This window comes from Paenibacillus sp. FSL L8-0333, from assembly GCF_037965665.1.
Taxonomy (GTDB): Bacteria; Bacillota; Bacilli; order Paenibacillales; family Paenibacillaceae; genus Paenibacillus_AQ; species Paenibacillus_AQ odorifer.
Map to the genome: position 1 here is coordinate 6,516,052 of NZ_CP150186.1, position 115,343 is coordinate 6,631,394.

Here is a 115,343-nt window from a genome sequence, read left to right on the forward strand (position 1 = left end):
CTTTCAATACTTCGATTTAGAGACCAAAGCTATTAGCACATTCGGCAGCATTTATGTCAGCTTGATCCGCATGCTCGTCATTCCTTTAGTATTCGTACTCGTATTAAACAGTATTTCTTCCTTAACCAATCTGGAGTATCTACGCAAAATCGGGATCAAAACCTTCGCCTGGTTCCTCGGAACAACTGGCATCGCTTCTATTATCGGCCTATCGGTTGCGCTGCTGTTCAATCCCGGCCAAGGTATACAACAAGATGTACCCGCAGATTTTGCAGCCCGGGAAATCCCGACCTTCTCCCAGGTTATCCTCGATCTTGTTCCATCTAACCCTGTTAATGAAGCAGCTACGGGTAAGGTTGTGCCTCTACTCATTTTCGCCATCTTCTTAGCAGTAGCTATAATCAAGATTGGCTCCAAGAAACCCGAAGCAGTCAAACCTGTACGTGATCTTATTGAATCCCTAACACTGATACTGCATCAGGTTGTGAAATTCATTATTCGCCTGACCCCTTATGGCGTATTCGCACTGATTGCCGGAATCACCGCACGTTATGGCTGGGAGACGTTGCAGGAGCTAGGCAGTGTAATTATAACCTCGTACGTAGCAATGATTATACATTTTGTACTTATCTTTGGCGGATTGGTTCTATTAGTAGCGAAGGTGAATCCAATTCGTTTCTTCCGCAAAGTGTATCCAACCATTACTGTTGCCTTCACAACCAGAAGCAGCTATGCAACACTTCCGGTCAATCTCGAAGTTATTACGAAGCGGCTTCATGTCTCCCCACGGATCGCGAGCTTTATCGCACCGTTAGGGGCATCTGTGAACTTTAATGCGTGCGGTGGGATTTGGCCAGCTATTGTGGCTGTATTTACCGCTCAAGTATTCGGTATTGATCTGAACTGGACCGACTATATTACACTGGTATTAGTAAGTATTATTTCTTCCATTGGTGTAGCTGGCGTACCTGGACCTGCCGTAATCTCCACCACGGTAGTCTTAACTGCTCTCGGCCTGCCGCTTGAAGGAATCGCTATCGTTGCAGGTGTTGAAGCGCTCATCGATATGGGCCGTACCGCTGTAAACGCAACTGGAACAGCTGTAACAGCTCTGTTAGTAGCTAATTCCGAAGGTGAATTTGACCGCGAAGCGTTTAATAGCAATGATGACGATGATATTCTCTTGAGCACCGTTTAAAAGCTGAGACTGTAAAAACCTCCGGAAGCTGCGTAAAGCAGAGCGCCCGGAGGTTTTTTTGCATAGATTCATATTGGATTCATCTTCTTATAGCATACTAATTCTTTCCCGCTTTTTAGCAGAAGCTAAACAAGTCTCGATCAATTGTATGCCCAGCACTGCATCCTCAGGTGCAAATAATTTTTTTCCTGTAAATACTGCGGCGGCAAAATCATCGACCTCCCGTGTATAGGGATTCGCCCCGGTGGCATCAACCCGTCTTACCCCTTCTCCCGTATGCACAAAAAATTCGGCATCCTCATCTCTAGCATTAAAAGGCATAGGCACTTCAATCATTCCATCGGTCCCCAGAATCTCTAACAGCTGGCGGTTATATGCCCACATCCCGCAATCAAAAATCAGGCTTAGCCCCTTCGGAAACTCTACCAGCCCTGAAGCCATCATATCTACATTGTCATGCTCCGGAGAGAACATAGCCTGTACTGTCACGGCTTCCGGCTCAGCTCCGAACAGCAGTCGTGCTGCACTTAGCGGATAACAGCCGATATCATAAAGAGAGCCGCCGCCCCAAGCGGATTTAAAGCGAATATTAGAGGTATCTGTAGCGTCATTATAAGTAAAAGTGCCTCGAATGGAGCGTAATTCGCCAATTTCACCGCTAGAGATAATCTCTTGCAATTCCGCAATCCGAGGATGATGCCGATACATATAAGCTTCTGCCAAATGGACTCCAGCATCATTACAAGCTTTTACCATCTCAGCCGCTTCTTCACTGTTCAGCGCGATCGGTTTCTCACATAAGATATGTTTGCCAGCTTCCGCCGCACGGATTACCCATTCCCGATGGAGGTGATTTGGCAGTGGAATATACACTGCATCAATATCCTTATCCGCCAGTAATTCCTCATAGCTGCCGTAAGCTTTATCTATTCCGAACTCTGCGGCTACAGCGCTGCTTTTTTCTAAACCGCGACTGGCTACCGCTGTAATCATTCCCGTCTGCGAATCCATTATAGCCGGCATCACTGAACCTGTCGCAATCTGCGCGCAGCCCATGATTCCCCAGCGAAGTTTTTGCACCATCGTTGCTAACCTTCTTCCTTATAGATTACTTACTATACTTAAAGCCACCTTATCATAGAATGAAACGTTTCTCTAACAGAAAGAAGCCTGCAAATTGCAAAAAAACAGTGCCAAAAGGAGCTCCAACCCCGATAGACACTGCCTTTTTATAAAATATGAATGTTTATATTAGTGCATTTAACAGCACAGCCGCACCCAGCACAACTATACGCGCAAGGTTCATCAATACGAAGTTTTTGACGGCAAGAATAAAGGTACTCGCCTTCTCCTGTTTCTCTGTGAACAAGGCAATATTTCGGCGCAGCGGGATCAGCGTAAGTAGAATCAACAGAACCAGAATAGGGTTAATCCCTAAGATCAGCAGCACTACAAGATCCAGATAAGAGACATAGTAGAGATATTTAAAAAGCACAAGCGCATTGCGGCGGCCAATGTACACCGGAAGCGTATACCTTCGATTCTCCACATCCTCATCAATATCACAAATATTATTAGCGAGCATAATCCCTGCGATCCCCAAAATAGCGGGCATGGAAAACCAGAAAAGGTACAGCACTTCCACGATGTTGATATTCAAGCTGACCCAGCCGTTCTGGAGCAGCAGTGAAACCACATGCTCATCCGTATGGATATAGGCAGAGATAAAAATAATAACAAAGCCCATAAACAAACCGGAGAACAGCTCACCTAACGGCATCCGCGAGATGGGAATCGGCCCGAACGAATAAAGTATACCGATCAAGAACGACAGTCCACCCAGCAAAAAGACCAGCAAACCCGTCTGAGTGACAAGCGCAATCCCGCCCCCTGCTGCCAGCGCCAGCAAAATCACAATCGTCGCCACGACGGTGCGCTCTTTTAGCTTAAAATGAACAATCGCATTATGCGTCTCGTAGCCGTAGCCGTGGGTTTTAGAAGCTTTTTTGAAATCGTAATAGTTGTTAATCGCCGTCGTCGCCATATCGAAGCTAAGCAAAGACACGAACATCAATCCAAAACGCAGTACGTAAAAATCCTCAAACCGGTACAGGGCGTACAACGTTCCCATTAGAAACGGAATAATACTGGCTACCTTCGTCGGCAGCTCCACAAATCTTAGAAAGCTTTTAATATTCACACCATACACCCTTATCTGTCAAATGAGCCTGCGAGGCATTACTATTCAGTTGTTGTAACCGTCACTGGGGACCATTCTGCAATAACTGTTTGTCCATGTACAGACACACTGCCTTCAGGACTCAGATCCTTCTCTGTCATAATTCCGAGCGCTACAGTGAAGTTATTGAATTTAAGCGGAATATTTTTCTCGCGGCGTACTTCCTTGCCGTTCAAATAGAATACAGCCTCATCATTGCCACGGTGATAGGTAATACGGTACGTATTGAATTCCCGTGGTTTGAAATCCGTATCTTCTTTAAAGATGCAGAAGTATTTCGTTCCAGTGCTTTCTGGTACTTGTACACCCGGGAACGGCAAAATACCATATACACTAGCGTATTTATCATTTCCCGCGAAGAAATCAAGCGCAGCGCCTGTCGTGAAATCCAGCAGGTTCAGCGATACATATCCATCATACAGATCTCCAGGTGCAGTTTCTTGTGTACGGCAACGAATTTGCAGCTCAATGCTAATCTCTCCTGCTTCCGGAATCTCCACTGGCTTGGCTGAATAATACATGTGCTTGGCATTGTCCAGAATCTGCACTTGATGATTCTCGCGAGATAACTTCGCACGTACATACAGGGTGTCATTACGAACGATAACTACAGCCTCCGGCTCACGGTAAGCCCAAAATGATCCGTCAGGCAGTGTAAATCCACCCGTCTTCCAGACCTTTCCTTCTTCTAAAATGGAGTGGAAATCCCCAAGAACCATGCGATTGCCTTTAACTTGTTGTTCTTCTGCCATCAATACCTTGTCCTTCTTTTCCATGAAAGCTCACTCCTTCTGTAGTCCATCTATTAGTATCAGATCAAGCCTTGAATTAATAAAGTTATTGCCATTACTACTCCGCAGCGTACGGAGGCTTTTTGTGAAGCACCCATCAGCGGGATATAAGCCGGCGAAGCATTATGTTGCTTGAGACTACTGTAAATGCGCAGCGGCCAGAAAGCTGTAACCAGCGCCAGCAGTGCGTAAACAGGAAGTACACCCAACAGCACACAGACTATCACCGAAGCGTAGCCAGTGAAAAGAAGTACACGTGAGAATACAAGTGCCTTTTGTTCTCCCCATACTACAACAAGCGTAAGCTTACCCGCCTGCTCATCCGCTTTCCAATGTAGGAAATGGTGATTAAACAACAATAATGTAGTTAAAAATCCGACAGGCAGCGAGAGAATTACAGGCTTCATGCTAAACTGACCGGTTTGTACGAAATAGGAGCCTAATACAGGCATAATCCCAAAAGCAATAAAAATGGCCATCTCACTATAACCTTTGCCGCGATAGCCATAACGCAGTGGCGGAGCCACATAGAAATAAGCGATTAAAGCACCAACAAGTACAAACCAGAGGATATTCCAACCGCTATATATACTAAGAATCCCACCACAGATAAGGGCAATCGCCAGCATACTCCAGGTCATCCTTGCATAAAAAGACTCCGAGAGGATCCCACCTGTCAGTAGCCCGGAGTTTGTGCTGATTTCACCAGCGGAATTCTTTGCTTCTGTATCGGTTCCGTTGCGGAAGTCCCACAGATCATTCACCATATTGGAGAACAAATGCGCCGAAATCGCCCCTATTAATGTAAGAATAAATAAAACCGGATGGAATGTCCCTTCCCATACATATGCCCCAACGGTCCCCAAAACAATCGGGATGAGCATAACAGAAAAACTCCAAAACCGGGTCGCCTTGGTAAATAATGTCCATTTGTTCACTTCAAGCTTACCGCCTTTTTCATATGATTTGATAATAATTATCACTGACTATTATACATCAATTTTCGATAGATTGTGAAGATTATCACTGCATATAATGTCTATTCTTGACATAATATTTCCGTTTGTTTGGTCAAGTAACTTGATAATGGAAGATAAAAATGTAAACAATTCCTTATTTCACGCAGGACCCCTATTTTACGACAAAAAATGAGTGTTGTTTTATAGGCAAGCACATACCGATATGATATGATAGGCAAGCCTATGAACAGCGCCCCTTACGGGCTGTTTTTAAGAGCGTAAAACTATATATAATAATGGAGGCTTTTACTGTCATGTCAGCGCAATCCCCTAACACCCAATCTGTCAAAATCGTCACTGCCGACCCTAGCGCCATCGGGCTATTCGGACTGGCTATTGTCACATTGGTCGCTTCTTCACAGAAGCTTGAATTTACAACAGGACTTAGCTATGTTATTCCTTGGGCTATCTTCCTGGGAGCATTCGCGCAGCTATTCGCCGCCATTCAGGATGCTAAGCACAACAATACCTTTGGTATGACCGCCTTTGGCGCCTACGCTTTCTTTTGGTTCGGCATGGCTAGCAGCTGGCTGATCAAGCTTGGCGTATTTGGTCCAACGCTTGCGGAGGCTGTAGATCCTAAGCAGCTCGGATTTGTATTTTTGGGTTACTTGATCTTCACACTCTTTATGACGATTGGTGCCGTTGAGGCAAATAGAGTTCTGCTTATCATTTTTGTATTGATAGATTTTCTTTTTATCGGACTAACCTTTGATTCCTTTGGGATCGCTCCAGAATTCTTCCATAAGCTTGCTGCTTGTGCTGAGCTTGGTATTGGTATTGTGTCCCTTTACGGATGTGGAGCATCCGTGCTAAACGCTCATTTCGGCCGCAGCTTCTTACCAATTGGAGCTCCGCTGGGCATCTTCAAAAAATAGAAATTGTTCTGATCTGAAACTAATACTTTTGCAAGCCGAAAGGATGCTGAGACTATGCATGTCCTGTCCTCTTCTGAATTAGCGGTAACTGCTATTTTCGCCCTTATTCTCGCAGTTATTGCCTATCTGATCATTCGGAATATCCCGAAGATGGTTGGCGATATTGCGGCTTTTCGCAAAAGAACACTGGTTTGGACCCAAGTTTCACTGGTACTAACGGTGCTTCAATTAAATTTCAAGGCAGGCGATTGGCGCTTTTCTATCGTCCTTGGACTCATCGTGTTATTTACCGGAGCTATTTGGCTGTCCGCCCGTTATTACGACATCAGTCGCAATGCAGATCCAGAATCTAAAGATCCTGAAGTACATTAGTAAATCTCAAGCTCCCGAAAGGGGGCTTTTTTTATAATTTCAGAAAGCTTCTTCGCATAGTTCTCCCCACCACAACCATACTAATGACATTCTAATAAAAGTAACGGGAGGATTATCAGGGTGAGCAAAAAAATCAATCTGCTAATGTTCAGTGGGGAATACGACAAAGCGATGGCTGGACTGATCCTAGCGAATGCCGCAAGAGATATCGATGTCGAGGTTACCATGTTCTTTTCATTCTGGGGTCTATTTTTGGTGCGTGATCCGGAGAAAATGACCCTTGAGGACAAGAGTATCTACGAGAAGCTGATGGATGTTATTACACCGAAGGGCCCTGGGCAGCTGCCGCTCTCTCATCTGAACTTTAGCGGGCTGGGACGAATGATGCTGGAGGAAATGATGGAGGAACAAGGCGCACCGAAGCTGATTCATTTTCTAAAAGGGGCTCGTAAAAAAAACATCAAATTCTATGCCTGCAAGCTTTCTGTGGAGATCATGGGCTTTAAGCCCGAGGAACTGCTGCCAGAGGTCGAAATCATCGATGCTGCGGCATATTTAAAAGATGCTTTAGAAAGTGATGTACAGTTATTTATTTAAAGTCTGACTAGGCTTTAACCCAATCCCCCATGCAGGCATATACTGTTGCCATAGAAACTACTGGCACGCCGAAAATACACCCCATTAACTTAGCACTGACGGCGTACGGGCTGGAGGGAATATCCGTGCTAAACATCATCCACGCCTCTTCTGCAGAGACGCCCGCTTCATTACAAGACCATTTTGATACTTTTCGTGGTCACACCATCGGCATTCGGCATCAGATCACCACCCCATATGGCAGACAACCGCTTCTGTATGCCGATTGGACCGCAAGCGGGCGCCTATATGAACCGATCGAACGCAAGTTGCAGGAAGCCTTCGGTCCCTACGTCAGCAATCCACATACAGATTCCAACACCACCGGACTAATCATGACGCAGGCTTATAATGAAGCTCGCCAAATCATTAAGAACCATGTAAATGCCGGCCCTCAGGATGTACTGCTCTTCTGCGGCAACGGAACAACAGGAGCCGTGAACAAGCTGCAACGTATCATGGGATTAAGGCTCCCGGAATGGCTACAGGAACATAATAACCGCGCGCTGGAAGATCGCCCCGTTATCTTCACCAGCCATATGGAGCATCATTCCAATATTCTTCCTTGGCAGGAGGGGCTTGGTGACGTCGTTACCATTCCCGCCGGAAAGGACGGAAATATTGACCCCCAGCAGCTTGAAGACCAGCTGCGATTATACCCCAATCGCCGTTTCAAGATTGGTTCATTTACAGCTTGTTCTAATGTGACTGGAATTCAGACGCCTTACGCAAAGCTAGCGGCTGCTATGCATCGTCATGGGGGCGTGTGTTTTGTGGATTTTGCCGCCAGCGCTCCCTACGTGCCTATCAATATGCACCCACCTTCCCCATTGGAGAAGCTTGATGCGATCTTTTTTTCTCCGCATAAATTTCTGGGTGGGCCGGGCACAAACGGCGTTCTAATCTTTGATGAAGCGCTGAACAATGGACGTATTCCTGACGAACCGGGTGGAGGTACAGTAGCCTGGGTCAACCCTTGGGGAGGACGCCGCTACACTAATGCGATTGAGATGCGGGAAGACGGGGGAACACCGGGGTTTTTACAGGCTTTTCGCACGGCACTTTGCGTGAAGCTGAAGGAGCAGATGAATGGAAACGGTCAATATATGGTGATGAGAGAGCACGAGCTGTGTCAGCAATTATTGGCAGGACTCAGCGACATACCGGAGTGCTCACTGCTGGCCGGAGATCATACAGAACGTCATGGAATCGTCTCTTTTACACTGCGCGATATTCATTACAACCTTGCTGTCCAGCTGTTGAATGACCGTTTCGGCATACAAGCTCGAGGCGGCTGCTCTTGTGCAGGTCCATACGGACATTACCTGCTCGGATTAGGGTGGACGCAATCCGCTCAGATTGCCGGAGCAATCATGAGCGGCGACCAATCCTTCAGACCAGGGTGGATTCGCATCTCTCTACATCCCATTATGACTAATCAGGAAGTAGAGAGAATTGTATCCGCTGTAAGGAGTATTGCGACCCATGTCCAGCAATGGAAGCAGGACTATCTTTACGATACTTCTACGAACAGCTGGAATCATATCTACGTGAAGCATTCACCCGAGATGAAGCTCCAAGAACTCTTCACCGTGTAACATTCTAACTTATCACACGTTGGCCTTCACCATGTCCAAATCGGCAGCACTGGCATTGGAGATGACTTGTTCTACATTTTTGCAGCCCGGAATTACACTGGTTACTGCGGAATGCTGGAGGCACCAAGCCAAAGCCCACTGCGCCATATCCAGACCTGATGGCACTTCATTGGCAGCAATTTCTGCTACTGCGCGCAGCTGCTTTTGTCTTACATCCTCTTTATGGTTCGCTCGCACATCACCCTGAGCAAAAATCGCATCTGGCTTATACTTGCCGCTCAAATAACCACTGGCTAACGGAACGCGAGCTAACACACCTAATTGATGCTCGATGCACAGCGGAAGAATCTCTTCTTCAGGTTGACGATCCAGCCGATTATATACTACTTGTATGGCCTCTGCCTGCACATCCGCTGCCGCAGAGGTCTGATGCACCCCCGAGCCCGATGCACTGATCGACACGCCTAAATGACGGATTTTACCGGCTTGCTTCTGTCTGTCGAGCATACTCCACAGCTTATCATTATCGAACTGCTCATCCGTTCCGGAATGGAATTGATAGAGGTCGACATACTCTGTTTGGAGTGCGCGCAGGGAGTCGTCCAGCTGCTTAAGCACATCCTCAGCACGCCATAGCTGTTCCCGCTGCAAATGCCCTTGAAAATGATGGCCAAATTTCGTAGCTACAACCCAGTCCTCGCGTTTGCGGCGCGCCAGATAATCCCCGATGAACTTCTCCGACAAGTGATCTCCGTAACATTCTGCCGTATCAATCAGGTTAATCCCCAGCTCCCCAGCCTTATCCAGCATGGCATCGACTTCAGCCTGAGTGAAATCCTTGCCCCACTCTCCGCCAAACTGCCAAGTCCCTAGGCCAATCACCGAGACATTCATTCCTGTACTGCCAAGCTTACGATATTTCATCATCATTTCCTCCTTTATTCTATTTAGATTTAGGAATTCAAGTTAATTCTGACACTATACTAAGCTATCTTGTTCCCATCCTGTGCTGTTCTAGCAAAACGCGCTTCGATGGCTTTGACTCCCCATAACGACAGCCCGATAAACAACAGAACATAGATAATCTCCCACGGCTGGCGAATGAAGCGTTCCAGATCATTGCCAATGTATGAAACTGCGAATACCATAATCGCTTTACCCACCGTAAGCGCAAGAAGATACGAACGGAACCTCATCCCGGCAAGCCCTGCTGCCATATTAATCACAACAAAAGGTCCTACCGGAAATATACTAAGCAGAAAAACATAGCTGAATCCGCTTTGCCGCACCCATGTCATGCTTTTGGCTACTTTGGGCCGTGCTGCCCATTTTCGCAAATAACGATGGGAGGCTACTTTGCGGATAATCCAAAAGGTAGTCACACAGCCTGCAACCAGACCGATCCAAGAATACAAAAAACCTAACCATAAACCATATACGGCCCCATTTAACCCTACGATCGCAATAGTTGGTAGTGGTGGTATAAATGATTTCATAAACGTTAACGCAATGCCCGGAAAGGGCCCAAACGAACGATATTGTTCCAGCAGATGCCGCAGATTATCCTCTGTCAGCCAAGACATAATATCAAGAAAATACATAACCAGCTGATCTCCTCATCCGATTGGAATTCTTAACACTTGGTCTCAATTATACACGAAGTTGCGTTCATTCCTACAGTGCATAAGGTTATGATCATTCATTCAGAAACGTTGGATCTATAAACTACCACCGAGCAGGACTTAGCGTTCGTTCTAGCCATTGAACAAAGTGAGCTTAATCGTGCCTATATCGGACAATGGAGTAAAGCGGAGCACTCTACGGCTATCCATGATTCAGATATCCTGCACCTTACAATTTGGGAGAGCTCCGGGAAAAGAGTCGGCTATATCATCGTAACAGGACTTCAAGATACTCATCTTACCGTTCGTATCGAAAGAATCGTGATCCATTCCAAGGGCTTTGGTTATAGCAAACTGTCGCTTCATCTCGTGAGCGACTGGATCTTCCAGCACACGAGACGCATCGGCTATGGTTGGATGTTAGAGATCACAACCACAGGGCTCGCCATGTCTACGAAAGCTGCGGCTTTACACTGGAAGGCACTCTACTTGATTGTATAAAGGTTGAGGGACATTTTGAATCTCTGCATATCATGTCCATATTACGGCATGGGTATATAGAGCGTGAGCAGCAACAGCAGAAGAAATAGATTAGGGAAATCCTCCCTGATTTTTGGTCTGTCAGGTGCCTATAACTGCAAATCAGGGAAAACTTCCCTAATATTCAGCGAATTTGCGCAAAATCGGCATATTTCACTGATTTTTAGGGATATTTTCCCTAAAACGTCTATTTTGGGACCCTAATCAGCTACTTTTTAGGGAGGATTTCCCCAAAAAGTATATTCCGAGACGATAATCGGCTATTTTCAGGTAGGTTATCTCCTCGCACCCTTTCATGGGCACAATAAAAAGCCGAGCGGCAAGTTCCCTATCCTACGTGGGCTCACTACTCAGCTTTCAATTCCATTCCCTTCAAACCTCTCCACTGTAACAACCCGCCTGCTCACCTTCCGCCCTCAACCCCGCAACCACAAGGGTTGTCACGTACTTACGGGCATCCGCTGTGAGCAGTAACAGCTCTACCGAGCTTTTAGCCGGCTCCCCTCTGACAAACTTTATTCGGGCACCGTCCAAATCCTCTTGGATGCCGGCAATCGTATACCCTTTAAAAAGCAGCCCATCAATCTCCTGCTGTTCTTTGGCATATTCCGCAAAAGCAGACATTAGACTACACCTCCGCTGATTTCTGCCTTAGAAGGAAGAGGAGCCTCCGCTGCAAAACGTTTGCGTTTCAAATATTTTCCCGAACCTGCTTTGCCGACAAATTGTTTGTCACGAATAACAAATTCACCTCGACTGAGAACAGAAACAGGCTCTCCCTTCACTTCAAAGCCCTCAAACGCATTATAATCTACGTTCATATGGTGCGTGTCCGCAGAAAGGGTTCTTTCTACAGAAGGATCAAAAATGACCAGATCAGCGTCACTACCTACTGCGACCGTGCCTTTTTGCGGATACAAGCCAAACAGCTTGGCGCTAGAGGTAGCAATAATGTCTACGAATTTGTTCAATGAGATCCGGCCTTTCTGCACACCTTCCGAATATAGAATCGTAAACCGGTCCTCGATGGTCGGCCCACCGTTCGGGATTTTGGAGAAATCGCCAAGCCCCAGATCCTTTTGTCCTTTGAAATCAAACGAGCACTGGTCGGAGCCAATCGTCTGCAAGCTGCCGCTCCATAGCGCATCCCACAGAACATCCTGATTCCACTGCTCACGCAGGGGCGGAGACCACACGTATTTGGCACCTTCGAAATTAGGCTTTTCCAGCGCCGTCTGATCCAGCACTAAATACTGTGGACAAGTCTCACCGTATACGCGCAGTCCCTTTTTACGCGCTTCAGCAATCTTCCAAGCGGCTTCCGCACAGGTCACGTGTACAACATACAGCTGAGAATCTGTCAGTTCGGTTAGATAAGCTGCGCGTCCCGTAGCTTCACCCTCCAGCTCCGGCGGGCGGGTCAGCGCATGAAAGATCGGATCAGTGTTGCCTGCGGCCAAGGCCTGCTCAACAAGATATTCAATGACATCTCCATTCTCCGCATGCACCATAACGAGCGCACCTTCTTTTTTCGCGGCTTGAAGGGTCTTAAAAAGTGTGCCGTCATCCGCCTGAAAAGTATTCTTATAAGCCATAAATACTTTGAGCGAGGTAATGCCTTCATTCTCAATTATCTCCGGAAGCTCACCCAGTACTTTATCGTTTAATTCTGAGACCATAAGGTGGAAGCTGTAATCAATCACCGCTTTATCCTGCGACTTATGATGCCATCTATCTACGGCTTGCTGTAGCGGTTGTCCTTTGGTGGTTAAGCAAAAATCAATGACAGTGGTCGTTCCGCCATATGCAGCTGCAATGGTTCCCGTCTCAAAATCATCAGCTGTAACCGTGCCGCCAAAAGGCATATCCAGATGCGTATGTGGATCAATGCCTCCAGGAAAAACATAACACCCCGAGGCATCTATAATTTCTGCACCAGGGACATCCAAATGAAGGCCAATCTCCGTAATAACCCCGTTTTCAATCGCCACATCGCCTGTATAAGTATCTGCTGCGGTAACGATGATGCCATTTTTAATAATCTTTTTCATCCTTACACCACCTCCACTTCCGAATAGGTGCCATTCAAACTCCCGATCACTTTCTGCCGCTGGTTCCAGGTCAGTGGGGCTGCCCCGGTATCGACTGGAACCATATCGATCGCGCCGTCTGCTGGACAGACAATAGAACAAAGATTACAACCTACACAATCTTCCTCGCGGACCTGTAGAATAGCTTTCCCATCTGCATTAGTTAACATATCAATACACTGATGCGAAGCATCTTCGCAGGCAATATGGCATTTATTACAGTTAATGCAGTTGTTCTCATTAATACGGGCAACGACCTTATAGTTGAGATCCAGATCACCCCAGTTGGAGTAACGGGATACCGATTTACCGATTAACTCTGTTACGGAAGCCAAACCTTTGTCATCCAAATAGTTGTTCAGGCCATCGATCATTTCCTCCACAATCCGGAAGCCATGATGCATGACCGCTGTACATACTTGAATGCCCGTAGCACCCATCAGCATGAATTCAACAACATCCTGCCAGGTCGAAATCCCTCCAATACCGGAGATAGGAATGCCGACTCCCCGGTCACGGGCACACTCGGCCACCATACTAAGCGCAATTGGTTTCACAGCCGGCCCGCAGTAACCGCCATGCGCACCCTGACCTCCAACATTCGGAATGGTGTTCCAGCTATGAATATCTACACCAGCAAGACTGTTGATCGTGTTGATCATACTAATCGCGTCCGCTCCACCCTTAACCGCATGGCGGGCAACGACGGTGATATCCGTAATATTAGGCGTCAGCTTCACAATCACCGGGGTCGTCGCAACTTCTTTTACCCAGGTGGTCTGTGCCTGCACCAGATCAGGCTGCTGCCCCGAAGCAGCGCCCATTCCACGCTCAGCCATCCCGTGCGGACAGCCAAAGTTAAGCTCCAGACCGTCTACACCCACATCCTCTACCCGCTTAACAATCTCATGCCATTTATGCTGCGTTGGTTCTACCATCAGGGAGGCTATAATCGCATGATTCGGGAATCTTTTTTTCGTTTCATAGATTTCCTTCAGATTAACTTCAAGTGGACGGTCGGTGATCAGTTCAATATTGTTAAAGCCCGCAACCCGTTGCCCATTGAAATTTACTGCCGCAAAACGCGATGAGGTATTAATGATCGGATCGCCGAGCGTCTTCCACACCGCCCCGCCCCAACCTGCTTCAAAGGCCCGCTGCACTTGATAACCTGTATTCGTAGGCGGCGCGGAGGCCAGCCAGAACGGATTCGGTGATTTGATTCCTGCGAGATTAATACTTAAATCTGCCATTGATGTTCCCTCCCTGTCATGTAAAATCCAATATGATTTCTACGCTCAGCCCGCAGATCTAACAACGACCTCCTGCTGGCCTGAGAATTGTTTAACAATCGCATGGGCTGCATCTTTTCCCTGCTGTGCCGCTGATACAACCATGGCCTCGCCTTTACCTGAACCAAATATGATGTCCCCAGCGGCATAAATCTGCGGATCGGAGGTTTGGCAGGTGACCTCATTCACCCTCACAACCCCACGGTCATGCATAAGACCTAAGGAATCTATTAGATCTAGACGACGCTTTTGACCAATAGCTATTACAACTGCATCTACAGGAATCAAGAACTCAGAACCCTCGATCGGCATAGGTATTGGACGCCCATCTTTGCCCAGCTCCTCCGTCAGCTTCATCTGCACACATTCCAGTGCAGTTACATTCCCAAGCCCATCACCCACGATACGTTTCGGTAAGGTAAGCCAGTTGAACTCCACACCTTCCTGCTTCGCAAATTCATATTCAAAGTCATAAGCCGTCATCTCTTCGCGGGTCCGGCGGTAGACCATTTTCACATCGGTGGCTCCCAGCCGCACTGAGCAAGTCGCTGCATCAATAGCCGTATTCCCTGCACCAATGACAGCGACCCGCTGACCCATCAGCTCTAGTAGAGGAATGCCCGCCTTAGTGGATTCTACGAGCGCAATAGCATCATAAACTCCAGCCATTTTTTCACCCTCAATCCCTATTGGAGGCACATAACCCATACCCGCTGCCAAAACGATGGCATCATAATTCGACTTCAGCTCATCTACAGAAACATCTACTCCGACTTTCACACCTGTACGTATTTCCACACCCAGCTTCTCTACCTGCTCTACTTCCCAAAGAGATACAGACTGCGGGAGCCGAAACGATACAATCCCATGTGTATCCAGCCCACCCGCTAACGCCTTCGCTTCGTAGATCACAACAGCAAAACCTTCACGGGCGAGTTCCCTAGCCGCTGACAATCCCGCAGGACCACCGCCGATAACGGCTACCTTTTTCCCATTAGGAATGCCAGCCTTAAATAATTGAACTCCGCTGTTCATCGCCCAATCTGTCGCATAACGCTGCAGCAGTCCGATTTGGATCGGCGCCGAGGCATCATTTAACACACAGGCGCCTTCACACAGCTCATCTGTAGGACAAACACGAGCACAGCTGGCACCCACAGGATTGGAATCCATAATCGTCTGTGCCGAGCCTTTCAGATTGTCAGTGGCGATCCGTTTGATAAAGGAGGGAATATTAATGCTGGTCGGACATGCTTTTATACATGGGGCATCGTAGCAATATAGACAGCGATTGGACTCATCCATGGCACCTTTATGGGTCAGAGGCGGCTCAGCCTCGGCGAAATTACGCATGAACATATCAGGTGTAAATGCTGTTAACGGAGAAGAATGCTCCATCACTAGTCCCTCCTTATGGGTAATTTTTCATATTTGTGTTATATAATATAACATTATTTCAAGTTTTGTCTGAATATTTTGCTTACATCTTTTAATTATTGTAGTAATATAAGCTTTAACAGAAATTATCTCTCAACGTTCTCCCTTATTAGGTTATATATACTGACATCCGTTAATCAAACTATAGTCATTTCGAATTTTCGTTGCATTAGACACTTTGTCTAATTTCAAAACTGTATTTTTTACGTGTGAGAATAGGCTGAGAATAACAGGGCATTAACCGAAGGCCAGAGCGCAGAAGATCGAGGGGGAGTAACTATGGACTGGGAGCTTGTATTAACCATTCGTGACGCTTTAAAAAGACCACTATTCGCAGAAGCCGAGGTGATCGGCGGGAAAAGCGGCCTAAGCCGTGCCATTCGCTGGGTGCATGTGCTGGAAAGTGCCAACTTCGAGACTCTGATTCATGGCGAAGAAATGATTTTGACTACGGGGATTGGTGCAAGTGTCGATCTCCCTTCCTCCTTGGAGTTTATGCAGAACCTGATCGACAAAAATGCAGCTTGCCTATGTATTGAGTTAGGTACGTATTTCAGCACCATCCCGCAAGAGATGATCGAATTAGCCGATAGGCATGACTTTCCGCTAATCATCTTCACCCGCACGGTTCGTTTCGTAGATATCACGCTGGATCTTCATTCGATTATCATCAACCGGCATCACCGGATGCTCCAAGAACTTGAAAAAATCTCACGTGAATTCCACCGTCTGACCTTAACTTCACAAGGAACGCTGAAAGTGCTGCAATTATTGTGCAAAAGCACCCGCACACAAATTGTCTATATGCAGCTGCAAGGCAAACCCTTATTTTTCCCGGCCCTTTCGCCGGAAGAGCAGGCTCCATTGCTGAATTTTTTCACCGCCTTCGGCGACGAGCTGGAAGGAATTCAACCTGACGCTGCCCCCTATATCCGGGAATATGGACAGAAGACCATCGCGCTCAAGCCTGTAGGTGCGTTGGATCAGACCTGGGCTTACATTCTGATGGTATGCAATCACAAACCACAGGAATTCGACTGTCTGCTGCTGGATTCCGCCTCTTTGTCCATTGCTCAGGAGCTGCTGCGAACCCGGTATATGGAGGAGCGCAAGCTTTTTTCAGAAAATCTATGGGTCGACGAGCTGATCAACGGCCGCATCGAAGATGATAACCGCTTAAAGGGCCTGATAGGCTCTAATTTCAATGTGGTCAACGAGCTCCCTTACCGTGTATGCCTTATAGAGATCAAGAACCCCAGAGATGTAAAATGGAACAGCTCGGAGAACGAATGGGAGTCCATCACCTTCCACCTTTCGCTCATCCTGCGTTCCATCTTTGAGAAATATTCTTTACGTCCGCTGATCACCCTTAAGAACAATCGCCTCACCGTCATCGCCCTCGACATCCAATCAAAAATGCCTGGCAAAATGCGACTTCAACAAGCACTTGAGGCCCTGCAGAACATCCGCTCCGATGAGAAACTCAAGGATTTGCAGCTCGTCATTGGAGTCAGTAAATCACATAAGCGCCTAAAACGAGCCTATTCCGGTTATCAGGAAGCCCTACAGGCATTGTCGTTATACTCCTGTTACCAGAAGTCACTGCTCTTCTATGAAGAGCTGGGTGTATTCCAGTTGCTGTTGAGCTTAAATGACGGAAAAACGTTGCAGAACTTCATTCGCAGTTATCTCGGCCCGCTAATCGACCACGACCAAACCAAAGGCAGCGAGCTGCTGCTTACCCTTCGTGTTTATCTGGATCATGATGGCTCCAAACAAATTGCCGCTCGAAACTTATTCATTGTCAGACAGTCACTTTATTATCGCCTGGACAAAATAACAGAGCTACTGGGTGAAGACTTCATGCAGCCAGAGAATCGGATCTCCATTCAAGTCGCCCTGCGCGCTTACCAATTTCTATATCCAGACAAAATCACTTTACCTAGCCCCCGTTCAGCACAGATTTAAAGGTATCGATAATAAATTCTATATCTTCATCCGTGGAGGATAACGGCGGGGCGAAGGTAAGCACATTGTTGAACCCAGCTACGGTATCGCCATTTTTGCCGATGATAAGCCCCTTGGACTTACATTCGGCAATAATTCCTTTCACAATATTCAGATCAACCGGCTTCTTACTGACCTTGTCTTCAACCAGCTCAACCCCTGTCACCAAACCAAAGCTGCGGACATCACCTACAAGCTTGTGATCAAGCAGCTCGGTAAATTCTGTATTTATTCTTTTACCTAAAAGATCCGCACGTTCCACCAGCTTCTCCTGCTCGATAATCTCCAGATTACGCAGCGCCAGCGCACAGGAGGCAGGGTTGCCACCAAAAGTATTCACATGGCGAAAATGGCCATAGTCATCGCTATTGTCCTTAAATACCTCATAGATATCCTTACGAACAGCAGTCGCGGATAAAGGAAGATAAGCGCTAGTCAGTCCCTTAGCCATCGTTACGATGTCAGGCTTCACATTAAAGTTGTGATGACCAAACTTACGTCCAGAACGTCCGAATCCACAAATCACCTCATCCATAATGAGCAACACACCGTGCTTACGGCAGATTTCCTGCACCCGATCCAAATAAACCTGATGCGGTACAATGACGCCACCACCCGTAATTACAGGCTCCATAATCACCGCAGCTACCGTCTCCACGCCTTCCCAGATGATCATATCCTCTATGGACTGTGCACACTGGAGGTTGAATTCTTCCACAGTCATCCCGGCCGGGCGGCGATAGCTGTCCGGGGGAGCTACATGCAGAAACCCACCCGCCAGCGGTTCATATTTATATTTGCGCTGGGCCTGGCCTGTTGCAGATAATGCACCCAGCGAACTGCCGTGATATCCACGATAACGGGCAATGAATTTATGGCGATAATGCTGGCCGATTTGCTGCTGGTACTGGCGTGCCATTTTGAAAGCAGCCTCATTGGCTTCCGATCCACTATTGGAAAAGAAGATCACGTAGTCGTCTCCGAGCCATTCATTCAGCTTCTCCGCCAGCGCAATCGCCGGGAGATGACTTTGTGTCAGAGGAAAATAAGGCAGGGTCAGCAACTGATTGTAAGCAGCTTCCGCCAGCTCCTTGCGCCCGTATCCCACATTTACACACCATAAGCCAGACATCCCATCCAAAAATCGATTGCCCTGTATATCCGTAATCCACGACCCACTCGCCGAGGCGGCAATCATAGGCGGATTCTTTTCACTATAAGGCGTAATGTTGTGCCATAAATATTCCTGATCCTTCTTCACCGCAAGCTCGCTATCGTTCCCCAGACTCTGCATAACATTTTCTCCTCTCAGCAGCTCATTTTCTCTAATAACGGGCAGTGATCATCTTTTTACGCGTATAGAACTCCACCCCATCACGCCCATTGGCATGCAGGTCTCCATAGAACGATTTCTTATAACCCGAGAAGGGGAAAAATGCCATGGGCGCAGGCACGCCCAGATTCACACCCAACATCCCTGCATCAATTTCTTCCCGAAATTCACGAACCGCCTTTGCGCTGTCTGTATAAATACAAGCCCCATTCGCGAATGGGGACTGATTCGTTACCCCAATCGCTTCACTCAGACTTTTCACACGAATCACTGACAATACCGGTGCAAAAATCTCATCCTTCCAGATGGTCATTCCCGGCTGTACATGATCAAATATCGTCGGCCCGATAAAATAACCCGCACCACCCGTAGCAGCATCCTTCCGCCCGTCTCTCACAAGCTTGGCTGCCTCAGCTTCACCAGTCTCAATGTAATAAAGCGTCCGCTCCTTATTCGACTGGCGAATTACCGGACCCAAAAACACCCCGTCATCGGCGCCATTACCAATCTTAAGCTCATCCGCAGCCGCAGCCAGACGGTTCACTAGCTCGTCAGCGATATCCTCATGAACCACTACGACCGAGCAAGCCATACACCGCTCACCTGCCGAGCCAAAGGAGGACGCAATGATATTTTTGACCGCATTGTCCAGCTCCGCATCAGGCAGCACAATCGAGTGATTCTTAGCGCCTGCCAATGCCTGAACCCGCTTCCCTTGCGCCGTCCCTGCCTTATATACATATTCCGCAACCGGCTGCGAACCCACGAACGAAATCGCCTTCACTTCATCATGCTCCAGCAGCCCATTCACAACCTCGTGTGCCCCATGTACCACATTCAGCACGCCAGGCGGGAAACCCGCTTCGGCAAATAGCTCGGCTAACCGATTAACCAGTAACGGCGTACGCTCGGAAGGCTTTAGCACAAAGGTATTTCCACAAGCAATGGCAAGCGGAAACATCCAGCAAGGAACCATCATCGGAAAGTTAAAAGGGGCAATCCCCCCGATAACACCCAATGGATAGCGGTACATCCCGGATTCAATTCCGGTAGCAATGTCCGGAAGCTGGCTGCCCATCATCAACGTGGGGATGCCTGCGGCAAATTCCACACACTCAATTCCACGCTGCACCTCACCTTGCGCCTCTTCCAGACTTTTGCCATTCTCCAGCGTAATCAGCTCTGCCAGCTCATGCCAATGCTTTACCAGCAGCTGTTGATATTGGAAAAAGTAGCGGGCACGACGCGGCACAGCGACCCTTTTCCACACTTGAAATGCCACTGCAGCCGCTTCTACCGCCGCACCCAGCTCTTCCCTACTGGAAATGGGCACATAGGCAATCACTTCACCCGTCGCCGGATTATATACCTCTTCATCTCGCCCGGACGACGATTCTACCCAAGCTCCATTCACATAATTCTTAACTCTTTCAGCCTGCGTTACTAGGAGAGACATAGCTCGCACCTCTTTCTCTGTTTCAGATGCACTGATGGACTGCTGATTATAATAGATGACCGCCAGATCAGGCGGCCATCCACTGTAACATTTGAGCTCAACTGGTTATTTTGCCGCCATTTCTACGATTTCGTTCGTGTAAGCCTCATCTACCTTAACCGGTTCTTTAATGACACCAAATTTAAGCGAAATATCAGCGGTTTGCTGGAACGCCGCCGCATCGGTATATCCCATCTTGGCACTGTCAAAGCCTTCAGGCAGAATCAGCTTGGCAACCTCAGTCATCATTGTCAGCTGATGTTCCTTCGTTGTACTGCCGTCTTCCGCTTGTTTCATCACACTGTCCACGGCGGCTGCAGGATCAGCAATTGCATCTTTCCAGCCCTTCAGGGAGGCACGCACAAACTTTGCCGCAGTCTCTTTGTTCTCCGCAAGCCATTCCTTATTGGCGAACAAGTTATCCTCAAGCATCGCAACGCCTTCCATATTCATGTCGATGACATTCAGATCCTCAGCCTTAATGCCTGACTCCAACACTACTTGGTACTCGTTATAGGTCATCGCTGAGGCCGCATCGATCTGATCGCCCAAGAACTGATCCATCGTGAACCCTTGCTTCGTAAAGCTCAGATCCTTATTCGGATCGAACTTATATTTATCGAATAACGCTAATAGTTCAAACTCGTTGCCGCCCATCCAGTTGCCTACTTTTTTACCCTTAAGATCAGCAGCTGAGTTGATGCCCGCCGATTTTTTGGAAACCAGGACCAATCCGCTCTTTTGATAGATTTGCGCGATCTGCACCAGCGGCATTCCCTCTTCAAGACTCGGCAGCAAGCTGGCTACCCAACCCACACCGATATCTGCGGAGCCGCCTGCCACTTGCTGTTCCGGAACGATATCAGGCCCACCCGGCAGAATTTCTACATCCAAGCCTTCTTCCTTGTAATATCCTTTATCCTGCGCCACAAAATACCCAGCGAATTGTGCCTGCGGCACCCATTTCAGCTGTAGCTTCACTGTAACCGGATCAGCAGCCGGTTCAGTAGCAGCACTTGCGTCAGGAGCTGCTGATGCTTCAGGGGCAGTCGTAGCTTCAGCTGCCGAGTTATTATTGTTGCCACCGCAACCCGCCATTAAAGAAACACTCAACATCATCACGATTGCCAACAAACCACCACGAAATTTGCGTTTTTTCCCGTTCATCAACCGAACTCCCCCTATCGTAATTTAAGTTTGTAACAAGCACAGTATGGACAAGCATCGTGGTGCGTTTATGCATACAGCCGCGGGCGGTTTCTCTTTTCCATTCCCACTATGGCCGGATGTAATGAGGGTGAGATTAAGTACGCTGCGAAGGATGCCACTTAATGAATACTTTCTCCAGCCGCTCAACCACTAAATAGAAGAGCACGCCTGCAATTGCAGCCAGCACAATACAGGACCAGCCCAGGGGCATTTTGGCAACTTTAATGGAATTGGAGAGCAGATATCCAAGCCCTTTTGAGGAGAAAAAGAATTCCCCAACAATGGCGCCAATCATACTGGCAGTAGCATTAATCTTCAGTGCTGTAAATACATAGGGCAGACTGCTCTGAATCCGCAGATAACGGAACACTGCCGGTTTACCTGCCGCATAAGAATGCATCAGATCCAGCGCCAATGGATCAATCGCCGCCATGCCCTTATAGGCGTTGATCGCCATCGCTGCCATTGTAGTTGCTGTTACTATGGCAATTCGTGAGCCTATCCCATCTCCAAACCACAGATTCATGATGGGCGCGAGGGCGACGATGGGCACAGCATTTAGGGCGGCAACCAGCGTCAAGCTTCCACTCCCCCAGCGCGGCCAAGCCGTAGCGACTAAAGCGATCAGGAAGCCGATAGCAGAACCAACCAACATTCCCAGCACAGCTTCAGCAAGAGTGTACCCGGTATAGGACAACAACAAGCTGAAATTATCTCGCATGGTTTCGGCGATAGCTGTAGGCAGCGGGAGTTGATATTTTTTCAGATCAAAGATCTTATGAAAAAATTGAAATTCCCATAGTGCAAGAAATAACAGACCTGCCAGTACAGGCAGCAGCACCCCTGCGCTAAATATCCTCTTCAGCATTCGTGAGCCGCCTCGACTCGCCGTACCTTCCGCAGGTTTCGGAACGGCTACAGCATTCTTTTGTGTAGCCGTTAGAGCCGGCTGAGCCATTTCTTTACCACTAGAACCTATAAACGAGTTCTCCCGAACGGAATTAGTTTCCATTAGCGGCTGCCTCCTTTCGGACGATATTCAGGCTGCCAAGGCGTTACCAGACGTTCTATTAGACTGATTAACCAGTAGCTTACGATCCCCAGCAAGGCACCCACAATCACCGTAGACCAGAACATATAGGTGTGAGAGCTCCCATAATAGAGATTGCGCAGCATAATTACACCAATGCCATGCTGGGCACCCATAAGCTCCACCAGAATAGCTCCAGTCACAGCAAGCGGGGCAGCTATCTTAAGTCCACCGAACAAACCCGGCAAAGCCGCTGGGAATCTGAGTTTCCAATAGACCGCCCAAGGTTTGGCCGCGTAAGAATGCATCAATTCAAGCGCTGATGGATCTACACTCCGCAAGCCGCGCAGCATGTTCAGAGCCACCGGGAAAAAGGTGATATATCCCGAAATAATAATCCGCGAGGTCTGCTCATCGCGCACAATCCCGTAGATGATGGGTGCCAACCCCAGAATCGGAATCATCTGCGAGGCAATAGCATAAGGAAAAGTTAATTGCTCTATTGTCTTCGACAAGCTCATCAGCACCGCCAATGAGGCACCTGCTACCGCTCCAATTAGGAAGCCAACGCCAGCATTACCGAAGGTCGCAGCCCCCTCCTTCAAGAGCGTGCCTCCATACTGCCATAAGGTAGCTAACACCTCATGAACATATGGCAGCTTGGACTGTGCTAACGGCGTCTCCACCACATGGAGCAGCATCCAGGAAGTCCCTTCCCAGACTAGCAGCAGGCCAAAAATCCAGACGAACAACGGCAGCAGACGACCTCGCACAAAGATACTGCCCCCTTTCATCACTACACCCCTTCGAAGCTGTCGCGAATACGTGCGATCAGTTCGAAAAACTCTGGGCTATTTCTCATTTCCGCCGTTCGCGGACGTGGCAGAGGAATTTCAACCACAGCGGACAAGCGACCTGGATGCGGGGAAAGTACAAACACCCGGTCAGAGAGGAATATAGATTCAGGAATACTATGAGTTACAAAAACAATTGTGTTCTGCACTTTACTCCAGACAGACAATAACTCTTCATTCAATCGCTCACGCGTAAATTCATCCAGCGCAGAGAACGGCTCATCCATGAGCAGAATTTCCGGCTCCATCGATAGCGCTCTGGCAATCGCTACACGCTGCTGCATCCCGCCGCTGAGCTGCCACGGATATTTATCCGCAAAGCTCTGCAGCCCCACCAGATCAAGAAGCTCCATCGCCTTTTCCTCACGGATCGACTTCTTCACCCCCATCAGCTCCAGTGGCAAAGTGATGTTATGCTTCACTTTCCGCCAGTCGTATAACACTGGACTTTGAAAAACAATGCCATATTTTTGCGCCAGCCTGGCTTCTCTGGCACTTTTCCCAGCTACCACAATGTTCCCGCCTGTTGGTGCTATGAGATCGGCCATCAGTCTAAGCAGCGTCGTTTTGCCACATCCGGAAGGTCCGAGCAGGGAGACGAACTCCCCTTTGGCAATATCAAGACTCACCTGATGCAGGGCAAGCACTTCCGCAGCTTCTGTCCGATAACGCATTTCAACATTCTCCAGCTGAATCTCAGGAATATTTGTCGCTAGTGATGACATCCTCAGCCCCCCTTTTCAAAATAAGCCATGTTTATGATGTTATATAAACTGACGCTATTTAGATAAAATAAAGAAAACTTCTATTGCATGTAGTATTAACTAACATGTTACACGCTGCTCACTGGACTCTCACTAGACAATTAGTAAAATTGCTCCTGTTAAATTGCGTCATTTTGTCTAGGAGACATTTTTTTGACCACAAACCCGAAGTATTTTTTTTATATCCGCAGATATGTGGTAATATTTATCCATATCTTTCCTCGGTAGGTGACAATAGACCCATGGGATCTATAATCTCGAACTATATTGTAATTGTTGCTATATCAGGTGTGCTGAGCGTCTTATTAGCCCTTTTCGCCTATTATAAAAAAACTGATTTCTTAGGAATCAGGGCTTTTGTTATAAGCTCCTTTACCTCTGCTATTTACACCTTCGGCTTCGCATTAGAGTTATCGGGGAAAACCCTGGAGGAAATCAGCTTCTGGATTAAGTTAGAATATCTGGGGATGCCCTTCATTGCGCCAGCTAGTCTAATCATGGTGATCCATTTCGTTGGGCTGGAGACGCTGTTTAAAAAAGGCATACGGGCGGCGTTATTTATCATTCCGTTCATTACAACGCTGCTGGTTTGGACCAATGATTACCATCATCTCTTCTATAAATCCATTTATTTACGGGAAAATACGCCCACCCCACTCGTTGATGTTGTGATGGGACCTTGGTATATCGTTCACGGCAGCTTTACTTTTGGCTGTCTGCTGGCAGCCATTTGCCTCATGATATGGCAGTGGAACCGGATGAAGCGGGTATACCGCAGGCAGATCATCACAATAATAATCGGGTTAAGTCTTCCAACTCTTGGCTCTTTTTTGTATCTGATGGGCTTGACTCCTTACGGTATGGATCCCGTCCCGATCATTATGAGCCTGACCTCCTCCCTATATATTTGGGCTATTTTATCCCGGGGCATGTTAACGGCTGCGCCTATTGCTCGTGAGAATCTCTTCGAGAGCATGCGGGAGGGAGTGCTTGTCACCGACCGCTCGGACATGCTCGTCGATTACAATCGTGCAGCCGCGGATATGATAGAGGGGCTCAACTCCTCATCGATTGGCAAACCGCTAGCGCAATTGTTTCTTAACGCAGGCAAAGACGCCTTGTCCTATGTGATGGACGCCGAGCCGCTGTTGCGCGAAGAACGGGAAGTGGCTTGGAACAAAGCAGAGGAGGTCTGCTATTATCAAATCCGCTCCTCTCCGGTACAAAAACAAGAGGGGCACATAGCAGGACAGATGATCATGCTGATTGACGTGACTGAACGAATACTGCTTCAGGAGAAGCTGCGCCAATTGGCTACGATGGACAGCCTAACCGGTATCTATAACCGCTCCTATTTTTTGGAGCTGAGTCGAGCACTGCTTGCCCGGTCCGCCAGCCTGCGAAGTTCATTATCTATGATTTTGCTGGATGTGGACTTCTTCAAGAGCATTAATGACCGCTATGGACATCAATACGGAGATCAAGCTCTCCAGCATATTGTCCAAGTGTGCAGCAGACATCTGCGGGAGGGAGATCTCTTTGGCCGTTATGGTGGCGAGGAATTTGTGATCTGTCTGCCAGAGACGTCGCTTAAGCAAGCTGCATTGCTCTGCGAAACTATCCGCGCGGATATTGAACAAAGCACCTTATATACCGTCATCGGGCCCATTAATGTGACCGCCAGCTTTGGAGTTGTGGAGGCCCTAAGTCCAGAGGCTACTCTAGAAGAACTGCTATCTGAGGCCGACCATGCTCTGTATAGTTCCAAACGAAATGGACGCAACGCTGTGCATCTTTCCCAAAAGTCAGAAATCACTCTTTTCAAACCTGTTTAATGACAATCATGTCCCTTCCTGCGCATTCAACAACTGGCCTTATTTTTCATAGTCTGTTTTTAAGTTTAATAAGAGTTATCTGAAAAACTAATCAGAGTGTTGAGAGTAAAATTTGCTTGATGGGATATGGAGGCGTAAGAAATAATGAGGAACCATACAATGATGCAGTTTTTTGAATGGCATGTTGCTGCGGACGGGAAACACTGGGATCGCTTAAAAGAAACTGCACCCGCGCTAAAAGCCGTAGGCATTGATTCTGTTTGGGTACCTCCTGTGACAAAGGCCGTCTCCGCAGAAGATACAGGCTATGGCGTGTATGATCTATATGATCTGGGCGAATATGACCAAAAAGGTACGGTACGCACCAAATATGGCACCAAACAAGCACTGATCAACGCAATTTCGGAATGTCAAAAGAATGGCATCGCCGTTTACGTTGATTTGGTCATGAATCATAAGGCAGGCGCGGATGAAAAGGAAGTATTCCAAGTCATCGAGGTCGACCCCAATGATCGGATGAAAGAAATTTCGAAACCTTTCGAGATTGAGGGCTGGACAAAATTCACCTTCCCTGGCCGCGGAAATGAACACTCTGCCTTTAAGTGGAATCACAATCATTTTAACGGCACTGACTTTGACGCCAAAGAAGAGCGAACCGGCGTATTCCGTATAGTAGGCGAGAATAAAGCGTGGAATCAGAATGTTGACGACGAGTTCGGAAACTATGATTATCTAATGTTCGCTAATATTGATTACAGCCATCCCGAAGTCAAAAAAGAAATGATCCAATGGGGAAAATGGCTGGTGGACACCCTCCACTGCAGCGGCTTCCGCTTGGACGCCATCAAACATATCAACCATGAGTTTGTTAAAGAATTCGCGGTAGAGATGTTTAATAAATGCGAGAAGGACTTCTATATCGTCGGTGAATTCTGGAATTCCGACTTAGAGTCCTGCCGACAATTTCTGAATACCGTCGATTATAAAATTGACCTCTTCGATGTATCCCTTCACTACAAGCTGCATTCAGCTTCTTTGGAGGGCAGAAACTATGATCTGACTAAAATTCTTGATGACACACTGGTGCAGACCCATCCCACCAATGCTGTAACCTTCGTTGACAATCATGATTCTCAGCCTCACGAAGCCCTGGAATCCTGGGTAGATGATTGGTTCAAGCAAAGTGCTTACGCGCTTATCCTGCTGCGACGGGATGGATATCCTGTGGTCTTTTACGGGGATTATTATGGGATCGAAGGACCAACACCTGTAGCAGGTAAAAAAGATGCGATTGACCCTCTGCTGTATACCCGCTATCACAAAGCTTATGGTGAACAGAAGGATTATTTCGATCATCCTAACACGATTGGCTGGACACGGCTCGGCGTGGAGGATATTGAACACTCCGGTTGTGCGGTTGTGATCAGTAATGGTGAGAATGGCCAGAAGAGAATGTTCGTAGGAGAACATCGCGCCGGTGAAGCATGGGTGGATTTCACCCATAACCATAAAGCCACCATAACCATTGAAAAAGATGGTTGGGCGACCTTCCCGGTCAATGGCGGCAGCGTCTCCGTCTGGGCTCTGCCGGATGCAGAAGCTGACAAGAAGTAAATCACTTGTACCTGATTAAAAAGGTGCCCAACGCCGTTTGGCGTTGGGCACCTTTTTTAGTTATTCGCTTTATGCTCCGGATGTCGGGATACAAGCCTCACCAGATCCAGCGTTAAGACGGGTAATGTTAGGGACGCTGGATAAGCCAAGTAACGCGGCTCCCACTCTGGATTGAACTTTTCCTTGTAACGACGCAATCTGGCAAAACCGTAACCATGCCCATGCCCACCTCTATTAAACACTTGATGAGCCAGCTTCTCCTCCTTCAGAGCTCCGGGGTCCTGCCCCCCACTGGATGATAGAGGAGTGTTGCCTAGATTAAATCGCCGATACCCCTTGGACTTCGCCCATTCCAACATACAAACCAATAAATAATCTACCGTCCCGTTTGGGACATTCTTCCGCTGGCGCAACAAATCTACAGACAGAGTCAATCCTTGATCATACCCCGGGGCAATAGAAGCAAATGCCAGTATTGTACCTTTGGCGTTCCGCAGCACCGCAATGGGAGCCAGTTGCAGATAGTCGACCTTAAACCAGCCTAACGAATAACCCTTTTCCGCTCGGCCATTCAACCACTCGTCCGAAATCGCTCGCAGTTCTCTCAGCAAACTATCAGCAAGCGGCGCTTCTGTAATTTCAACAAACATGCCTTCCCGTTCAAAACGATCGCTTACACTTTGCAGATCACCTTTCTTCAGACCACTGAGTGCAATGTTATCAAGGCTTATCACTGCCTCTTCACCCAGCTTAAAAAAGCGATAGCCCTGCTCCTGATAGACCGATAAAAAAGCAGGTGAAGCTTGATAGAAAACTACAACCAGACCATACTGATCTGCAGCTTGTCTAAATTCACTGATGGCTTCATTTATTAAGCTTCTCTCTCCCAGCGGATCACCCAGCACAACGAGCTTATCCCTAACTCTGGCGAAAGCGAGCAGCACTTTATCGTTCTGAGCCCAGAAGAAGCCCTTATCACCCAAAAATAACGTATGCGTTAAGGTATTGCCTTGAACTCCATCTAGAAAATGTTTCAGTTTAGCTACATCCAAGGTCCCGAACAGCTCGTTCTCCTTATGATGGGGCCTGAGGTTTACCCACATTATGAGCAGTACCCAAGACAAGACCAATCCTCCCACTGCCGTAAATGCAACATGACTATACCGCTGCAACCATTCAGGCTGTACACCCGGAGGCAGATGCTTCAGAAATCCACGATGTACATAACAGCCCATCAGATAGTAGCTTAGTGCAATTACTGAGGTGAGGGCAAACCACCAGATCGCGCTCTGTCTGCTGATTGGCGCACTAATCCGATAAAACCGCGATCTGGAAATCCAAAGAATAAGCGCTACTATAAGTAACAAAAGCGCCTCTTCATAATCAAAACCCTTAGTGACTGCAAACAACGATCCAATAAACAGAAGTACGCTAGTCCATACATATGCACTATGAACCCGCAATGTAATGCCCCGCGACAATAAAATCAGCATAAAACCAATAAGTACTGACAGATGATGAGATAGCTGCATTACCGGAAACGGCAATATTTCCTCCGTAATCTTCAACCTATACAGCAATCCGGGTACTGCTGCAGATAGTAAGAGAATAAGCCCGCTAGCTAGTACCAGCTTGCCAAGAGCCCACATCCCAAGATCGCTCAGAAAGGTATACTGACCCGGCCAGCCCCAGATCTTCTGCCATTTGTTAAGAGAGGGTTCGAACCCTGGAACTGAACGATCTTGATCCTTTTTTCCTTGCAGGCCAATTTCCAGTGCAGCCAGCACCAATCCGATCAACCAAGGAATGACATAATAAAACAATCGAAAGATGACAAGCACCGCCATCGCCTTATCGGTCTGGTAGCCAAGCTGTGTCAGCCCGAGCAAGGCAATAAGGTCAAATGCACCGATACCGCCGGGTGCCATACTCAAGATGCCGGCAATGGCAGCAATCGTAAATATACCAAAGATAGCTATAAAATGGACCTCATCCAAGAGATGGCTGCTGATGGTCCAAAACGTCACGCCAGCAAAGCTCCATTCCAGAAAGGAAGCACCGACGGAATTAACGACTGTAAGCCATGGTGTTCTACCTTTTCCCCGGTTAATCCATTTCGCATAAAGCGATGAGCGCTGTACAAACACAAAAACCGGCAAATAAAGCGCCATTCCCCATACTGCAAACACCAGCCAGCGATGTTCTTCCATCAAAGCCGTTGCCGGGAGTAAACCAAAGATATTCGCCCACGAAAGTAGCGATAACCCGGTAATCATAAGCGGCGACAGAAATACAATGGCGGGTGTTAGCACGGAGGTCGGCACCCCGCTTTTTTTATACAGCAGCGTCCTTAAACCAACTCCAGCCAGACCCGCAAACCCAATCAAGTTATTAAATGTATTAGCAATCCATGCATACCGAAAGGTACTCCACAGCCCTACTTTTAAACGAAAATGTGCCCGAATCAAATAATCATAAGCACTCATCACAGCTACGGAAAGAAGTGCAAAACCAATCATTTGCAAAATAGCAGACGTAGGTACTCGCCTTAGTTCACGCATTATAAGTCCTAAATGAACCTGCTTCAGCTCATGTTGTCCCTCCCAGTATACGAACGCTATGATAGCCACTGGAAAAAGGGCTCTGACCGCCCGGATCCGATAGATAGATAAGATCAGTCTTACAATTTTGAATCTTTCTAATGTCTGTTGCTTTGAATGCATGAGCCCACCTGCCTTTACCGCTGACACACGTTGTGCTAGACAATTTTTACAACTAGTCCATTATAGCAATTCTTGGAATAGAAGACCCGTGATAATCAACACCTACTCTATTAGACTGCCAGCAAATCCCTAACCCCTGCAACAGTTAAAGATTTTTTGGGAAATGAGGATAAGCATAGTTAATATATTACGAAGCTGGACAGATCAATATGACGGAACTTTATTTTAGCGGTATCTTTCTAGTATTGGCCAACAATGTGATAAAAGAACATTTAAATTGTAGTCTAAACTTAAAAATACATAACAAAAAGGACATCCCTCACGGCAAAGGATGCCCTTTTTGTTATGTAACACGACTTAGTATGGTTTATACACGAATATCAAATCTGCCTTGGCTATTCGTTGTTGCGGTAGCGATCTCTTGCGGGCTTGCCGCAGCAAGCGCGTTGTTTGCAGGTTTGGCAGGTGCTTCTGCACTACTGCTTGCTGCGGAAGCACTGCTCTGCGACTTCTGGGAAATTTGTGCCTCGATTTGCTTGATCTGCTGCTCAATTTGTTTCGTTTTCGTTTCTTTGGTCTTCGCGTCATCCGAGCTGGCATCAATCTTGTCCAATTCGGCTTCCAGCTTCGCTTTTTGTTTCTCGAGCGCGCTGGTATCTGTAGCACTAGACGTCGAGGTGGTATACGATGTAGAACCTGAGACTGCGGATATACTCATAATCATCCCTCCCTTCCTTACCTCCAATATAATCCTTTTGCAGATAAGGAACGTTAAAACCCGCTGAAAGTTTGCTGAAAGTTTTGCTCACTTTCAAGGTTATAAGGATAAGCTGTTAGGAATTGGTGTTTCCCCGTCTGACCAACAGAAAATAAGACAGAATAGAGAGAACACCCGTACAGGCAATCACAATCGCCATCGGAAGTGCTGAGTCTACGCCCCCAAGGCCCACAAGCGGTGCTACACAGCTACCAAGCAGCAACGGTAACAGTCCGATTAAAGCCGAAGCACTGCCTGCGGCTTCTCCTTGGTCCTGCATTGCAAGTGAGAAGCTGGTTGCTCCGACAATCCCCACACTGGAGACAACGGCGAACAGACAGATTAGAATAGGGATCAGCCCTCCCCCTACCAGGATCGTAAGCAGCAGCAAGACGCCCCCCGTTGTACAGAGCAGCAACCCGCTAAGCAGTAGCTTCGTCTCACTCACCTTACCAGCTAGTCTGCCGGCGATTTGACCTGTAATAATAATCCCAATCCCGTTCACAGCAAAGATCAAACTGTATACCTGCGGAGTAACCGCAAAAATATTTTGCAAAACAAAAGATGACCCTGAGATATAAGCGAACATAGACGCTGTAACAAAACCTTGGGACAAGGCATAACCCATAAACTTGCGGTTGCCAAGTAACACCTTAAAGGTAAGCAGAGTACCCTTCAACCCGCTCTTGGAGCGCCGCTCCTTCGGCAATGTCTCAGGCAAGCGCAGGAGAATCGTCAAGCAGAAGATAATTCCGGCAGCAAATAATACGAGGAATATCCCCTGCCATGTAGTCACTCTTAAGAGCTGTCCTCCAATGACTGGAGCCAAAATCGGACCCAGACCATTAACAATCATCAATAAAGAGAAAAATTTCGTTAGTTCAGAGCCACTATACAGATCACGCACAGCCGCCCTAGAGACAACTACACCCACTGAACCAGCAAGACCTTGAATAAACCGCAAAACAATTAAAAGTCCAATCGAAGGACTAAAAGCACATAGCACTGAGGAAACGGCATAGATGAACATCCCTATAAGCAGTGGACGGCGACGTCCATATACATCACTCAGTGGTCCAGCTACTAACTGACCTGAGGCCAGTCCCAATAAAAAGAAGGTGAGACTTAGCTGCACCAAAGCAGCCGTCGTACCGAAATCGTCGACAAGTGTAGGCAGCGCCGGCAAATACATATCAATCGATAACGGCCCAATGGTTGTAATGGAGCCCAGAATAACAGCAAGTTGCAATCTCTGCTTCCTAGAGGGTCCATCTACAGCAAGTTTATTAGCATTTTGCATTCCAATCATGATCCTTACGTCAACCTTTCTAAAGCAACCCGGGGGCCTTTTTTTGTATTCTTCATACTAACGTAAAGGAACTCAAATGATCAATCCTTTTATAAGACCTCATTCGGGGCTAATAACTTAAAAATAACCGCCAAAAGGCGGTTATCCTAATTGTTTTATTCATTTTGAGATGTACTAAACCCCTGTAGCCAATCTTTGGCGGCTTCGGCTTCCGCCATACTCAAGCGGTGACCTTGGTTGCCCCAATGGGTTGTAACCTCAGCGCCTGCTTTCTGCAGAATCCCCTCTAGCTCCTGAGTTTCCGTAGATGTTATTAGCGGATCATTCGTACCTGCCCCAATAAAGATAGACACCCCTTCAAGAGAAGGAAGCTCCACATTGCGTAATGGCACCATCGGATGCAACAGCACTGCCGCGCGGAAAATGTCCTTATAATGAAACAAAAGGCTACCAGCAATGTTTGCACCGTTAGAGTAACCAACCGCTACCAGATTGTTGGCATCAAACCCGTATTTTTCTGACGCTTCATCCAGAAATTTCTTAATCTCATGGGTACGGAAAACTAAGTCCGCTTCATCGAACACTCCTTCTGCCAGCCGACGGAAGAATCGTGGCATGCCATTCTCCAGCACATTGCCCCGTATACCTAGCACCGATGAATCTGGGGATAACATCTCAGCCAGCGGCAGCAAATCCTGCTCATTACCACCTGTACCATGAAACAACACTAACGTAGGTTTAGTTATATCTTTACCTTTACGGAATACATGAATCATCCCTGCTTCACCTCAATTTCTCTTACTTGAATAGGCGTTAAGTTTTCTTCGATGGCCGCGCGATGCGGCTCAAACCAGGACGGCAGCATCAACTTTTCACCCAACGCATCTGGGGCTTCATCACGGGCAAAACCCGGAGGATCTGTAGCGATCTCGAACAGGATTCCTCCTCTTTCACGGAAATAGATCGCATTAAAATACTGACGGTCTTGAACGGGTGTAGGTCTATGCCCATGACTCTGTACATGGCGCGACCATTCCAGTTGCTCTGCATCATCCTTTGCCCGCCACGCGATGTGATGAACTGTCCCTGCACCTCCCGCTCCGAGCGGAACGGGTGATGTCTTCAAATCAATAATATTACCTAGCTCCCCATTGGTTCTATAGCGAGTATATCCATCTCCGTCAGCAATATGTTCCATACCCAGCGTATGAACAAGTGTCTCAGCTGTTTGCAACGGATTGCTGCTATACAGCACAGCCCCGCCAAAACCTTTGATCGCGTATTTAGTAGGAATCCCACCAAAGGACCACTTACTGAGCGGGCCTTCCTCACGTTCCACCAGTTCAATCCGCAGACCGTCGTAATCGGCAAAAGCTAAATAGGGTTCCGAGATCCGACTTCCTTTTGTAACCGAAATTCCGTATTCAGCAAGGCGTTGTTCCCAGAATTGCAGAGCACCAACCGGCACTGCGTAGATCGTTACGCCAACTTGACCACTGCCGATTCTGCCTCTACGCCCTACAGGTGAAGGGAAAAATGTAATAATCGTTCCCGGAGCACCCTGCTCATTCCCAAAGTATAAATGATAGACCTCTGGAGCATCAAAATTAATCGTTTTTTTCACGAGCCGTAGGCCCAGAATCCCGGCGTAGAAATCAACATTGCGCTGAGCGTCTCCGACAAAAGCTGTAATATGGTGTATTCCTGCAGTTTGAAGTGTCATTATTATAAACTCCCTTCTTAGTTAAAAAACAATGCATCTAGAGAAATCGAACCTGGTCCCGTAAGCGCCACACCTACCGCAAATACCAGAACCGTGAGCGGAAACTCAATCCCGTTCGAAGTGGACCAGAAACCATTTGGAGCATGAACCTTAACGATTGCCCCCAGCATCGTGGCAGCGATCAACACCGCTGCAACAGGCGTTAACAGTCCTGCCGCGAACATAAATCCGCCCACCAGCTCCATAATCCCTGCTAAAATCGCCATAGTCACACCCGGTTTGATTCCGATGGACTCCATCCAGCCTCCCGTACCCTTCGGACCGTAACCTCCGAACCATCCAAATAGCTTTTGTGCACCATGTCCTATAAACGCAAGTCCAATCACCAATCTCATTAATAACAGTCCTACACTTATCATTTTTACATTCCCCTATTCCTTTGATTTAATTATCTTAATGTTAAGATATTGGGTAAAAAAGAGCGCCCGGCGAACCGGAATAACCTATGGGCTGCTCTCCTCTTCCCTCTTCTATCTACAACTCGGAGGCGTTAAACGTATCGCCGCCCTTAATCGTACCCGAGTTAAAACCTTTGTAGAACCAGCGCTTTCTCTGCTCTGAGGTACCGTGAGTGAAACTATCCGGCACTGCATAGCCCTGAGCCTGCTTCTGAATCGTATCATCGCCGACGGCGCTTGCAGCTGCCAGAGCTTCCTCTAAGTCGCCTTCCTCCAGCAGATTCATACCCTGAGCATGATTGGCCCAGACACCGGCGAAATAATCAGCCTGCAGCTCAAAACGAACCTGATATTTGTTGTACTCCTTCTCACTCAACGTCTGACGAAGGGAATCGAGCTGTTTCGAGGTGCCTAGTAATGTCTGTACATGATGTCCAACCTCATGGGCAATAACATAAGCCATGGCGAAGTCGCCCGGCGCATGGAAGCGTTGCTGCAACTCATCATAAAAGCTCAGATCAATATATAGTTTGGCGTCACCCGGACAGTAGAACGGACCGACTGCCGAGGTCGCTGTTCCGCAAGCAGAGTCTACACTCCCACTGTATAGCACTAAGGTGGGGTCCGTATAGGTCATTCCCTGCTGCTGAAAAATCTCACCCCAAACCTCCTCTGTGTCGGCAAGAACTACCGATACAAACTCCGCAAGCTCTTGCTCCTCTGCGGTCTGTTCATAAGGGGCCGTTGAACTGGAGCCTGTGGAAGTCAAACTTCCCAGGATATCCCCGGCATTGCCTCCACTGAGTAACGTGATGACCAGGACAAGGATAATTCCTCCGATCCCGCCACCAATCATCTTGCCGCCGCCGCTCATGCCTCTGCGGTCCTCCACGTTCGAACTCCCTCTTCTTCCCTGCCATTTCATGGCCAAGCCCCCAGTCGAAATATCAGGTAATCTTAAGTAAATGGCTACCTGGCTTCGTTAAGTTAAATATCTTATTAGTGATATACCCAAAAAAGCAGGGTTTCACTTATACTTACTGGAGTTGGGAGAATGAGGATGGAGCCGAACTACTTCCAACCTTATAGAGGCGCCTAGTTATTCGTCATGTTCGCAGCGCCTACACACCTTTGCCAAGCTTTTTCATTAATTCGATAGCCTGGACTTTCTCTTCCTTATCTAATCCACCCATCAAATCATGAATTGAGGCTACATGACGAGGGAAAATCTCATCAAACAGTTCACGGCCTGCATCCGTAATCTCCGCATAAGTAACGCGGCGATCCTCGCTACAGGGTACACGTTTCAGCAGTCCCTTTTTCTCCAACTTGTCGATATTATAGGTAATGCTTCCGCTCGTAACGAGAATTTTCTCCCCGATCTGTTGCAGCGGAATCCGCGTTCTATGGTAAAGTACTTCAAGCACCATGAATTCAGCCGAAGCCAAGCCATAACTCTTCATATCCTTCACCGCATGATCCATTAGGCTCTTATAAGCCTTAGATAAGACTACGAACAATTTCAGTGAGGCGGCTTGTTCTTCGTCAGGTGCACTCTCTGTATTACGCAGATTTACTTGTTTATCACTCATCAATTCCACCTCCACTTCAATCAAACTTGTATTCAATCCATTTATTTGTCTTTACATTAAATATCTTTAAGTTAAGATAACTATACGACTTCCCATCCTCCTTGTCAACCTCATCGCTAAAAAAGTCACTTCCGTCTAGAGACCGGTAAGTTTCCTTTGACACTTTACAGGGAGTGATAAAAATCACCCCAAGTTTGACCTGACCTATAAAAGGGCGTATTCTTGTCTTTACGAATGACTCTTTAGTAAGCGATTTCAATACCCTAAAGGAGGCGACCTGATGAGTTCGTTCAATCCAACCCCTACCGAAGAAGCTATGGAAGGGCAGGCTGGAGCACGACGCGTGCTGATCGTGACAGCCGTAGACGCGGAGCGTGACGCGGTCCTGCGCGGCCTGCAAGGCAGCGACAGGTTCCATGTTATCGCTGCCGGCGCAGGGCCGGCAGCGGCGGCGGCGGGAACCGCTGCGGCACTCGCAGCCGGTTCTTACGGCTGCGTATTGAGCGTCGGGATCGGCGGCGGATTCCCGGGGCTGGCACCTTTAGGCTCGCTGGTTGTAGCCAGCGAGATGATTGCCGCCGACCTCGGGGCCGAGACGCCGGAGGGCTTCCGCAGCACTGCCGAGCTCGGCTTCGGCAGTGTGTCCGTGCCGGCTGACCGCGGCACGGTGCAAGCGATTTCGGCCGCGCTGACAGCGGCCGGGTTACCCGTAAGCACGGGCACCGTGCTTACGGTCTCGACGGCGACCGGCACCGCGGAGACGGCCGCCGCCCATCTCGCGCGGCATCCCCATGCCGTCGCGGAAGCGATGGAGGGCCACGGAGTCGCCGTGGCCGCCCAGGCGCTGGGGCTCCCGGTACTGGAGCTCCGCGCCATCTCGAACCCGGTCGGTCCCCGCGACCGGGCCGCATGGAAGATCGGTGATGCAATGGAAGCATTAACGGCGGCAGCCGCTATATTACTGGAGGTGCTGTAATGACAACTGAGCTTAATATCGCTTTTTCCCCTTGCCCTAACGATACCTTTGTATTTCATGCCTGGGCGCACGGGCTTGTCCCGAATGCACCTAGGCTGAATGTAACCTATGCCGACATTGATATTACCAATACGCTGGCCGCTGACGGAGAAGGACCAGAAGTCCTCAAAATCTCCTACGCTGCGCTGCCTTGGGTTCTGGAGCGGTACAAACTGCTGCCATGCGGCGGCGCTTTAGGTCGCGGCTGCGGCCCGCTGCTGCTCACAGCAAGTGGACCCCATGCGATCAAACGCCCAGAAAAGCTAGCCGGACGCCGGATTGCTGTGCCTAGCGAACGCTCTACGGCTTATTTGCTTTTCCGATTATGGGCAGCACAAAATGTAACTGGAGGCATCGGCGAAATAGTCGTAATGCCTTTCGATGAGATTATGCCTGCCGTACGGGATGGCCATATCGATGCGGGGCTGGTAATTCACGAAGCCCGCTTCACTTACGCCTCGTATGGTCTTAATATGCTGACTGATTTAGGCAGCTGGTGGGAAAGCGATACCGGACTGCCCATTCCTCTCGGCGCTATCATTGCCCGCCGTGATTTAGATGCCGATGCTATCACCGGCTGGATTCGCAGCTCTCTTCAGTATGCGTGGGATCATCCAACGGATTCCAGAGACTATGTGCTTAGCCATGCTCAAGAGTTGGCTCCTGAAGTGGCTAAATCCCACATCGATCTCTACGTGAATGACTTCTCGATGAATCTGGGTGATGACGGCTATGCCGCAATCTCTGCCCTGCTTGATCGTGCTGCGGCAGAAGGACTTGTGCCTGCAATTGATCCAGCACTGCTTCGTTAACATTTACTAGATAGTTTAACAATCCCCGGCTACACCTAAAAGGTGTTCTCCGGGGATTTTATTTATTCTACGTAACATTCCCAGCCAGCCATTATTTGGCTTATCGAACCAGTGATTATACAATAGACCTATAAACATGATCTATGAGGGAGGATCACATGATACCTGAAAAAAACAGCAAACAAAATATCGACCGCTTTCTGGGGTTTCAAGATGAATATGACCGCTACCGTCCCGAAGCCCCTGTGATGATTATCAAATTGCTAACAGATTACTTGGGTACCACCCCTTCACTCGTCGCAGATATAGGCTGCGGTACGGGTTTGTCTACTTTTCTCTGGAACGATGTCGCAGACCGCGTAATCGGTATCGAACCCAATCCAGATATGTTGGGAAAAGCAATCGATAAACTTAGCAGATTAGAAGAACCCCAATCAATTACTTTTGTACAAGGCTACTCTAACCAGCTTCCGCTTGCATCAGATAGTGTAGACATAGTTACCTGCTCACAATCATTCCACTGGATGGACCCTGAGAGTACACTGCAAGAAATCTCCCGGGTCTTAAAAAAAGGCGGTGTCTTTGCCGCCTACGATTGCGATTGGCCTTTATCTCTTCAGCAAAATGTAGAAGAACGATACAACCAGCTAATCTCCAAAACAGAAGAATTACTGGCCTCGCTCTTACCTAATGAGGAGAGAGCACATAAATGGGACAAAGAAGGCCATTTGTCACGGATCAAAGCTAGTGGGGCCTTCTCTTTTGCCAGAGAAATCGTATTCCACAACCTAGAGTCCTGCGATGCCCAGCGATATATCGGTTTAACCCTAAGTCAAGGGGGAGTGCAAACCGTAATGAAGCTAGACGCCACCTTGCTTGAACAAGACATCGCCGATTACACCGCCGCAGTTGAACAGCATTTTAAAGGCAGAACATTAGAGGTTCTGATCAGCTACCGAATGAGAATCGGCATCAAATAATCTTCGATCGCAACCAAAAAAACGCCCCGCCCCCTCATATGAGGAGTTCGGAGCGTTTTCTTCTTTTTATTTAACTTCTTCCATGAATACCCTTAGGTTCTCCACGATTTCTTTGGATTTTGAATGATGTAAGTAATGTCCGCCTTCAAATGTCATTACTTTTCCATGCACAGAATCCTTGACTTGCCCTTCATGCAGAGGGATCCAGTCTTTCACAGTAGTATTATTTGCTTGTATAAAGAAGATAATGGGAAGATTCTTGTCGAATTTTAAGCCTCTGGAGGCAACAAAGTTAGGATAAATATGTTCCATTTCATTTAAGGTAGTGGAATTGTTCATATTTTTAAGCGAAATCAATTTCATTTGTTTTTTGGTTTCATCATCAAATGGCAGTCCATCATAAGGGTCACCGCTTAATTGCAAGCCCAATCTTATAATCCCTGAATCTTTAAGCAGCTTTAATTTTTTAATTGGGAATTTAACATCCATACCGCCTTGCTCCGGAACACTACTATCAATACCCACAAAAGCACTCACTTCGTTTGGATATTTCTTCGCATATTCCAATCCATAAATACCTCCAATCGAGTGGCCCATTAGAATGTATTGGTCAATGTTAAGATTCTGAACGGCTTCATGAATTTCACTAACGATATTCTCTGTGGTTCGTTCTTTTTTCGTTTCATCACTGAGTCCATACCCAAACGGTTCAACCGCCACCACTTTGTAGAATGGTGATAACTCATCAATCAACGGCTTAAAATCAAGTGCTGGTGCTCCTGTTCCAAAGCCTGGTATGAGCACGATCGTCTGTTTACCTTCTCCTTGAATCAAAACATTCATATTTTTCCCGTCAACAGGGACTAACTGACCATAGTGCTGTATTTTTTTCTGATCTGTTTTGTTGCTGATCACATTAACTGTATAGACAACGGCTAGAAAAAGTACGACCACGATCACTATTGCTCCTAGTATTTTGAGCAACAGGTTACGCAGTTTATGTTTTTTCTGTCCATTCCCCGTTTTTTTGTCCGCTTGTTGTGTCACCCTCATCTTCTCCTGTCTTTAATCTGTTTATTAAGCTCTCTTAATGTTTCGCTAATGAGATCATAACTAACAAAGATGTACCCCTCATGACGGCAATATGAACTGAAAATGAACAGGTAAAAAAAATGCTACGGCAGCACAAGACAAGAAAACTTGCCAGTACTGCTGTAGCAATGAAAAATACGGGATGCATCCAAGCCCTCGCAAGGCACCGCCTGGAAGCTAATTACTCTGTCGGCGCTATAATTGGCAGGGTGACAACGATGGTCGTTCCTTGACCGGGTTCGCTTTCCACGCGGATATCCCCTTTATGAAGCGTTACGATCTGTTTAACAATGGCAAGTCCCATCCCGCTGCCACCATATTTACGACTGTGGGATCGATCAGCCTTAAAGAACCGTTCAAATATACGTTGCTGATCCTCAAGTGAAATCCCGATGCCAGTGTCTGTTATCCGAACGGTCACGTTGTTGATATCTTGTTTGAGGCTGACGTTAATTACACTGTTATCCTTAGAAAACTTGATGCTGTTGCCAAGGAGATTGGTCCATACCTGACTTAACAGGTCATAATCAGCCAGTAGGATAATAGGCTTCAGATCAAGGTCGAAGCTGATGTTACGAGCTGACCATTGCGGCTGAATTGCTACGATTACTCTTCTTATCTGTTCGTCCAGATTGAATGTAGTTAGCCGTAGCTGCTGGGACTGCGATTCTAATAAACTCAGCTTCAGCAGGCTGTCACTCATTTTAGACATCCGCTCTGCTTCAGCGATAATAATATCCAGATAACGATTTCGCTCTTGTTCTGCAAGATCTACTCGCTTGAGCGCAATCGCATACCCAGATATTGAGGTGAGCGGAGACTGGACCTCATGCGACACATTGGATACAAACTCCTTACGCATCTGCTCAAGCTGCTGCAGATCGTGCATCATTTCTTCAAAGCTGCGAGCCAAGGTACCTAGCTCACCGGTTTGTTTAATATTCAGCTCGACGTTAAAATCACCAGCTGCTATCCGTCTGGTCGCTTTGGTTAGCTTCTTGATCGGTCTGACTAAGAACATTGCAGCTACCAGAATCAAGAGGCTTCCAGCTATCAATGAATAGAGCAAGAAATTTAATACCAAGTTCCTTCTGGCAGTGACGGAAGGGGGATTAAGCGTCTCCACAAACATCGCTTTGGTGCCGTCTTCCGTTCTCAGCTGTAAGCCTAGGAGAAGCGCAGAAATATTCCTGTTATGAGGTTGATATACTTCTCCTGCGAGAACTTTTTTTATTTCTTCCATAGTTACAGGGACCGGCTTGTGCCCATTAAGCGTTCCGTAAGATTGGAATTTACCCGCTTCATCGAAAATTCGGATGTGGTAGGAATCAAGCTGCTTCATTCCACTTACGAAAGAGTTGGCTCCACGAAATGGGAAGGTCTCGTAAACCCTGACAATATCCTGTCCAAAATGCAATAAGGGAATTCGCGTGTTCTCGTTCAGTTTATCTTCGAATACCCAAGTTGCCACAAACAAAGCAATGATTGTGCCCCCGATTACGGAGGCTAGGAAGGTCAGTACAACGCGTGTATATATGGATCTAATCATTCGTACACCTCAAGCCTGTAGCCAAGTCCACGCACCGTCTCAATACGAAAATCAGGGGTAGTCGCAAACCGTTCACGCAGGCGTTTAATATGCACGTCAATCGTCCGATCATCTCCAGCATAATCAATTCCCCAAATTTGATCGATCAACTGCTCGCGCGTATAGACTTGTCCGGGTGTCCCAGCAAGCTTGTACAGCAATTCGAACTCCTTGAGGGGTAAGGCAAATGAATCCGTGCCTCTCATCACCTTATAGGTCTGCCGATCAAGCATTACATTGCCAATTTGGATCATCTGCGTGGAGCCAATCCGATATCGTTTCAGCAATGACCTAACACGAACCGTCAGCTCCAAAGGATCGAAGGGTTTAGTTAAATAATCGTCCGTGCCTAATTCGAAACCCTTCACTTTCTCCCAGGTTTCGCCTCTGGCAGTCAATATAAGTAATGGAAGATCAGGATTAGCTCTGCGGAGCTCCTTACAAAGCATCCAACCATCCATATTTGGCATCATAATATCCAGCACGACAAGATCGACATGTGTTCCAGCATATACGGCGAGCGCTTCCTTGCCATCCACAGCTTCAACTGTTTCGAATCCGTCGTTGCGGAGAAATAAACAGACAAGTTCGCGAATGTTCGCATCGTCGTCAGCAACCAGTATAGTAGGCATTCGTTTCCTCTTTTCCTGTTGTCCATTCTTACTATTATACTATATTATACTTTCGGCTAAACTGTCTGTTGTCTTGAGACTACACGATGATCAAACCGAAAAAGAGCGTCTAACACGGTTACCCGTATGTAGACGCTCTTAATGTCGTTTCGCTTTAGCTCTAGCTTTAGTCAGCTTACTTCTTATTCATCTTAAACATTAGGAACAGCTCATTATAATGAGCAAGCATCCGTTTGCCAAGGTTGTCGTATACTTCAAGCCGGTCCGTAATTTCAGCAGGTGGATAGAAACGGGTATCCTCAGAAGTTTCCTCAGGAAGCAGCTCCAGCGCAGGAATGTTAGGCGTGGAATAACCTACATATTCTGCATTCTTAGCAGCAACGTCTGGGCGGAGCATGAAGTTGATGAACTGATGCGCTCCATCCACGTTTTTCGCTGTCCGAGGGATAACCATGTTATCAAACCACTTATTCGAACCTTCTTCCGGTACTACATAATCCAGCTTATCATTCTCGTCCATGATCTCGGAAGCATCGCCGGACCAGACAATCCCAACCGCAGCTTCTTCATTTGCCAGCAGCATCTTGATCTCATCACCGACAATCGCCTTCACGTTAGGAGACAACTTGTTGAGCTTGGTCAGTGCTTCCTGCAGATGCGCCTCATCCTTGTCATTAACAGAATAATGCAGGCTGTTCAAAGCCATGCCCATCACTTCACGGGCTCCGTCCACCAGGAAGATGCTATTATGCAGTCTGCTGTCCCAGAGAGAATCCCAGCTGGTGAAGTCCATGCCCTTGGTCATTTCCGGATTGAAAATAATCCCGACGGTCCCCCAGAAATAAGGCACGGAATATTTGTTGTCTGGATCAAACGAAAGGTCCATAAACCGTGAATCAATATTCTTTAGATTTGAAATCTTGCTATGATCCAGCGGGATGAGCAGATCTTCTTCTTTCATCTTAGCAATGGCATAATCCGAAGGGATTACAACATCAAAGGTAGTTCCACCCTGCTCAACCTTGGTCAACATAGCTTCATTGGAATCGAAGGTTTGATAAATGACTGTTAAGCCGGTCTCTTTTTCAAATTCCTTCAATAGATCCGGATCAACATAGTCGCCCCAGTTATAGATAGTCAGTGTGTTTCCACCCGAATATCCCTCTCTCGAATTCATCCAAGAGCCCAAGTATATAAGCGCAAATGCCGTGATAAGGATCGCCAGAAAAGCATTTATCAGCTGTTTCATCTAGGCACCCCCGCTTCTGCAACAGGCTCCGCCACAGCTTCTGCTGTGTTATGACGATTTTTCTTAAGGGTCAGGAAGTAATAACCAACCACAAGCAGAATGGTGAACAGGAAGATCAGTGTCGACAGCGCATTAATCGATAGCGATACCCCTTGTCGAGCTCTAGAGTATATCTCAACCGATAACGTCGAATAACCGTTGCCTGTTACGAAGAATGTAACTGCAAAGTCATCCAGTGAATACGTAAGCGCCATAAAAAATCCGCTGAATATCCCTGGTTTAATAATCGGCAAAATAACTTTAGTCAGCACATCCTTACGGCTTGCCCCAAGATCACGGGCTGCATCCGTCAATGTAGGGCTCATTTCCTGTAGATGCGGCAAAATCATCAATACGGCAATCGGTACGCTGAATGCAACGTGTGAGAGCAGAACAGACGCGAAGCCCAGCTTGATGCCAGCAATGGTGAACAGGATAAGGAACGAAGCACCAATAATGACATCCGGACTGACGATCAGCACGTTATTCAGAGACAGCAAGGTGTTCTTAGCGCGGCGATTCTGCACACTTTTAATGGCCAGCGCACCAATAATAGCGATAAGGGTCGCAATAGCCGAGGATAGCAGCGCGATCACAAGCGTATTGATTACGATGATGATCAGGCGCTTATCTTGGACTACCTCACGGTAGTAATCCAGCGTAAAGCCCTCGAACTTATGCATCGTCCCCCCACTGTTGAACGAATAGTACATTAAATAGAAGATAGGTGCATACAGAACAATGAACACCAGAACTAGGTAGAGGTTAGAGAATCCATTTTTATTTCTCATTCCGCGCCCCTTTCCGCGATCCGCCTGTGATAATCATAAACAGCGCCATGATGGCAATCAGAAACACTGCAACTGTAGAACCCATGCCCCAGTCCTGAGTGACCAGGAAATGCTGCTCAATTGCGGTGCCCAGCGTAATGACCCTGTTGCCTGCAATCAGACGGGTAATCATAAATAGGGACAGCGCCGGTATGAATACTGCCATACAGCCTGAGCGTACTCCCGAAATGGTCAGCGGAAAAATAACACGTCTGAACGTGGTCCAGCCCGAAGCCCCCAAATCACGTGCCGCATCCAGCAAGGATAAATTCAAATCCTCCAAAGCGCTGTATATCGGCAGGATCATAAACGGGATAAAAATATAGACAGATACAAATACAAAGCTGAAGCCCGTAAACAAAATTTGCTGTTCTCCGATTCCAAGCAGATCAAAGAAATTATTGATCGGACCAAATGTACCGAATATCCCTATAAAAGCGTAGGTTTTTAGCAGCAAATTAATCCATGTCGGCAAAATAATCAGCAATAACCACAGCTGCTTATGTTTGGTTCTTGTCAGTAGATAAGCCGCCGGATAAGCAACCAGCAAAGAGAATGCTGTAATCAGAAACGCGTACCAGAACGAGGTCAGCGTCATTTTCAAATATACAGGGGTGAAGAAACTGACGTAATTATCCAGAGTAATATGGCCATCCAAATCAAATAACGAATAGTAGATGACAAGCACTACCGGTGCAATTACAAACAATGCGATCCAGAGGTAATAAGGGATGAGATAGTACGATTTGCCCTTATTCTTCATGACTCTCCACCTCGCCATAAGCTTCCAGACGTCTGTCGAATTCTTCCTCCGTTTCACCGAAACGCATAACATGGATCGCTTCCGGATCAAAATAAAGGCCAATTTCACTGCCTACAGTCGCCTTACGTGTAGAATGCACAAGCCATTCATGCCCGGATTCATCATAACAGCTGATTTCATAATGCACGCCCCGGAACAGCTGGGAATCAACCCGCACACGTAGTTTACCCTGTTCCAGCGTAGAAATTTCCAAATCCTCAGGACGAATAACAATCTCTACGGATTCATTCGGTTTCAGCCCGGCATCGAAACATTCGAAGCGGCGGCCGTTAAACTCCACCAGATAATCCTCGATCATAACTCCCGGCACAATGTTCGATTCGCCAATAAAATCCGCCACAAAACGGTTAATCGGCTCATCGTAAATATCATTAGGAGTGCCGCTTTGCTCGATTTTTCCTTTATTCATGACAAAAATCCAGTCGGACATCGCGAGTGCCTCTTCCTGGTCATGGGTTACAAAAATAAAGGTAATCCCTAGCCGCTGCTGCATTTCCCGCAGTATGTACTGCATCTCCGTGCGCAGCTTGAGGTCTAGCGCCGATAGAGGCTCGTCCAGCAATAGAACCTGTGGCTCATTCACAATCGCCCGGGCAATGGCGACCCGCTGGCGCTGACCGCCGGACATTTCGTTAATCGCACGCTGCTCATAACCCACAAGGTTAACGAAGCTTAGCGCTTCCTGTACCTTCTTCGTGATTACGTCCTTCTTAAGCTTCTTAATGCGCAGTCCGAAAGCCACATTCTCGAATACGTTCAGGTGCGGAAACAATGCGTAATCCTGAAATACCGTATTGACCTGCCGCTCATTGGCGGGAATGTGGTTAATTACTTTTCCATTTAAATAGATAGAACCGCTCGTTGGCTCAGCGAACCCGGCGATCAATCGAAGAATAGTTGTTTTACCACAGCCAGATGGACCAAGTAGTGTATAGAATTTGCCGCGCTCTATCTCAAAGCTGACTCCTTTTAACACCGGATCTTCGTCGTCATATTGCTTAGTAACTTCTTCAAATGAAATGATGGTACCTTCCTGAATAGCTATAGCTAACAACCTCCCTTACCTTAGTAATACAATACTATTTTACCCGCATCTTGCGGAGAACAATCGAAATGGGTATGCTCAGCGCTAATAAGCGACAATTTCCCCTCTCCTTCGACGCTCCAATAGATATAGCATATTAGATTGTACCATTATATGCGATAGCTTACATTGTTAAATGCTAAGCATAAACTTAACAAGTTTGTAAAAAGTCCAGTCTTCCATGCCCTTTTTGAGGTGCTATAATGAAAACGAACTGAAAAGCCAGTGTGGTTTTCTTATTTTTGCGAAAGAAGATGAATGATAATGAACGAGGGGTTACTAGACCGCCTTGAAAAATATGGATTCTCACTTTACATGATACGAATTACGCTTGCCGCATCACTATCCTGGGTAGCCGTACACAGTTTATATGGTGACCAATATTTATACTTTGCACCGCTTGCAGCCATTCTTATTACTCAAGCCAGTGTGAAGGCTTCACTTGAAAAAGGAATCTACCGCCTGATCGGCATTATTATCGGCGGAATCGTCAGCCTGATTGTAGGCCAATTCTTCGATGTAGGTGCATTTTCCATTCTGCTAATTCTGCTCATCGGGATTGGGATTGCCACTGCCTGTCGGATGAATATCCAAGCGGTTTCGCAGGTCGGGGTGACCTCGGTTCTGGCCCTTACCTTTTATCACAATGATTACGTGCTTTGGAGAGTCGCCGAAACCTTTATTGGTGTGCTCATTGCCTTGATCATCAATATGATTATCGTTCCACCAAACAGGTTCGTCAAGGTAAAAGCATTGGCACTCGATGGAAGCCTTCTACTTTCGGAAGCATTAAAAGGCCTCGTAGGCATAAGACGAGACTCTTCAAAGGATAATAATATGCTGGAGCAAGCAGGTAAACTGCTGTCTGCCAGCAATCAACAACAGAAGGAAATGTTCTACACCATTGCTCATTATCAGTGTCGTGGTGATCTAAAGGGACTTATACAAGCCACAGCACATCTAAAGACCATTCATTCCTATGTTAAAGAAATTTCCGACGATATTTGCTTGCTGCCAGCACATCATGCCAATTCTGACTGGATGCTGGAAGTGCTGGAGGCAACAGCCGATTGTATAGCTGTTTATGGTACGAAGACCTTATCCAAGGTTGAATGCCAACGTTCACTTACAGATTGTCTGCATCGTGCCCGCGACTTGCAGGCGGCCAGCTTCTCTGAACTGCAAGGACGGTGCTCACTGACTTCCGTTCGTGATCTAGGTGCGCTCTTCAGTCACTTAAACCGGGTACTCGAAGAAGTGGAACGTGCTAGTTCTGCTACTTACGTAGTTGCAGCTCGGCCTTCAACAGCTGAAATCACACGCGCTATACGCTTAATTAAAAAAGGACTCTCCCAGAAGCTCTAAGCTTGGGAGTGTCCTTTTTTTTATGTTCAATCCCTATTAGACATAATGCCCTTTTGCTCGATTGGTTACTACAACCATCCAACAAATTTAACTAGACTGATTGTTTGGCGGCACGCCCTATCTTCACATTTACCAGAACAATACTGCTAACAATCAGTAATAATCCAATCACAAGGTTTATGGTAATCTGTTCTTTCAAAAAAACTACGCTGGTAGCTATCGAGATCAGGGGGATTAAGAAGGTGAATGAACCTACTTTTCCTGCTTCTCCTTCGTTAATCAGCTTGAAATAGATTAGCCAGCCCAGAGCAATGACAAAAATTGCGATAAACAAGGTATCCACAATAAAGGTTCCACTCCAGGTGATATCCGACCATTTCTCCGTAGCTGATCCCGAAAGTAGCAGAATGATGCCACCAATCGTGATTTGCATAGCCGTCATCCACAGCATATCCACACGTACAGCATTCCGTTTCATATATATTGTTCCTAATGCCCAGCTTAAGGCACTGGCTAGAGCCAGCACAATTCCCCATATGGAGATACTCCCATTAATTCCACCGATACTAAGAGAGGCTACCCCGAGAAAACCAAGCAGCAAACCAGCCATTTTAAGCCCGTACATGCTCTCACCTAACCACAGCCAAGAAAAAATCCCTAGCAATACAGGCTGCAAAAATACAATCGATGAGAACAATCCCGCCGGAACATACTGCAAGCCAATCGTCTGAAATCCATAATAAAACACAATACTAAGGACCGCCGAGATCAGATAGATCGGCCAGAGCTGCTTGAAGCGAAGCTCCTTCACCTTGGGCAGTGCAATTAGAATCAGAATAATACCGCCTACGACGGTTCGAATACCTGCAAATAATAGAGGTGGAGCGTAGTCTAAGGCGATTTTGGATATAGGCCAATTAATGCCCCATACAATCACCAAAAAAATAAGAAGGATCATACTTTTCTTCTGCTGATTCATTTGTTCACTTCCTTGGTGTAGATTCATCACAAATGATACAATAAACAAGAGCATAAATGAAATGAATAATAATCATAAGGGGCATATCATATTTGTTATGAACAATACTCAAATTCGTTTATTCGTCAAAATCGCCGAAAGCGGCAGCTTTACTAAAGCTGGTGTAGAACTGAATATGACCCAGCCTGCGGTCAGCCGGGCGATCTCGTCCCTCGAAGCCGAATTAGACGTGAAGCTCTTGCTTCGAGACCGGCGTAATGGCCTGATGCTTACGGATATCGGCAAACGTATTCTTGTTATTTTCCGTGAAATTCTAATGGGCTTTGATAAGGTCAATCAGGAGATTTATGCAGAGAGAGGTCTTGAAAAAGGGAGTATCCGCATTGGGGCTTTTCCTGTGGCATCTGCTCATTTTCTACCGAAGATTATTAGCTCTATCACTAGAAGATATCCAAACATTACGATTAGCCTACAGGAGGGCTCTATCGCTGAAGTCAGAGAATGGCTGGATTCAAAAGAAATTGATGTTGGCTTATTGCTCGCTCCCAGTGCAGAATTCGAAACCATTCCATTATATAGAGAGAAATTGTTTGCCGTTTTTAGAGATGACCATCCCCTGCAAAAGCGATCCATTGTATGTGTGCAGGAATTAGCGAACGAGCCCATGTTGATTTGCAAAGCAGGATATGAACCGCCTGTTGTAGAGCTATTCCGCAGAAGTAATAGCCATCTGAATGTAAAATATGTGGTTAATAACTTTGCAACAGCTCTTAATATGGTTCAGGAGGGGCTGGCAATCGGCGTGATGTCTGAACTGTCCTTGTTATCTCTGCCTCCAAATGTGGTTACCCGTGAGCTGCAGCCGGATGCTTATAGAGATATCCAAATTGCGGTCAGCTCGCTTGCCGACACTTCAATTGCTGTAAAGCTCTTCATTGAGACAGCGCTGGATCTTTTCACTCAAAAATAAATGGATTAATGAATAGATGATAAGGAGTGCTGAGGATGAACTTTAAAAGACTAGGAAATAGCGGATTACAGGTATCCGCATTAGGACTGGGAACGAACGCTTTCGGCAAACGTGCGGATCAAGAGACCTCCATTCAGATTGTACATGCTGCGCTTGATCATGGAATTAATTTCATAGACACTGCTAATATTTACGCTGGCTCAGAATCCGAGCGAATCATTGGTCTGGCCTTGGAAGGTAGGAGACAGGAGGCTGTTCTCGCAACTAAAGCAGGTTTAGTTAAAAATGAGGGTCCCAACGGCAGCGGCTCCTCCCGTCGCCATTTGCTGCAGGAGCTTGAAGATAGCCTTCGCCGCCTAAAGACGGACTATATCGATCTGTACCAGATTCATACCTTTGATCCCTATACGCCGCTTGAAGAAACCTTACGAACCTTGGACGATATGGTATCCTCGGGCAAAATCCGTTATATCGGGGCCTCCAACTATACAGCATGGCAATTAATGAAGGCGATTGGGATTAGTGAAGCACGCAACTTCACCAAGTACATTTCAATTCAGTGCAGCTACTCCTTAGCAGACCGGACACCGGAGAATGAGCTTCTTTCGCTCTGCCTGGATCAAGGGGTAGGGATCATTCCTTACTTTCCACTAGCTGGCGGAATTCTCACAGGCAAATATAATACAAGCGATTCAGCCCCATCAGGGTCCAGAGCAGATACCGATCCTAATTTCAAAAGATTCCTTGATGATGACCGGATCAAGCTCGGAAGCCAAGTGAGCCAAATTGCTGAGAAAATGGAAACCTCATCTACTGCGCTCTCCTTAGCTTGGCTTATGAATCGGCCTGCCGTCTCGACGGTTATTGTCGGGGCTACACGTGTGGAACAGCTGGAACAAAATTTGCTTAGTACCTCGCTTGTACTTAATGAAGAAACTTCGGCCAAGCTGGAGGAAGCCAGCGATTCCTTCCGGTATGGCGAGCCGTTCGCCTTTTACCGACTCCCATAGAGTCTCGTGCTCTAACTTCTTACAAGGATGGAGGAAAGATTAATGACAACCTATACAGCTGACAGCATTCAAGGGATGCTTGAAGAGCATAAGGATTTTTTTAATAGCGGCGTAACTAAGGAGGTTTCTTTTCGTCTCCAGCAGCTGCTCAAGCTTAAGAATATTATTAAACAATACGAAGGACGAATCATCACCGCACTACAACAGGATTTAGGAAAAGGTGAGTTCGAAGCCTATGCCACAGAAATCGGCTTTACGCTGGACAGTATCGGCTACATGATGAAACATCTCAAGCGTTGGGCGAAGCCTAAAAAGGTTCGATCCCCGCTGCACTTATTTCCTGCAAAAAGTTATATTTTAAGTGAGCCTTACGGCACAACGCTCATTATTGGCCCGTTTAATTATCCATTTCAGTTGCTAATTGAGCCCCTGATCGGCGCCATTGCCGCTGGTAACTGCGCTGTCCTCAAGCCATCTGAGAGCACACCTGCCATCTCGTCCGTGGTTGAGCAGCTTATTCAGGAGACCTTCGAGCCGCAGTATATCCGCGTAATTCAGGGTGAAAAAGAGACCACTAATTTACTGATCCACGCCAAATTTGATTATATTTTCTTTACGGGCAGTGTGCCTGTCGGCAAAATCGTAATGGAAGCGGCAGCGAAAAATTTAGTGCCTGTAACCTTGGAGCTTGGCGGGAAAAGTCCGGTTATTGTTGATAAGACCGCTAATCTTGATGTTGCAGCGAAACGGATTGTCTGGGGCAAGCTGCTGAACGCGGGCCAAACCTGTATCGCACCGGATTATCTGTTGGTCCATAAGGATATTGCCAAAGAATTGATCACCAAAATCAAACATCACATCACTGAGTTCTACGGTCAGGATGCACAGCCTAATACAGATTACGGCCGGATCGTGAATGATCGCCAGCTGCAAAGACTTGCCGACCTCATTGCGCGTGATCAAAACAAGTTGATTATGGGCGGCACCATCGTACCAGAAGAACGTTATATTGAGCCAACTCTAATCTATCCTGCTACTTGGACGGATGCTGCTATGGAAGATGAGATCTTCGGTCCGATTCTACCTATATTAGAATATCATCAATTGGATGAGGCCATTCAGAGCATTAATGAACACCCAAAGCCACTGGCACTATACCTATTCACGGAGGATAAGAGTGTAGAACAAGAGGTGCTGTCCCGGGTCTCATTCGGGGGAGGCTGTATCAATGATACGATCTCACATGTGGCGAGCACTTATCTTCCGTTTGGTGGAGTAGGAAACTCCGGAATCGGGGGTTATCACGGGAAGTATAGCTTTGAGGTCTTCTCCCATCGTAAAAGCATCGTCAAGCGAGGCACACGGATCGACCTCGGAATCGTGTATCCTCCTTATGGCAATAAAGTGAAGCTGGTTCGAAAAGTAATGAAATAAACAAAGCAGCAAACCTCCCATGATCGGGAGGTTTGCTGCTTATCAGGGTAACTACGCAAACAGCTCTAACAATTTCTCAACACTTATCTCAGCGGTGGAAGCCAGACATAGATCCGCTGTCTCGGTCACGAGCGCCACTCCAGCTCCCACTGACTTCATACCAGCAGCATTAATTGCGGCTATTCCCTCCTCGGTATCCTCAATCGCCACGCAGCAGTCTGGGGATATGCCCAGCATCTCTGCAACCTGCAAGTGAATCTCTGGATCTGGCTTGCTTCTACGCAAGTTGCCAGGGTCAGCCACCGCCTGAAACCAATGCCCGATCTGCAAGCGTTCGAGAATCAGCAGCGCATTCTCATTAACTGAGGCCAGTCCGATAGCGATCCCTCTTTGCTGTAAATCGGACAACACGCTGTGGATACCCGGATACAGCTCAGCAGGCGTCATTTGCTGAACAAGCTGTCTGTACTTCTCGTTCTTTTTGTTGCAGAGCATTCCCTTTACCGGTTGCGGCAAATTCAGTCCACTACTCTCCAGAATGACTTCTAAAGATTCCATTCGACTTAGGCCCTTGAGACTCTTATGCTTCTCTCGATCAAAAGAAAGTGCAAGCTCATCCGCCAGATCCTTCCAAGCCTCATAATGATACTCTCCAGTATCAGTAATTATCCCGTCCAGCTCGAAAATAACAGCTTCAAGCTGCTTCACATTCGAAAGCCTCAGCGGCTTCTGCGCAGACAACTGTATAAGGTTTCCCTTATGCATAATCTCAAGCTCTTCGCCCTCCAGCAGCGTATAGATCACTTCTGTATCACTCACAAAAATATCCAATAGCTGTCCAGCACTTGTTATTTTAAACCGATAGCTCTCCCACTGCGCTGGCACACTAGGATTAAATGATAACATCCCGCCGCATAAGCGCATGCCACCAAAACCATTCACAATCGACAGCCAGGAGCCTGCCATAGCAGCAGTATGCAGCCCATCCTTGACGTTGCGGTTGATGTCATCCAAGTCCATCCGTACCGTGCGGTCAAAATAGGAATAGGCTCCCGTCAAATCACCAATCTCAGCAGATATTATACTGTGAATGCACGGTGACAATGAAGAATCATGCGTCGTCAGCGGCTCATAATAATTATAATTCCGGATCTTATCCGCCAAGCTGAATTGGTCACCCAGCAGAAACATCGCCATTACCAAGTCCGCCTGTTTCAACACCTGATGCCGGTAAATTACCAACGGATGGTAGTTGAGCAGCAGCGGATATTTATCGGCTGGTGTATGCTCGAAATCCCATTTTTTCTTGGAGAGAAACGTGTCGTCTTGAGCATAAATGCCAAGCCCCTCATCAAAGGGGATAAACATTTTGTCCGCCGCTTCCAGCCACACTAATGTCTCATGCCCAGTCAGACCGATTTTTTGCTTCAGACGTTCGAAATGCTCAGGATACTGCTTAGACAATATCCCTGCCATCTCGTGTGCATAATAAAGCTGATCCTGGACCATAAAGTTGGTGTATGCATTATTGTTGACAATAGCTGTATATTCATCAGGACCGGTTACTGCATCAATACAAAAGGCACCGCCCCTAGCCGGATTAAAGTACCCCAAGTCCAACCAAAAGCGGGAAGTTTCGAATAAAATTTCCGCTCCCTTCGTAACCAAAAAATCATAATCTCCGGTAGCCAGTACATACTGCTTGATGGCATACGCAATATCCGCATTAATATGCATTTGCGCCGTGCCTGCCGGGAAATACGCAGAGTTCTCTGCCCCGTCTATAGTCCGCCAAGGGAACAAGGCACCCTTCTGCGACATTACCGCTGCACGCTCCCGTGCTTTGTCTAACGTGGCATAACGAAATTCGAGCAGCTTTCGGCTAATCTCCGGCTGTGTGAACGTAAAGAAGGGCAGCATATACATCTCGGTATCCCAGAAATAGTGCCCTTCGTATCCTTCACCCGTTAATCCCTTGGCCCCAATATTCGTAACCCCGTCACGGCCTACGGATTGAAGCAGTTGAAAAGCATTAAAGCGAATCCCCTGCTGAAGCGCAAGATCACCATGAATCTCCACATCCGTATGTGCCCAGTATCGATCCAGATAAGCCTGCTGTTCCTGGGCAAGCGCTTCAAACCCGCTATGGTCTGCTAAGTGTAATATTTCAGTACTTCTACTGAGTAGTTCGTCTTCCGGATAATCTTTAGAGGTATGGTAAGAGATATATTTGGTTAGTGAGACGCTTTCCCCACGCTCCACCGGGACGACAAACTGCATGGATAATTTCTGCCCCTCATGCTGCACGGTCCTTTTATCCTCAGATCTTGAATCGAGCTTATGACTTACCCCGGTTAATAAGGCAAACTGGGTATGCCGCGTCCGCTGCTTCATCCATAAGAAGGACTGTCCCGGTTCATGACCGGTATCCTCCAGGAGCAGACTGGGCTCCTTGCCTCCCGAGCCCAATCTGGGATCATCCGTTACCTTAGGTTTTTGGATCTTGCCGTCGATGGATGAAGTGAAGGTAAGCACTCCGCTGAAATTCAGCGCTTTAACCTCATAATCTATCGCCGCCAGATGTTTGTGCTGCAAAGTCACCATCCGCCGGATATGAAGGTGTACCCGGTGACCAGCTGGAGATTCCCAATCTACCTGCCGATGCAGAACCCCGCTTCGCATATCCAGCTTTCGTTCATAATGGTGCACTTGCCCACTGTTTAACTGAAAGGTCTGCCCTTCAATACTCAGTTCAATAATCTTGGCATCTGTTACGTTCAGCATCGCTTGATTGCGGGATGGATATCCGTAGGCTCCTTCTGGATATACAATGGGCTCCGAATCAAAAAAACCATTCAAATAATTGCCTGTTACAGACGAGCCTGAGCTGCCGTGGTAACCTTCTTCGAAATTACCGCGCATGCCAATATATCCATTGCCAAGAGCAAAAATACTCTCGCTTCTTTGATTGTTCTCTTCACTATAAGCTTCCTCATCAAGACTCCACTCCCGGTAAGGATATACCGCCGCAGGATGTACGTATGGTTTCATCTTCATCTCTCTAAGCTCCCCCTGATCACAGTTTCATTCGGGTTCTAAATCATTAACCTTTCACCGACCCACCCATAAGCCCTCTGACGAAATACTTTTGCAGCAGGAAAAAAATAGCGAGCGGCATCAGCATGGAGATAAATGCAGCCGAAGTAAGTAAATGCCAATCGTTGCCTCGTGAGCCTACTAAATCGGCAATTTTCATCGACATAACTTGCACAGACGGTTGATTGCCGATAAAAATCAATGAGACTAAATAGTCATTCCACACCCATAGGAATTGGAAGATCCCGATAGAAGCCAGTGCTGGCACTGATAGAGGCAGAATTAGCCTGCTGAATATAGTGAAATGACTTGCCCCATCCATGAAAGCCGATTCGAACAAATCCTTAGGCAATTGACTGATAAAGTTGTACATAAAGTACGTAACCAGCGGTAATCCAAAAGCCGTATGCGCCAGCCAAATTCCCAGATAACTTCCGTTTAGCCCAAGTGCGGTATAATCCTTAAGCACTGGAATAAGCGCAACCTGTATTGGAATGACGAGCATTGCAATAATGATGACAAAAAGGATTTTGCGCCCAGGAAACCGCAACCAGGCAAAAGCATATGCAGCAAAAGAAGCGATCAACACCGGAATAACCGTTGCTGGAACAGCGATCGTTAGCGTATTCCAGAAGGCCTGTGACAATCCGGAGCCTTTTTGCACCGTTTCACTGCCATCAGCCTGTTTCAGCTTGTATTCCTTACCGGAAAGCACATTATTATAGTTATCCAGCGTGAGATCCGGTGTCATCTTCCAACCTTGTATCTGTTCATTTACGGTACGTGCTCTACGATTCTCCCACATAAGCCGGCTGCCATCAGCCTTCACGCCAGCCTTCAGCTCATCATCTGTATAAGTTTTACCGTTCACCTCAATTGGCTCCCGAAGATCCACGTCCTTGGATAGCTGAATCGTCTCTCCAGCCTTCCACTCCTGATGGGGAAAAGCTTTCCACCATCCAGTCTGCAAAATGTCAGCAGCCGGACGGAAGGAGGAAATAAATAGCCCAAGAGTCGGAAGCAGCCAAATAAAACAGATCACACCCAGCACGATATTTACAATCGTTTTGCTGCCTTTTCTCTTCTTTTTGCCAGCCATTAGAATCCCCCCTGCTTACGGAACTGACGTAGATTGATTATGATTACAGGCAGCACCGCGATCAGTAGAACAATAGCCAGCGTGGAGCCGTAGCCGAAATTACGGTACATAAAGAATTGCCGGTAGAACTGTGTAGCAACAACCTCTGTATCGTATTGACCTCCTGTCATCACCATGACGACGTCAAATATTTTCAACGTAAAGACGATAATGGTCGTTGTCACTGTCAGAATGGTTGATGAAATATATGGAATCATGATTCCAAAGAAAATCTTCACCTCATTTGCTCCATCCACTCGTGCAGCTTCCAAAATGTCGTCAGGAACCCCTTTGATTGCTGCCGAGAAAATCACCATTGCAAATCCAGTCTGCATCCAGATCAAAATGATAATGAGGAAAAAGTTATTCCACGGCTGAAGCATACTCGTCCAGGCTTGGGGTTCTCCCCCAAAATAAGTAACGATTGCGTTCAACAGCCCGATTTGTTCGTCGCCCGGTTGATAGTAATATACGAATTTCCAAATGACTCCTGCCGCTACAAAGGAAATCGCCATCGGCATAAAGATGATCGATTTGGCAATTTTCTCATAGCTGCTGCGATCGGCAAGAATAGCAATTAAGAGCCCAAATGCTACACAGGCCAGCGTACCGACGAATACCCAAAGTAAATTGTTACGCAATGCCGTTGCCATCAGATGATCGCTAAAGATCGCTGCATAATTGCTCAGGCCCACAAATTTTTCTGAAGAAGCATTAAAAAAGCTCAAATATAATGTTCGTAGTGCAGGCAGAACCAGTAACCAGCCCAGAATAATCACTGCCGGACCAATAAAGATATAAGGCAGCACCTTTCGCCGGATATGATCAGGGTACTGCTCAACCGCCCAAGTCAGCGTATAGTAAATCAGATAAACACCTAGAACTCCCCAGAGGACAGCCAGAACCGCTGTTAGCAGCGGATTTAATGTGGAATCCCGGAAGAATAAAAAGATTGCGCCGTTAACAACAATATTCGCTAACAACACTACTAGGGACAGCATTACCGCCTTCAGGCTGACGGTTGGCCTAGCTTGTGGTTGTGTTGGCATTTGTGGCTGTGGCTGTGATTGTGCACCCATATTAGCTCCAGCTCCTCCTATAAGTTTTGCGGAGCAAAACTCTTATCATAAGCATCGAACTCACTAGTTAGAAAACAAAAAGAGGGGCAGACAATCCTCTTTTCCCACTGCCCCTCTTTTTACTGTGCGCTTTAAATATTAGGTTAGTTGTTCCAGCCGGACTGGATTTGTTCCAAGGCTTGATCCAGTGTCGCTGTACCGCTCACATAGTCGGTCATCCCTTTCCAGAAGGTTCCTGCACCCACTTTACCTGGCATCAAATCAGAGCCATCAAAACGCAGTGTGGAAGCATCTTGAACCAACTTCGCCATCCGGCGATCGGATTCAGAGGTATACCAATCAAGGGAAGCATCATTCATAGGAGCAATTACGCCGCCAGATTGTACCCAGCTCTTAATCGACTCTCCAGTGGTGAAGAACTCCATGACTGCACGAACCTCTGGACGATCGTTGAACATAGCGTAAATATCACCTGCAACCAGCACTGGTTTACCATATTGCGCATCAATTGGTGGCAAGTAGAACCAATCATAATCCTGATCAACCTTTGCCGTTTCAGGGAAGAAGCTTGTAATAAAGTTACCAAGCATATTAAACCAGGCTTTAGGCGGATCAGTGAACATTGGCGCTGGGGCATCCCCGAAGGATGTCGTCACGATGGACTTAGCGCCACCGTAAACATAATCCTTGTTGAGCCAAATTTTAGACATGATTTCAACAGCATTTTTTACTTCAGGTGAAGTAAATGGCAGTTCACCTTTTACCCATTTATCGTAGTTCTCAGGCGTAGTCGTACGAAGCATTATATTTTCGACCCAGTCTGTTGCTGGCCAACCCGTTGCAGCACCGCTCTCAATGCCAATAGCCCAGGCAGGATCGCCATCCTTAGCAATTTGTTCCGTCAGCGCCATCAGCTCATCCCAAGTTTCAGGAACCTTGTAGCCTGCATCATCAAATTGTTTCTTTGGATACCATACCAAGCTTTTTACATTACTGCGGTTCCAAATCCCCGCCATGATCTTCCCGTCTTTTCCGTCCATCGTAGACATATCGAGCCAGCTCTTGTTGTAATTAGCCGTCAATTTATCTTGATCCAGCACGCTGGTCAAATCGATAACCTTGCCCGTCTTAGCAATCGACGCCAGCAGTCCCGGCTGCGGGAAGTCAGCGATATCAGGAGCATTACCGCCGTCCACACGAATATTTATTGTAGCTTCGAACTCCTTGGAGCCCTCGTATTGAATATCGATCCCTGTCTTCTCTTCAAATTCTTTAATGCTGCTCTCAAATTTCACTTGGTCAGCATCTACGAAGGGGCCAAACATTGTTACTTTAGTCCCTTTATATTCACCTTTCATCGCTAAATCTAACGGGGAACCCGAAGGTTCTGCACTAGGTGTGTTTGTCGCTTTCTCGGTGTTATCTGCTGTTGGGCTGACTGTTGCCGCCGGTGGATCTGTAGGCGCCGCATTATTGTTGCCTCCGCCGCATGCGCTCAGCGTCATTGTGAAGGATAAACACAGTACTAAAGCCAACGACTTTTTACGTCCTGAGATCTTCTTCATCTTTTGTACATCCCCTTTAATGGTTATAGAGATAACATCTTATTCAATCATCCGGGCACCCTGGCATGTATTAGCAGCTTGTAGCAGATCACCTCCTTGCAAAGCTTTTCAGAAGACAGGTAAATATCCTAAAATCAAACTCCATCACAAATGTAATTTAATAATAGCGCTTACATTTTTTATATTATCATAATTAGTAACCGTTTCCAATCGGAAAATGAGATGTTTTTCATAAGAATTCATACTATTTTCTATCCTAACATTTAAATTTTAATTAAGACCGATACATAGCTCTGAAAAGCTTTTCAGAAGAAGGTCACAAAAATAAAGGGCCTTTATTTTTCCCGCGTGGATTCCCGCACAATCAGCTTATGCTCCATCTTTTCATTCAATACCTGGACACCACCTGTTGTGAGCAATTCATGCAGCATCTCCGCCGCCCGATAACCTAACTCATAAATCGGCTGTGCAATTGTGGTCAGCTTTGGAATGAACATACTCGACATTCGCAAATTATCAAATCCAATCACAGATACCTGCCCCGGAACTAGAATATTACGATCCTTCAGATAAGAAATCGTCCCCATTGCAAATTCGTCAGCAACACAGAAAACGGCAGTCAGCTCGGGATAATCAGTAAACAACTCATGCGCCGCTTGATAAGCGTGTTCGAACCGGTGATTGGCATACTTGCTCTTCACAATATTCTGTTGTAGTCCAAACTCTGTTAACGCTCTTACAAAACCCTCATAACGAGGCGGGCCGGATACGGAGTTATCATGGTTAAAACCAATCATGCCAATGTCCTTATGCCCTAAATCAATCAGAAACTTTACAGCATCGTAAGCCGCCTGTTCATCATCTACCTCCACAGATGGAATGTCGTACTCATCAGAATGCGAGGATACCAACACAAAAGGAATTCTACAACCGACTAATTTGTCATGTGTCTCAGGATAAAGGACATCACTGGCGAACACGATCCCATCCACCTGCTTCTCATGGAAGTTATCAATGTAAGACAACATCCGTTCTTTGTCGCGGTCCGTATTGCAGATCATTAAACTGTATCCAAGCTTGATGCATGCATCCTGCATTCCCCGAATAACCCCTGCGAAATACAGGTTCTCAATATCCGGAATCAGCAGGCCCAGTGTAAAAGACTTCTTGTAGATCAGGCCCCGTGCAAACGCATTTGGTTGATATTGCAAACGTTCTACAGCCTCCATCACTCGATTCCGTTTGCTCTCTACGACCGTATTCGGTGCATTCATAACACGCGATACGGTGCTGATCGACACCTCCGCCATTCTGGCAACATCTCTTATGGTTGGCTTCATAACGATAACTTCCTTTTTTTCAGGTAACTTTTCGATGTGATTATAGCAAGCCCGTTAAGAAATAACAACAGATTTTTTAAAGCGCTTACATTTTATTTAAAAGACATACTTATTCCTTATCTAATCATTACAAAGTGCGTATAACTTACTTAAAGTGTGTATATAGTTTTATTACATGGTATACTAGGCGAGTAGCATTATTCGCAGCTACAAATACTGCTCTAGACTATCTGAGCGTTTATTATAGGAGGGATTACATTGAAGCAACAGCGCGATATTCGATTCTCCGTACTGGACTTAGCCTCTATTGTGGAGGGTGGCACAGCGGCAGACTCTTTTCATAACTCTTTAGCTTTAGCTCAACATGCTGAGGAATGGGGCTATCACCGGTATTGGTTTGCTGAGCATCACAACATGATTGGTGTTGCCAGTTCTGCTACCTCACTCTTAATTGGCCACATTGCTGGCGGCACAAAAAGCATACGCGTAGGCTCTGGAGGCATCATGTTGTCCAACCACGCACCACTTGTCATTGCTGAACAATTCGGGACCCTCGAATCCCTATATCCAGGACGGATTGATTTAGGACTGGGCAGAGCCCCGGGATCGGATCAACCGGCTTCCCGTGCGCTACGCCGTGGTCTCGGAAGCGACGGCAGTGACTTCCCCGAGCAGTTAAGTGAGCTCAGAGCCTACTTCGATCCTGCAGGTGCAGGATCACGACCGGCCGGAGTTCGTGCGGTTCCCGGTGAAGGCTTGAATATCCCCATCTGGCTGCTGGGCTCCAGCGGTTTTAGTGCTCAGCTGGCAGGAAAACTAGGTTTACCTTTTGCTTTCGCCAGCCATTTCGCACCAGAGTATTTACTACAGGCCTTACACATCTATCATAGCAATTTCCGTCCTTCAGCAGCACTAGACAAGCCTTATGTGATGGTCGGAGTTGGCATTACAGCGGCCGATACTGTGAATGAGGCAAGACGACTGGCTACCTCGCAGCAGCAGCAATTCCTTAATATCATCCGCGGACGTACGGGGAAGTTACAACCACCGGTTGATAGTATGGAGGGGCTATGGACGATGCAAGAAAAAGCAGCCATGCTTGAGAAGCAGCGTTACTCTTTCGCTGGTGATAAAGCAGCAATTAAAGAACGGCTTCAAGAAATTCTGCAAGAGACACAGGCCGATGAATTGATTGTTTCTGGTGGAATTTATGATCATAACGCTCGTCTACGCTCTTATGAGATTGTAGCCGAAGCTATGAAGGAAATCTAATTTATCATCATAATTAAGGCAAGACGATAGGTCTGGTATCGGGGTTTGAGCCCTATTCCAGATGTATGTCTTGCCTTTTTATTTTGCATTCATAATCGTTCTCAATAAAACACAATTAAAACAATGAATTATATAAAAATAAAGAGTTAAATAGAGAAAACTGCTGTAAATCCATTAATATAACTGATATTTGATCAAATATGATGAATTTTCTTCTAATATCCCATTTTTGTTTAGATATTATTTTGATTATACTTTAGTTATTCGCTATAACGAACGAATTGACGGTAGATCTCTATCCTCTCCTTCCGCTTTCACGGAGATTCCTGCATGCGCACAAAAAAGTGGTTCTGTGAGATACTACTTATTTCGACAATGTTTGATGGAAAATACGATTAGAAAAGAAGAATTTGCCGGAAACCCGCAAATGATGTCTACAAAATTTAATATGGGGTTCAGGAGAAAGGAGCGAGTAAAGTGAAGAAGAAATATCGCTCGGCTTTCATAGCTGCTTATATCCTGACTATTCTAGCAGGAGTCATCTGGCATGCTGGCGGAGTTAGTGCGCAAGATACCATTAAGCTTACGGTGAATTCGCATACGACGAGCACAACCACCATGAACAATATGCAGCCTGGTGATGAAACGAACTCAGAATACACAATTATTAATGCAGGTAGTGAGGGCTTTAATTACTATGTGGACTTCAAATTCATCTCTGGAGACGCAGAATTATACGATATTCTCCAAATGACACTCGAAAAAGAGGGAGTAATCATCTATTCAGGGGTGATGAGCGAGGCTGCCGGAAGAGTTACCATCGGTTCACTTGCCGGGGGAGAACAAAGTGTAATCCAAATGGATGTAATTTTCCCGTGGGAAGCAGGGAACGAATATCAAGGTAAAACCACAACTGTAGCCTTTGAGTTCTCCGCTTCTGGAGGACCGGAGCCATCCGCTGAACCTAGTCCTTCACCGACAGCAACGGCCACAGCTCAGCCTACACCTGAGCCAACACCGACAGCGACTACTACGCCTACAATAGAGCCAACTTCGACACCTACTGCCACGGCTACAGCTACACCTGAAGCTTCGCCGACAGCAACAGCATCACCAACCACGACACCGACAGATTCACCGACAACTACCGCTTCACCAACTGCAACGGCAGTCGCCACACCAGGGCAATCAACGACACCAACACCATCGCCAACACCTACAGCTTCAACAGTAGTAGATGAAATTAGTGTTACTGAAGCACCGATCCCACTGGGTGGAGGCGATAATGAGCCAACAGCATCACCAAGTGCTGGCAGCCAAACTACCAGCGCAACACCGCAGCCAAGCAATGAAATCGCCTTGCCTGATGATGAGCTTCCACTGGGGGCACCAGAGGTTGGCAACAAGCTTCCGAATACCGCTGAGCCTTGGTATAACTTGATTCTTGCCAGCTTAGCCATTGCGGTACTCAGCGTGATTATCATGCGCAGATTGAAATCGAAGAAATAACCACATTTTGCAGCATAAGTCTGGAGGTGAGAGAGTATGAAGGAGCGTAATGGTGTCTTGCTAGCCGTGAAGCTAATCTTCATACTCTCTTTAGTTGTGTTGATTTACTCGGTTGTACAGGTGGTCAAAGCACCGATCGAAGCTAAACAGGCTTTAAATGATTGGGCAAAAAAGAGGGAGGAAACAGTCGCCCACTCCCGTTCTGCCGAAGAAACCCCTCTTCCCTTGGGAATGGTCAGTTCAGCCAAGGAACAGCCGCCCCCCGCTCATTCCTATACAGAAGGTGAAATCATAGGAGAGATTCGTTTCCCCAAATTAAACAAAAAGATCGCAGTGCTAGAAGGCACGGAAAGCCCCGAGCTAAAAAAGGGAGCCGGACATTATAAAGGCAGCGCAGCTATCGGTGCCACCGGCAATAGTGTGCTCGCAGGCCACCGCGATACAGTGTTCCGTAATCTGGGAGAACTCGTGGCTGGAGATCTTATCGAGCTGGAAAGTACGGACGGGACTTTTACCTATGAAGTAACAGGCAGCACAATTGTTGACGGGGACGAACGTGGTGCTATAAAGCCAAGTGATAAGGCCATCCTCACGTTGATTACCTGTTATCCCTTTTCATATGTGGGATCTGCACCGGACCGTTATTTACTTTCAGCGAAGTTAGTGAAACAAGAAATATTACCGCATTAAACCTAAATATTACCTCAATCTTCTTCCTCAGGGATGAGACCTTATATGGAAAGTGATACTATATATATACAATAGTAAAGAGGAGATGACCCAAGGTGAAGAAAGAGGTTGTAGAACGGTTTATTTCGTATGCACAAATGGATACCCAATCGAATGAAGATAATGAGACTTGCCCATCCACTCCGGGACAGATGGTTCTGGCCCACAAGCTGGTTGAAGAGCTTAAGGAAATCGGTATGGAGGAAGTCCAGGTGGACGAGCATGGCTATGTTATGGCGACACTCCCTGCGAATACGGACAAGGATGTTCCGACCATTGGTTTTTTAGCCCATTTGGATACGGCGACTGATTTTACCGGAACGAATGTGAAGCCACAGATTATCGAGAACTATGATGGTCAAGATATTCTTTTGAATAAAGAGCTGAATGTTGTATTGTCCACAGCGAGCTTTCCGGAGCTGGCGGAATACAAAGGCCACACCTTAATTACAACTGATGGCACGACCCTGCTTGGCGCAGATAATAAAGCCGGTATTGCTGAGATTATGACCGCCATGCATTACCTCATTCAACATCCAGAAATCAAACACGGCAAGATTAGAGTTGCCTTCACACCAGACGAAGAAATCGGCCGCGGGCCTCATAAATTTGACGTAGCCGCTTTTAATGCTTCCTATGCTTACACTGTAGACGGAGGTCCACTCGGAGAATTAGAGTATGAAAGCTTTAATGCTGCGTCTGCTAAAATCTCAGTCTACGGCGTTAATGTTCACCCTGGTACTGCAAAAGGAAAGATGATTCATTCCGCCAAAATCGCCATGGCACTTCATCTCAGACTCCCTGCTGAGGAAGCGCCCGAATATACAGACGGTTATGATGGCTTTTATCACCTAAGCTCTATAGAAGGCACACCTGAATTCAGCAAGCTGCAATATATCATCCGCGACTTTGACCGTGAGAAATTCGAGGCACGTAAAGCTTATCTCTCAGCTGTCGTAGAAGAATTCAAAAGCATCCATGGCGAAGAGAACATCGTGCTTGAAATGAAGGACCAATATTACAATATGCGCGAAAAAATCGAGCCTGTGCGTCATATCGTCGATATTGCCCATGAGGCGATGGAGAACCTTAACATCACACCGATCATCCGCCCGATTCGCGGAGGTACAGATGGCTCGCAGCTTTCCTACATGGGCTTGCCGACACCTAATATTTTCACCGGAGGCGAGAATTTCCATGGCAAATTCGAATATGCGTCTGCGGACAATATGGTAAAAGCGGTAAATGTTATCGTGGAGATTGCTAAGCTATTCGAACAGAAAGCCTAAAGCATTATCCGCATCACTCCTTTAAAACACCAAAAATCCCTGTAGAGGCCGATCCAGACCTCTCAGGGATTATTAATGTTCTTAGACTATTCGATTAGCATCTTTCTTCCGGCGGCGCGTCCTTCCAGATCACGTTTTCTCCGTAATTCTTACCCCAATCGTACATCAATCGAAGGACGGGAAGCAGACTTTGGCCGTATGAAGTCAGGGAATACTCTACTTTTGGTGGAACCTCAGCGTACACTTTTCTTAGAACCAACTGGTCTTCTTCAAGCTCGCGAAGCTGATTGGTCAACATTTTTTGCGTGATATGAGGAATTAGCTTTTTCAGCTCGCTGAACCGCTTTGTCCCTTCAAGCCCAAGATGCCAGAGGATAATCAGCTTCCATTTCCCTCCGATCACCGCAAGCGTTAATTCCTTCTCACAGTTAATTTCCTTCAAGTTTATGCGATCTTTAATCTCGGTTGCCATTCCTAAAGTGCCTCCTCTCTCCTGTTATCATACTAACACAAAAACGAATAACCTCCTTATAGGAAGGCATTCGTTTCTGTACGTTCACTCTAAATTAGCATGCTTGCCGAACATTTGCTGATTCGTCTGCCCCGTCTTCTCCATCATTCGCAGAATAATAGCATCATAAAAGACCAACATCGTCTGTTCGAATAAAGAAGCCATCGGCTGGATCGTGCTGTAGCTTCCACTGGCCGGATCTTTTGGAGATCCCGGCAGCTTCACTGTGTAGCCCGCTAAACGTCCAACCGTCGAATCCGGCGCAATGGTAACGGCAACAACTTCTGCACCCACCCCTTTGGCTTTCTCAGCCATAGAGATCAACCCTTTCGTCTCACCGGAACCGGAACCGAGGACTAACACATCCCCCTGTTCAATCCCCGGAGTCACCGTTTCGCCTACAACATAAGCCTCTTTACCAACATGCATTAACCGCATAGCAAAGGCCCGTCCCATCAATCCAGATCTGCCCGCTCCAGCCACGAAGATCTTGTTGGACTGAAGCAGCAGCTCAGCCATTCGCTCAGTCTCTTCTTCATCAAGCTGAGATATGGAGCGCTGGAGCTCCTCTATAATGCGCTGTGCGTATTTCATTGTATCCATTGTAATCTTAAGCCTGACTAACTAGACGTTTCATTTCTGCTGCGGCAGCCTTTTGATCCGCTTCACCTGTGATGCCTCCGCCAACGATGACAAGATCAGGGTTCGCGGCGATCACTTCTGGAAGTGTGCTTAGCTTGATCCCTCCAGCGATAGCTGTTTTTGCCTGCTTAACCACACTCTTAATCGCATTTAAATCTGCAAAAGAATTTTTACCTTCCGCTTGATGGTCATATCCAGAGTGCACACAGATATAGTCTACGCCAAGTGCGTCTACTTCAGCCGCTCTTGTTTGGATATCCTTCACATTGATCAGATCAACTAGAATCTCTTTATTGGTTTTCTTCGCTTCCTCCACTGCACCTCTAATGGTAGAATCATCAGAAACACCAAGTACAGTAACGATATCCGCGCCCGCTTCCACGGCCTTCATCACTTCATATCCACCTGCGTCCATGATTTTCAAATCTGCCAACACAGTCAAAGCAGGAAAAGCCTCTTTAATTGCTTTCACTGCATGCAAACCTTCATTTATAACGATAGGTGTTCCAATTTCAACGATATCTATAAATTCGGCAACTTTTGAGACAACCTCTTTCGCTCCCGCAATGTCCACTAAATCCAACGCTAATTGTAATTTCATATTTATTTGCACTCCTCATTAATATATTTTAGTAAGTCATGTACAAATTGTAGTTCCTTACATCCCTCTAGGGAAGTAGGCACTTTATTGTGATGTAGTTACCTGGAGGATACTAATGCGCGGTTAAAGGGCTCTTTTCGACCTAAATTAAAAACGTTTTGTCATTTTTCTGTAAAAATACTGCATTTCCATGAAAGCTGTGCTAATATTACAGTTTGTTTATGAAATTTTAGGAAGTACATCATAATATAAGAAGGTGCACAATGAAGCAAAATAATCACCAGGAATTCAACCTGGTCAAACTGACCTGGCCGATTTTCCTCGAGCTATTCCTCTTTATGCTCATGGGTAGTGTGGATACTTTTATGATCAGTTCAGTGTCCGACGATGCCGTGTCTGGTGTCGGCGCAGCGAATCAGATCATTGCGATAGCAATTTTAGTCCTCAGTGTAATTGGTAACGGTGCAGCTATTGTGGTCTCCCAATATCTCGGTTCCAAAAAACCTCTGGAAGCCGCTCAAGTGACCGGCAATGCCATTACCCTAAACCTGTTAGTCGGCATTCTTCTAAGTACGTTTTTGCTGATATTCGGAGGGACGCTACTGACTGCGCTGAATGTAAAAGGGGATATCCTCATTTACGCCAAAGCCTATATGAATATTGTTGGTGGCGGTATTTTTCTGCAAGCATTAATCAATGCTCTGGCGACTACTATCCGTACTCACGGTTTCACCAAACAGACGATGGTCGTATCCTTGCTGATGAACATTATTCACGTGGTGGGCAACTACCTGCTCATTTATGGTCATTTCGGACTTCCGGCGTTAGGTGTGGAGGGTGCGGCTATCTCAACAGTGATGAGTCGATTTATCTGCCTGATCCTTTTCTTCCTGCTGCTCTACAGAGTGATGGAGGTACGGGTGAAAGTAACCTATTACATTCATCTTTCTAAAAAATACGTGCTGCAAATTCTCAAAATCGGCATCCCGTCCGCTTTTGAATCCATCACTTATCAATCATGCCAGCTTGTATTCACACTCTATATTACTTATTTAGGCGCTGAAGCTATGGCTACTCGCCAGTACGCGCTTAATATTTCCAATTATATTTATTTATTCAGTGTAGCTGTCTCTATGGGAACTTCCATCGTTGTAGGACATCTCGTGGGAGCTAGACGCCCTGATGAAGCCTATAAGCGTGTATTCACCAGTGTAAAGTGGGCGCTGCTGGTTACCGTAATAATAGATGCTGTGGTGATTTTCTTCCGGGTACCGCTATTCGGGCTTTTCACAGACAATGAGAACATCATTAGGATGGGGGCGCAGGTCATATTGCTTAGCTTCTTCCTGGAAACTGGGCGCACAACCAATCTGGTTATCATTAACTCTTTACGCGCCTCGGGCGATGCCAAATTCCCTGTATATATGGGACTGATCTCTATGGTCTGCATGAGCTTACCTCTTGGTTATTTCCTGGTGTTCCAACTTGATCTCGGGTTAGCCGGCGTGTGGATTGCCACTGCGGTGGACGAGTGGGTGAGAGCCGTCATTATGTATTTCCGTTGGAAAAGCCGAGCTTGGGAGAAACATGGACTTATTGAACACGAAGCTCCAGAACACTGTACGCCTTCCGCTACTCCCGCAGCTGTAAATTAACATGTATACTCAGAGGTTCTTTAAGGTCATATCAGATCTTAAGGAACCTTCTTTTTTATTTACGCCAACATTACATAAAATTTGAGAATGAATGAACCATTCTACGTTACAATAGATAGAACATAATTAACAAAGCTAAAGGAGAGAGCTTCATGCCGGAGGAAACCGGAATTCATGAGTTACTGACGCTCAAAACGATTGCGGAGACTTTGAACAGTTCCAATGAGCTGAGACCCATGCTCGATACAGTCATGGGCAAGCTACTTGAGTTAACCGGAAACACTGCAGGCTGGATCTTCCTGAGCGAAGAATACATGGAATATGAGTGTGCCGCTGATCGAGGTCTGCCACCTGCACTACAACGCGACAATAAACAACCAATGCAGTGCGGAAGCTGCTGGTGCCTAAGCCGCCTATGGGATGATCGGCTCGAGCATGCCGTCAACATTCTAAGCTGCAAGCGGCTCAGTAACGCCAGGCAGTATAACTGGGGCGACACGCTGGGGATCACCCACCACGCTACCGTCCCGCTGCATTCAGGTGAGCGTTACTTGGGACTTATGAATGTGGCTGCACCAGGCAAAGCACATTACGCCGACAGCGAGCTGGCTCTGCTGCAATCCGTGGCTTTGCAAATTGGCAGTGCTATTGAACGGATGCAGTTATATAGCACCGAGCAGCGCCGCGCGAATCTGTACGCCAAATTAGGCGAATTCAGCGCAGCTTTAAATCTAACCGCCAACCAATGTATCTCGCCCAGTATTCTAATCGAGAAAAGCGCCGCCCTGATTGGCGACTATTTCGATTGGCCCTTTGCAGCGATTATCGGGCAGCATGAGGGACAATTCGAAGTCCATGCTGCCTATGCGGCTAATATAACGCCGGAAACAGCCCCCTTCCAGCTCTCGGATTCTTTTAAAGTACGTCTAGGAGATATCGCAAAAGGACAACGCTTTGCGACATTAACCCCTGATGAAGAGCAGGAAATTAAGAAGTCCTGCTGTTCTGAACAACCTGTTGCGGAGCGTGTTGTGATGCTCGCTGTGCCCTTTCGGCAGATTGCCGCACAAGGTGCAGGAATTCTACTGATCACCTCACCCAAAGCACTAGCTTCCGCAACTGCGGATGGAGAGGTGCTTGAGGCTGTCGCTGAACATATTTCCGCTACATTGGAAAGTGCTCAGCTTGGAGAGAAACGCCGCGAAATTGCGCGTCTTGACGAGCGGAATCGTCTGGCCCGTGACCTGCACGACTCCGTGAACCAGATCCTCTTCTCCCTCTCAATGACCGCCAAAGGCGTGGAAAGCATGCTGAAGCAGGAGCATATCTCCCATCCTGCTACTGAAGCTGTCCGCGATATTCAAGCTTTATCCCAGTCAGCACTCAAAGAAATGCGTGCATTAATTATGCAGCTTCGGCCTGCCGGACTGGAAGCCGGTTTATTGACTGCGCTGCAGGCTCATGGCCAGCAGCTAGGGCTGCTGATACAGACGCAACGGAGCGGTGTTCACGAACTTCCCCGCAATGTGGAGGAAGGGCTGTGGCGCATTGGCCAAGAAGCGCTCAATAATGTACGAAAGCATTCCGAAACCTCTAAAGCGCAGGTATCTCTGCATCTGAATGCAGCCGAGGTGGTACTGAGCGTTGCCGACCAAGGTAAAGGCGGGGCCAAACGGCGTTCTAACACAGACACTAATGAATCTCTTGGACTGCATATTATGAAGGAAAGAGCAGAAGCTCTCTCCGGTCGTATTCATATCCACAGTGTGGAAAATCAAGGCACAACGGTTGAGGCAATCATACCTCTGCCCATCCAATCTACATGAAGTCGGGTGATTATAAATGACGATAAACTTATTATTAGTAGACGACCATGCAATGGTACGCCGTGGGCTGCAAGTATTTCTCTCCACACAACCCGATATCAAGGTTATTGGGGAGGCCTCCAACGGCCGCGAGGCACTGGAAAAAACAGCTGAATTGAACCCGGATGTCATATTAATGGATTTGCATATGCCCATTATGGACGGCATTGAGACCGCTCAAGCACTGAGGATCTCCCACCCGCAGGTCAAGGTCATTGTATTGACCTCCTTTTCGGATCAGGATCATGTGCTCCCGGCTATCCGCGTAGGAATCAAAGGCTATTTGCTTAAAGATATAGAACCAGAAGCGCTGGTAGTTGCGATCCGCAAGGTACATAACGGGCAAGTGGAGCTACATTCCGAGGCTGCCAGCCAACTGATGAATCTAATGGCGACCTCTACACTAGAGCAATTGGAACTTAATGCTTCCGATCCGAACGACCCAAACGCAACACCTGCTGCGATCACCGGATTAGAGCTTCTTACTCCACGCGAGCAAGAAGTATTAGACCTGATTGCGCTCGGTATGAGTAACAAAGAGATTGCCAGCAAGCTGGTCATCACCGAAAAAACCGTTAAGACCCATGTCAGCCACGTTCTCGGAAAGCTAAACTTAGCGGATCGGACTCAGGCTGCCATTTTCGCATTGAAAGGCGGCTATAACGCCTAGAATCAAAACTCCTCTACAACTTTAGTCTTAGACGCTCAGCACAATGGCTGAGCGTTTTTATTATGTATGTTCATTCCATGTGCTGATGTTAACAGAGGCCGATTCAACTATCATTGGTTTATAGCAATTGACCTCACATAGGAGTGGATACAGATGAAAGTGATGATCCTGACAGGCAGTAATCGAAAAGAAGCAACCAGCACGAAGCTGGCAGAACATGCTGCCCATTTCATTAGTCAGCATGGGGAAAAGGTTACCATGTTTGACCTCTACAAACGCCCACTTCCCTTTTATTCACCAGACGAGATTTACACAGAGCATGAACATTTAAACGAGCTTAAACAAGAGATGTTAGCAGCGGATGCAGTAATCTTGGTTACTCCGGAATATCACGGCTCGGTAAGTGGCGTATTAAAAAATGCGATTGATCATCTAGGCCAGGCGCATTTCAACGGTAAAGTTGTGTTATCCGCCAGTTCAGCCGGGGGAGCGGTAGGGATAAGCTCATTACTTCAATTGCAAGCCATCGTACGTAACCTGCACGGTATTAATACACCAGACTGGATCTCCATCGGCGGACTGCAACGCAAGCGGTTCGAGGTCGGGTACGACGGATACGAGGGTGGGCAAGAAATCGAAGATCGCATTCACCTAGTATTAGAAGCATTCCTGAATTTAGCCCGCAAAATCGACAGATCGGCAGGTGCTATCCAATGATCAAAGGACTATATGAAGCACATTTACCAGTAAGCAATCTTGAAGTATCCATCGAATTTTATGAGAAATTAGGTCTGAAAATGGCTTGGCGGGATGAAGAAACTGTATTCTTCTGGATCGAGGAAGGTCGGAGCTGGATTGGTCTTTGGGAAGGCCAGGAGGTTCAAACCCCATACCACCCGTCCTTGCGGCATATTGCCTTCCGTGTCACTTACGAGGACTTGAAGCAATCACTGCAATGGCTGGAATCGATTGGGGTAGAGGCTGTTCCGTTCCGCAACCGGACTTCTGTTGAGCCTTTTATCCGGGCTTATCAAGGAAATGCTTCTGTCTACTTCAACGACCCTGACGGCAACAGCTTGGAATTTATGTGCCACGTAGAGGTCCCTGAACATCTGAAGCCTATTTCAGAGAACATAACCTTAACGGAATGGGAGAAATTACTGCACAGTAAATAAAATACTCAAACAAAAAAACAGCTGCTCCCGTCCAAGGGTCCAGCTGTTTGAGTATATTAGCTTCTTCGATTACTTAATCGAAATGCCCTTCTTCATGGCCTTCATGTCTGCATTCGTATTCACAAGCGTTGGCAGTATCTTCATACTTCTAGTCATGGGAGAGTTGCATTGCCAGCAGGTAGGTACATATTGAAAGGCGAAATTATCGCGCATCCAACCTGTGCAACCTTCCTTGGTACAGGACCAAATTGCTGTGTCTTCTTGCGGAAGTTCCTCCAGTGCTTTTTTACGAAAATACATAAGTACCCCTCCTTGGATCGAATCGAGACGATATCGCTACCCTATTAGGGGCAGATTCATACTATGAAAATAAAAAAAGCTGCCCTCAACTTGTGTTAAGGGCAGCCTGATTTTTAAACTACAGTTTTACAACGTTTTCGGCTTGTGGTCCACGAGCGCCTTGAGTTACGTTGAACTCAACGCGTTGGCCTTCGTCCAAAGATTTAAATCCGTCGCCTGTGATTGCGGAGAAGTGTACGAATACGTCGCTTCCACCTTCAACCTCGATAAAACCGAATCCTTTGTCTGCGTTAAACCATTTCACTGTACCTGTTTGCATGATATTACCTCCAATATTTTATTTAACACATGTCCTTTTATTCCTACGTAGTGTACGAACAAATAAAAATTCACACATTGGAAAAGGACTCATACGCACAAATGATAACCTTTTACAATATGTGAATTAAGGGTTAAATTTATGATTGATTTCATTGTACCACACTAAATCACTAAAAGCAATGCGTATGCCTATTTAATTTTCACTCCGGCTCTTATTGCCTATAAACAGCAGCAGCCGAGCCGGACGAACACCCATGTTAGTCGATATAACCTGCCAATCCTTTATCCATCAAGTAATCCATTTCTGCATCAAGAATGGTCTCTACTGTGATTTCATCCAGCTTCACATCACGTTGGGCAGTGACATAGTCGACCAGATCATCGCTGTCGATGTCTACCTCACCCTTGGCGTTCGCCTTGGCCTTATTGATAAAGGTCTGTTCATGCTTCAATACTAAGCGGATGATTTGCGGATCCACTTTGGTTTTGGCAGATAATACATTTACTAGCTCCTGCTCATTTACTTTGTCACTCATTTTTTAAATTTCATCTCCTTACAATTATTACACAATCATTGTAGCATATTTCGCGCTTTAACGCGTCATTACGCGAAGTATACCGCGGTTTATTCACACTTTTCTTATCATCCCAGCGTCTATAACGTTCCACTTGAAGTAAGTTATTTAATAAAAACAGTTGTGAGGAACATTGACTTGTGCCAAAATATAAAAAAAGTGTTGGACCAAATGAATACTAGAAAAGGCGGTTGAATTCATGAGCTCTGTATCTACCCAGCAATTAGACACAAACAGCAACAAGGCACATCGTTATATCGAAGACGTATACGCACAGGTTGTTGCGCGTAATCCTTTTGAGCCCGAATTTCATCAGGCCGTAAAGGAAATCCTTGAATCTTTGCTTCCAATCCTCGCTGCTGAACCTAAGTATCAGGAAAATGCCATTCTGGAAAGATTGGTTGAGCCAGAACGTTTGATTATGTTCCGTGTTCCTTGGACAGACGATCAAGGTAAGGTCAGAGTTAACCGTGGATATCGTGTACAGTTCAGCAGTGCAATTGGACCTTACAAAGGTGGACTTCGTTTTCACCCATCCGTTAATGCTAGTATTATCAAATTCCTTGGTTTCGAGCAAATCTTCAAAAATGCTCTTACCGGCCAACACATCGGCGGAGGTAAAGGCGGATCCGACTTTGATCCTAAAGGTAAATCCGAAGGCGAAATCATGCGTTTTGCACAAAGCTTCATGACTGAATTGCAAAATTACATCGGTCCTGACCAAGACGTTCCTGCAGGAGATATCGGTGTAGGTGGTCGTGAGATCGGCTACATGTACGGACAATACAAGCGGATCCGCGGAGGATATCCGGCTGGCGTATTGACTGGTAAAGGTATTGGTTACGGCGGAAGTCAGGCTCGGACAGAGGCTACTGGTTACGGTACAGTTTATTTCGTAAACGAGATGCTGAAAGCAAAAGGCCTTTCTTTTGAAGGAAGCCGCGTTGTTGTTTCCGGTTCTGGTAACGTAGCGATCTATGCGATCGAAAAAGCTGTACAGCTAGGCGCTAAAGTCGTAGCTTGTAGTGATTCCGCCGGATATATCTATGACGAAAATGGGATTAACCTCGAAACTGTCCGCCGCCTGAAAGAAGTCGAAAGAAAACGGATTAGTGAATATGTGAATGAACATCCTAACGCTGTGTATACTGAAGATTCCACGCAAATTTGGACCATTCCTTGTGATATCGCCCTTCCGAGTGCTACTCAGAATGAGATTGATGAAGCCATGGCATTGAAACTGATTGAGAATGGTGTAAAAGCAGTAGGCGAAGGTGCCAATATGCCATCCACCCTTGAAGCTATTCATCAGTTCCAACAAGCTGGCGTGCTATTCGCACCTGCCAAAGCTGCTAATGCTGGCGGCGTAGCTGTATCTGCGCTTGAAATGGCACAAAACAGCATGCGGTTGTCCTGGAGCTTTGAAGAAGTAGATACGAAGCTGCATGAAATCATGGTTTCCATCTACGAACAATCTGTAAATGCATCCGAGCAATATGGACAGTCCGGCAACCTTGTTGCAGGAGCGAACATCGCTGGATTCAAAAAAGTGGCCGACGCTATGCTGGCTGAAGGTGTAATCTAAATAAATTACCGGCGCTCTAGTCACGAACGCCGACATACAAAAGTCCCCGTAACCGGTCAGTAAGAATCCGGTAACGGGGACTTTTTGTATATCTAAGCGTTCCATCCGGGGATCTTCCGCAAATCCCCGTCCCCTATCGATTGAGTACTCTCCACAGTCGTATTGGGGGGTGAAGAAGCCGTACGAATGTAACAGGAATCTATTCCTATCGTTAGTGCCCCTGCAATATCCGTACGGGGATCATTCCCGATCATGATGGCCGAACGCAAATCCGCTCCATAATGCTCAACTAAATAACGATAAAATAGCGGATCCGGCTTACTCACTCCTGCTTCGGAGGAAATGGCAATGCCATCGAATAAAGGAAGAATATTCAGCATCGTTAATTCTGCTTCTATAAAGGTTTTCTGGCCATTGGAGAGCAAAAACACCTTTTTGCCACGTTCTCTTAATGTTTGCAGAATTTCAAGCACACCCTCATAAAGTGAGATATGGATCATCGATAATGTCCGCAGCCATCTAACCGTTTCATGTAACCACGCTTGATCCGGTTCTCCACCCAATTGACGGGCCACAGAACGAAACACATCCTCCATTACGAAATCTGGATACTGACAATTCCGCGCGGCTTTGGTGAGCTGTAAATCCCTCTCCCGCAGAAATTGTGCCTGTAGCTCACTTCCCGTTATGGACATCCCCTGATATCCGAAATGGAGTGATAATCGATCCCATACCTCCGGCTTCTCCTCATCTGTCTGAATATCGATCAATGTGCCATACAGGTCGAAAATATAAGTCTCGTACATCCACCGTCTTCCTTCCTATTATTCTCTCTGTATTTTATCCTTTAGTACCATTATCGGCGGTTGTCTGGCCCTCCTCCATCCGGTTTGACACCTTTTGATAGAGATAGGAGATGCCGAGCAAGCAGATGCCAAAGCTGGCATAGGCTATGATTTTGCTGCCAGTGTTCAGCAGACCCAAATCATAAAGCAGCAGCTTGCCCGTTGCCAGCAGTGTTAATCCAAGGCCGAAGCGCCGGATGTACACATACCTTTTGCGGAAGCCATACATGATAAACAGAACGGCTAATAGTAGATAAATGAGACTAAAAATTAACCCTGCATCACTCAATTGCAATTGCACTCCTAGGAAAGCGGTGATAATGCCGAGTAGATAAATCGCCATGAAAACAGGATAGATCTCCATACTCTTAAACTGGCGATTCAGCGCTGCAATCAGCAGATCACGTCCGCTAAACCAAACAAAGATATTAAAGATAATCAGTACGGCCAGTGCGATATAATCAGCTGCTGTATTTTGCGCGAGATTATTTTGCAGACTTGGCAGGCCTACTGTAATTACTATACAAATGACGTAGCCAATCCCAAACAGAAATCTCACAAAATATTTAACAATTGTGTCATACAGCACCTTCACCTTTGGCAGCGCGTAAGCCAGAACCAAGGTCCATACAGCGGAGAGCAGTAAATTATAGAAGGTTCTATGCGCAAAGTCCTCCGGTACAACCAGATGATACAATCTTCTCGATTCATACAAGCCGTAAATCCAGAAATTTAATAACGCCGCATATTTAAACCACAAGGCTAAGGTGATTTCATAAGGTTCGCTGCGCTGAAGAGCATCCTTACGGTTATGCTGAACAGCATACAACACCGCGACAATCAGCATGCCTGCTGTGATAAAGACATATTTTAGCGGGAAGTAGACATCTCTAAAATTCGTCCATTGATAGTCTGCGACCCACTGCGTCGGTACATTTAGACAGAAGAATACTACAAGGCAGAGCATCATAATGCCCCAGCCTGCCCTTTCCATCCCCTTAAAGCGGTTCAGATTGCCATACAGCGTAAGAACGACGCCCTCAATCAGCCAACCGATGGACCACCAAGCCGCTCCAAATTGAAATGGAATCATCAATATGCCGAAGGTCAGTGAAGTGGCGTAGAACAGCAGCATGCTTTCTTTTTCCTGTGGCATCAGCTTCTCAAGCCCTCGACCCAGACCGAGATACAGCAGGCAGAAAAGCAACGCCAGTGCACCATTGTAATCCTTCAGTCCTGCATCCATAAATAAAATATACAAGGTGAGACAGCTAATAAACGTATTACATCCTAAGAGAGAGAAATCCCACCAGGACAGCTTGGAACGATATTTGAACGGGTACCACAAGGTAATTCCCAGATACATCGCAAAAGTCAAAACAGCATAACACATATTAATTCCGTTGCTATCCGACAAAGCTATTAATATGAGCATGGAGGGTGTATTAAATAAGTAGCTGATATAATTGACAACGTTCCAGCGTTTGCGGAAAGAAATCAATAAGATGAATAAATTCAATAGAAACAAGTAACCCATAGCTACATAAACTGCGTTGCCCGAAAGGCCAAACGCCCCCAGATAAGAGTATAAGGGCAGATATCCTCCGATTAAGCCCAGTGCACAAATACTCCGTGATTCATACCTTAAAGACAGGAGTACCGCAGTTAAAGTAACGAGTACAGACAAGGATAACCCTACATATATACTAATAATATCAAGCAGAAAATAGCTATAAAAAATAGAGCCATACAGCACCGAAATCCCGCCGCCAAGCAGCCCTAAAGCGAAGGTGCCTTTTCCTTTGCGGTATAACCACTCCCCGCCTCCCAGCATCAATAATCCCAGTAGAAAAAAGGCGCTTCCCTTCATATAACCTGTGAACCAGTTGGAATAGGTATACCGGAAGCCTGCCCCCACCGCCAAAATCAACAGCAGAATACCCAGCTTGTTAATCCAGCTTAGTCCAATCTTCATTTCGATCTGATTTTGTTTTCTTCGGCGCTTCAGCACCTCTTCACTGATCTCTTCCGAGGCAAAATCATGTAATCCATTATCCATGCCCGAGTTGAGGCGAAGTTCCGCTTCCCTCATTCTCTGCCGCTGTGCCAGCACACGCTCATTTAATTCTGCCGCCAACGCCCCAAGTCGACTGGATATCTCTGCTTGTTCCTCACCCAGCTGCCTGGAGGCTGTATGGTACAGCTGCTGAATATGACGTTTCGTCTCCACTTCAAAAGCCGTCAGACGATCTGTATGAGCATGGCTTCTAGAGGAAAAATAAGTCTGCAGCTTCTGCCTCGACACTTTAAGAATGCCCAGCTTTTCATCTAAAATCTGTTCCGTTAGCGCAACTCTTAGCTCAGTATTCTCTTCTTGAAGCTTACCTACCTGAGTCTTTAGCTCGACCAAAGCAAGCTTATGCTTCTCATATTGCTTCTTCAAGTATTCATTCTCGTTGACCAGATCGTGACTTTCATATTCCGCAATCAGAGCCTCATATTCCTTAATAAGCCCGTCCTGCTGTACCTTCATGAATCTCAGTCGATCTTTGAATGACTCCATAGCGCCTCCTTATGTGAGCGATTGTTAATACTTACATATTACTACATATAGCTGTGGGGTCTTATGCTTTTTTTATATTTGCAGTGAATGAAGATTACGATCGGGATGCAAAAAAACTGCAACATTTTGGAGGGGTGTCCCGTCAGAATAATAACAACACTAACAAAAGATTTTAAAAGGAGCTCACAACCATGAACAACATTTTAAAAACAAGTACAGTTCTTTTAACTTTGTCACTAGCACTTTCTACAGGAGCAGCTTATGCTGCACCCACCACAACTTCTGCTAAAAATGAGGCTACACAAACCTCCGCTAGCGTTAATCAAAAGACGTTTGCGATTGAAATCAACGGATCGACTATTAAAGAAACAGGCTTCCAAAGCACAAATGGCAAAGAGCCGATGGTGCCACTACGTTCGATTACTGAAGCCCTTGGATTTGAATTAACCTGGAATGCACAGAATAAATCCGTTGAACTTATCAATGGCGCTGTATTCACTACAGTGAAAGCTGGAGAAGATCGTTATAGTATCAACAAAATGTATACAACACTTGGAACTGCACCACAATTGGTTGACTCCACTTTGTATGTCCCAGCTTCCTTTTTAAGCGAAGTAATTCATCAAAACATGACTGTGAAGGGAGATTCCATTGTGATCAACACAAATGCCGCCGAGCAGCACATGACTAAGACTGGTGTGATTACAGCAGTCTATGATGGTGGTAAATACCAATCCGTTCAAATCCAAGGTGTAGGTACGGATGGAATCGTATTAAATGTAGGGGAAGATACGGCTATTGAGATGGCAGACGGCACTAAAATTGCACTCAAAGATCTCCATATCGGTATGACTGTAAAAGCAGAACACTCCATGGTCATGACTATGAGTCTTCCGCCACAAACACCAACTTACAAAATCACCGTTCTGGATAAGCAGAAACAAGATGATCTTCTAGGTACTGCTGGCACTATTGAAGAAGTTCAAAAAGACGATGAAGGAAATATCAGTATCACTGTTAAAGGCAGTGGCCTGAGCGAATTGTCACAAAAAGAAGTAGTACTGCGCATTAATGAAGACACAGTACTCATTAATAAAGACGGCGAAGCTGTTAAAAGCAGCGAGCTTGTTAAAGGTACAAAAGTTATCGGATTCTACAGCCCAGTGCTGACCAGAAGCCTGCCACCAATCGGCACAGCTGTCAAAGTTGTAGTAGATTCTGCGCAACAATAAGTGAGAGACTGAAATCTTATTAAAAAGATTCCAAAGAGACATTAAAACAGCGATCCTTCCGTTATGGGAGGATCGCTGTTTTGCGTTTTGGGCAATAGGGTGGCTGACTCGCTTCAGCCGATTTGAGGTAAACGAAAGCCGGCTGAACGCCTAGGCACACTTTTGCTCACCTGCTGCAGAGTTTTGGATGATCATAATTGCGAGGCTTACGGACTCAGATGACGTTATTTCCGATTTTTCCGCCTTTAGAGCAGCGTTTCGGACTCCAGCGCCACCATTCATTAAAAAGAGGGCATATTCGGTATTTTTTATGCCAATAGCGTCAGTGGGGTCCGTTAGAATTACAAATGTGGTAAAAAGCTGCGTTAACGGTCAGCTGTGTCCGATAGCAGATTATAGTTACTTCGTTCGCGCAACTTCGTTTGAATTATCCGAAGTTAGAGGTCTAGTTCAACGTCAACAAAACAGGGGTGCCCCAGCAGCCATTGTCATGACTACTAGGACACCCCATGATTGTTTCCGTCCATTATCTATTTCATGAATCGCTAGCTAGAATCAATTGCATCAACGCTAATAAACGTTCCAGGTTAATCGGCTTGCTAAGATAATCTGTTGCCCCTGCCTGAAGGATTTTAGCCTTATCTTCCTTCATCGCTTTTGCAGTCAGTGCAATGATGGGAATATCCTTCTTTGCGGGCATTTGTCTGATCCGATTGATTGCCTCATATCCGTTCATCACTGGCATCATAATATCCATAAGAACGATGTCTATAGAAGCCGCTTGCTCCAGTTCAAACAGGCCGCTCTCTCCGTTAGTAGCTGTAGTTACATGCAGCCCGCGCTTTCTTAGGGTATTTGATAAAGCAAACAAATTCCGTTCATCATCATCCACGATAAGTACATGCTTTTGATTCAGAGAAGTGAAGTCATTACGTGTATCCTCAGCCGTTGTAGCGGCAAGTACCACTCCATTCCCAATCTCTTGAATAACAGTCGCTTGATCAGCCACTTCCTCAAGGCTTGGGGCCTCAAGCTTCAAGGGCAAATACACTGTAAAGACGCTACCCACTCCTTCTTGACTCTCCACTATAATTCTACCACCGAGCAGGGTTGCCAGCTCTCTAGATATGGATAACCCAAGCCCTGTTCCACCATATTGACGTTCTGTATTTCCATTTGCCTGTTGAAAAGCCTCGAAGATAATCGACTGCTTTTCTTTTGAAATCCCAATTCCAGTATCCTTGATGGCGAAGGCAATAAATTCCCCTGTATACGAATCTGCCAAATCCAGCAGCTCGTCCTTAGTTGCTGAGCGGATTTCCAGAGTGACTGCGCCTTCCGCTGTAAACTTAAACGCATTGGACAGCAAATTTATAATAATTTGCCGCACTCTTTGAGCATCCGAATAAAACAGCGGGGGTAAGTTCTCTCCCAGCTGTATTTGCAAAGGAATCTCTTTTTTGCGGGAAAGCTGACTGAAGTTCTGGATCATTGCCTCCGGAATCTCCGATATATTTATCGCTTCAATTTCAATATTCAGCTTTCCTGCCTCAACCTTGGACAAATCCAGAATGTCATTAATCAGCGCCAGCAGATCTTGTCCCGAAGAATGAATGGCTTTTGAGAATTCAATATCCTCTTCGCTTAAAGCTCCCGACTGATTCTCCATAAGAAATTCGGAGAGCAGCAGAATGCCGTTAAGCGGAGTTCGCAGTTCGTGAGACATGTTAGCCAGAAACTCTGATTTATATTGTGAGCTTTGCTGCAATAACTCTGTGTATTCACTGAGTTCCGTTTGAGCTCTTTCCGCCTCTAGTGACTTTTGTTCCGCCAGCAGTTTCTTATCCTCCAGCTTTCTATTCGTTGCATGCAGTGACTCCGTCTGGATTTGCAGCTCCTCAGACTGAGTCTGTAGTTCCTCGGTATATACCTGTAGCTCTTCGTTTAGACGCTGAGATTGTGCCAGAAGTTGGTCAATCTTCATAATGCTAATCGTACTGTTAATTGCGGAGCCAAAGGCATTCGAAATAGACCCTAGGAACTTAACCTGCAATTGCGTAAGTGGAGCAAAGGCGGCGATTTCCACCACAGCAACTACCTCACCCGAAAAAGAAATCGGCATTAGTAGAAGCGCCTTCGGCGCAGAAATACCCAACCCAGATTGTATGCTAATATAATCCTCCGGCAGATCCTGTATTTGCATCAAGCGCGCCTCTTTAGCACATTGTCCAACTAGACCTTCTCCGATCTGGAATGCCCGCTGATCTGGAATGTTACTGCTTCCGCCAAAAGTAGAGACTCTCTTAAAGAAATCTCGATCATGGTCCTGTGTTCGAACATATAAGGAACCATATGGGTAATCGAGGACTTCTGCGGTTTTGCCAAGAAAAATGTCGCCCAGTTGCGAGATATGTGTGATGCCCTGATACCTCGCCAACAATTCGTTTGCGTTAGCCTGAATCCATATCCGCTCTTGTTGCGTGTCTATCAGATGATTCGTAGCTACGCTCAGATCCCTGATCTCATCATTCGTGGTGATCTCTATCCTTGTCTTCATATCTTCGTCAGATTCCAATTCTGCAATCGTATGGGTAACTTTACGAACCGTACTAACGATGGCGCGTGAATTGATCCACGAAGCGACCATCGCGGTAACCGCTATAATTGCCCAAGCAATATAAAGAAGCTCTAGCAATAATTTATTCTTGTCTGCTTGTCTAGCAATCAGACTGTTGGTGTTCTCTTTCATCGTCTCGCGGTAAGTGCTGATCTGATTACGAATCCGGTCCATTTGATCTTTGCCGTCGTCGGAATTGAAGTATCTTAGGAGCTCAGCGTCCTGTCCCTCTTTTTTCAACTGGATCACATAATTTCCCGACTGTTCGATCCATTGCTTAATTTTACTTTCAATACCCAACAGACGCTGTAGCTGTAAAGAATCATTAGCAGTCAGCACGTAAAGCTTATCATAATTAGCTTCCCATTCAGCCTTACCCAAATTGTAGGGCTCCAGATACTTGTTATCGCCGGTGATGACATATCCACGTTGTCCGGTTTCCATATCTAAAATATTCTTCTCAATTAGATTAGCCAAATTAGTAATCTCTCGATCCTGATGAGAGATGAAGCTGGTTTCCCGCTGTAGAGCATTGATTCTTCCATGCATGACAAAAACAAATCCTAATAGACAGATCACGATTAAAACTGTAATTGACAGTATTTTATACTGCAAAGTGAATCGACGTTTGTTCACAACTAGCCTCCGTCCTGTCTTCTAACTATAAACCCCTTTCTATTCTACATCATTGCAAAAGATTACTTGAATAAGGCTTCATTAATTCTTCTATGTAAATTTTGACTGCTGCTAATTTAAACAATTTCCGCAGGGTTGAAACACTTGTTTTTCCCGGAATAAAAAAAAACCCACAAGTGCCTTTCTCCTTGAAGGGTTACCTAAATATCTAACTCAGCAAATACAAGTTTTCTTCTTCACACCTAGCTTCCCAGCCTGTTCAACCTTAGCAATATAATCAACAGCCATGGGAACTTTACAAGCGGTTTGTCCCACGTTCACCTGGACCTTACCTATGCCTGCTGCGATCTTTGCTGCCTCCTCATGCAGTTCTGTGATACTGCTGCCCACCATAATTACAAAAGTATTCATCGTATAACGGACACGATTCCGCTCCTGATGAATAGTAGCGCCTACTTGTTGTAACAACTCCCTAATCTCAGCGATGTCCAGCTTATCATCCGGTGTAATTGAAATGTAATTTGCATAAGTGCTCCAGCCGCAAACGGCTATTAGTTCATCCGAGGAACGAATCCACTCTCTCGCAAGTTCCAATCCATATGGACTCTCTGCGGCGAGAGGGGATACTATATATTCCACTACCGCATGCCAACTGGCCGCCGAAGCCCAGCTTTGAAGCTCTTGCTTCGTCATAGTCTTGGGATTGACGGTTAGCCCAGCCAAATACATTGCATCGTAATTGCCTGTCTGATACAAAGCCCTTGCCAGACTCTGATCTTTTTTCACATCCTTAACCAGCTTCTTCATATCCCCTACCTTTACTCCAAATAAAGGTTCCACTGCGCCATGTCGTAAGAAGGTACGTTTCGTCTGCTCTGTACCCATCTCCTCAAGCTTGCTCATCACTTCATCAACAGTCAGATTCATTAGGCTACTCCCTTATCTTCGATGTTCTTATCCCTTTACTGTTTCTCTTATGATCGGTTCACGACCTAACGTAACTCTGTTCTTCCCTGTATTCTTAGAGTGATATAACGCTTCATCCGCTTCCCGATATAAATCTTCGAAAGTCACCTCTCTACGCTCCGTAAAAGAGATTCCGATACTTGCGGTAAGATGAATGCTATCCTGTTCATTCAAGATTATCGTGTAATCACTCATCATTGTACGAAAATTCTCTGCTTCTTTTAAGGCTGCACATTTATCTTCAGCGAAAAAGCATACGGCAAATTCCTCGCCACCCACTCTTCCAGCAATACCTTTATTCTGGTATACCTGAAGTATTTTATTCGAGAAATCAACTAACGCCTGATCGCCCGCTAAATGACCATAAGTATCATTAATTAATTTAAAATCATCAATGTCAAATAACAGCAGAGCCAATCCTAATCCATCCGGGATCGTTTGATTCTGGACCCTTTGCATGAAATGCCTGCGATTATATAGCCCTGTCAGATCGTCAACCGTTGCCTGATAGACCAGCTCACGCTCATACCGCTTCTTCTCACTATGATCACTAAACACAATAAGCATACCCTTATTCTCTGTTGTCGCATGTTCCGTAGCAATTAAAGAAACCCCATAACAGAGCTCCCCTGCGCCAGAACAAACTACCTCAAACTGTCCCTCCGTCCTCTGACTGTAATGAGCTGCAATGTCTTTGTGAGACTTCATAAAAAGATCAATGTTTTTTCCCATCCAGTTATCGTTCGCTATTCCGGTAATGTCGTATAAAATAGCAGTCGCCGCATCATTTATGCCAATGATATTATCATAACGGTCAGTCAGAACTACGCCGTCTTTCATGTGCTCTAGAATTTTGTTTTTGGTTAGAGGGAAGATGGTTAATTTGGAGCTAACAAAAAGTGCGAAATAAGCCGCTATAATCGCAGGCAAATAAGTAAACGCCGTAAAACCTGTAATGGTAATCTTCAAGAGGGGAAGTAAAAAGACGGAAATAACCGGAACTAGCAAACCCGCCAACAGCAGCAAATTAGTCCGCAAATAAACTCTCGGGGTATTCAGTAGGGAAACTGCCAGCAAGCAGACTGCATATAGCCCAAAAAGCTGATCATACGCAATAAAAGCCATACTAAGGAGCGTAGGCTTTACAGCAATTCCACTAACACCCGCGACCGTCAGGACGGCCACTTCACTGCGCATCAGATGATGATAGCTATCCGTAAAAATAAGAAGTACATCCATAACAATAGGGATAGAGAAGATTGCAAGCTTCACGGGCAGGCGCCCTGTGGAAGGAGATACGTATTCTTTTACCACAGCATAAGTAAAGAGCGCACTAAAAAAAAGCGGAGCCTGCTGCACATTCTTCCACCACAGCTTAGACTGAAAAGAGAGTGACATAATCTCTCCCGCCGTTGCAACAAATATAAGGCTGACTAACAGCATTAAGATCCACAAATAGCGTCTCCCTGCTAACTTACGGTGCCGATAGGAGCTGACGCCCATGTACAGACTTAGAACACTGCCCATTAATAAGTAATACGGATATCCCTGAATCCATGGCATGCCATATTTCTCCTATTTTTCAAGTCGCTCCTATCATTATAGCCTAATCCTTGGTACAAATGAATCAACAATAACAGCACATCTTATGCCTTAAATTTCACCCGATTGGAGAACATATATTTTCTGGCTAAATCCTTAAATGTTATTTTATCTTGTGCCGATTCAAAGAAACGTTTAGGGATAATCAGCGCTCTCTGTGTGGACACAAAAAACACAAACAAGTTCGTAGTTTCACCTATCTTATGTATCTCTTCCCACTTCACTTGTCCAGTGCCCGCTTCGGAAAGATAAGATATGCCTTCATCTGAAATCGTATAATTTTGCGGTTGCTGAATTAGGCTATCTGTTTTGAACGCCTTTTTCGATTTTTTGATCAAGCTTGCCTTGGTCATATACCATAAGACAGCGGCAAGAATTATAGCAGTCACAGCCAGGATTGAGATGCTTTGAGTACTGTAATCCTTAGTAATTAATAACAAAATCATAAAGTAAGCGACTACGCTAAAAGAGTTGAGTATAATCCGGCTATTCAAGCTGAACCATAAGTTAAACTCCTGAACGTCTTCACTCTTTAGGACTGTATCTACTTTTATTACATTTTCCATCACTGATCGCTCCCTCGACGCCATGTATATTTTTAAATTCATCTCATTTTAACATGCCTGAACACAAAAAAGGGACATCCCCGAAGCGATTGCTTCTACATGGGTTGTCCCTCTTCAATCCATAAGGATTCTTATTTCTTTTGTGCAAGACGTTGTTTGAACTTGTCAACACGGCCGCCTTGTTCTGTATCTCTTTGTTTACCAGTGTAAAATGGGTGGGATGCGGAACTTGCGTCCACACGGAGCACTGGGTAAGTGTTGCCGTCTTCCCATTCCATAGTTTCATTGGATGATTTAGTAGATGCACTCAAGAATTTGAAGCCTACGCTTGCATCCAAGAAAATCACTTGGTTGTACTTAGGATGTATGCCTTCTCTCATTCTAATCGTCCTCCTTCTGAATAAATTCGTGGAGCCTTTATGGTAAATTATCCAAATGATCTGTAGGTTTATATATAGTATAACCTAATAAACGTAGGAAAATTCGTAAATCTTACGATTTAGACCACCGCTCCATCATACGCTTATTTAGAGTACAAAGCAACTAATATTGAAATTACTAATATTTCCATAACCTTTCAAAGCCTACCCATAACGCCGGAGGTTAGAGCGATTTCACCATTCCTCCATCGACTAAAAGAGATTGTCCCGTAACATAAGTATTCGCAAAAGAGCCTAGAAAAACAGCAGCCTTGCCGAATTCTTCGGGCGTGCCCAATCTTCCTAACGGGATTTGCAGCAGCGCTTCCTCTTGAATCTGCTCCATAGGGATCCCCTCTGCTTGCGCACGTTTGCCGTCTAGTTGAAGAATCCTGTCGGTTGCAATACGCCCTGGTGCGATCGTATTAATTAAAATGCGATCCGCAGCCAGCTCAGTAGCCAAGCTCTTGGTCAAGGCATACACGCCAGCGCGAAAAACATTGGAAAGAATCAGTTCCTCAATAGGCTGCTTGATAGAAATCGAGCTTATATTAACGATTCGCCCTGCCCCAGAAGAGCGCAGATGCGGCAGTGATTCACGAATCAAACGAATGGTGCTCATCAGTGTGAGCTCAAACCCTTGGTTCCAATCCGCGTCTTCCATATCAGCGAAACCTCCGCCATGAGGACCCCCCGCATTGGTCACTACAATATCAAGCCCACCGTTTTGGGCTACAACCGTTTGAATAGCATGTACGATATCCTCTGGGACAGTCACATCCATCTGAACAATGTTCACCTGCTGTCCTGTGGCTGCCTGAATCTCTTTCTGTGCGTCTACAAGCTGTTCCATACTCCTGCTGGCGATCATTACCTTCGCCCCCTCACGGGCATACTCCAGCGCAGTTGCGAGTCCTAACCCTTTACTTGCTGCGGCTACAAAAACTGATTTCCCACGAAGTCCCAAGTCCATCATTAATGCCTCCTTCTTAATTAAACTCCCAACAGCTAAGACTTAAATTACCATACTGATAACTTCGGTGCAGCAGCTTCGCTTCTTTCCCGTTATCGCCAGCTCCCATAGCTATTATCAGAGGGATAAAGTGCTCATTAGTCGGCACTGCATCAACGCCATAGGGAGCAAGCTCCTGATAGTTAAATAGCGACTCTGTATCCCAAGCTTCCACCCTGTGCTGCAGCCAGTCATCGAATGTCTCCGCCCATTTCTCGACGTTCTCCATTCCCCACTTCACGCTACGCAAATTTGGACGGTTCCACCGCTGCCAATAATCATAATATCCTGCTCACGCAGCTCAGATAAAGCCTTACCCATTAAATATTGCTGTTCATTGGACAGCTCTCGATTAACTGACAAAGATACGACAGGAATATCTGCATTCGGATAGATTAATTTAAGAATAGCCCAAGCTCCGTGATCTAGTCCACGCTCTGTATTTAATTTGCTGACAATCCCATTCTTGTGGAACAGAGACATAATTTGCTGTGCAACCTCATTGTCCCCTTTGGCAGGATAAGTCATTCGATACATCTCATCTGGGAAGCCATAGAAATCATAGATGGTGTCGAAAGTCTCCATAACTCCAACCGACTGTGTGTGTTCTTCAAAATGTGCAGAAAATAGAACAATCGCTTTAGGTTTGACATTCCTCTCAGCGAGCTCCCCAAGAAATTTCGTATATGCATTGTTATCAAGTACCAGAGAAGGGGCACCATGGGCAATAAAGTAAGAAGGTATCATAGTTTGTCACTCCCTAAGTTCTGCAGGAACCAAGCGATCAGGTCCTGCTGATTCTGCGGTAATACACCATGATCCGAAGGATAAGTTTTATAGGTTAATAATGGGGTTAGACCTTCGAAATAAGCGGCTGTTTCTGTCCCCACTGAAATTGGAAATACAGAATCATATTCACCATGCGAGATGAATACCGATACCTCCTGCACACTCTTCAGCTCATAATCTGTCTTCACAAACCCCGGAACATAACCGTTCAGCGCCACAATTCCCCGAAGCGAATTCCCCATTGTAAGAGCGAGTGTCATGGACAAAATGGCTCCTTGACTGAAGCCAAGCAGATAACGGTGTTTAGCATCTATAGGATATTTGTCGGTGGCGTATTCGATAAACTGCTGCAATTGCGATACAGCCTGATCAAACTGCTCACGGATGGGATGACCTAGACTTTTGAGATCATAATATTGAAATCCAGCCCCTAAAATCATATTTCCCCGAATCCCGATAATAATAAACTCTTCAGACAAGGGCTCGACAAGTCCGAACATATTCTTCTCATTGGAACCTTTGCCATGCAAGGTGAAGATAACCGGATAAACCCGATTCACATCGTAGCCGGAAGGTAGACTGACATCATATATATAAGGTGCCTTCATACTAAACACTCCTTCAAAATATTTGTAATACAAAAATAATATTTGTAAGGATAATATTATAAACCTCTGGCTAGTATGTCAATTAATAATTTGTTAATATAAAAATATATTTGCTATTACTAATATTAAAAGGGGCTTTACTTATGAATATAGGTTCAAACATTCGTACAATCCGTAAAAGAAAACATATAACGATTGCCCAAATCTGTGAAACTACTGGCCTGTCACAAGGTTTTATGAGCCAGGTTGAGACTAATAAGACCTCTCCTTCGATCGCTACCCTTAGCCTGATTGCTGATGCACTGAACGTTCCGTTGGCTTATTTGCTGTTAAAAAAGGAAGAGCGGATGCAGGTGGTACGATCCAAGGAGCGGCAAATCACCAGCAGTGGAAGTGATCGACTGCAAGTTGAACATTTAAGCTCGGCAGGTGGTGTACGAATGGTGCTTGTCCATTTCCCTCCGGGTACTTCTACGGGTGAAACTCCGCAGGCGCACGAAGGCAAAGAGGTCCATTTAGTGATAAAAGGTGAGGTTTATGCGGAGCAAGGTGAAGATTTCGGGATGTTCCAAGCGGGGGATTCCTTTAGCTGGAATGCCTGTGTGCCACATCTGGTCATAAATAAAGGCGATGAGCCGGCAAGCGTGCTCATCGCCATCCATACAGAGGCTGATAGTGAAACTGTTGATTTTTAAGCTGGCCTACACGTCGTACTCCAGCTGTTTTTTGGCCTGAACAATGAAATCCAGCGGATTCTCAATCGTGCCGGCTTGGTATTCGACCGCCCCAATCTTAAGACCCAGGCTGACCTTATATTTTCTGGAGAAATTATTGTCATTCAACTCCTGAAGCTTGAGCTTAATCCGCTCGATCACAATCTTCGCCCCATCGCTGTCCGTGAACAGCAGCAGGCCCCATGTTGCTTCATCCTTATCTAGCAGATAGAGTGCATCATTGGTACGAATACTCGCCTGACTAAGCTGAGACACATCATAGATAGCTTCTGCCAGCTGATCTTCAGGAATGATCCGTCTGATCTCTTTCCAATACTTCACCTTCACCACTAGCAGGGTGAGCGGAATCTGATAGCGGGTCGAAATGCTTGTAAATAATGTAGCATCCGTCTGAAAAGAAATACTGTTCCGCAAATTTGTGTTTTCATCGACGATAGCCATATTGGCAGTCTTTTTGCGTAGCTGCTCATTCTCCACCTGCAAATCACGGCTGCTTAAAGTGAATACCCATAGAACGACCGTTAATAGCGGAGTCATAATTAACCAGAAATAAGTATTCAGGCTAATCGTTTCCCCTAGCGTTATCGTCTGGTACATCGTGTAGAATCCGTAAGCAAAGATAAACACCAGATTCAAGACCAGACCCGCAGTGACCGTTGTAAAATACGTAACAATGGCCAGAATAAAAGCCACCGTTAAAATGATAATATTCTGGAGGTAATCATCCGGTGCCCCGGCAATGAAGACGATACAGAGGAACGATAACACCAGGAATGATAAGAGAGCGATGTCCGACACTAAGCTGCGATTACGTCTCACGCTTATCACCACGTTTCTTCATGTGTTTGCGAAGCAGTAGGATCAGCGATAGAACTACCAGCGTCAGCACCAGTAAAATCACGATGATAAAACTGAGTACATCCGACCGTTCCATTATTTTCTGGGCCACAGAGTCCTCGGCTGCTCCAGTGATCGTTTTGAAACGGTGTGCGCTGACATTACCGTCTTTATCAACGATTGCACCATCGCCAAACACCTTCCACTTGTCCCGTTCTGTAGCGAGCAGCTTCGATCCTAAGTAATACTCTTCCGAGCTGACTCCCGTAACCGCGAGCAATGCACGTCCCGCCTCAAATGGCGAATCAATCAGCTGCAGTGTTCCGATTCGTGCACCGTATTGCTCTTCAATACTCATTTTCTCATTGGAGCGAATTGTGGTTCCATCTCCGTTATATTGAAAATAAAGCTTAGCATTCTGATCACGGATCACCTTATTATTCTTATAAGCACCAATAGCGATGATATTATTATTTTTCAAATGATCGGCGCTGACAGTATCGGTATAGAACTGGATATTCCCTATATTTCCGCTGGCATATTTACCAAGCAGATTAAAGATATTCGATACACTTAAATAGGCGTAATCATCCATTTGTTCGGGCAGTACAACCGCTACATGATTATAGATCCCATCGCGGATGAACGGATATGGATAGTTATTAAATAAGAGATCCGTGCGATCCTTCGTATTCAGCTGCATTACAGAATCTTTACTGATATAAGCCCACGGCATTTGATCCCGATCGATAATACATCTGGCTCCTTCGATCTCCAAATCAAAAGCCACTGTCACCGAGAAATTTCCGGATATATTCAAGTTCTGAGGCACCGAGAGATTAAGAATATCGCCATTCGCCAGTTCCTTGGTCAGCTTCTTACTGCCAATCGGAGTATTATTGATGCTCACGGTAACCAATGAACGAGTAAAATCCAAATTCTGTGCATAACGGAAATCCAGGCTGATTTTACCGGAATCGGCAATCGAGCGGTTCGCTGGCAATGAAATAAAATACGTCTGCTCCTGATGATGTGCCCCGGTCAGTTTATCACCTGTTTCAGTGAACGTGATGTTAGAGCTAATCGAAAGCGCAGGTGCTGACACTTCTGTAGCATCCGTTACTGTTTTCAGATCACTAGTGATCTGCCCGATCAGCTCTGGATTAGCAATCAAACGACCCGCTTTAATCAGCAAGTTCTCATCCTTCGAGGTTACAACCAAGGTGGGCTGGGTATCCTTATTCACTAGCTGGAGCAACGCGTGCGTACCCAAATCTTCAGTGGAGCTTAGCTGAGCTTTCAGCCCGCTTGGTACTCTGTCATACATAGCTACCAGTACAACTGCGGCCTTATTCTGCACAGTGTCTGCCCGGTAGGGAAGCAAGGGAATAGTCTTATCATTTAACGTAATCCCCTTAACAAACCCGGAGAGCGCATAAGTGGCTGCTTCCATTTCTGCCGCCGTGCTTTTGTCCGGTACAGTCAGAATACTCTGATTCTTCGTTAAGGTATCTATCCCGGCGAATCGCTCGCTGAAGTCACTGATCCCTCCACTCAAGGGCTTTGCCGTATAAATCACGTTAACACTGGACGTATTGAACAGATGCAGCCAATTATCCGACGTTTCATCGACCGAACAAAAGAGGTCATCTTTACGATCTGTCTTTAAATAGCCCTGAATGCCCAGCGTATTCGTCCCTTTTTTCAGAAACCCCTTGGGCGCCGCAAGGGTCAACAGCTGTTCGCCGTTGTCTTGTAGTGACGGACGAAACGTATAGAACGGGCTGCCGTTTAGCGTTAAGGTAACACTAGAAATCTGCTCTTCGGTAATTTGTGAAATTTGAAAATGCAGTTTGATCTTTACTTGATCCACATTCCAATAATCCAGAACCTCAAAATATTGCTGCTGGGCACTCGAACCTGTTAAGGACGAGTCTGTTCCCGTGAATGAGGTTGTATAAGTAGACTTATGATCCTGTGGCAACGTCTCTGCGGCAGCAGGATGGATTGGAATTAAGAAAAGGGAGAGGCAGGTTAACAGTATAACCAGCTGTTTTTTTATCTTCATGTTCTGTTTCTCCTGTGATTACATTTTTCTCATATGACTTTTTGGTGCCTCGTTAGTAGCGCTCCGTCTTATACCATTTGGCTTCTCTTTTGAAGATGAGGTCTTTCAGGTATAGATATAATCCGTTAGCCGCGACAACCATCCACAGCTGGCAATAAGACACATACATCAACATTACAATCCCTAGATTGGACAAGCTCATCTCGCCCTTTTCTGTTGTTAGCGTAATGAAGGTCCCCACAACGAATAAAATAATAGCGAGCAGCCATAAGAAATTACTAAGACCTGCAATAGTAGTATGCACATAACCCAAAGCATGCAGGATCAGCAGCACATCCGAGGTGATTAACGACAGCAGCAACAAGAAGTAAATGGATAGAAAATAAAGAATATCGAACCGCACCTTTGCGGCCGATTTATTGAACAGCAGCGGGATATTTTTGACAATGACATAAATATTGCCCTTCGCCCAGCGGGTTCGCTGCTTGAACCAGACCTTCAGGGTCTGTGGTTCCTGCTCCCACGTGACGGATTTGGGCTGGAACTTGATTTGGTAACCCATCATATAAATCCGGAAGCTGATTTCTGTATCCTCGGCTATCGCTTTGACATCCCAGCCACCTATGCTTTCCACAATAGACCTGCGCATAATGAAATTTGTTCCCGGAATAGTGCAAAGCTTGAACAGCTTCCAGCGCCCCGCTTGAGCCATCCATTGAAAGGATAAGGTCTCAATATTAATGAACCGGGTCAGTAAACTTGCATCACGATTACGGGTCCGGAACTTCCCAATCACCGCACCGAGGCTGGAATCATGCATGATCTCAGCAACCAGATAACGCAAAGCTGTTTTCTCCGGAGTATTGTCGGCATCATAAATGGCGATTAGCTCCCCTTTACAGCTGGTAAAGCCTATATTCAAGGCATTGGATTTGCCTTTGCCTCCTGTAACTGCATCCGTATTAATGACTACCAGCTGACGCCCCGGATTTCGGGATTGTATGCCCGCAAGCAGCTCAGCACTGTTATCAGAGGAATTATCATTAATCACAATAATCTCATACCGATCTTGCGGATAATCCAGCGCCAGCAGAGATTCAACCGTCTTACAAATCACTACCCCCTCATTGTGAGCGGGAACCATAATTGAAACAAAAGGATATTCACCCTCTATCTCTGGTATGTCCTCATTTTCGGATTTAATGTAATATAGATAGCCCGCGATAATGAGGGTCACATTCACCAGCAGCAGAGACCAAATACAGATCACCGCAATCACCATCAGCACGTCTGAAATCGTCATAGGGTCCTCCAAATCACGATTAGTTGTCTCATTTCAAAAACTTTCTGCGATATAACCGGTATCCGATCATCAACAATCCGCCAAACAGCAGCAGAGAAATCATGATCACAACAATAAAAAATTGATTCTGAATATTAAAAAGTCGGGTGAAGCTCTTTTGCTGCTCCTCTGTGTAGCGATAATCGCTATCTACTGTTTCCGGTGTATAGTCCAGGCTTAGAGGTTGTCCATTAATAGAAATCATTCCATCTAGTGAGGAGATTGTGTTCTGATCAGTAACGACCTGGTGCTCTTCTTGCTTATAATCGGCAAAAGAAACCCAATTCCGTTCCAGACTTTGCAGCATTTCTTCAAGCTGACGCTCATCCTCGGGCATGTCGACGGTGATTACAGTATCCATCGGCAATTGCGGTATCACTTTATTGGATGTAGGCAAAGCCTGAAGAAATTCCAACGGAACGCTATATAAAGAGGATGGAAAGGATTTAGAGGTGTCGTTCTGCTCCATATAATCAATCTGTTCATCCGGATATAACACCACGGAATCAAAAAAGCTCATCCCCGCTTCTGAATACTCTTTGTCATACGACCAATGCATTTCCGCCCCGACTCCAAGCGGCCCAAGCCCATTTTCGGCCAACAGATTGATGAAATCATTCATCTTTCCTTTAAGCGTATGGTCAATGGAGCTTATCGTTGGCATCACCACTGGGGCATTGACCAGAATGCTTCCATTGCTGGATTGCACACTTTTCATGGCCACTAAATAACGCTGCATGGCCGGATAATCGGTATTGCTGAACACAGGCCGCACACTTGCAAGAAACGGAATCCCCAGTTGATACAGCCGCTCACCCGTTTCTGCCAGCAGTCGCAGATCGGAGAAAGGATAGATTTCTTTGATCGCAAGGTACATTTTAGGAGCAGCAGTGATATGGAGCCAATCCTTCAGAACATGCGCCATCCCCAGCGTACTGACATTCCCTTGTTCAAAATATGGGGCATATGTATCATTCCCCTTACTCACAGCGTACGGTGCTTGCAGACCCTCCTCCGCAAAAGAGAGTTTCCCAAAGGATTTGACCGCCTGACTCGCTGCAATATAAGGCATATCCTGCACCTTAGCTTGAATTCCGGAGAACTGTCCAATTTCGAGCTCAGCACTCCCGTCATAGATCACATCAGTGGTTAGCTGTAACGCCTTCATTAGACTAGCGGGTGGGTTGTACCCAATATGCAAATACTGCCCCTGATAATGCTCCCAATCCTCTATATAGGATTTATTCGTGATCGAAATATCCGCTTCGTTACGGACCATGATCACTCTGGAGTAATTTTTCAGCATCCCCTGCTCGTATTGATCTAGGCTTCGAAGTGTAACCTTTGTCGAGTAAGCTGCCAGCAGACGTTGAAGTTCAGTCACATTTCCATCCTTAGCGGTCCCCTTGGCAAGGCTGTCATAGAGCAGTAAGACTTGTTGTGGCGATGCAGCAGATTGAACAGGAGTGGCGGGAAGCAATAGGATGGTTAAGCTCAGCGTCAGCAGCAATATACAGTATAAGATCCCTCTGCGCTTCAAACACTCACATCCTTTTGAGGCTTTGTAAATGGACTAGACGTGGTGGGGCTCTCGTTAACCGGCTTTTTACGATTTTTGGAGAATCTGCGTCCGATCACACTAGATACTGTCAGAAAGGTCACCAAATCAAAAGATAAAGTGAACAAGAATTCATGCTTGGAAATGTCGGCATCACCAGCACCGATAATCGATACAAAAATGCCTGAAAGACCAATGCCTATCGTAGCGACAATCAATACCATCCGCTGCAATCCTCTAAAATTACGTGCCTTAATGGCTGTTACGAAGGAAGGCATATACAGACCGATGACAAGCACTGTCCAAAGGAAGATAAAACCTATCGTTCGTGGTGCTAAAGCTTTTTTCAGCTGACTGTATCCAGTAAAAAAGTGACTCTGTGCTCGAAATTCCTTCCCAACGGATTGCTCGTAATTGCCCATCGCCGCTGGTTTGATCGAGAATGCACTTTGAGCAGCTACATTAAGAATCGAGTTAAGCTGATCCGGATTCGATATATAGTATTTAAGGATCGAAACAAATCCGTAACGACTGTAAAAGTTCTCTTGGAGGATTGGTGAATTCACATCAATAGTTCCGTATTTCTCGTAGTAAATGCTATTCTTCAAGATGGCATATTGTTCATTAATATCGAATGACTTCAGTGCTTTCCCGGATCGGAGGAATCCTTCAGCACCCCGCGGGTCATGGCATGGAACTGGTTAATATTCACGAACTCATCCGAGATATTCAAATAGGTGAACACACCCGCGAACAGGATCAAAGCAAGGGAAACCATTGTCAGAATGCGAAATATTTTATCCCTGCGAATCCAAAGGAGCGAACACCCCAGAACCGCAATGATTATACCCACTGGCGCATTTTGCTGCTTGGAAGTAGTCAGGATGATCGTACTGATCAAGAATAGGGCCAGCAGCACATAGTCATTGTATCTTTTTTGATATAACAACAACCAAGCTGCGAACATAGTAATCATCGTGATCATCACGACGCTCTCGCCGTAAAAGGAGTTGAAATAAGCGGTATACCCGGTATCTCCAAATATAAAAATAGCAATACCTGCAGTGACCCATCCCTGCTTGCGGGTCATCCCCCATGTAACAGCCTCTATTAATAAGTAGATCGCCGCAACATATAAAATCGTATAAATGACTGCTTGAAACCGGATATCGAAAACCTCGCTGCTAAAAAACAGCTTATTAAGTCCAATGGCCAGCTTGATAAATAGGGACTGCGAAGAAAATAATGTCGCGCCATTCTCATTAAAATATTGAAAGATTCCATATTGCTTTACAAAATAACCAAAGTATTGCTCGTCATAATCCGGCAGATTGAAATAAATTCCGTTACTATAGATGCTGCGAAAAAAATCACCATTATCCGCCATTCCGACATACGGGGCGGTAAATAAGGCTATGATGGTTATAAGCAACACTCCAACAGCAGTGATAAAAGCCGGGGACAATGGCAACGGTAGGTTAGCGAGTGTCATCCCCTGCCTCAGAGGTGATTTCACCGTGTTGTTTATCATGCAGATTCACCTTCGTTACTATAGGTTTAAATTAATAGACATAGGCCAATGATGCCATCAGATTATCAAAGGAATAGGCTTGGCCACTAGCTACATCGCCGAAGCCTCCATACAGTGAGCTGCCGGCATCGGTTATTCTGAACTCGTTCATTCTTTCAATGCTTTTGCGATAGAGTGCATCGTCTCCGATCTCGGCACCAATCATAGCCGTAATAGCGTAAATGGCTGTTGAGCGAATATCGTTAAGCGGCTTTCCCTCACGCGAATATTGTCCATATAATGTGCCAGCTTCGACCTGCTGCTTGATATAATCAATGCTGGAGGATTTCTGCTGGTCTACCTCTGCCAAAGCCAGAATAGACAGTAGCGATTCTACTGTATTGATATTCTCCGAAGTATAGGTTCCACTCTCATAATTAAACCTTGTTTCATAGAAGGGAAACTCATCTGATAAATATCCATCTTTCAGTATAACGCTCATATTATTCAACAAAAATTCACGAGATTCTCCAGAAACCGACAATTTTCGCATTGTACCTAAATCAATATAACATAAAGTAACGAATGTGTTGGTTTTTTTGTAATTTTCATCATAGAAGTCATACATATATCCATTTTTTACATTATAGTTATAAAATCTTTCACCATACTTATCCGCTTCCTCTGTATAGTGTTTATCCCTAAACGTATCCCCCGCTTCATAAAGCGCACGAATGATACGTAAGTCATCAACGGCAGCATTCACAGGATATAATTTCTGCTGTTTAGGGCTATATCGGTAGCTAAAACCGCCCTTCATATCAAAGGTTTGCTTAGCCAGCGCCCATTCTTCTGCAAATCGCTCTTTCTCACCACTCCGTACGGCTGCCAGCATCCTCAGAGAGGCAGACTCACTTAGAATCTCATGGCCGCTTGCCGCTTCCCCGGATTGCTCTGTTTCAATTAAATTCGTATAAACACCGGACGAGCCGGTAAGCTTCGTAACAATAAATTGCTCTAAAGCATCCAATTCCTGTGAATGGTCCCCCACATCATTATTAGCCGAACCCGTAGGATTCGGTGGCTCTGTTGTATGAACATTCGCGGAGGGCGAGGGTGTTGATGCCGGCGTTGCTGTTTGCTCGCATGCTGTTAATGCTGTAAAACCTATAAGTACCACTACAGCAACAGCTATCTCTTTCCTCAAAAAATCACCTCCCTAAGCATCTGCTTATATTGCCTAGTATTATCTATAACGGTAATATACATCACATACTTAATCCAAATGTTAAATTTATGAAACTATTAGATGAAAAAAAGAGGCATCCACACGCCTTCTGACGAGCAGACCCCTCTTTTTCTATCATCTATTTACTTTATTCCATACGTTCCCAAAAACGATGGGCAGAAATGGCCGCAACGAAGCTAGCCGCAAAAACTTCCCCACCATCGCCTATTACGACGCCCGGACTGCTTCTGTGTTCATCTGTTGCAAGCAGCTCAGCAAGTGTTGTGGTCATCGCGATGGGTTTAAAATGTGCATATGCTTGGTTGAGGAATAGCGCTGCATCTTTATGGAATTTCTTGCGCTCTGCATTTCCACCAACCGCATAAATCGCATCGAAGAGCACCGAATCTGTAGTGGATAAGGTGTGGATGACTTCAAGCTCTGTGCCGTTTGAGCCTTTAATAAATCCAAGCTTATCACTGATTAGCTCCGGTTGAATCCCAGCTCCCATAAGCGTGTCCAATACAGGCATTACCGCAGCTTCATCAAAACCATCCCCGATAATCACGCCTACTTTACGCGTGTTGGGATGTTTTTTCGTATTAGCTTGACTTAAGGCTGGGGAAGCTTGAGTGACCTCAGAACCGCCAACTTCTGGAGCCGCTACTCCAATGGCTTCTGCCACAGGTACAGCAAGCTCGGAGGTAATGTTAGCAAGCATATTTACGACCTGCTGTCGGACCGACTTACTCTTAACCTTTCCAAGCTCAAAAGAATAAGCTTCGATAATATGCAATTGTTCCGGAGGGCTCATACTATTCCAGAATAACTTGGCTTGTGAAAAATGATCCTCAAAGCTTTTACTCCGGCTCCGTACCTTACGGCCCTCAACCTTTTCTTGATAATGCACATAACCGCCTTCAGCCTCTGGGACAGGTCTCGGCGTATTTTGGGCCAGAGAATTATTATGATAACTCACAGTGCCCTGATTAATCGTCTGCCGCCCATATCCGTCACGCTGGTTGTTGTGGAAAGGACACACCGGTCTATTAATCGGCAATTCATGAAAGTTAGGACCCCCAAGCCGAATCAGCTGGGTATCCGTATAAGAGAACAATCTGCCCTGAAGTAGCGGGTCATTGGTGAAATCAATACCTGGCACTACATGTCCAGGGTGGAAAGCCACCTGCTCCGTTTCGGCAAAAACATTATCCACGTTGCGGTTCAAGGTCATTTTCCCAACGATCTGCACGGGCACGTCTTCCTCTGGCCATAGCTTTGTAGGGTCCAACACGTCGAAATCAAACTTGAATTCATCTTCTTCACTAAGAAGCTGAATGCCCAGCTCGTATTCCGGAAAGTTGCCGGCTTCAATCGATTCCCATAAATCACGTCGGTGAAAGTCAGGGTCCGCTCCTGATATTTTCTGTGCTTCGTCCCACACCAAAGAGTGTACACCAAGCACTGGTTTCCAATGGAATTTAACAAAATGTGCTTTCCCCTGCTCATTGATCAGACGGAAGGTATGAACCCCAAACCCTTCCATCATCCGGAAGCTTCGCGGAATGGCGCGGTCAGACATCAGCCACATCGCCATATGGGCCGATTCCTGGTTATTGGCGATGAAATCCCAGAAGGTATCATGGGCTGATGCCGCCTGAGGCATTTCATTATGTGGCTCCGGCTTAAGCGCATGCACTAGATCAGGGAACTTAATCGCATCCTGTATAAAAAAGACCGGCATATTATTGCCTACCAAATCATAATTGCCTTCTTCGGTATAAAATTTGGTCGAGAAGCCCCGGGCATCCCGCACAGTTTCGGCTGAACCCCGTGATCCTGCTACCGTTGAGAACCGGACAAACACCGGGGTCTTTACGGACGGATCTTGAAGGAATTTCGCCTTCGTATATTCTTTCAACGATTTATATACTTCAAACTCCCCGTGGGCGGCAAATCCGCGTGCATGCACGATCCGCTCAGGAATCCGCTCGTGATCGAAATGGGTCATTTTTTCCCGAAAATGAAAATCCTCCAGCAAGGTTGGCCCCCGGTCACCGGCTTTTAGGGAGAACTCATCCTCGGACACTTTCAATCCCTGATTGGTTGTTAAAGCGTGACCTTCGTCCTTACTGCGAAACTGTTCCAATTGCTCATTTTTGCTATTTCCGTTCACTTTTTGCTGTTCACTCATTAACAATGGCTCCTTCCGAAAGGTAGAGTAACGATAATATTCATCTCTTACCCTTAAGGAAGGAACGGCAAACAAAAAGAAGCGGAATTCCGAGAAGCCCTTCTCCCGAAAATCCGCTTACTCGCTTATCTCTGACCTAACCTTTAATTCTCCGGTACGTCTCTTCATCCGAAACAATATATAATCTAGCCTCTTTAGGAATAGGCTGGCCCAGCTTGCGATTGATGCTAAGGTCACTGCGATCCGAGAGTAAAGTTGCACCTTGAAGGAGCAATTCCTGAAACGCCTGCCCATAGGTCTTCCATGCACTATTCACTGGAATCTCATAAATATCATCCCCATACTGGCGGCTCAGCAGCTGCGTAATCACCTCTGAATTCCCCTCTTGTAGAGCGGATCGGACAGCCAATCTAGAAATGGCATCATGCGACAGAACGAATTCATTGACCTGAACATGCCTGAAATTCTGTATATTCTTCTCCTGCATAATTTCTACGGTAGTATGTACTTGTGGCGCTATGCGCTCAATGCTGGAGGCGATAAGCAGAGACTTCCCGTCAATTAGCGATGCTTCATCAATCCGTGTGTCTCCGAACACAATGGCTGCCCGGGCTTCGTGTATGTTAGCTTTAAGGAGAATCTCATCGCTGGAAGCATCACCGCTTACAAAGTGGACCTGTTCCATATGCTCCAGCGGATGCCGTCCTATCTCATCAATGATGACGATATGACATTTAGGTGAATAGCATAACACCTCATCTACCGCAGCTTGCGCTTTCTTACTCCAATTGATTAATATCACATGATCCTTTCCCCGGAAGCTCAATGTTCCTGCTCCTCTCCTTCTCTGCACTTCTGCAATAGAGTCAATGACCTTGCCAATAACCAAGCTGAGAAGACCAATCCCAAAAATATACAGAAACATGGTGAATAGCTTACCCACTACAGTCTCTGTAAAATAATCCCCATACCCAACGGTGGCCATCGTTGTCATGACCCAATAGAAGGCATTAAACCAGTTGTGGAATGTACTCGGTTCAAGCAGGTAAGCTATCGATGCGCTAAGAATTATAAAGATCAAAATAATCAAACCGATCGACCGTTTGCGTAAACGCATCATCCTGGTGGATATTCTCAGAAAAAAATGCATCTGCCATCCCTTCCTCACATTAATAAAGCTGCCTCTCGAGGTTATTACTGAGGGCAGCCTTATCCATGTCCATCTGCGATTTTTGAACTAAACAATCAAACTGCTGACTGCAAACGCTGTGCCGATAAACACCAAGCAGAGCATAGTGCCTACTGCCACATTGCCTTTTTCCAGATGTTCTGAAATTTTAAAGCTTGGGGTCGCCAATTCAAAAATCCAGTAAGCAGCGATGAGGCACACATAACCGACAGCAAACCAAATGATCATATGCAGAATAGAGGTATTCGTATACGCCGCTACTCCAATGATAATTGCTGTGGCGAGAAATTTGCCGCCAAGCGCTAGAGCTACAGCCACATTCCCTTTTTTCAGCTCTTCCATATCCTTGAACGGGGTCATCAAGCCAAAGATAACCATACCCAACAATTGCAGAAGAATAATCACAAATATACTGACTATCAAATTAACAACAATCGTCACTTTGCCCACCCCCGAAATTTCGCATATGCCGAGTCATAATCGGCGAAATCATGTACTTCCTCAAGGACTACGGAAGCGGTCTTTTCTTTCTCTAATGCTGCATAACGCTCATCGTCTATCGGCTGCTTGATCCGGTTGCCGGAAGGCAGCTCAAGGACGGCAAAGTTTCTTGTCTTCTCATTATATTTTGTCTTGTATACTCCTACAAGATCAACATCCGTAGTTACCGATACCTTAAGGTTGGTAAGGTCCTCTACTGCTGTTTTTTCATCGGGATACGATTTAATGGTCGTCCAGGAAGATAGGCGGACTTCATTGCGTTGGTCAGCATCTGTGATCAGCTCAGCGTCCATGAACTGCAATGTCCATATTTTATCGCCAGTAGCATAATTCTCATCATTCGGCAGCAGCTCATTATCCGGCAACACCGTCATATCGCTGCCAATTAGATCGCCTACAGTACTCTCCACAACCCGGTAATCCCAAGGTACCCGTGCAACACTGTCAGAAGTTTCGGCAGTGCCTGAATCAAACACACTCCCCTGATTACTGGAACATGCACTAAGCAGCAGCACCGTTAGAAGCATCATACATAAAGCGCCGATCCGGGCCTTTACTAATCTAGTAGACGACTTGTTTATAGCCTTACTTTTATCCAACTATCTCACTCCCAACGCGATAAAATGACTGGCATTGCCCGTAATCAGTCCGCCAGCCCGGCCGAGCAGCCCACACGGTTTCCCATTAATGACGAACATGCCTGTCAGTAGGTGGAATTCACCTTCGGCGGTGTGTATTCGGGCTAGTTCAGCTCTTTTTTGATATACAGAGGGAAAAAGCTGACTGCTATCATAACCCTCTTCGTCCTCAATTTCCAGAGTTCCACTATCGTCAAAGAGACGTACAGAACCGCCTTCGCGGCCAAATACAGATTTGGACACAAAGCTGCCAGAGAACACAGGCTTATTATAAGTCGGCAAAATATAACGTGAGATCGCCTCACGCTCTTCATTGTCAAATAATAAGCCAAGCTCATACATTCCCCACACAGCTGCAATCAATCCCTTAGACTGCAACAGGATACTGTGAGGTCCATTAAAAAGCTGAAGATTTCCCTGCTCAACGGCATAGGCAAGTGCATCTCCACCTTCATCGACGGCCATCCACTCTTTAGGATATAGAGCAAACATCCGCTGTATCACCCGGTCCTCCCCATCCTTCAAAATGCCCTCATCGACCCACAGGTCGAGGCAATCCACACACTGAATAGTAAGTCCGCTATGTCTGACCAAGGCTTCAATCGTACCTGAATCTTCAAGATGGGAACCATAAGCAACACAAGCTGCGGTATCTGGACGTTCTATCTGCCATGCTGCGGCAAGTTGTTCCTTCATCGCATGATTTGGACTAGCCACACCCGCCTGTTCACAGATCCAAGGTGTTGCTATGGAAGCCTCCACATAACCTGTAGGTGTATCGGCATTCAGTTCCAGAAGCTTGATGGTTCCATCATGAGCTATCGCAAAATCAAACCTTGCATACCGGCTGATTAAGCCTTCTTCCGGAATAGGAGACCCATCAAGCATCTCCCAAAGAACAGGGGGAATGCCCAGTAGCTCATACAAATCGCGTTTTAGATGTATATACCGAACCGCCTTATCGAGGATAGCCCAAAGCTTTGCGGAGGCTTCCTCAAGCTCCTTGTAAATGTCGCTGCGCATCACAGCTATTGCATCCATCCAATACTCTTCTTCCTCTAGATCTGCCCAAGTGAACCCAAGCTCATACAGCGCTTGTACCCGTGGGCCCCGCTCAAGATCAGACAAATCCAGGATCTCAAACACGCTCTGCTGATCACTCATCCGCCGAAACCACTCTTGCTTGAACCTGATCTCGATGAAGATTTCGAGCCTGAGCTTGATTTAGAGTTCTTCGAAGAGTTTAAGCCACTGGAAGTGCCCCCGATTCCGGTCTTCGAAGAGGAACCCCTTCTCGTGATGGAACCCGTGGATGAGGTTGAGGTTTTAGGTTTCACTACAGAACCGGGCACCTTTTTATTCTGAAACTTTTCGCTGCTATAAGTAGGTGGTTTATAAGTGGTTCTCGTGCCTCCATAATAGGTAGGACGGTCCTTAGCCCATCCTCTGGAAGAGTAATTGGCACCGCTGTTAAACAACATATGATACAGAAGCAAATCCGTCCAGCCAAAACCTGAATGATAACCGCCATAGTTATTCACTACAGTTGTCCCGTTTGAAGTTACTACGCCTTGGCCTTGCTCCTCTACCTCTTTCGTACCTTCTTCGGGATAGGGAATATTCCAATCCACATTTTTATCAAAATAAGCTTTAACCTCTTCATTAGACCAAGAGACTAGCTGTGGTTCGCCCGCAGAAGTATTCGCGCTAGCCCCCGCTCCGCCAGGAATAAACATAGCATTCGCTAATAAGGCTATGCCTAGCGATGTTGATAATACACGGATGGGTTTGCCATCGGCGGTAAATAATTTTGATGCAGGCAATTCCTTATCCCTTTCTTCTTTAGCCATCGTAAGGTTCTCCTTCCCTGATGATCTTCTATCCCTCAGTGTGCATCGGAACAAGCAAAAGCTCCAGCTTGCCCTCATCCACATTCAGCCGTCCTTCAACCGCTTCATATTCCTTACTGCCCACCACTATATAATTGACATGTTCAAGTGCAGTTATCATATTCATGCTCCACGTACGCTCTTCAATTACTCGCAGATCACCCTCTGGCATTTTTTCGATTAAAACTACACTCATCCCGTTATCCATTATTACCATTCCTTCCTTATATCTGCTATAGCATCTGATACGTTTTTATCACCTTTTCGTTTCAGTTCTAAGCTTGTATAGATTGCCCAGTATTACTTTTGGAATAAGAACGTCTGTATAAAAGGAGAACTCCTAACGAACACAAGCTGACAAGAAGCAACAGTCCGTATACATGCTCATATGCTTTTGCCGGCGCAAGATCACGCTGAGCATGCAGCAACAGCCCACAGACCGCAACAGATACAGAACCTCCAAAGAACTGAATCAGTTGTAAAAGCCCCATACCTGAACCAATCCAAGTTCGCGGAAGAACCCGAGAAGCTTCATTATTTAAGGATGCCATTGTCGCCGAGAAGGCAGGAGAGAAGCAAAGATAACCAAGCAGAAGAACTACAGGAGATACAGAAAGGTTCAGCGCAAATGCAGCCATAACAGCGGCAAGGATACAATGTCCTATGATTAAGAAGCGCAAGTTGCCATACCGGTCAATAAAACGTCCAACAAAACGGGTAAGAAATGCGGATAATAACGCACCAGGTGCGATAAACAAACCAATCATCAACGCCGATTTACCAAATAGATTAGCGAGCACAAGCGGCATCAGGAACAAATTCCCCAAGTTCAGCACCAGAATACAAAAGCCTATGGTAACTAGCTTCAAGTATCCCGGCATTTTTAGCAGCTGCGGGTTAATAAAGGATTCCTTCGCCTTCTTCAAATACCAAGCGTGCACGATAATAGATACTATGCCCACTGCTAACCATACCAGAGATTGGGTAGTTACGGCTACCAGCAGACTTGCCGCATTTACAACGGTCAACGCCGCCCCAATAACATCAAAGCTTGCAGGCTGCGGCTGTTCCTTAGGTAATAACCGCAGCAGCACTGGTAATACAACAAGCACAAGGCAAGTAATTCCGAATAACCCGTTCCAGCCAAAATACTGACTGATGACGCCACCGAAAATCGGGCCCAACCCAAAGGCCATTGCACTCCCTGCGGAGATCATGGCGATAGCCGCACCACGTCTTTCAATAGGCACATAACGGCTGGCCAGTACGAGACCCAATCCAGCCATCGCACCCGCGCCGGCAGATTGTACTATTCTCGTTATCAATAATGTATTAAAGTCATGCGCAAATAATCCAAACACTGAGGCTAACCCAAGAGTAATTAAGCCAACGGTCAAAAGTCTCCGAATCGGCACCACGTCTGATAAGCGGCTATAAATAACCGTCGATAAAGCATATCCAATCGAATAGCTCGAAATTACCCATGAACCTAGATCAGCAGAAATTTGGAGATCCTGAATAATGGTTGGAAGTGATACATTAAACATCGTTGTGTTCATCACTACGATAAAAAGGCACATGGTCCATAATGGCATGACTACTTTATCATTCATTACTACTTTCTCATTCATTCCTATCCATCCCTGTCCTAATTTATCTATACAAGCTTATCTAAGTTTATGCCTATAAAATCAGGATGGCAATTGGAATAGGGGGATTTAGATTACTTCCGCCACATCAATCCGCACAACAATTCAAACAACTCCATGTAGTTGCGTGGATTTTTGCCCGTCAATGTATGAATGCGATTAAGCCGGTAGTTCAGTGTATTTCGGTGAATATTCAGCTTCTGTACAGTACGATTATGGTCCCCATTCTCAGCAATAAATACTTGCAGCGTTTCAATCAGGCCTGTCTTATCGCCCGACTGATCCAGCAGAGCATAAATCGTTCCGGGCCGTTCAGCACCGTCATAAGAGAGATGAATCAAGAATTTTAGTTCCTCATAAGTGTACAGTTTCTTGAGCGGGTCGACTCTGCTGCCAACACTAATCGCCGCCTGGGCCTGTTCAAGTGAATAAGCAGCTAACTCCGCTGCTTCGCCAGAACCTATTCGCCCCACATTCGTACATGAATTTAGTTTTCCTATAAGCTCTTTATAAAGAAAAACATCCGTTATGAAAAAAACCGCCTTATCATTCTCCAAATTCCAGTAATGTGGATAAGACCTAAATACATTTTTGAATTCTTTTCCGTTCACATCGCCTTCCACAAGGATCGCCCAGCATTTTTTCTTAAGATCAAGCCCATAGCTGCCAGCCCGTTCCAGAAACTCAAGATCATATGCTTCTTTACGATAAGATAATTCATGATAAAATTTCACACGTTTTACTCGCTCATCCTGTTCCAGCTTGTTCCTTGCTTCCTGCTCAATAAGTAATATAGTAGTGACTCTGACCAGCTTACTAAACGGCCTCACCTCATCTGGATGTCCCGTAATACCTACCACACCTAAAACTTTATGATCTATAATAATGGGTTCATTCACCCCCGGCTTCATGCCGCTGCCATCTTCGTACACTTCAAAGACATGCCCACTTTGAATGGCTATTCTCGCTCCCTCATGTAAGGTTCCGACCCGTTTCAGATCTCCGCTCCCTACAATAAAGCCGCTCTCATCCATAACATTAATGTTATAAGGAACTACACTCATCATTTCCTGTGCTATTTGTCCTGCGAGTGTTTTCGATATCTTCATGTCTGTACCTCCTGTTCCTTTATATTCTACTCAGAAAGCTTCTACCTTAAAAAAGAAAAAAGGGGCTGACTCCGTTCAGTCAGCCCCTCTATCACTTTGTATAATTCAATCAGCTTCCTTGGTTCAGCATGACTAACCTAGCTACATTCTCAGCCGTTCTTTCCAGGTTCTCTTGCCCTTTATTCAAAGCATCCTCCAATGAAGCTGCGCCTGGCATAATGCCAAAAATAGCATCGATCCCTTTATCATACAGTACTTCCGTCTGATCGCCGATCCGTCCCGCGAAGGCCAGTACGGGTTTATTATATTTCTTAGCTACCTCAGCAACGCCAAGCGGGGTCTTGCCATATTGGGTCTGGAAATCGATGCTTCCTTCCCCGGTCCACACCATGTCCGCCTGCTGCACCTTTTCTTCAAGTCCAGTATAGTCGATCACAAGCTCAATGCCCTTTTTTAATATTCCGTTTAAGAACACTACCAGTCCTGCCCCAAGTCCACCCGCTGCACCAGCACCAGGCATATCTATAATATCGAAACCCAGTTGCTCTTTGATGACACTCGCATAATGATGCAGATTGCTGTCCAGCTGTTTGATCATATCCGACGTAGCCCCTTTTTGCGGACCAAATACATTGGAAGCTCCGGTCGGACCACATAATGGATTCGTAACGTCGCAGGCCACTTCAACCTGTACATCCTTCAGGCGAGGGTCAAATCCACTCAGATCAACACGGGCTAATCTGCCAAGCTCACCACCACCAAATAACAGCTCATTGCCTTCGGCATCCAGCAGCCTGCCGCCTAATGCCTGCACCATCCCGGCGCCTCCGTCATTGGTGGCACTGCCACCGATGCCAATCAGCAGCTTGCTGACCCCACGATCCAGACATGCTTTGATTAATTGTCCTGTCCCGTAGGTGGTTGTAATCAATGGGTTACGTGTCTCAGGGGATACCAGCTGAATGCCACTCGCACTAGCCATTTCCAGCACCCCTGTCAGCCCGTCTCCTGTGATTCCGTAGGATGCGCTAACTTCATTGCCAAGTGGCCCTTTAACTTTTGTTATATATACTGTACCTTCCGTTGCATCGACCAAGGACTGCATCGTTCCTTCGCCGCCATCTGCCATGGGTACATGAATACAAGTAATATTAGAATTTACTTTATGAATGCCTTTTTCCATGGCTTCACAAGCTTCTTTGGCTGTCATGCTTTCCTTGAAAGAATCCGGTGCCAATACGATGACAAAGTCTTTATTCATAGAATATCCGTCCCTTCTAGTTGCAAATATAAATTATAGGATGAAGCCGTATAATATAGTGGCGACGATAGCCATCGTCAGACCCACGAGACTTTCATAAGGAATCAGTGACATCCGGTCCTTAATGTTCATCTTAACGGAATCTGCGGTCACGTGGAAGAAGTTACCATGTGGCAGATGGTCAATAACTGTAGCCCCGGTGTGCACCATAATTGCTGCATTTAGCGGCGCTGTGCCCATCGAAAGAATAGCGGGACCAAATGATCCGGCAGCCACGATAGAAGCCGTAGAGGTTGATGCTGTAGCAGCCGCCATCAGGATCCCTGCAATTGGAGCAAGGAACGTTCCGGAAATCCCCATAGCCGTTATTGCATCTACAACAGTAGCGCTCAGATCCGATTTCGAGATAATACCAGCGATAGCACCAGCACCAATCAGGATAATGGCTGTACCTGTCATTTTATTTAACCCTGAGGTTGTAAAAGAAATGATGTTCTTCGTTTGTTTCATAGCAATCAATCCAATAATGCCGGCAAGAGGCAAGATGATCATAGAATCGACTTTAAATGATTTCAGCAATTCGATATTTAGAATATTTCCGATTGGGTTAATGGCTAGAAGCAAAATAGCGACAACTGGAGCGACGATAGCACGGCCAAAGCTAGGTTTAACCTTAGTGCTGTCTTCCTCTTTAGTTACAACGTCGCCCTCTGCAATTTTTACACCTTTGTTGACTAACAGATTAGCAATAATAACAGTGACAATCAGACCCGCAACGGCTGGGATGAATCCATGAATCATGACCTGAGCCAAATCTACATCAAAGCCTTTAGCTACGGCAATGGTGTTCGGGTTCGGTGAAATAATGTTACCGGCTTTACCGCCACCGACCAGTGCGAGCAGCAAAGCGGTTTTGGAAATGCCGATCTTCTTACCTACGGACAAAGCGATTGGAGCGACAATAATGATAGCGACTGTGATGAATACGCCCACTGCTGTAATTATCATAGTAGCTAGCGCTATAGATAATAAGGCTTTCTTTTCACCAAGCTTATCTACTATGGTCTCGGCCATTCGTTCGGCTGCCCCAGATTCAATCAATACCCCCGCCAGCACACCTGCCGCGAGTACACGTACAACTGCACCCATAACGCTATTCGTTCCGTCGATGATATATTGTACTGTCTCTGCAATGGATGCCCCGCCTAATATTCCTCCGGCAATCGCGCCTAAAAAGAGTGCGTAGACCGGGTTAACCTTTTTGAAAATCAATACGACGGCCAGAATCAATCCCGCAATCGCGCCCATCCAGTTAATTACTGTGCCTTCCATCTCTAGTTGCCCCCTAGTATAAGAATTTGACACTATACAGTGTGTAATTTGATAACGCTTTCTAAACTGAGTATACTGCGCTTACAAACCCAATAATATTGACGGGACAACCTATTTTTTTGTGCATATGCACAAGCACTGAGCATGAGAAAAAGACCAAGCTTAGGTTTCAGCACACCAGAGCTTGGTCTTTTAACATGAATTAAACGTATTATGAGACTTGTGTTTCTTTCGTTAGAACAGGGGCAGCAGGATCTTCTGCCAGAACATTATCCTTTGTCTTCGAGAGGAAGATATTCAGCACAATCGCTGTAAGGGAACCGGATACGATACCGTTTTGCAGCAGCATCCGGGCGAATTCAGGCAATTGATCGAACATCGCAGGTACAGTTGCCGAACCCAAACCAACAGCGATACTACAAGCGGCAATCAGCAGATTACCATCCTTACGCAGATCTACCTCTGACAGAATCGACATCCCGGAAACAGCAACCGATCCGAACATCACGATCATCGCTCCACCCAGTACGGCATTGGGAATAACCGTTGTCAGAGCCGCCAATTTAGGCAGTAATCCAAGCACAACCATAATCCCGCCGGCTGCAAAAATAACATTACGAGTTTTGACCCGAGTTAGCGAGACCAATCCTACATTTTGCGAAAATGCTGTGTACGGAAATGCATTAAAGATCCCGCCCAGCATAATCGCCAAACCTTCCGAACGCAGCCCGTTTACGATCTGCTTTTGTTCCACTTTCTGATCCGTTACTTTACCAATCGCAAAGTAAACACCTGTGGACTCCACCATACTAACAATATTAACAATGATCATAGTGAAAATAGCCGTAAGATTGAACTGAGGCCATCCGAAGTAGAAAGGCTGTGCAACACTTACCCAAGAGGCTTCACCTACTGTAGAGAAACTAACAATGCCCATTCCATAAGCAATAATTGTACCCACTAAAAGACCTATCAAGACAGAGACCGAGCGAAGAAATCCTGTAGTAAAACGGTTAACCGCTAAAATGACCAGCAGCGTGATCAGTGCAAGCAACAAATTGCGGGGATTCCCAAAATCAGCGCTGCCTTCTCCGCCAGCTACGCTATTCATAGCTACAGGAATAAGAGATAACCCAATAATGGTCACGACTGAGCCCGTTACTATCGTTGGGAAGAACCTCAGCAGCTTCCCGTAAAGCGGGGCCGCCAGTACCACGAATAGACCAGATAAAATAATTGCTCCGTACACCGTTGCCAAATTGTTGGCACTGCCGATAGCGATAATCGGCCCTACTGCCGTAAAGGTACATCCAAGAATAACCGGCAGCCTGCTGCCAAAATACTTAGTGCCCATAATCTGCAGCAAAGTAGCTAACCCGCAAGTAAACAAATCAGCTGCGATAAGATAGGCCATTTGGGTGGCATTCAGGTTCAGCGCGTTCCCTACGATCAGCGGAACAACAACTGCTCCGGCATACATCGCCAGTACATGCTGAAATCCTAACGCAAATACTTTTTTCTTGCTTAACATCTCGCACTCTCCTTGATTGGCTCTTTTGAACTTTCATTATCAATGAAGTGAATTTCACCTGGTGACATAGATGTGATCCGGGCTAAAGCATGGACTTCTATCCCTCTATCCTCGAGTAGACTCCGGCCTTCTTGGAAGCATTTTTCAATCACACAACCAACGCCAAGGAGCTCAGCGCCAGCCTCTTGCACGATATCAACCAGTCCAACAAGAGCAGCACCAGTAGCCAAAAAGTCATCTACAATAAGCACCTTATCGCTTGGTCCGATATATTTTTGCGAGACACTAACCATATAATCCTCTTTGCGTGTAAAAGAATGTACCGGCGCGGAATAGACCGCTTCAGATAAGGTCACTGCTTTCTTTTTCTTCGCATATACAAACGGTACGCCTAAGGCGATGGCCGTAGCCATGGCGAATTGAATGCCACTTGCTTCAATAGTGATGATCTTAGTGATAGGCAAATGTCCAAACAACCGCTTGAACTCCTGTCCAATTTGTAAGGCAAGCTCCGTATCCACCTGATGATTCAGAAATGAATCTACCTTTAGTACCGTATCTGATAAAATAAGACCCTCTTGTCTGATGCGCTCTTGAAGTACCTTCATAGTAAACTTGATCTCTCCTTCTGAATTAAAAACAAAAAAAGGACAAATCCCTTGAGTCGTTTCTCTCAAGTGAATTTGTCCTTCTGGGTTTTTGTCCCTTAGTGGTGTAACACTGCATAGTGTCCGCATCGCTCGGTCCAGTCCTTCCATAGTCAGGAAGCGGAACCCTAGATGCGCTATTTCACTCATAGTCGGATAATTACAGTGGTTATCCGGTAGAAACTTATGGGCCATATTCCCAAGATTATATGAGTTGACAAGCAAATATAAGGATAATGTATAATGTGAAACTTATATTTTTATAAATGTTCGATATGAATACCTTGTATATCTTACACGCTCTGTCTGGTGCTTACAAGCAAAATTTTAAGCAATTTGCATGCCATTTTCAGGTTATTTTCACGAAATTCAATTGTTTACATTTAGTAGTTGTTACTCCAATATCTTCTGCGCTGTTTCTTGGGTCGTTACAAGTACATTCATATAACCGCCATTTAGCGCACCACGGATCCCTGTAACCTTCTCAAGTGACTCCGCTACACCAATCGAATACCGAGCTTGCTTGATCTGCTCCAGCTCAATAGTCAGCGTTCGATCCGATATTCCGGTATGCACGGGAATCCCGTTCCCATCATAGAATCGTGAACAGATATCACCAGCGACCTTTCCATTCTCCAGCTCAGCAATCACTGCATCACCATAAAATCCGCGCCACGCCTCTTCCCCTTTCATTTCCGGCGATCCGATGCCGAACACAGCGATATCCAGATGGTCCCACGCCTTGGCAATGGTCTGATAATACTGCGAATTCATCAGTTGATCTCTAGTTTCCTTTTGCTCCGTGATCGCTGGAACATCAATCATTAACGAGCGCGCACCCCATTTCAGGGCAGCTTGATAGCAGATGTTATTTACATGGTACCCGCTCTCCATCTTTCCTGATGGGCCGCCAACCGTAGGTACACAGGTTACAAAAGGTCTCTGGGCTTGTGTTAGGCTTTCTACAACGCTAGCTAAGCTGCTTCCCCAAGAAAACCCAATCGTATCTTTCGGGAGAAGCACTTGCTCGAGCCATCTCGCACAGGCTTGTCCTATAGCTTTGCGTTTTATCGTACTGGACTGTGCAGGATCTACCTCCACAACAATGGCTTCCCGTAGCCCGAACCGCTCCTTCAGCTCCTGCTCCAATGTAAAATGATCGCCAGTATCGTAATTAATAGTTATTGTAACGATACCTTCTTCACGTACCCTCTTTAGCATCCTGCTGATGGTGGTACGATATATACCAAGTTCGCTAGAGATTTCACTCTGCGTTAAATTCTGTTCATAATACATTTGTGCTATTTTAATGAGCAGCTTCTTATCTTCTTTTCGATCCATGTTACAACGCCCCCGCTATATTCAACAGTTTGACGGATTTAGAACCCCCCGCTATACTGTAGACGATTGTTTTGCACATTTATTATTATATTGCACAAATGTGCTTAATATCAAAACTTTTATGGAGATGAATGGTTCAGATGGAATCAAGGTTATCTCTAAATAAAAACAAACAATCCAAACAGGTGAGGTGCTGGAAATGAATCCCTTAAAGTGGGCAATTGTAGGTCCGGGAAGTATAGCTGCCGAATTTGCGGCTGCGCTGAATGAAACGGGGGAAACATTGTATGCGGTTGGATCGCGGAGCTTAGAGAAAGCACAACAATTCGCAAATCAATATGGAGCCACGAAAGCTTATGGCAGTTACAGTGAAATGCTGCAGGATCCCGCAATTGATGTAGTGTACATCTCTACGCCACATAGCAATCATTATGAATACATCATTGAAAGCTTACAGAATAACAAACATGTTCTCTGCGAAAAAGCAATCACAGTGAACAGCAAACAACTTCAAGAGGTCACCCTACTTGCCGCTGAAAAGGATCTGGTTGTGGCCGAAGCTATGACCATCTACCATATGCCACTGTATAAAAAACTGCGGCAGCTCATTGAGGATGGCATCATCGGGCGCCTCAAAATGGTGCAGGTCTCCTTTGGCAGCCATAAAGAATATGATGTGAACAACCGTTTCTTCAGCAAAGATCTGGCGGGCGGAGCCCTGCTGGATATTGGGACGTATGCGTTGTCCTTCACAAGATTCTTCCTGTCCAAACAGCCCCATGAGATTCTTACTACGGTAAAACGATTCGAGACAGGAGTGGACGAGCAATCCGGCATTATTCTTAACAATGCTGCAGATGAAATGGCGGTAATCTCCCTTACAATGCGCTCCAAAATGCCTAAACGAGGCGTGGTTGCAGGAGAACTCGGATTTATTACCGTAGACAATTTCCCGCGGGCCAGCAAAGCCACCATTCAATATTTGGATGGCACAGTAGAGACGATTGAGGCTGGAGATACAGCCAAGGCTTTACAATACGAGATTGAAGATATGCGGCGGTATATTGCAGATAAAAGCCATAAAGAGACCCTCGACCTCTCCTTGGATGTCATGGACATTATGAGCAATGTCCGGGAACAATGGGGGATCAAATATAGCTTTGAATAAATAAACCGATTATTAGGCAGCAACTTAGGCAAATGATTGTTTTTCGAGGTGGTCCGCCCGTATTCATCACTTAATCCCCCCATCTGCATTAATGTTAATGAAGTCAAAGTATGGGAGAGTGAATATGGGTGGCCTATAAAAGAGACCGGATCGTTGTCATTATTCAAAAAGGAAAACGGCGCATAATTACAAGGACCCCACTCCACGGAGTGGACAGATTAATCTTTGTCATCAACAATCAATATACGAACGCCCCCAACACTACACAAATTGCAAGCGGTGCAGGACGCAGCAGCGCAAGCGGCAATAATGCCGCCATTGCTTCTCCCTATACACGCCAACAACAAAGTGTCGGCGCAGGCGGTGATGCGACTAACCTAGGCAGTGGGGGCAACAAACGCGGCAAAGCTAAGCCCCTCTTATTATATCCGTATCGCAAAGAAGTTGTGGTCGTTATCAATACCCAGACGGTTAAACTGCCTAAACGGAGCCAGAATGCCTCCGCAACTCAGGTAGCAAGCGGAGGCG

General features: G+C 46.1%; 104 protein-coding genes and 1 riboswitch (2 of these 105 only partly in view). Of the genes, 29 read left to right on the forward strand and 75 right to left on the reverse strand.

Annotated features, from left to right (window positions below; genetic code table 11):
* Window positions 1–1,198 carry the 3' portion of a dicarboxylate/amino acid:cation symporter gene (locus NYE72_RS29040; RefSeq protein WP_036682429.1) on the forward strand. 158 nt of this gene lie to the left of the window's left edge, so the window shows 1,198 of its 1,356 coding nt (coding positions 159–1,356); its start codon lies beyond the left edge, outside the window; it ends in the stop codon at window positions 1,196–1,198.
* 87 nt (window positions 1,199–1,285) lie between these two features.
* Here the strand turns inward: NYE72_RS29040 and NYE72_RS29045 are convergent, their stop codons facing one another.
* From NYE72_RS29045 to NYE72_RS29060, 4 genes are all read right to left on the reverse strand, one after another.
* On the reverse strand, window positions 1,286–2,281 hold the full coding sequence (locus NYE72_RS29045) for a Gfo/Idh/MocA family oxidoreductase (RefSeq protein WP_076099703.1): 996 nt from the start codon (window positions 2,279–2,281) through the stop codon (window positions 1,286–1,288).
* A 163-nt stretch (window positions 2,282–2,444) separates the two neighbouring features.
* Entirely contained in the window at window positions 2,445–3,398 is a 954-nt protein-coding gene (menA, locus tag NYE72_RS29050) for a 1,4-dihydroxy-2-naphthoate polyprenyltransferase (protein ID WP_076222356.1), read from the reverse strand.
* A 41-nt stretch (window positions 3,399–3,439) separates the two neighbouring features.
* On the reverse strand, window positions 3,440–4,213 hold the full coding sequence (locus NYE72_RS29055; protein ID WP_256716963.1) for a DUF6081 family protein: 774 nt from the start codon (window positions 4,211–4,213) through the stop codon (window positions 3,440–3,442).
* A gap of 35 nt (window positions 4,214–4,248) precedes the next feature.
* A complete protein-coding gene (locus NYE72_RS29060) occupies window positions 4,249–5,166 on the reverse strand; it encodes a prenyltransferase (RefSeq protein WP_036682043.1) in 918 nt (305 codons plus the stop codon).
* A gap of 335 nt (window positions 5,167–5,501) precedes the next feature.
* On the opposite strand from NYE72_RS29060, the gene NYE72_RS29065 reads away from it, so the two are divergent.
* The 4 genes from NYE72_RS29065 (at window position 5,502) to NYE72_RS29080 (ending at window position 8,731) form a co-directional block, all read left to right on the forward strand.
* A complete protein-coding gene (locus NYE72_RS29065; protein WP_036682044.1) occupies window positions 5,502–6,125 on the forward strand; it encodes a GPR1/FUN34/YaaH family transporter in 624 nt (207 codons plus the stop codon).
* A 54-nt stretch (window positions 6,126–6,179) separates the two neighbouring features.
* On the forward strand, window positions 6,180–6,497 hold the full coding sequence (locus NYE72_RS29070; RefSeq protein ID WP_051491217.1) for a hypothetical protein: 318 nt from the start codon (window positions 6,180–6,182) through the stop codon (window positions 6,495–6,497).
* 120 nt (window positions 6,498–6,617) lie between these two features.
* A complete protein-coding gene (locus tag NYE72_RS29075; protein ID WP_036682046.1) occupies window positions 6,618–7,094 on the forward strand; it encodes a DsrE/DsrF/DrsH-like family protein in 477 nt (158 codons plus the stop codon).
* 125 nt (window positions 7,095–7,219) lie between these two features.
* Complete coding sequence (locus NYE72_RS29080; RefSeq protein WP_036682047.1) at window positions 7,220–8,731, forward strand: aminotransferase class V-fold PLP-dependent enzyme; 1,512 nt, start codon at window positions 7,220–7,222, stop codon at window positions 8,729–8,731.
* Between the two features lie 12 nt (window positions 8,732–8,743).
* Here NYE72_RS29080 and NYE72_RS29085 read toward each other — a convergent pair whose 3' ends face one another.
* From NYE72_RS29085 to NYE72_RS29110, 6 genes are all read right to left on the reverse strand, one after another.
* Window positions 8,744–9,655 (reverse strand): aldo/keto reductase, encoded by a 912-nt coding sequence (locus NYE72_RS29085; RefSeq protein WP_076212589.1) that lies wholly within the window; start codon window positions 9,653–9,655, stop codon window positions 8,744–8,746.
* A 59-nt stretch (window positions 9,656–9,714) separates the two neighbouring features.
* Window positions 9,715–10,332, reverse strand: coding sequence for a TVP38/TMEM64 family protein (locus tag NYE72_RS29090; protein ID WP_036682051.1), 618 nt, complete (start codon window positions 10,330–10,332; stop codon window positions 9,715–9,717).
* A 933-nt stretch (window positions 10,333–11,265) separates the two neighbouring features.
* The gene (locus NYE72_RS29095; RefSeq protein ID WP_051491218.1) at window positions 11,266–11,517 is read right to left on the reverse strand and encodes a hypothetical protein; all 252 of its coding nucleotides are present in this window, start codon (window positions 11,515–11,517) and stop codon (window positions 11,266–11,268) included.
* The gene (gene hydA, locus NYE72_RS29100; protein WP_076272923.1) at window positions 11,517–12,944 is read right to left on the reverse strand and encodes a dihydropyrimidinase; all 1,428 of its coding nucleotides are present in this window, start codon (window positions 12,942–12,944) and stop codon (window positions 11,517–11,519) included. The genes NYE72_RS29095 and hydA overlap by 1 nt, the downstream gene beginning before the upstream one ends.
* A gap of 2 nt (window positions 12,945–12,946) precedes the next feature.
* The gene (gene preA, locus NYE72_RS29105) at window positions 12,947–14,236 is read right to left on the reverse strand and encodes an NAD-dependent dihydropyrimidine dehydrogenase subunit PreA (RefSeq protein WP_076099706.1); all 1,290 of its coding nucleotides are present in this window, start codon (window positions 14,234–14,236) and stop codon (window positions 12,947–12,949) included.
* A 45-nt stretch (window positions 14,237–14,281) separates the two neighbouring features.
* Window positions 14,282–15,673 (reverse strand): NAD(P)-dependent oxidoreductase, encoded by a 1,392-nt coding sequence (locus tag NYE72_RS29110; protein WP_339210979.1) that lies wholly within the window; start codon window positions 15,671–15,673, stop codon window positions 14,282–14,284.
* Window positions 15,674–15,991: 318 nt separating this feature from the next.
* Between NYE72_RS29110 and NYE72_RS29115 the strand changes: the two genes are divergently transcribed.
* Window positions 15,992–17,680: a PucR family transcriptional regulator gene (locus tag NYE72_RS29115; RefSeq protein ID WP_036682056.1), complete on the forward strand. Its 1,689-nt coding sequence runs from the start codon at window positions 15,992–15,994 to the stop codon at window positions 17,678–17,680.
* Here NYE72_RS29115 and NYE72_RS29120 read toward each other — a convergent pair.
* The 6 genes from NYE72_RS29120 to NYE72_RS29145 form a co-directional block, all read right to left on the reverse strand.
* A complete protein-coding gene (locus NYE72_RS29120; RefSeq protein WP_076105053.1) occupies window positions 17,655–19,013 on the reverse strand; it encodes an aspartate aminotransferase family protein in 1,359 nt (452 codons plus the stop codon). The genes NYE72_RS29115 and NYE72_RS29120 overlap by 26 nt on opposite strands.
* Window positions 19,014–19,044: 31 nt before the next feature.
* Window positions 19,045–20,508, reverse strand: a complete 1,464-nt coding sequence (locus tag NYE72_RS29125; RefSeq protein WP_076140680.1) for a CoA-acylating methylmalonate-semialdehyde dehydrogenase — start codon at window positions 20,506–20,508, stop codon at window positions 19,045–19,047.
* A gap of 105 nt (window positions 20,509–20,613) precedes the next feature.
* Entirely contained in the window at window positions 20,614–21,714 is a 1,101-nt protein-coding gene (locus tag NYE72_RS29130; protein WP_339210982.1) for an ABC transporter substrate-binding protein, read from the reverse strand.
* Window positions 21,715–21,850: 136 nt separating this feature from the next.
* Entirely contained in the window at window positions 21,851–22,768 is a 918-nt protein-coding gene (locus NYE72_RS29135; RefSeq protein WP_339210984.1) for an ABC transporter permease, read from the reverse strand.
* Entirely contained in the window at window positions 22,768–23,580 is an 813-nt protein-coding gene (locus NYE72_RS29140; protein WP_051491222.1) for an ABC transporter permease, read from the reverse strand. Before NYE72_RS29140 ends, NYE72_RS29135 begins: the two co-directional genes overlap by 1 nt.
* A gap of 2 nt (window positions 23,581–23,582) precedes the next feature.
* Window positions 23,583–24,365 (reverse strand): ABC transporter ATP-binding protein, encoded by a 783-nt coding sequence (locus NYE72_RS29145; protein ID WP_036682061.1) that lies wholly within the window; start codon window positions 24,363–24,365, stop codon window positions 23,583–23,585.
* A gap of 281 nt (window positions 24,366–24,646) precedes the next feature.
* Between NYE72_RS29145 and NYE72_RS29150 the strand changes: the two genes are divergently transcribed.
* A complete protein-coding gene (locus NYE72_RS29150; RefSeq protein ID WP_339210986.1) occupies window positions 24,647–26,239 on the forward strand; it encodes a histidine kinase N-terminal 7TM domain-containing protein in 1,593 nt (530 codons plus the stop codon).
* Window positions 26,240–26,380: 141 nt separating this feature from the next.
* A complete protein-coding gene (locus tag NYE72_RS29155; RefSeq protein WP_036682065.1) occupies window positions 26,381–27,853 on the forward strand; it encodes an alpha-amylase in 1,473 nt (490 codons plus the stop codon).
* Window positions 27,854–27,909: 56 nt separating this feature from the next.
* Here the strand turns inward: NYE72_RS29155 and mprF are convergent, their stop codons facing one another.
* From mprF to NYE72_RS29195, 8 genes are all read right to left on the reverse strand, one after another.
* Window positions 27,910–30,576: a bifunctional lysylphosphatidylglycerol flippase/synthetase MprF gene (mprF, locus tag NYE72_RS29160; RefSeq protein ID WP_038573719.1), complete on the reverse strand. Its 2,667-nt coding sequence runs from the start codon at window positions 30,574–30,576 to the stop codon at window positions 27,910–27,912.
* A 367-nt stretch (window positions 30,577–30,943) separates the two neighbouring features.
* A complete protein-coding gene (locus tag NYE72_RS29165; RefSeq protein WP_036682071.1) occupies window positions 30,944–31,294 on the reverse strand; it encodes a FlxA-like family protein in 351 nt (116 codons plus the stop codon).
* Window positions 31,295–31,409: 115 nt separating this feature from the next.
* Complete coding sequence (locus NYE72_RS29170; RefSeq protein WP_036682442.1) at window positions 31,410–32,633, reverse strand: multidrug effflux MFS transporter; 1,224 nt, start codon at window positions 32,631–32,633, stop codon at window positions 31,410–31,412.
* 164 nt (window positions 32,634–32,797) lie between these two features.
* Entirely contained in the window at window positions 32,798–33,418 is a 621-nt protein-coding gene (locus NYE72_RS29175) for an alpha/beta hydrolase (protein ID WP_036682072.1), read from the reverse strand.
* Entirely contained in the window at window positions 33,415–34,365 is a 951-nt protein-coding gene (locus tag NYE72_RS29180; RefSeq protein WP_038573722.1) for a ring-cleaving dioxygenase, read from the reverse strand. The genes NYE72_RS29175 and NYE72_RS29180 overlap by 4 nt, the downstream gene beginning before the upstream one ends.
* A 17-nt stretch (window positions 34,366–34,382) precedes the next feature.
* The gene (locus NYE72_RS29185) at window positions 34,383–34,784 is read right to left on the reverse strand and encodes a DoxX family protein (RefSeq protein WP_036682076.1); all 402 of its coding nucleotides are present in this window, start codon (window positions 34,782–34,784) and stop codon (window positions 34,383–34,385) included.
* A gap of 115 nt (window positions 34,785–34,899) precedes the next feature.
* On the reverse strand, window positions 34,900–35,748 hold the full coding sequence (locus tag NYE72_RS29190) for a neutral zinc metallopeptidase (RefSeq protein ID WP_038573724.1): 849 nt from the start codon (window positions 35,746–35,748) through the stop codon (window positions 34,900–34,902).
* A gap of 196 nt (window positions 35,749–35,944) precedes the next feature.
* Window positions 35,945–36,415, reverse strand: a complete 471-nt coding sequence (locus tag NYE72_RS29195; protein ID WP_036682080.1) for a MarR family transcriptional regulator — start codon at window positions 36,413–36,415, stop codon at window positions 35,945–35,947.
* A 280-nt stretch (window positions 36,416–36,695) separates the two neighbouring features.
* Between NYE72_RS29195 and NYE72_RS29200 the strand changes: the two genes are divergently transcribed.
* The 3 genes from NYE72_RS29200 (at window position 36,696) to NYE72_RS29210 (ending at window position 39,222) form a co-directional block, all read left to right on the forward strand.
* Window positions 36,696–37,391, forward strand: a complete 696-nt coding sequence (locus NYE72_RS29200; protein WP_081388016.1) for a futalosine hydrolase — start codon at window positions 36,696–36,698, stop codon at window positions 37,389–37,391.
* A complete protein-coding gene (locus NYE72_RS29205; protein WP_038573726.1) occupies window positions 37,391–38,242 on the forward strand; it encodes a 1,4-dihydroxy-6-naphthoate synthase in 852 nt (283 codons plus the stop codon). The genes NYE72_RS29200 and NYE72_RS29205 overlap by 1 nt, the downstream gene beginning before the upstream one ends.
* Window positions 38,243–38,400: 158 nt before the next feature.
* Complete coding sequence (locus NYE72_RS29210; protein ID WP_076105061.1) at window positions 38,401–39,222, forward strand: class I SAM-dependent methyltransferase; 822 nt, start codon at window positions 38,401–38,403, stop codon at window positions 39,220–39,222.
* 66 nt (window positions 39,223–39,288) lie between these two features.
* Here the strand turns inward: NYE72_RS29210 and NYE72_RS29215 are convergent, their stop codons facing one another.
* From NYE72_RS29215 to NYE72_RS29245, 7 genes are all read right to left on the reverse strand, one after another.
* Complete coding sequence (locus NYE72_RS29215) at window positions 39,289–40,269, reverse strand: alpha/beta hydrolase (protein WP_076105062.1); 981 nt, start codon at window positions 40,267–40,269, stop codon at window positions 39,289–39,291.
* Between the two features lie 226 nt (window positions 40,270–40,495).
* Window positions 40,496–41,863, reverse strand: coding sequence for a HAMP domain-containing sensor histidine kinase (locus NYE72_RS29220; protein ID WP_036682088.1), 1,368 nt, complete (start codon window positions 41,861–41,863; stop codon window positions 40,496–40,498).
* Window positions 41,860–42,534: a response regulator transcription factor gene (locus NYE72_RS29225; RefSeq protein ID WP_076140670.1), complete on the reverse strand. Its 675-nt coding sequence runs from the start codon at window positions 42,532–42,534 to the stop codon at window positions 41,860–41,862. Before NYE72_RS29225 ends, NYE72_RS29220 begins: the two co-directional genes overlap by 4 nt.
* A 175-nt stretch (window positions 42,535–42,709) precedes the next feature.
* Complete coding sequence (locus NYE72_RS29230) at window positions 42,710–43,783, reverse strand: ABC transporter substrate-binding protein (RefSeq protein ID WP_076105064.1); 1,074 nt, start codon at window positions 43,781–43,783, stop codon at window positions 42,710–42,712.
* The gene (locus NYE72_RS29235) at window positions 43,780–44,613 is read right to left on the reverse strand and encodes an ABC transporter permease (protein WP_036682094.1); all 834 of its coding nucleotides are present in this window, start codon (window positions 44,611–44,613) and stop codon (window positions 43,780–43,782) included. Before NYE72_RS29235 ends, NYE72_RS29230 begins: the two co-directional genes overlap by 4 nt.
* Window positions 44,603–45,415, reverse strand: a complete 813-nt coding sequence (locus tag NYE72_RS29240; RefSeq protein ID WP_036682096.1) for an ABC transporter permease — start codon at window positions 45,413–45,415, stop codon at window positions 44,603–44,605. Before NYE72_RS29240 ends, NYE72_RS29235 begins: the two co-directional genes overlap by 11 nt.
* The gene (locus NYE72_RS29245; protein WP_036682445.1) at window positions 45,405–46,514 is read right to left on the reverse strand and encodes an ABC transporter ATP-binding protein; all 1,110 of its coding nucleotides are present in this window, start codon (window positions 46,512–46,514) and stop codon (window positions 45,405–45,407) included. The genes NYE72_RS29240 and NYE72_RS29245 overlap by 11 nt, the downstream gene beginning before the upstream one ends.
* Window positions 46,515–46,823: 309 nt before the next feature.
* On the opposite strand from NYE72_RS29245, the gene NYE72_RS29250 reads away from it, so the two are divergent.
* Window positions 46,824–47,924 carry an FUSC family protein gene (locus tag NYE72_RS29250; protein ID WP_076140668.1) on the forward strand — a complete coding sequence of 367 codons (1,101 nt, stop codon included), beginning with the start codon at window positions 46,824–46,826 and terminating at the stop codon, window positions 47,922–47,924.
* A 91-nt stretch (window positions 47,925–48,015) separates the two neighbouring features.
* Here the strand turns inward: NYE72_RS29250 and NYE72_RS29255 are convergent, their stop codons facing one another.
* Window positions 48,016–48,903, reverse strand: a complete 888-nt coding sequence (locus NYE72_RS29255) for a DMT family transporter (protein ID WP_076140666.1) — start codon at window positions 48,901–48,903, stop codon at window positions 48,016–48,018.
* Window positions 48,904–48,964: 61 nt separating this feature from the next.
* Between NYE72_RS29255 and NYE72_RS29260 the strand changes: the two genes are divergently transcribed.
* The 3 genes from NYE72_RS29260 to NYE72_RS29270 are packed head-to-tail and all read left to right on the forward strand — an operon-like array spanning window position 48,965 to window position 52,317.
* The gene (locus NYE72_RS29260; protein ID WP_305953605.1) at window positions 48,965–49,873 is read left to right on the forward strand and encodes a LysR family transcriptional regulator; all 909 of its coding nucleotides are present in this window, start codon (window positions 48,965–48,967) and stop codon (window positions 49,871–49,873) included.
* Between the two features lie 35 nt (window positions 49,874–49,908).
* Window positions 49,909–50,883: an aldo/keto reductase gene (locus tag NYE72_RS29265; RefSeq protein WP_036682100.1), complete on the forward strand. Its 975-nt coding sequence runs from the start codon at window positions 49,909–49,911 to the stop codon at window positions 50,881–50,883.
* A 42-nt stretch (window positions 50,884–50,925) separates the two neighbouring features.
* On the forward strand, window positions 50,926–52,317 hold the full coding sequence (locus NYE72_RS29270) for an aldehyde dehydrogenase (RefSeq protein ID WP_038573737.1): 1,392 nt from the start codon (window positions 50,926–50,928) through the stop codon (window positions 52,315–52,317).
* A 51-nt stretch (window positions 52,318–52,368) separates the two neighbouring features.
* Here NYE72_RS29270 and pgmB read toward each other — a convergent pair whose 3' ends face one another.
* The 5 genes from pgmB to NYE72_RS29295 all read right to left on the reverse strand — a co-directional run bounded on the left by pgmB (window position 52,369) and on the right by NYE72_RS29295 (window position 60,535).
* A complete protein-coding gene (gene pgmB / locus NYE72_RS29275) occupies window positions 52,369–55,374 on the reverse strand; it encodes a beta-phosphoglucomutase (RefSeq protein WP_081390279.1) in 3,006 nt (1,001 codons plus the stop codon).
* Between the two features lie 46 nt (window positions 55,375–55,420).
* Window positions 55,421–56,512: a carbohydrate ABC transporter permease gene (locus NYE72_RS29280; RefSeq protein ID WP_038573741.1), complete on the reverse strand. Its 1,092-nt coding sequence runs from the start codon at window positions 56,510–56,512 to the stop codon at window positions 55,421–55,423.
* Entirely contained in the window at window positions 56,512–57,600 is a 1,089-nt protein-coding gene (locus NYE72_RS29285; RefSeq protein ID WP_036682450.1) for a sugar ABC transporter permease, read from the reverse strand. The genes NYE72_RS29280 and NYE72_RS29285 overlap by 1 nt, the downstream gene beginning before the upstream one ends.
* A gap of 173 nt (window positions 57,601–57,773) precedes the next feature.
* Window positions 57,774–59,195: an ABC transporter substrate-binding protein gene (locus NYE72_RS29290; protein WP_036682109.1), complete on the reverse strand. Its 1,422-nt coding sequence runs from the start codon at window positions 59,193–59,195 to the stop codon at window positions 57,774–57,776.
* 335 nt (window positions 59,196–59,530) lie between these two features.
* Entirely contained in the window at window positions 59,531–60,535 is a 1,005-nt protein-coding gene (locus tag NYE72_RS29295; RefSeq protein WP_036682112.1) for a LacI family DNA-binding transcriptional regulator, read from the reverse strand.
* A 258-nt stretch (window positions 60,536–60,793) separates the two neighbouring features.
* Here NYE72_RS29295 and NYE72_RS29300 point away from each other — a divergent pair, with 258 nt between their 5' ends.
* The 4 genes from NYE72_RS29300 to pepT all read left to right on the forward strand — a co-directional run bounded on the left by NYE72_RS29300 (window position 60,794) and on the right by pepT (window position 65,334).
* Window positions 60,794–61,807, forward strand: a complete 1,014-nt coding sequence (locus tag NYE72_RS29300; RefSeq protein WP_080742657.1) for an LLM class flavin-dependent oxidoreductase — start codon at window positions 60,794–60,796, stop codon at window positions 61,805–61,807.
* A 477-nt stretch (window positions 61,808–62,284) separates the two neighbouring features.
* Window positions 62,285–63,316 (forward strand): hypothetical protein, encoded by a 1,032-nt coding sequence (locus tag NYE72_RS29305; RefSeq protein ID WP_038573745.1) that lies wholly within the window; start codon window positions 62,285–62,287, stop codon window positions 63,314–63,316.
* Between the two features lie 36 nt (window positions 63,317–63,352).
* On the forward strand, window positions 63,353–64,006 hold the full coding sequence (locus NYE72_RS29310) for a sortase (RefSeq protein WP_051491225.1): 654 nt from the start codon (window positions 63,353–63,355) through the stop codon (window positions 64,004–64,006).
* Window positions 64,007–64,101: 95 nt separating this feature from the next.
* On the forward strand, window positions 64,102–65,334 hold the full coding sequence (pepT, locus tag NYE72_RS29315; protein WP_076099720.1) for a peptidase T: 1,233 nt from the start codon (window positions 64,102–64,104) through the stop codon (window positions 65,332–65,334).
* Window positions 65,335–65,428: 94 nt separating this feature from the next.
* Here the strand turns inward: pepT and NYE72_RS29320 are convergent, their stop codons facing one another.
* The 3 genes from NYE72_RS29320 to hxlA form a co-directional block, all read right to left on the reverse strand.
* Window positions 65,429–65,806, reverse strand: a complete 378-nt coding sequence (locus NYE72_RS29320; RefSeq protein ID WP_076212601.1) for a helix-turn-helix domain-containing protein — start codon at window positions 65,804–65,806, stop codon at window positions 65,429–65,431.
* Between the two features lie 84 nt (window positions 65,807–65,890).
* Complete coding sequence (hxlB, locus tag NYE72_RS29325; RefSeq protein ID WP_038573747.1) at window positions 65,891–66,448, reverse strand: 6-phospho-3-hexuloisomerase; 558 nt, start codon at window positions 66,446–66,448, stop codon at window positions 65,891–65,893.
* A gap of 7 nt (window positions 66,449–66,455) precedes the next feature.
* Complete coding sequence (gene hxlA, locus NYE72_RS29330; protein ID WP_036682127.1) at window positions 66,456–67,088, reverse strand: 3-hexulose-6-phosphate synthase; 633 nt, start codon at window positions 67,086–67,088, stop codon at window positions 66,456–66,458.
* 263 nt (window positions 67,089–67,351) lie between these two features.
* On the opposite strand from hxlA, the gene NYE72_RS29335 reads away from it, so the two are divergent.
* From NYE72_RS29335 to NYE72_RS29355, 5 genes are all read left to right on the forward strand, one after another.
* Window positions 67,352–68,743: an MATE family efflux transporter gene (locus NYE72_RS29335; protein ID WP_038573751.1), complete on the forward strand. Its 1,392-nt coding sequence runs from the start codon at window positions 67,352–67,354 to the stop codon at window positions 68,741–68,743.
* A gap of 152 nt (window positions 68,744–68,895) precedes the next feature.
* Entirely contained in the window at window positions 68,896–70,569 is a 1,674-nt protein-coding gene (locus NYE72_RS29340) for a GAF domain-containing sensor histidine kinase (protein ID WP_038573753.1), read from the forward strand.
* A 16-nt stretch (window positions 70,570–70,585) separates the two neighbouring features.
* Window positions 70,586–71,278: a response regulator transcription factor gene (locus NYE72_RS29345; RefSeq protein WP_038573755.1), complete on the forward strand. Its 693-nt coding sequence runs from the start codon at window positions 70,586–70,588 to the stop codon at window positions 71,276–71,278.
* Window positions 71,279–71,431: 153 nt separating this feature from the next.
* Window positions 71,432–71,995, forward strand: coding sequence for an NADPH-dependent FMN reductase (locus NYE72_RS29350; RefSeq protein WP_038573757.1), 564 nt, complete (start codon window positions 71,432–71,434; stop codon window positions 71,993–71,995).
* Entirely contained in the window at window positions 71,992–72,453 is a 462-nt protein-coding gene (locus NYE72_RS29355; RefSeq protein ID WP_036682137.1) for a VOC family protein, read from the forward strand. The genes NYE72_RS29350 and NYE72_RS29355 overlap by 4 nt, the downstream gene beginning before the upstream one ends.
* 69 nt (window positions 72,454–72,522) lie before the next feature.
* Here the strand turns inward: NYE72_RS29355 and NYE72_RS29360 are convergent, their stop codons facing one another.
* The 3 genes from NYE72_RS29360 to NYE72_RS29370 form a co-directional block, all read right to left on the reverse strand.
* Complete coding sequence (locus tag NYE72_RS29360) at window positions 72,523–72,753, reverse strand: cold-shock protein (RefSeq protein ID WP_036682139.1); 231 nt, start codon at window positions 72,751–72,753, stop codon at window positions 72,523–72,525.
* 118 nt (window positions 72,754–72,871) lie between these two features.
* The gene (locus tag NYE72_RS29365) at window positions 72,872–73,072 is read right to left on the reverse strand and encodes a cold-shock protein (RefSeq protein WP_019914790.1); all 201 of its coding nucleotides are present in this window, start codon (window positions 73,070–73,072) and stop codon (window positions 72,872–72,874) included.
* Between the two features lie 259 nt (window positions 73,073–73,331).
* Window positions 73,332–73,610 carry a hypothetical protein gene (locus NYE72_RS29370; protein WP_038573758.1) on the reverse strand — a complete coding sequence of 93 codons (279 nt, stop codon included), beginning with the start codon at window positions 73,608–73,610 and terminating at the stop codon, window positions 73,332–73,334.
* Between the two features lie 238 nt (window positions 73,611–73,848).
* Between NYE72_RS29370 and gdhA the strand changes: the two genes are divergently transcribed.
* Window positions 73,849–75,234 carry an NADP-specific glutamate dehydrogenase gene (gdhA, locus tag NYE72_RS29375; protein ID WP_036682144.1) on the forward strand — a complete coding sequence of 462 codons (1,386 nt, stop codon included), beginning with the start codon at window positions 73,849–73,851 and terminating at the stop codon, window positions 75,232–75,234.
* A gap of 92 nt (window positions 75,235–75,326) precedes the next feature.
* Here gdhA and NYE72_RS29380 read toward each other — a convergent pair whose 3' ends face one another.
* Complete coding sequence (locus tag NYE72_RS29380; protein WP_038573759.1) at window positions 75,327–76,040, reverse strand: HAD family hydrolase; 714 nt, start codon at window positions 76,038–76,040, stop codon at window positions 75,327–75,329.
* Window positions 76,041–76,074: 34 nt separating this feature from the next.
* Window positions 76,075–78,642 (reverse strand): DUF2339 domain-containing protein, encoded by a 2,568-nt coding sequence (locus tag NYE72_RS29385; protein ID WP_339210992.1) that lies wholly within the window; start codon window positions 78,640–78,642, stop codon window positions 76,075–76,077.
* A gap of 191 nt (window positions 78,643–78,833) precedes the next feature.
* Between NYE72_RS29385 and NYE72_RS29390 the strand changes: the two genes are divergently transcribed.
* Complete coding sequence (locus tag NYE72_RS29390; protein WP_036682152.1) at window positions 78,834–79,874, forward strand: stalk domain-containing protein; 1,041 nt, start codon at window positions 78,834–78,836, stop codon at window positions 79,872–79,874.
* A 535-nt stretch (window positions 79,875–80,409) separates the two neighbouring features.
* Here NYE72_RS29390 and NYE72_RS29395 read toward each other — a convergent pair.
* The 9 genes from NYE72_RS29395 to NYE72_RS29435 form a co-directional block, all read right to left on the reverse strand.
* Window positions 80,410–83,127 (reverse strand): CHASE3 domain-containing protein, encoded by a 2,718-nt coding sequence (locus tag NYE72_RS29395; RefSeq protein ID WP_081383979.1) that lies wholly within the window; start codon window positions 83,125–83,127, stop codon window positions 80,410–80,412.
* A 213-nt stretch (window positions 83,128–83,340) separates the two neighbouring features.
* Complete coding sequence (locus NYE72_RS29400) at window positions 83,341–84,048, reverse strand: DNA alkylation repair protein (protein ID WP_339212128.1); 708 nt, start codon at window positions 84,046–84,048, stop codon at window positions 83,341–83,343.
* Between the two features lie 33 nt (window positions 84,049–84,081).
* Complete coding sequence (locus NYE72_RS29405) at window positions 84,082–85,656, reverse strand: diguanylate cyclase (RefSeq protein ID WP_339210994.1); 1,575 nt, start codon at window positions 85,654–85,656, stop codon at window positions 84,082–84,084.
* 83 nt (window positions 85,657–85,739) lie between these two features.
* A complete protein-coding gene (locus NYE72_RS29410) occupies window positions 85,740–86,261 on the reverse strand; it encodes a YcxB family protein (protein ID WP_036682157.1) in 522 nt (173 codons plus the stop codon).
* Between the two features lie 131 nt (window positions 86,262–86,392).
* Entirely contained in the window at window positions 86,393–86,641 is a 249-nt protein-coding gene (locus NYE72_RS29415; protein WP_036682161.1) for a type B 50S ribosomal protein L31, read from the reverse strand.
* Window positions 86,642–86,864: 223 nt separating this feature from the next.
* Window positions 86,865–87,653, reverse strand: a complete 789-nt coding sequence (locus NYE72_RS29420; protein ID WP_038573763.1) for an SDR family oxidoreductase — start codon at window positions 87,651–87,653, stop codon at window positions 86,865–86,867.
* Window positions 87,654–87,669: 16 nt separating this feature from the next.
* A complete protein-coding gene (locus NYE72_RS29425) occupies window positions 87,670–87,933 on the reverse strand; it encodes a hypothetical protein (protein WP_339212129.1) in 264 nt (87 codons plus the stop codon).
* Entirely contained in the window at window positions 87,930–88,439 is a 510-nt protein-coding gene (locus NYE72_RS29430; protein ID WP_339210996.1) for a class III extradiol ring-cleavage dioxygenase, read from the reverse strand. Before NYE72_RS29430 ends, NYE72_RS29425 begins: the two co-directional genes overlap by 4 nt.
* Window positions 88,436–89,089, reverse strand: coding sequence for an alpha/beta hydrolase-fold protein (locus NYE72_RS29435; RefSeq protein WP_038573767.1), 654 nt, complete (start codon window positions 89,087–89,089; stop codon window positions 88,436–88,438). The genes NYE72_RS29430 and NYE72_RS29435 overlap by 4 nt, the downstream gene beginning before the upstream one ends.
* A 143-nt stretch (window positions 89,090–89,232) precedes the next feature.
* Between NYE72_RS29435 and NYE72_RS29440 the strand changes: the two genes are divergently transcribed.
* Window positions 89,233–89,784, forward strand: coding sequence for a helix-turn-helix transcriptional regulator (locus tag NYE72_RS29440; RefSeq protein WP_036682170.1), 552 nt, complete (start codon window positions 89,233–89,235; stop codon window positions 89,782–89,784).
* Between the two features lie 6 nt (window positions 89,785–89,790).
* Here NYE72_RS29440 and NYE72_RS29445 read toward each other — a convergent pair whose 3' ends face one another.
* The 21 genes from NYE72_RS29445 to NYE72_RS29545 all read right to left on the reverse strand — a co-directional run bounded on the left by NYE72_RS29445 (window position 89,791) and on the right by NYE72_RS29545 (window position 113,647).
* Complete coding sequence (locus NYE72_RS29445; protein WP_036682174.1) at window positions 89,791–90,642, reverse strand: diguanylate cyclase; 852 nt, start codon at window positions 90,640–90,642, stop codon at window positions 89,791–89,793.
* On the reverse strand, window positions 90,632–92,728 hold the full coding sequence (locus tag NYE72_RS29450) for a cellulose biosynthesis cyclic di-GMP-binding regulatory protein BcsB (RefSeq protein ID WP_038573769.1): 2,097 nt from the start codon (window positions 92,726–92,728) through the stop codon (window positions 90,632–90,634). Before NYE72_RS29450 ends, NYE72_RS29445 begins: the two co-directional genes overlap by 11 nt.
* 52 nt (window positions 92,729–92,780) lie before the next feature.
* Window positions 92,781–94,031, reverse strand: coding sequence for a glycosyltransferase family 2 protein (locus NYE72_RS29455; RefSeq protein ID WP_036682179.1), 1,251 nt, complete (start codon window positions 94,029–94,031; stop codon window positions 92,781–92,783).
* Window positions 94,032–94,059: 28 nt separating this feature from the next.
* Window positions 94,060–95,610: a hypothetical protein gene (locus NYE72_RS29460; protein WP_038573770.1), complete on the reverse strand. Its 1,551-nt coding sequence runs from the start codon at window positions 95,608–95,610 to the stop codon at window positions 94,060–94,062.
* Entirely contained in the window at window positions 95,607–96,236 is a 630-nt protein-coding gene (locus NYE72_RS29465; protein WP_339210999.1) for a hypothetical protein, read from the reverse strand. Before NYE72_RS29465 ends, NYE72_RS29460 begins: the two co-directional genes overlap by 4 nt.
* 32 nt (window positions 96,237–96,268) lie before the next feature.
* Complete coding sequence (locus NYE72_RS29470; protein ID WP_339211001.1) at window positions 96,269–97,159, reverse strand: hypothetical protein; 891 nt, start codon at window positions 97,157–97,159, stop codon at window positions 96,269–96,271.
* Window positions 97,160–97,190: 31 nt separating this feature from the next.
* Window positions 97,191–98,345, reverse strand: coding sequence for a glycosyl hydrolase family 8 (locus NYE72_RS29475; protein ID WP_235219466.1), 1,155 nt, complete (start codon window positions 98,343–98,345; stop codon window positions 97,191–97,193).
* A 169-nt stretch (window positions 98,346–98,514) separates the two neighbouring features.
* Window positions 98,515–100,560, reverse strand: coding sequence for a catalase (locus tag NYE72_RS29480; RefSeq protein ID WP_038573771.1), 2,046 nt, complete (start codon window positions 100,558–100,560; stop codon window positions 98,515–98,517).
* Between the two features lie 136 nt (window positions 100,561–100,696).
* Window positions 100,697–101,710, reverse strand: coding sequence for a potassium channel family protein (locus tag NYE72_RS29485; protein WP_036682185.1), 1,014 nt, complete (start codon window positions 101,708–101,710; stop codon window positions 100,697–100,699).
* 87 nt (window positions 101,711–101,797) lie between these two features.
* Window positions 101,798–102,190 carry a DUF350 domain-containing protein gene (locus NYE72_RS29490; protein ID WP_038573772.1) on the reverse strand — a complete coding sequence of 131 codons (393 nt, stop codon included), beginning with the start codon at window positions 102,188–102,190 and terminating at the stop codon, window positions 101,798–101,800.
* Window positions 102,187–102,780, reverse strand: coding sequence for a hypothetical protein (locus NYE72_RS29495; protein ID WP_232061559.1), 594 nt, complete (start codon window positions 102,778–102,780; stop codon window positions 102,187–102,189). Before NYE72_RS29495 ends, NYE72_RS29490 begins: the two co-directional genes overlap by 4 nt.
* 69 nt (window positions 102,781–102,849) lie before the next feature.
* Complete coding sequence (locus tag NYE72_RS29500; protein WP_036682191.1) at window positions 102,850–104,052, reverse strand: glutathionylspermidine synthase family protein; 1,203 nt, start codon at window positions 104,050–104,052, stop codon at window positions 102,850–102,852.
* Window positions 104,049–104,738 (reverse strand): hypothetical protein, encoded by a 690-nt coding sequence (locus NYE72_RS29505; RefSeq protein WP_036682194.1) that lies wholly within the window; start codon window positions 104,736–104,738, stop codon window positions 104,049–104,051. The genes NYE72_RS29500 and NYE72_RS29505 overlap by 4 nt, the downstream gene beginning before the upstream one ends.
* A gap of 28 nt (window positions 104,739–104,766) precedes the next feature.
* On the reverse strand, window positions 104,767–104,985 hold the full coding sequence (locus NYE72_RS29510) for a hypothetical protein (RefSeq protein ID WP_036682196.1): 219 nt from the start codon (window positions 104,983–104,985) through the stop codon (window positions 104,767–104,769).
* Window positions 104,986–105,052: 67 nt separating this feature from the next.
* Window positions 105,053–106,408 (reverse strand): MFS transporter, encoded by a 1,356-nt coding sequence (locus NYE72_RS29515; protein WP_244886406.1) that lies wholly within the window; start codon window positions 106,406–106,408, stop codon window positions 105,053–105,055.
* 92 nt (window positions 106,409–106,500) lie between these two features.
* Complete coding sequence (locus NYE72_RS29520) at window positions 106,501–107,535, reverse strand: sugar diacid recognition domain-containing protein (protein WP_038573773.1); 1,035 nt, start codon at window positions 107,533–107,535, stop codon at window positions 106,501–106,503.
* Window positions 107,536–107,644: 109 nt separating this feature from the next.
* Window positions 107,645–108,796 carry a glycerate kinase gene (locus NYE72_RS29525; RefSeq protein WP_038573774.1) on the reverse strand — a complete coding sequence of 384 codons (1,152 nt, stop codon included), beginning with the start codon at window positions 108,794–108,796 and terminating at the stop codon, window positions 107,645–107,647.
* Between the two features lie 33 nt (window positions 108,797–108,829).
* A complete protein-coding gene (locus NYE72_RS29530) occupies window positions 108,830–110,128 on the reverse strand; it encodes an SLC13 family permease (RefSeq protein WP_038573777.1) in 1,299 nt (432 codons plus the stop codon).
* 211 nt (window positions 110,129–110,339) lie between these two features.
* Window positions 110,340–111,659: a nucleobase:cation symporter-2 family protein gene (locus NYE72_RS29535; RefSeq protein ID WP_036682206.1), complete on the reverse strand. Its 1,320-nt coding sequence runs from the start codon at window positions 111,657–111,659 to the stop codon at window positions 110,340–110,342.
* Window positions 111,653–112,267: a xanthine phosphoribosyltransferase gene (locus NYE72_RS29540; RefSeq protein ID WP_036682464.1), complete on the reverse strand. Its 615-nt coding sequence runs from the start codon at window positions 112,265–112,267 to the stop codon at window positions 111,653–111,655. The genes NYE72_RS29535 and NYE72_RS29540 overlap by 7 nt, the downstream gene beginning before the upstream one ends.
* A gap of 168 nt (window positions 112,268–112,435) precedes the next feature.
* A riboswitch (purine riboswitch) is annotated at window positions 112,436–112,539 on the reverse strand.
* A 160-nt stretch (window positions 112,540–112,699) separates the two neighbouring features.
* Window positions 112,700–113,647 (reverse strand): sugar-binding transcriptional regulator, encoded by a 948-nt coding sequence (locus tag NYE72_RS29545; RefSeq protein WP_038573779.1) that lies wholly within the window; start codon window positions 113,645–113,647, stop codon window positions 112,700–112,702.
* 199 nt (window positions 113,648–113,846) lie between these two features.
* Between NYE72_RS29545 and NYE72_RS29550 the strand changes: the two genes are divergently transcribed.
* Both NYE72_RS29550 and NYE72_RS29555 read left to right on the forward strand, forming a co-directional pair.
* Window positions 113,847–114,815 (forward strand): Gfo/Idh/MocA family oxidoreductase, encoded by a 969-nt coding sequence (locus NYE72_RS29550; RefSeq protein WP_038573781.1) that lies wholly within the window; start codon window positions 113,847–113,849, stop codon window positions 114,813–114,815.
* A gap of 158 nt (window positions 114,816–114,973) precedes the next feature.
* Window positions 114,974–115,343 carry the 5' portion of a hypothetical protein gene (locus NYE72_RS29555; protein ID WP_244886541.1) on the forward strand. Its footprint extends 143 nt past the window's final position, so the window shows 370 of its 513 coding nt (coding positions 1–370); the start codon lies at window positions 114,974–114,976; the stop codon falls past the right edge of the window.

Excerpts from the sequence above, each read along its gene's own strand:
- NYE72_RS29045 (WP_076099703.1), bottom strand. The coding sequence starts at position 2,281 with ATGGTGCAAAAACTTCGCTGGGGAATCATGGGCTGCGCGCAGATTGCG.
- NYE72_RS29055 (WP_256716963.1), bottom strand. The coding sequence starts at position 4,213 with ATGGAAAAGAAGGACAAGGTATTGATGGCAGAAGAACAACAAGTTAAA.
- NYE72_RS29065 (WP_036682044.1), top strand. The coding sequence starts at position 5,502 with ATGTCAGCGCAATCCCCTAACACCCAATCTGTCAAAATCGTCACTGCC.
- NYE72_RS29070 (WP_051491217.1), top strand. The coding sequence starts at position 6,180 with ATGCATGTCCTGTCCTCTTCTGAATTAGCGGTAACTGCTATTTTCGCC.
- NYE72_RS29085 (WP_076212589.1), bottom strand. The coding sequence starts at position 9,655 with ATGAAATATCGTAAGCTTGGCAGTACAGGAATGAATGTCTCGGTGATT.
- NYE72_RS29090 (WP_036682051.1), bottom strand. The coding sequence starts at position 10,332 with ATGTATTTTCTTGATATTATGTCTTGGCTGACAGAGGATAATCTGCGG.
- NYE72_RS29095 (WP_051491218.1), bottom strand. The coding sequence starts at position 11,517 with ATGTCTGCTTTTGCGGAATATGCCAAAGAACAGCAGGAGATTGATGGG.
- hydA (WP_076272923.1), bottom strand. The coding sequence starts at position 12,944 with ATGAAAAAGATTATTAAAAATGGCATCATCGTTACCGCAGCAGATACT.
- preA (WP_076099706.1), bottom strand. The coding sequence starts at position 14,236 with ATGGCAGATTTAAGTATTAATCTCGCAGGAATCAAATCACCGAATCCG.
- NYE72_RS29110 (WP_339210979.1), bottom strand. The coding sequence starts at position 15,673 with ATGGAGCATTCTTCTCCGTTAACAGCATTTACACCTGATATGTTCATG.
- NYE72_RS29115 (WP_036682056.1), top strand. The coding sequence starts at position 15,992 with ATGGACTGGGAGCTTGTATTAACCATTCGTGACGCTTTAAAAAGACCA.
- NYE72_RS29120 (WP_076105053.1), bottom strand. The coding sequence starts at position 19,013 with ATGCAGAGTCTGGGGAACGATAGCGAGCTTGCGGTGAAGAAGGATCAG.
- NYE72_RS29125 (WP_076140680.1), bottom strand. The coding sequence starts at position 20,508 with ATGTCTCTCCTAGTAACGCAGGCTGAAAGAGTTAAGAATTATGTGAAT.
- NYE72_RS29130 (WP_339210982.1), bottom strand. The coding sequence starts at position 21,714 with ATGAACGGGAAAAAACGCAAATTTCGTGGTGGTTTGTTGGCAATCGTG.
- NYE72_RS29135 (WP_339210984.1), bottom strand. The coding sequence starts at position 22,768 with ATGGAAACTAATTCCGTTCGGGAGAACTCGTTTATAGGTTCTAGTGGT.
- NYE72_RS29140 (WP_051491222.1), bottom strand. The coding sequence starts at position 23,580 with ATGAAAGGGGGCAGTATCTTTGTGCGAGGTCGTCTGCTGCCGTTGTTC.
- NYE72_RS29145 (WP_036682061.1), bottom strand. The coding sequence starts at position 24,365 with ATGTCATCACTAGCGACAAATATTCCTGAGATTCAGCTGGAGAATGTT.
- NYE72_RS29150 (WP_339210986.1), top strand. The coding sequence starts at position 24,647 with ATGGGATCTATAATCTCGAACTATATTGTAATTGTTGCTATATCAGGT.
- mprF (WP_038573719.1), bottom strand. The coding sequence starts at position 30,576 with ATGCATTCAAAGCAACAGACATTAGAAAGATTCAAAATTGTAAGACTG.
- NYE72_RS29165 (WP_036682071.1), bottom strand. The coding sequence starts at position 31,294 with ATGAGTATATCCGCAGTCTCAGGTTCTACATCGTATACCACCTCGACG.
- NYE72_RS29170 (WP_036682442.1), bottom strand. The coding sequence starts at position 32,633 with ATGCAAAATGCTAATAAACTTGCTGTAGATGGACCCTCTAGGAAGCAG.
- NYE72_RS29175 (WP_036682072.1), bottom strand. The coding sequence starts at position 33,418 with ATGATTCATGTATTCCGTAAAGGTAAAGATATAACTAAACCTACGTTA.
- NYE72_RS29180 (WP_038573722.1), bottom strand. The coding sequence starts at position 34,365 with ATGACACTTCAAACTGCAGGAATACACCATATTACAGCTTTTGTCGGA.
- NYE72_RS29185 (WP_036682076.1), bottom strand. The coding sequence starts at position 34,784 with ATGATAAGTGTAGGACTGTTATTAATGAGATTGGTGATTGGACTTGCG.
- NYE72_RS29190 (WP_038573724.1), bottom strand. The coding sequence starts at position 35,748 with ATGAAATGGCAGGGAAGAAGAGGGAGTTCGAACGTGGAGGACCGCAGA.
- NYE72_RS29195 (WP_036682080.1), bottom strand. The coding sequence starts at position 36,415 with ATGAGTGATAAACAAGTAAATCTGCGTAATACAGAGAGTGCACCTGAC.
- NYE72_RS29200 (WP_081388016.1), top strand. The coding sequence starts at position 36,696 with ATGAGTTCGTTCAATCCAACCCCTACCGAAGAAGCTATGGAAGGGCAG.
- NYE72_RS29205 (WP_038573726.1), top strand. The coding sequence starts at position 37,391 with ATGACAACTGAGCTTAATATCGCTTTTTCCCCTTGCCCTAACGATACC.
- NYE72_RS29210 (WP_076105061.1), top strand. The coding sequence starts at position 38,401 with ATGATACCTGAAAAAAACAGCAAACAAAATATCGACCGCTTTCTGGGG.
- NYE72_RS29220 (WP_036682088.1), bottom strand. The coding sequence starts at position 41,863 with ATGATTAGATCCATATATACACGCGTTGTACTGACCTTCCTAGCCTCC.
- NYE72_RS29225 (WP_076140670.1), bottom strand. The coding sequence starts at position 42,534 with ATGCCTACTATACTGGTTGCTGACGACGATGCGAACATTCGCGAACTT.
- NYE72_RS29230 (WP_076105064.1), bottom strand. The coding sequence starts at position 43,783 with ATGAAACAGCTGATAAATGCTTTTCTGGCGATCCTTATCACGGCATTT.
- NYE72_RS29235 (WP_036682094.1), bottom strand. The coding sequence starts at position 44,613 with ATGAGAAATAAAAATGGATTCTCTAACCTCTACCTAGTTCTGGTGTTC.
- NYE72_RS29240 (WP_036682096.1), bottom strand. The coding sequence starts at position 45,415 with ATGAAGAATAAGGGCAAATCGTACTATCTCATCCCTTATTACCTCTGG.
- NYE72_RS29250 (WP_076140668.1), top strand. The coding sequence starts at position 46,824 with ATGAACGAGGGGTTACTAGACCGCCTTGAAAAATATGGATTCTCACTT.
- NYE72_RS29255 (WP_076140666.1), bottom strand. The coding sequence starts at position 48,903 with ATGAATCAGCAGAAGAAAAGTATGATCCTTCTTATTTTTTTGGTGATT.
- NYE72_RS29260 (WP_305953605.1), top strand. The coding sequence starts at position 48,965 with ATGAATAATAATCATAAGGGGCATATCATATTTGTTATGAACAATACT.
- NYE72_RS29265 (WP_036682100.1), top strand. The coding sequence starts at position 49,909 with ATGAACTTTAAAAGACTAGGAAATAGCGGATTACAGGTATCCGCATTA.
- NYE72_RS29270 (WP_038573737.1), top strand. The coding sequence starts at position 50,926 with ATGACAACCTATACAGCTGACAGCATTCAAGGGATGCTTGAAGAGCAT.
- pgmB (WP_081390279.1), bottom strand. The coding sequence starts at position 55,374 with ATGAAGATGAAACCATACGTACATCCTGCGGCGGTATATCCTTACCGG.
- NYE72_RS29280 (WP_038573741.1), bottom strand. The coding sequence starts at position 56,512 with ATGGCTGGCAAAAAGAAGAGAAAAGGCAGCAAAACGATTGTAAATATC.
- NYE72_RS29285 (WP_036682450.1), bottom strand. The coding sequence starts at position 57,600 with ATGCCAACACAACCACAAGCTAGGCCAACCGTCAGCCTGAAGGCGGTA.
- NYE72_RS29290 (WP_036682109.1), bottom strand. The coding sequence starts at position 59,195 with ATGAAGAAGATCTCAGGACGTAAAAAGTCGTTGGCTTTAGTACTGTGT.
- NYE72_RS29295 (WP_036682112.1), bottom strand. The coding sequence starts at position 60,535 with ATGAAGCCAACCATAAGAGATGTTGCCAGAATGGCGGAGGTGTCGATC.
- NYE72_RS29310 (WP_051491225.1), top strand. The coding sequence starts at position 63,353 with ATGAAGGAGCGTAATGGTGTCTTGCTAGCCGTGAAGCTAATCTTCATA.
- NYE72_RS29320 (WP_076212601.1), bottom strand. The coding sequence starts at position 65,806 with ATGGCAACCGAGATTAAAGATCGCATAAACTTGAAGGAAATTAACTGT.
- hxlB (WP_038573747.1), bottom strand. The coding sequence starts at position 66,448 with ATGGATACAATGAAATACGCACAGCGCATTATAGAGGAGCTCCAGCGC.
- hxlA (WP_036682127.1), bottom strand. The coding sequence starts at position 67,088 with ATGAAATTACAATTAGCGTTGGATTTAGTGGACATTGCGGGAGCGAAA.
- NYE72_RS29335 (WP_038573751.1), top strand. The coding sequence starts at position 67,352 with ATGAAGCAAAATAATCACCAGGAATTCAACCTGGTCAAACTGACCTGG.
- NYE72_RS29340 (WP_038573753.1), top strand. The coding sequence starts at position 68,896 with ATGCCGGAGGAAACCGGAATTCATGAGTTACTGACGCTCAAAACGATT.
- NYE72_RS29345 (WP_038573755.1), top strand. The coding sequence starts at position 70,586 with ATGACGATAAACTTATTATTAGTAGACGACCATGCAATGGTACGCCGT.
- NYE72_RS29350 (WP_038573757.1), top strand. The coding sequence starts at position 71,432 with ATGAAAGTGATGATCCTGACAGGCAGTAATCGAAAAGAAGCAACCAGC.
- NYE72_RS29355 (WP_036682137.1), top strand. The coding sequence starts at position 71,992 with ATGATCAAAGGACTATATGAAGCACATTTACCAGTAAGCAATCTTGAA.
- NYE72_RS29360 (WP_036682139.1), bottom strand. The coding sequence starts at position 72,753 with ATGTATTTTCGTAAAAAAGCACTGGAGGAACTTCCGCAAGAAGACACA.
- NYE72_RS29365 (WP_019914790.1), bottom strand. The coding sequence starts at position 73,072 with ATGCAAACAGGTACAGTGAAATGGTTTAACGCAGACAAAGGATTCGGT.
- NYE72_RS29370 (WP_038573758.1), bottom strand. The coding sequence starts at position 73,610 with ATGAGTGACAAAGTAAATGAGCAGGAGCTAGTAAATGTATTATCTGCC.
- gdhA (WP_036682144.1), top strand. The coding sequence starts at position 73,849 with ATGAGCTCTGTATCTACCCAGCAATTAGACACAAACAGCAACAAGGCA.
- NYE72_RS29380 (WP_038573759.1), bottom strand. The coding sequence starts at position 76,040 with ATGTACGAGACTTATATTTTCGACCTGTATGGCACATTGATCGATATT.
- NYE72_RS29385 (WP_339210992.1), bottom strand. The coding sequence starts at position 78,642 with ATGGAGTCATTCAAAGATCGACTGAGATTCATGAAGGTACAGCAGGAC.
- NYE72_RS29390 (WP_036682152.1), top strand. The coding sequence starts at position 78,834 with ATGAACAACATTTTAAAAACAAGTACAGTTCTTTTAACTTTGTCACTA.
- NYE72_RS29405 (WP_339210994.1), bottom strand. The coding sequence starts at position 85,656 with ATGCCATGGATTCAGGGATATCCGTATTACTTATTAATGGGCAGTGTT.
- NYE72_RS29410 (WP_036682157.1), bottom strand. The coding sequence starts at position 86,261 with ATGGAAAATGTAATAAAAGTAGATACAGTCCTAAAGAGTGAAGACGTT.
- NYE72_RS29415 (WP_036682161.1), bottom strand. The coding sequence starts at position 86,641 with ATGAGAGAAGGCATACATCCTAAGTACAACCAAGTGATTTTCTTGGAT.
- NYE72_RS29420 (WP_038573763.1), bottom strand. The coding sequence starts at position 87,653 with ATGGACTTGGGACTTCGTGGGAAATCAGTTTTTGTAGCCGCAGCAAGT.
- NYE72_RS29430 (WP_339210996.1), bottom strand. The coding sequence starts at position 88,439 with ATGATACCTTCTTACTTTATTGCCCATGGTGCCCCTTCTCTGGTACTT.
- NYE72_RS29435 (WP_038573767.1), bottom strand. The coding sequence starts at position 89,089 with ATGAAGGCACCTTATATATATGATGTCAGTCTACCTTCCGGCTACGAT.
- NYE72_RS29440 (WP_036682170.1), top strand. The coding sequence starts at position 89,233 with ATGAATATAGGTTCAAACATTCGTACAATCCGTAAAAGAAAACATATA.
- NYE72_RS29450 (WP_038573769.1), bottom strand. The coding sequence starts at position 92,728 with ATGAAGATAAAAAAACAGCTGGTTATACTGTTAACCTGCCTCTCCCTT.
- NYE72_RS29455 (WP_036682179.1), bottom strand. The coding sequence starts at position 94,031 with ATGACGATTTCAGACGTGCTGATGGTGATTGCGGTGATCTGTATTTGG.
- NYE72_RS29470 (WP_339211001.1), bottom strand. The coding sequence starts at position 97,159 with ATGATAAACAACACGGTGAAATCACCTCTGAGGCAGGGGATGACACTC.
- NYE72_RS29480 (WP_038573771.1), bottom strand. The coding sequence starts at position 100,560 with ATGAGTGAACAGCAAAAAGTGAACGGAAATAGCAAAAATGAGCAATTG.
- NYE72_RS29485 (WP_036682185.1), bottom strand. The coding sequence starts at position 101,710 with ATGCATTTTTTTCTGAGAATATCCACCAGGATGATGCGTTTACGCAAA.
- NYE72_RS29495 (WP_232061559.1), bottom strand. The coding sequence starts at position 102,780 with ATGATGCTTCTAACGGTGCTGCTGCTTAGTGCATGTTCCAGTAATCAG.
- NYE72_RS29500 (WP_036682191.1), bottom strand. The coding sequence starts at position 104,052 with ATGAGTGATCAGCAGAGCGTGTTTGAGATCCTGGATTTGTCTGATCTT.
- NYE72_RS29505 (WP_036682194.1), bottom strand. The coding sequence starts at position 104,738 with ATGGCTAAAGAAGAAAGGGATAAGGAATTGCCTGCATCAAAATTATTT.
- NYE72_RS29510 (WP_036682196.1), bottom strand. The coding sequence starts at position 104,985 with ATGGATAACGGGATGAGTGTAGTTTTAATCGAAAAAATGCCAGAGGGT.
- NYE72_RS29515 (WP_244886406.1), bottom strand. The coding sequence starts at position 106,408 with ATGAATGAGAAAGTAGTAATGAATGATAAAGTAGTCATGCCATTATGG.
- NYE72_RS29520 (WP_038573773.1), bottom strand. The coding sequence starts at position 107,535 with ATGAAGATATCGAAAACACTCGCAGGACAAATAGCACAGGAAATGATG.
- NYE72_RS29525 (WP_038573774.1), bottom strand. The coding sequence starts at position 108,796 with ATGAATAAAGACTTTGTCATCGTATTGGCACCGGATTCTTTCAAGGAA.
- NYE72_RS29530 (WP_038573777.1), bottom strand. The coding sequence starts at position 110,128 with ATGGAAGGCACAGTAATTAACTGGATGGGCGCGATTGCGGGATTGATT.
- NYE72_RS29535 (WP_036682206.1), bottom strand. The coding sequence starts at position 111,659 with ATGTTAAGCAAGAAAAAAGTATTTGCGTTAGGATTTCAGCATGTACTG.
- NYE72_RS29540 (WP_036682464.1), bottom strand. The coding sequence starts at position 112,267 with ATGAAGGTACTTCAAGAGCGCATCAGACAAGAGGGTCTTATTTTATCA.
- NYE72_RS29545 (WP_038573779.1), bottom strand. The coding sequence starts at position 113,647 with ATGGATCGAAAAGAAGATAAGAAGCTGCTCATTAAAATAGCACAAATG.
- NYE72_RS29550 (WP_038573781.1), top strand. The coding sequence starts at position 113,847 with ATGAATCCCTTAAAGTGGGCAATTGTAGGTCCGGGAAGTATAGCTGCC.